The sequence below is a fragment of the Cerasibacillus terrae genome, from assembly GCF_008039555.1.
Lineage (GTDB): Bacteria > Bacillota > Bacilli > Bacillales > Amphibacillaceae > Cerasibacillus > Cerasibacillus terrae.
This window is the reverse complement of the sequence record NZ_VDUW01000009.1, coordinates 1-115,343: the sequence shown is the minus strand read 5'-3', so window position 1 is coordinate 115,343 and position 115,343 is coordinate 1. Positions and strand designations below refer to the sequence as shown.

At 34.1% G+C, this 115,343-nt stretch carries 114 protein-coding genes, 2 tRNA genes, 1 riboswitch and 3 other annotated features (1 of these 120 running past the window's edge); of the genes, 18 read left to right on the top strand and 98 right to left on the bottom strand.

The genetic code is table 11. The features are described from left to right. Nucleotides 1-224 carry the 5' end (the start) of a bifunctional folylpolyglutamate synthase/dihydrofolate synthase gene (locus tag FHP05_RS12310; protein ID WP_191126343.1) on the bottom strand. Its footprint begins 1,063 nt before the window's first position, so the window shows 224 of its 1,287 coding nt (coding positions 1-224); its start codon is at nucleotides 222-224; its stop codon lies beyond the left edge, outside the window. Between the two features lie 262 nt (nucleotides 225-486). Here FHP05_RS12310 and FHP05_RS12305 point away from each other — a divergent pair, with 262 nt between their 5' ends. Both FHP05_RS12305 and FHP05_RS12300 read left to right on the top strand, forming a co-directional pair. Continuing rightward, entirely contained in the window at nucleotides 487-1,401 is a 915-nt protein-coding gene (locus FHP05_RS12305; protein ID WP_147668671.1) for an ATP-grasp domain-containing protein, read from the top strand. Further along, nucleotides 1,391-2,263: an ATP-grasp domain-containing protein gene (locus FHP05_RS12300; RefSeq protein ID WP_147668669.1), complete on the top strand. Its 873-nt coding sequence runs from the start codon at nucleotides 1,391-1,393 to the stop codon at nucleotides 2,261-2,263. The genes FHP05_RS12305 and FHP05_RS12300 overlap by 11 nt, the downstream gene beginning before the upstream one ends. Before the next feature lie 27 nt (nucleotides 2,264-2,290). On the opposite strand, the gene FHP05_RS12295 is transcribed toward FHP05_RS12300, so the two are convergent. Then, entirely contained in the window at nucleotides 2,291-4,930 is a 2,640-nt protein-coding gene (locus FHP05_RS12295; protein WP_147668667.1) for a valine--tRNA ligase, read from the bottom strand. Nucleotides 4,931-4,970: 40 nt separating this feature from the next. Beyond that, nucleotides 4,971-5,199: a binding site (T-box leader), on the bottom strand. 130 nt (nucleotides 5,200-5,329) lie between these two features. Between FHP05_RS12295 and FHP05_RS12290 the strand changes: the two genes are divergently transcribed. After that, on the top strand, nucleotides 5,330-5,518 hold the full coding sequence (locus tag FHP05_RS12290; protein ID WP_147668665.1) for a hypothetical protein: 189 nt from the start codon (nucleotides 5,330-5,332) through the stop codon (nucleotides 5,516-5,518). On the opposite strand, the gene FHP05_RS12285 is transcribed toward FHP05_RS12290, so the two are convergent. The 8 genes from FHP05_RS12285 to hemA form a co-directional block, all read right to left on the bottom strand. Then, nucleotides 5,490-6,518 (bottom strand): phosphotransferase, encoded by a 1,029-nt coding sequence (locus tag FHP05_RS12285; RefSeq protein WP_147668663.1) that lies wholly within the window; start codon nucleotides 6,516-6,518, stop codon nucleotides 5,490-5,492. The two genes, FHP05_RS12290 and FHP05_RS12285, sit on opposite strands and share 29 nt — an antisense overlap. Nucleotides 6,519-6,574: 56 nt before the next feature. Further along, the gene (gene spoVID, locus FHP05_RS12280) at nucleotides 6,575-7,717 is read right to left on the bottom strand and encodes a stage VI sporulation protein D (RefSeq protein ID WP_191126342.1); all 1,143 of its coding nucleotides are present in this window, start codon (nucleotides 7,715-7,717) and stop codon (nucleotides 6,575-6,577) included. Between the two features lie 208 nt (nucleotides 7,718-7,925). After that, nucleotides 7,926-9,215, bottom strand: a complete 1,290-nt coding sequence (hemL, locus tag FHP05_RS12275; protein ID WP_147668659.1) for a glutamate-1-semialdehyde 2,1-aminomutase — start codon at nucleotides 9,213-9,215, stop codon at nucleotides 7,926-7,928. Nucleotides 9,216-9,249: 34 nt separating this feature from the next. Beyond that, entirely contained in the window at nucleotides 9,250-10,230 is a 981-nt protein-coding gene (gene hemB, locus FHP05_RS12270) for a porphobilinogen synthase (protein ID WP_147668657.1), read from the bottom strand. 2 nt (nucleotides 10,231-10,232) lie between these two features. Continuing rightward, nucleotides 10,233-11,009, bottom strand: a complete 777-nt coding sequence (locus FHP05_RS12265) for a uroporphyrinogen-III synthase (RefSeq protein ID WP_147668655.1) — start codon at nucleotides 11,007-11,009, stop codon at nucleotides 10,233-10,235. Next, nucleotides 11,009-11,938 (bottom strand): hydroxymethylbilane synthase, encoded by a 930-nt coding sequence (gene hemC, locus FHP05_RS12260; protein WP_147668653.1) that lies wholly within the window; start codon nucleotides 11,936-11,938, stop codon nucleotides 11,009-11,011. Before hemC ends, FHP05_RS12265 begins: the two co-directional genes overlap by 1 nt. A 46-nt stretch (nucleotides 11,939-11,984) precedes the next feature. Beyond that, nucleotides 11,985-12,803, bottom strand: coding sequence for a cytochrome c biogenesis protein (locus FHP05_RS12255; RefSeq protein ID WP_147668651.1), 819 nt, complete (start codon nucleotides 12,801-12,803; stop codon nucleotides 11,985-11,987). A 12-nt stretch (nucleotides 12,804-12,815) separates the two neighbouring features. Further along, complete coding sequence (gene hemA, locus FHP05_RS12250; protein WP_147668649.1) at nucleotides 12,816-14,183, bottom strand: glutamyl-tRNA reductase; 1,368 nt, start codon at nucleotides 14,181-14,183, stop codon at nucleotides 12,816-12,818. Nucleotides 14,184-14,365: 182 nt separating this feature from the next. On the opposite strand from hemA, the gene FHP05_RS12245 reads away from it, so the two are divergent. Then, complete coding sequence (locus tag FHP05_RS12245) at nucleotides 14,366-14,848, top strand: LiaI-LiaF-like domain-containing protein (RefSeq protein WP_147668647.1); 483 nt, start codon at nucleotides 14,366-14,368, stop codon at nucleotides 14,846-14,848. A 39-nt stretch (nucleotides 14,849-14,887) separates the two neighbouring features. Here the strand turns inward: FHP05_RS12245 and yihA are convergent, their stop codons facing one another. The 5 genes from yihA to FHP05_RS12220 all read right to left on the bottom strand — a co-directional run bounded on the left by yihA (nucleotide 14,888) and on the right by FHP05_RS12220 (nucleotide 22,180). Then, nucleotides 14,888-15,469, bottom strand: coding sequence for a ribosome biogenesis GTP-binding protein YihA/YsxC (gene yihA / locus FHP05_RS12240; protein ID WP_147668645.1), 582 nt, complete (start codon nucleotides 15,467-15,469; stop codon nucleotides 14,888-14,890). A 1-nt stretch (nucleotide 15,470) separates the two neighbouring features. After that, nucleotides 15,471-17,786, bottom strand: a complete 2,316-nt coding sequence (gene lon, locus FHP05_RS12235) for an endopeptidase La (protein ID WP_191126341.1) — start codon at nucleotides 17,784-17,786, stop codon at nucleotides 15,471-15,473. Nucleotides 17,787-18,029: 243 nt separating this feature from the next. Next, the gene (gene clpX / locus FHP05_RS12230) at nucleotides 18,030-19,307 is read right to left on the bottom strand and encodes an ATP-dependent protease ATP-binding subunit ClpX (RefSeq protein WP_147668641.1); all 1,278 of its coding nucleotides are present in this window, start codon (nucleotides 19,305-19,307) and stop codon (nucleotides 18,030-18,032) included. A gap of 432 nt (nucleotides 19,308-19,739) precedes the next feature. Further along, nucleotides 19,740-21,026 carry a trigger factor gene (gene tig, locus FHP05_RS12225; protein ID WP_147668639.1) on the bottom strand — a complete coding sequence of 429 codons (1,287 nt, stop codon included), beginning with the start codon at nucleotides 21,024-21,026 and terminating at the stop codon, nucleotides 19,740-19,742. 185 nt (nucleotides 21,027-21,211) lie between these two features. Next, on the bottom strand, nucleotides 21,212-22,180 hold the full coding sequence (locus tag FHP05_RS12220) for a DUF3196 family protein (RefSeq protein WP_147668637.1): 969 nt from the start codon (nucleotides 22,178-22,180) through the stop codon (nucleotides 21,212-21,214). Between the two features lie 246 nt (nucleotides 22,181-22,426). Between FHP05_RS12220 and FHP05_RS12215 the strand changes: the two genes are divergently transcribed. Then, a complete protein-coding gene (locus tag FHP05_RS12215; RefSeq protein WP_147668635.1) occupies nucleotides 22,427-23,410 on the top strand; it encodes a TauD/TfdA family dioxygenase in 984 nt (327 codons plus the stop codon). Nucleotides 23,411-23,557: 147 nt separating this feature from the next. On the opposite strand, the gene FHP05_RS12210 is transcribed toward FHP05_RS12215, so the two are convergent. The 10 genes from FHP05_RS12210 to FHP05_RS12165 form a co-directional block, all read right to left on the bottom strand. Next, nucleotides 23,558-23,631: transfer RNA gene (locus FHP05_RS12210), tRNA-Arg, on the bottom strand. Nucleotides 23,632-23,638: 7 nt separating this feature from the next. Next, a tRNA-Gly gene (locus FHP05_RS12205) sits at nucleotides 23,639-23,712 on the bottom strand. 186 nt (nucleotides 23,713-23,898) lie between these two features. Continuing rightward, on the bottom strand, nucleotides 23,899-24,084 hold the full coding sequence (locus FHP05_RS15395; RefSeq protein ID WP_191126344.1) for a hypothetical protein: 186 nt from the start codon (nucleotides 24,082-24,084) through the stop codon (nucleotides 23,899-23,901). A 326-nt stretch (nucleotides 24,085-24,410) separates the two neighbouring features. Beyond that, the gene (locus FHP05_RS12195) at nucleotides 24,411-24,926 is read right to left on the bottom strand and encodes a metallophosphoesterase family protein (protein ID WP_147668632.1); all 516 of its coding nucleotides are present in this window, start codon (nucleotides 24,924-24,926) and stop codon (nucleotides 24,411-24,413) included. Between the two features lie 68 nt (nucleotides 24,927-24,994). Continuing rightward, on the bottom strand, nucleotides 24,995-25,594 hold the full coding sequence (locus FHP05_RS12190) for an XTP/dITP diphosphatase (protein ID WP_147668630.1): 600 nt from the start codon (nucleotides 25,592-25,594) through the stop codon (nucleotides 24,995-24,997). Further along, nucleotides 25,591-26,367 (bottom strand): ribonuclease PH, encoded by a 777-nt coding sequence (gene rph / locus FHP05_RS12185; RefSeq protein ID WP_147668628.1) that lies wholly within the window; start codon nucleotides 26,365-26,367, stop codon nucleotides 25,591-25,593. Before rph ends, FHP05_RS12190 begins: the two co-directional genes overlap by 4 nt. 147 nt (nucleotides 26,368-26,514) lie before the next feature. Continuing rightward, nucleotides 26,515-27,597 carry a GerMN domain-containing protein gene (locus FHP05_RS12180; RefSeq protein ID WP_191126340.1) on the bottom strand — a complete coding sequence of 361 codons (1,083 nt, stop codon included), beginning with the start codon at nucleotides 27,595-27,597 and terminating at the stop codon, nucleotides 26,515-26,517. A 158-nt stretch (nucleotides 27,598-27,755) separates the two neighbouring features. Next, the gene (racE, locus tag FHP05_RS12175) at nucleotides 27,756-28,574 is read right to left on the bottom strand and encodes a glutamate racemase (protein ID WP_147668626.1); all 819 of its coding nucleotides are present in this window, start codon (nucleotides 28,572-28,574) and stop codon (nucleotides 27,756-27,758) included. A gap of 31 nt (nucleotides 28,575-28,605) precedes the next feature. Beyond that, entirely contained in the window at nucleotides 28,606-29,046 is a 441-nt protein-coding gene (locus FHP05_RS12170; RefSeq protein ID WP_147668683.1) for a MarR family winged helix-turn-helix transcriptional regulator, read from the bottom strand. Nucleotides 29,047-29,149: 103 nt separating this feature from the next. Then, complete coding sequence (locus FHP05_RS12165; RefSeq protein ID WP_147668624.1) at nucleotides 29,150-30,706, bottom strand: potassium/proton antiporter; 1,557 nt, start codon at nucleotides 30,704-30,706, stop codon at nucleotides 29,150-29,152. Nucleotides 30,707-31,021: 315 nt separating this feature from the next. Between FHP05_RS12165 and FHP05_RS12160 the strand changes: the two genes are divergently transcribed. Continuing rightward, a complete protein-coding gene (locus FHP05_RS12160; protein ID WP_147668622.1) occupies nucleotides 31,022-31,246 on the top strand; it encodes a helix-turn-helix domain-containing protein in 225 nt (74 codons plus the stop codon). A gap of 540 nt (nucleotides 31,247-31,786) precedes the next feature. Here FHP05_RS12160 and FHP05_RS12155 read toward each other — a convergent pair. From FHP05_RS12155 to FHP05_RS12085, 15 genes are all read right to left on the bottom strand, one after another. After that, nucleotides 31,787-32,044: a hypothetical protein gene (locus tag FHP05_RS12155; protein ID WP_147668620.1), complete on the bottom strand. Its 258-nt coding sequence runs from the start codon at nucleotides 32,042-32,044 to the stop codon at nucleotides 31,787-31,789. A gap of 14 nt (nucleotides 32,045-32,058) precedes the next feature. Further along, a complete protein-coding gene (locus tag FHP05_RS12150; protein ID WP_147668618.1) occupies nucleotides 32,059-32,376 on the bottom strand; it encodes a hypothetical protein in 318 nt (105 codons plus the stop codon). A gap of 4 nt (nucleotides 32,377-32,380) precedes the next feature. Next, on the bottom strand, nucleotides 32,381-33,652 hold the full coding sequence (locus FHP05_RS12145) for a lipase (RefSeq protein WP_147668616.1): 1,272 nt from the start codon (nucleotides 33,650-33,652) through the stop codon (nucleotides 32,381-32,383). Then, nucleotides 33,652-34,047, bottom strand: coding sequence for a hypothetical protein (locus tag FHP05_RS12140; RefSeq protein ID WP_147668614.1), 396 nt, complete (start codon nucleotides 34,045-34,047; stop codon nucleotides 33,652-33,654). The genes FHP05_RS12145 and FHP05_RS12140 overlap by 1 nt, the downstream gene beginning before the upstream one ends. 233 nt (nucleotides 34,048-34,280) lie before the next feature. Beyond that, nucleotides 34,281-34,568 (bottom strand): hypothetical protein, encoded by a 288-nt coding sequence (locus tag FHP05_RS12135; protein WP_147668612.1) that lies wholly within the window; start codon nucleotides 34,566-34,568, stop codon nucleotides 34,281-34,283. After that, nucleotides 34,568-34,957, bottom strand: a complete 390-nt coding sequence (locus FHP05_RS12130; protein ID WP_147668610.1) for a hypothetical protein — start codon at nucleotides 34,955-34,957, stop codon at nucleotides 34,568-34,570. The genes FHP05_RS12135 and FHP05_RS12130 overlap by 1 nt, the downstream gene beginning before the upstream one ends. 265 nt (nucleotides 34,958-35,222) lie before the next feature. Continuing rightward, on the bottom strand, nucleotides 35,223-35,486 hold the full coding sequence (locus FHP05_RS12125; protein ID WP_147668608.1) for a hypothetical protein: 264 nt from the start codon (nucleotides 35,484-35,486) through the stop codon (nucleotides 35,223-35,225). Then, nucleotides 35,486-35,875 carry a hypothetical protein gene (locus FHP05_RS12120; protein WP_147668606.1) on the bottom strand — a complete coding sequence of 130 codons (390 nt, stop codon included), beginning with the start codon at nucleotides 35,873-35,875 and terminating at the stop codon, nucleotides 35,486-35,488. Before FHP05_RS12120 ends, FHP05_RS12125 begins: the two co-directional genes overlap by 1 nt. 233 nt (nucleotides 35,876-36,108) lie before the next feature. Further along, nucleotides 36,109-36,396: a hypothetical protein gene (locus tag FHP05_RS12115; RefSeq protein ID WP_147668604.1), complete on the bottom strand. Its 288-nt coding sequence runs from the start codon at nucleotides 36,394-36,396 to the stop codon at nucleotides 36,109-36,111. Further along, nucleotides 36,396-36,788, bottom strand: a complete 393-nt coding sequence (locus FHP05_RS12110; protein ID WP_147668602.1) for a hypothetical protein — start codon at nucleotides 36,786-36,788, stop codon at nucleotides 36,396-36,398. The genes FHP05_RS12115 and FHP05_RS12110 overlap by 1 nt, the downstream gene beginning before the upstream one ends. 71 nt (nucleotides 36,789-36,859) lie before the next feature. After that, nucleotides 36,860-37,258: a hypothetical protein gene (locus tag FHP05_RS12105; protein ID WP_147668600.1), complete on the bottom strand. Its 399-nt coding sequence runs from the start codon at nucleotides 37,256-37,258 to the stop codon at nucleotides 36,860-36,862. A 588-nt stretch (nucleotides 37,259-37,846) separates the two neighbouring features. After that, the gene (locus tag FHP05_RS12100) at nucleotides 37,847-38,284 is read right to left on the bottom strand and encodes an acyl-CoA thioesterase (protein ID WP_147668598.1); all 438 of its coding nucleotides are present in this window, start codon (nucleotides 38,282-38,284) and stop codon (nucleotides 37,847-37,849) included. Between the two features lie 102 nt (nucleotides 38,285-38,386). Then, on the bottom strand, nucleotides 38,387-39,151 hold the full coding sequence (gene sdhB / locus FHP05_RS12095; protein WP_147668596.1) for a succinate dehydrogenase iron-sulfur subunit: 765 nt from the start codon (nucleotides 39,149-39,151) through the stop codon (nucleotides 38,387-38,389). Between the two features lie 18 nt (nucleotides 39,152-39,169). Next, nucleotides 39,170-40,921 carry a succinate dehydrogenase flavoprotein subunit gene (gene sdhA, locus FHP05_RS12090; protein ID WP_147668594.1) on the bottom strand — a complete coding sequence of 584 codons (1,752 nt, stop codon included), beginning with the start codon at nucleotides 40,919-40,921 and terminating at the stop codon, nucleotides 39,170-39,172. A 56-nt stretch (nucleotides 40,922-40,977) separates the two neighbouring features. Continuing rightward, entirely contained in the window at nucleotides 40,978-41,589 is a 612-nt protein-coding gene (locus tag FHP05_RS12085) for a succinate dehydrogenase cytochrome b558 subunit (protein WP_147668592.1), read from the bottom strand. A gap of 326 nt (nucleotides 41,590-41,915) precedes the next feature. Here FHP05_RS12085 and FHP05_RS12080 point away from each other — a divergent pair, with 326 nt between their 5' ends. Beyond that, on the top strand, nucleotides 41,916-42,350 hold the full coding sequence (locus tag FHP05_RS12080; protein ID WP_147668590.1) for a DUF2507 domain-containing protein: 435 nt from the start codon (nucleotides 41,916-41,918) through the stop codon (nucleotides 42,348-42,350). A gap of 129 nt (nucleotides 42,351-42,479) precedes the next feature. Here FHP05_RS12080 and uvrC read toward each other — a convergent pair whose 3' ends face one another. The 12 genes from uvrC to zapA all read right to left on the bottom strand — a co-directional run bounded on the left by uvrC (nucleotide 42,480) and on the right by zapA (nucleotide 55,558). Further along, nucleotides 42,480-44,267 (bottom strand): excinuclease ABC subunit UvrC, encoded by a 1,788-nt coding sequence (gene uvrC, locus FHP05_RS12075; RefSeq protein WP_147668588.1) that lies wholly within the window; start codon nucleotides 44,265-44,267, stop codon nucleotides 42,480-42,482. 137 nt (nucleotides 44,268-44,404) lie between these two features. Further along, nucleotides 44,405-44,719 carry a thioredoxin gene (gene trxA, locus FHP05_RS12070; RefSeq protein WP_147668586.1) on the bottom strand — a complete coding sequence of 105 codons (315 nt, stop codon included), beginning with the start codon at nucleotides 44,717-44,719 and terminating at the stop codon, nucleotides 44,405-44,407. Between the two features lie 110 nt (nucleotides 44,720-44,829). Further along, nucleotides 44,830-45,810 (bottom strand): electron transfer flavoprotein subunit alpha/FixB family protein, encoded by a 981-nt coding sequence (locus FHP05_RS12065; RefSeq protein ID WP_147668584.1) that lies wholly within the window; start codon nucleotides 45,808-45,810, stop codon nucleotides 44,830-44,832. 30 nt (nucleotides 45,811-45,840) lie between these two features. Continuing rightward, nucleotides 45,841-46,614 (bottom strand): electron transfer flavoprotein subunit beta/FixA family protein, encoded by a 774-nt coding sequence (locus FHP05_RS12060; RefSeq protein ID WP_147668582.1) that lies wholly within the window; start codon nucleotides 46,612-46,614, stop codon nucleotides 45,841-45,843. A 42-nt stretch (nucleotides 46,615-46,656) separates the two neighbouring features. Further along, a complete protein-coding gene (locus tag FHP05_RS12055; protein WP_147668580.1) occupies nucleotides 46,657-47,430 on the bottom strand; it encodes an enoyl-CoA hydratase in 774 nt (257 codons plus the stop codon). 92 nt (nucleotides 47,431-47,522) lie between these two features. Next, on the bottom strand, nucleotides 47,523-48,110 hold the full coding sequence (locus FHP05_RS12050) for a TetR/AcrR family transcriptional regulator (RefSeq protein WP_147668578.1): 588 nt from the start codon (nucleotides 48,108-48,110) through the stop codon (nucleotides 47,523-47,525). A 123-nt stretch (nucleotides 48,111-48,233) separates the two neighbouring features. After that, entirely contained in the window at nucleotides 48,234-49,913 is a 1,680-nt protein-coding gene (locus FHP05_RS12045; protein WP_147668576.1) for a long-chain-fatty-acid--CoA ligase, read from the bottom strand. Nucleotides 49,914-50,080: 167 nt separating this feature from the next. Then, entirely contained in the window at nucleotides 50,081-50,494 is a 414-nt protein-coding gene (locus FHP05_RS12040; RefSeq protein ID WP_147668574.1) for a DUF350 domain-containing protein, read from the bottom strand. 24 nt (nucleotides 50,495-50,518) lie between these two features. Next, entirely contained in the window at nucleotides 50,519-52,855 is a 2,337-nt protein-coding gene (locus tag FHP05_RS12035; RefSeq protein WP_147668572.1) for an endonuclease MutS2, read from the bottom strand. A 13-nt stretch (nucleotides 52,856-52,868) separates the two neighbouring features. Beyond that, nucleotides 52,869-54,587 carry a DNA polymerase/3'-5' exonuclease PolX gene (gene polX / locus FHP05_RS12030; RefSeq protein ID WP_147668571.1) on the bottom strand — a complete coding sequence of 573 codons (1,719 nt, stop codon included), beginning with the start codon at nucleotides 54,585-54,587 and terminating at the stop codon, nucleotides 52,869-52,871. Nucleotides 54,588-54,735: 148 nt separating this feature from the next. After that, nucleotides 54,736-55,284 carry a CvpA family protein gene (locus FHP05_RS12025; RefSeq protein WP_147668569.1) on the bottom strand — a complete coding sequence of 183 codons (549 nt, stop codon included), beginning with the start codon at nucleotides 55,282-55,284 and terminating at the stop codon, nucleotides 54,736-54,738. Further along, complete coding sequence (gene zapA / locus FHP05_RS12020; protein ID WP_147668567.1) at nucleotides 55,277-55,558, bottom strand: cell division protein ZapA; 282 nt, start codon at nucleotides 55,556-55,558, stop codon at nucleotides 55,277-55,279. Before zapA ends, FHP05_RS12025 begins: the two co-directional genes overlap by 8 nt. A gap of 184 nt (nucleotides 55,559-55,742) precedes the next feature. Between zapA and rnhC the strand changes: the two genes are divergently transcribed. Next, nucleotides 55,743-56,690: a ribonuclease HIII gene (gene rnhC / locus FHP05_RS12015; RefSeq protein ID WP_147668565.1), complete on the top strand. Its 948-nt coding sequence runs from the start codon at nucleotides 55,743-55,745 to the stop codon at nucleotides 56,688-56,690. Nucleotides 56,691-56,732: 42 nt separating this feature from the next. On the opposite strand, the gene pheT is transcribed toward rnhC, so the two are convergent. From pheT to FHP05_RS12000, 3 genes are all read right to left on the bottom strand, one after another. Next, nucleotides 56,733-59,162: a phenylalanine--tRNA ligase subunit beta gene (pheT, locus tag FHP05_RS12010; RefSeq protein ID WP_147668563.1), complete on the bottom strand. Its 2,430-nt coding sequence runs from the start codon at nucleotides 59,160-59,162 to the stop codon at nucleotides 56,733-56,735. Nucleotides 59,163-59,173: 11 nt separating this feature from the next. Further along, entirely contained in the window at nucleotides 59,174-60,208 is a 1,035-nt protein-coding gene (gene pheS / locus FHP05_RS12005; RefSeq protein WP_147668561.1) for a phenylalanine--tRNA ligase subunit alpha, read from the bottom strand. A gap of 50 nt (nucleotides 60,209-60,258) precedes the next feature. Further along, nucleotides 60,259-60,493 (bottom strand) — a binding site (T-box leader). 53 nt (nucleotides 60,494-60,546) lie between these two features. Next, nucleotides 60,547-61,299, bottom strand: coding sequence for a TrmH family RNA methyltransferase (locus FHP05_RS12000; protein ID WP_330998092.1), 753 nt, complete (start codon nucleotides 61,297-61,299; stop codon nucleotides 60,547-60,549). 99 nt (nucleotides 61,300-61,398) lie between these two features. Here FHP05_RS12000 and sspI point away from each other — a divergent pair, with 99 nt between their 5' ends. Then, complete coding sequence (sspI, locus tag FHP05_RS11995; protein WP_147668559.1) at nucleotides 61,399-61,617, top strand: small acid-soluble spore protein SspI; 219 nt, start codon at nucleotides 61,399-61,401, stop codon at nucleotides 61,615-61,617. A 92-nt stretch (nucleotides 61,618-61,709) separates the two neighbouring features. Beyond that, entirely contained in the window at nucleotides 61,710-62,333 is a 624-nt protein-coding gene (locus FHP05_RS11990) for a lytic transglycosylase domain-containing protein (RefSeq protein WP_230973999.1), read from the top strand. A 36-nt stretch (nucleotides 62,334-62,369) separates the two neighbouring features. Here FHP05_RS11990 and FHP05_RS11985 read toward each other — a convergent pair whose 3' ends face one another. Beyond that, nucleotides 62,370-63,455: a M42 family metallopeptidase gene (locus tag FHP05_RS11985; RefSeq protein ID WP_147668557.1), complete on the bottom strand. Its 1,086-nt coding sequence runs from the start codon at nucleotides 63,453-63,455 to the stop codon at nucleotides 62,370-62,372. Nucleotides 63,456-63,626: 171 nt separating this feature from the next. After that, a complete protein-coding gene (locus FHP05_RS11980; protein ID WP_147668555.1) occupies nucleotides 63,627-64,112 on the bottom strand; it encodes a dUTP diphosphatase in 486 nt (161 codons plus the stop codon). 104 nt (nucleotides 64,113-64,216) lie between these two features. On the opposite strand from FHP05_RS11980, the gene FHP05_RS11975 reads away from it, so the two are divergent. Further along, complete coding sequence (locus FHP05_RS11975) at nucleotides 64,217-64,609, top strand: sigma-w pathway protein ysdB (RefSeq protein ID WP_147668553.1); 393 nt, start codon at nucleotides 64,217-64,219, stop codon at nucleotides 64,607-64,609. A gap of 28 nt (nucleotides 64,610-64,637) precedes the next feature. On the opposite strand, the gene FHP05_RS11970 is transcribed toward FHP05_RS11975, so the two are convergent. From FHP05_RS11970 to infC, 4 genes are all read right to left on the bottom strand, one after another. Continuing rightward, complete coding sequence (locus FHP05_RS11970; RefSeq protein WP_147668551.1) at nucleotides 64,638-65,207, bottom strand: TVP38/TMEM64 family protein; 570 nt, start codon at nucleotides 65,205-65,207, stop codon at nucleotides 64,638-64,640. Between the two features lie 148 nt (nucleotides 65,208-65,355). Then, nucleotides 65,356-65,712, bottom strand: a complete 357-nt coding sequence (rplT, locus tag FHP05_RS11965; RefSeq protein ID WP_147668549.1) for a 50S ribosomal protein L20 — start codon at nucleotides 65,710-65,712, stop codon at nucleotides 65,356-65,358. Between the two features lie 44 nt (nucleotides 65,713-65,756). Beyond that, the gene (rpmI, locus tag FHP05_RS11960; RefSeq protein WP_147668547.1) at nucleotides 65,757-65,948 is read right to left on the bottom strand and encodes a 50S ribosomal protein L35; all 192 of its coding nucleotides are present in this window, start codon (nucleotides 65,946-65,948) and stop codon (nucleotides 65,757-65,759) included. A 52-nt stretch (nucleotides 65,949-66,000) separates the two neighbouring features. After that, nucleotides 66,001-66,507 carry a translation initiation factor IF-3 gene (infC, locus tag FHP05_RS11955; RefSeq protein ID WP_147668545.1) on the bottom strand — a complete coding sequence of 169 codons (507 nt, stop codon included), beginning with the start codon at nucleotides 66,505-66,507 and terminating at the stop codon, nucleotides 66,001-66,003. A 129-nt stretch (nucleotides 66,508-66,636) separates the two neighbouring features. Then, nucleotides 66,637-66,771, bottom strand: a sequence feature (ribosomal protein L20 leader region). 261 nt (nucleotides 66,772-67,032) lie between these two features. Between infC and FHP05_RS11950 the strand changes: the two genes are divergently transcribed. Further along, nucleotides 67,033-68,463 carry a hypothetical protein gene (locus FHP05_RS11950; protein WP_147668543.1) on the top strand — a complete coding sequence of 477 codons (1,431 nt, stop codon included), beginning with the start codon at nucleotides 67,033-67,035 and terminating at the stop codon, nucleotides 68,461-68,463. Between the two features lie 102 nt (nucleotides 68,464-68,565). Here FHP05_RS11950 and thrS read toward each other — a convergent pair whose 3' ends face one another. The 14 genes from thrS to citZ all read right to left on the bottom strand — a co-directional run bounded on the left by thrS (nucleotide 68,566) and on the right by citZ (nucleotide 86,450). Beyond that, on the bottom strand, nucleotides 68,566-70,512 hold the full coding sequence (gene thrS / locus FHP05_RS11945; protein ID WP_147668542.1) for a threonine--tRNA ligase: 1,947 nt from the start codon (nucleotides 70,510-70,512) through the stop codon (nucleotides 68,566-68,568). Between the two features lie 348 nt (nucleotides 70,513-70,860). After that, nucleotides 70,861-71,694 (bottom strand): sporulation protein YtxC, encoded by an 834-nt coding sequence (gene ytxC / locus FHP05_RS11940; RefSeq protein ID WP_147668540.1) that lies wholly within the window; start codon nucleotides 71,692-71,694, stop codon nucleotides 70,861-70,863. 296 nt (nucleotides 71,695-71,990) lie between these two features. Beyond that, nucleotides 71,991-72,917 (bottom strand): primosomal protein DnaI, encoded by a 927-nt coding sequence (gene dnaI, locus FHP05_RS11935; protein ID WP_147668538.1) that lies wholly within the window; start codon nucleotides 72,915-72,917, stop codon nucleotides 71,991-71,993. 20 nt (nucleotides 72,918-72,937) lie between these two features. Then, a complete protein-coding gene (locus tag FHP05_RS11930) occupies nucleotides 72,938-74,308 on the bottom strand; it encodes a replication initiation and membrane attachment family protein (RefSeq protein ID WP_147668537.1) in 1,371 nt (456 codons plus the stop codon). A gap of 26 nt (nucleotides 74,309-74,334) precedes the next feature. Further along, the gene (gene nrdR / locus FHP05_RS11925; RefSeq protein ID WP_147668535.1) at nucleotides 74,335-74,808 is read right to left on the bottom strand and encodes a transcriptional regulator NrdR; all 474 of its coding nucleotides are present in this window, start codon (nucleotides 74,806-74,808) and stop codon (nucleotides 74,335-74,337) included. Between the two features lie 416 nt (nucleotides 74,809-75,224). Next, nucleotides 75,225-76,244: a glyceraldehyde-3-phosphate dehydrogenase gene (locus tag FHP05_RS11920; protein ID WP_147668533.1), complete on the bottom strand. Its 1,020-nt coding sequence runs from the start codon at nucleotides 76,242-76,244 to the stop codon at nucleotides 75,225-75,227. Between the two features lie 176 nt (nucleotides 76,245-76,420). Next, the gene (gene coaE, locus FHP05_RS11915) at nucleotides 76,421-77,020 is read right to left on the bottom strand and encodes a dephospho-CoA kinase (RefSeq protein WP_147668531.1); all 600 of its coding nucleotides are present in this window, start codon (nucleotides 77,018-77,020) and stop codon (nucleotides 76,421-76,423) included. 1 nt (nucleotide 77,021) lies between these two features. After that, the gene (gene mutM / locus FHP05_RS11910) at nucleotides 77,022-77,873 is read right to left on the bottom strand and encodes a DNA-formamidopyrimidine glycosylase (protein WP_147668529.1); all 852 of its coding nucleotides are present in this window, start codon (nucleotides 77,871-77,873) and stop codon (nucleotides 77,022-77,024) included. Nucleotides 77,874-77,887: 14 nt separating this feature from the next. Then, a complete protein-coding gene (polA, locus tag FHP05_RS11905; protein WP_147668527.1) occupies nucleotides 77,888-80,515 on the bottom strand; it encodes a DNA polymerase I in 2,628 nt (875 codons plus the stop codon). A gap of 189 nt (nucleotides 80,516-80,704) precedes the next feature. Continuing rightward, nucleotides 80,705-82,081 carry a two-component system histidine kinase PnpS gene (pnpS, locus tag FHP05_RS11900; RefSeq protein ID WP_147668525.1) on the bottom strand — a complete coding sequence of 459 codons (1,377 nt, stop codon included), beginning with the start codon at nucleotides 82,079-82,081 and terminating at the stop codon, nucleotides 80,705-80,707. Continuing rightward, nucleotides 82,078-82,776, bottom strand: a complete 699-nt coding sequence (locus FHP05_RS11895; protein ID WP_147668523.1) for a response regulator transcription factor — start codon at nucleotides 82,774-82,776, stop codon at nucleotides 82,078-82,080. Before FHP05_RS11895 ends, pnpS begins: the two co-directional genes overlap by 4 nt. A gap of 190 nt (nucleotides 82,777-82,966) precedes the next feature. Next, complete coding sequence (gene mdh, locus FHP05_RS11890; protein ID WP_147668522.1) at nucleotides 82,967-83,905, bottom strand: malate dehydrogenase; 939 nt, start codon at nucleotides 83,903-83,905, stop codon at nucleotides 82,967-82,969. Nucleotides 83,906-83,929: 24 nt separating this feature from the next. Next, nucleotides 83,930-85,201 (bottom strand): NADP-dependent isocitrate dehydrogenase, encoded by a 1,272-nt coding sequence (icd, locus tag FHP05_RS11885; protein WP_147668520.1) that lies wholly within the window; start codon nucleotides 85,199-85,201, stop codon nucleotides 83,930-83,932. A gap of 130 nt (nucleotides 85,202-85,331) precedes the next feature. Continuing rightward, nucleotides 85,332-86,450, bottom strand: coding sequence for a citrate synthase (citZ, locus tag FHP05_RS11880; protein WP_147668518.1), 1,119 nt, complete (start codon nucleotides 86,448-86,450; stop codon nucleotides 85,332-85,334). 241 nt (nucleotides 86,451-86,691) lie between these two features. Here citZ and ytvI point away from each other — a divergent pair, with 241 nt between their 5' ends. Beyond that, complete coding sequence (gene ytvI / locus FHP05_RS11875; RefSeq protein ID WP_191126339.1) at nucleotides 86,692-87,801, top strand: sporulation integral membrane protein YtvI; 1,110 nt, start codon at nucleotides 86,692-86,694, stop codon at nucleotides 87,799-87,801. Nucleotide 87,802: 1 nt separating this feature from the next. On the opposite strand, the gene FHP05_RS11870 is transcribed toward ytvI, so the two are convergent. From FHP05_RS11870 to dnaE, 8 genes are all read right to left on the bottom strand, one after another. Further along, on the bottom strand, nucleotides 87,803-88,192 hold the full coding sequence (locus FHP05_RS11870; RefSeq protein WP_147668514.1) for an FxsA family protein: 390 nt from the start codon (nucleotides 88,190-88,192) through the stop codon (nucleotides 87,803-87,805). A 33-nt stretch (nucleotides 88,193-88,225) separates the two neighbouring features. Further along, complete coding sequence (pyk, locus tag FHP05_RS11865) at nucleotides 88,226-89,986, bottom strand: pyruvate kinase (protein ID WP_147668512.1); 1,761 nt, start codon at nucleotides 89,984-89,986, stop codon at nucleotides 88,226-88,228. Nucleotides 89,987-90,023: 37 nt separating this feature from the next. Then, entirely contained in the window at nucleotides 90,024-90,983 is a 960-nt protein-coding gene (gene pfkA / locus FHP05_RS11860; protein WP_147668510.1) for a 6-phosphofructokinase, read from the bottom strand. 234 nt (nucleotides 90,984-91,217) lie between these two features. Next, nucleotides 91,218-92,171 carry an acetyl-CoA carboxylase carboxyl transferase subunit alpha gene (gene accA, locus FHP05_RS11855; protein WP_147668508.1) on the bottom strand — a complete coding sequence of 318 codons (954 nt, stop codon included), beginning with the start codon at nucleotides 92,169-92,171 and terminating at the stop codon, nucleotides 91,218-91,220. Beyond that, nucleotides 92,168-93,028: an acetyl-CoA carboxylase, carboxyltransferase subunit beta gene (gene accD, locus FHP05_RS11850; RefSeq protein WP_147668506.1), complete on the bottom strand. Its 861-nt coding sequence runs from the start codon at nucleotides 93,026-93,028 to the stop codon at nucleotides 92,168-92,170. Before accD ends, accA begins: the two co-directional genes overlap by 4 nt. Nucleotides 93,029-93,101: 73 nt before the next feature. Beyond that, nucleotides 93,102-93,749 carry a FadR/GntR family transcriptional regulator gene (locus FHP05_RS11845; RefSeq protein WP_147668504.1) on the bottom strand — a complete coding sequence of 216 codons (648 nt, stop codon included), beginning with the start codon at nucleotides 93,747-93,749 and terminating at the stop codon, nucleotides 93,102-93,104. 30 nt (nucleotides 93,750-93,779) lie between these two features. Beyond that, entirely contained in the window at nucleotides 93,780-95,006 is a 1,227-nt protein-coding gene (locus FHP05_RS11840) for an NAD(P)-dependent malic enzyme (protein WP_147668502.1), read from the bottom strand. 166 nt (nucleotides 95,007-95,172) lie between these two features. Beyond that, nucleotides 95,173-98,523 carry a DNA polymerase III subunit alpha gene (gene dnaE / locus FHP05_RS11835; protein WP_147668500.1) on the bottom strand — a complete coding sequence of 1,117 codons (3,351 nt, stop codon included), beginning with the start codon at nucleotides 98,521-98,523 and terminating at the stop codon, nucleotides 95,173-95,175. 131 nt (nucleotides 98,524-98,654) lie between these two features. On the opposite strand from dnaE, the gene FHP05_RS11830 reads away from it, so the two are divergent. The 3 genes from FHP05_RS11830 to FHP05_RS11820 all read left to right on the top strand — a co-directional run bounded on the left by FHP05_RS11830 (nucleotide 98,655) and on the right by FHP05_RS11820 (nucleotide 99,731). Next, a complete protein-coding gene (locus FHP05_RS11830; RefSeq protein ID WP_147668498.1) occupies nucleotides 98,655-98,984 on the top strand; it encodes a YtrH family sporulation protein in 330 nt (109 codons plus the stop codon). Continuing rightward, nucleotides 98,984-99,475 (top strand): sporulation membrane protein YtrI, encoded by a 492-nt coding sequence (gene ytrI, locus FHP05_RS11825; RefSeq protein WP_147668496.1) that lies wholly within the window; start codon nucleotides 98,984-98,986, stop codon nucleotides 99,473-99,475. Before FHP05_RS11830 ends, ytrI begins: the two co-directional genes overlap by 1 nt. A 61-nt stretch (nucleotides 99,476-99,536) precedes the next feature. Next, entirely contained in the window at nucleotides 99,537-99,731 is a 195-nt protein-coding gene (locus FHP05_RS11820) for a hypothetical protein (protein WP_147668494.1), read from the top strand. Between the two features lie 61 nt (nucleotides 99,732-99,792). On the opposite strand, the gene FHP05_RS11815 is transcribed toward FHP05_RS11820, so the two are convergent. Next, the gene (locus FHP05_RS11815; protein WP_147668492.1) at nucleotides 99,793-100,752 is read right to left on the bottom strand and encodes a DHH family phosphoesterase; all 960 of its coding nucleotides are present in this window, start codon (nucleotides 100,750-100,752) and stop codon (nucleotides 99,793-99,795) included. A gap of 176 nt (nucleotides 100,753-100,928) precedes the next feature. On the opposite strand from FHP05_RS11815, the gene FHP05_RS11810 reads away from it, so the two are divergent. Continuing rightward, the gene (locus FHP05_RS11810) at nucleotides 100,929-101,231 is read left to right on the top strand and encodes a YtpI family protein (protein WP_147668490.1); all 303 of its coding nucleotides are present in this window, start codon (nucleotides 100,929-100,931) and stop codon (nucleotides 101,229-101,231) included. Nucleotides 101,232-101,367: 136 nt separating this feature from the next. Continuing rightward, the gene (locus tag FHP05_RS11805) at nucleotides 101,368-101,787 is read left to right on the top strand and encodes a hypothetical protein (RefSeq protein WP_147668488.1); all 420 of its coding nucleotides are present in this window, start codon (nucleotides 101,368-101,370) and stop codon (nucleotides 101,785-101,787) included. Between the two features lie 149 nt (nucleotides 101,788-101,936). Here the strand turns inward: FHP05_RS11805 and FHP05_RS11800 are convergent, their stop codons facing one another. The 14 genes from FHP05_RS11800 to FHP05_RS11735 form a co-directional block, all read right to left on the bottom strand. Beyond that, nucleotides 101,937-103,244, bottom strand: coding sequence for a DRTGG domain-containing protein (locus FHP05_RS11800; protein WP_147668486.1), 1,308 nt, complete (start codon nucleotides 103,242-103,244; stop codon nucleotides 101,937-101,939). Between the two features lie 71 nt (nucleotides 103,245-103,315). Beyond that, on the bottom strand, nucleotides 103,316-103,543 hold the full coding sequence (locus FHP05_RS11795; RefSeq protein ID WP_147668484.1) for a hypothetical protein: 228 nt from the start codon (nucleotides 103,541-103,543) through the stop codon (nucleotides 103,316-103,318). 58 nt (nucleotides 103,544-103,601) lie between these two features. Further along, nucleotides 103,602-104,852 carry a PilX N-terminal domain-containing pilus assembly protein gene (locus FHP05_RS11790; protein WP_147668482.1) on the bottom strand — a complete coding sequence of 417 codons (1,251 nt, stop codon included), beginning with the start codon at nucleotides 104,850-104,852 and terminating at the stop codon, nucleotides 103,602-103,604. Continuing rightward, on the bottom strand, nucleotides 104,821-105,282 hold the full coding sequence (locus FHP05_RS11785; RefSeq protein WP_147668481.1) for a hypothetical protein: 462 nt from the start codon (nucleotides 105,280-105,282) through the stop codon (nucleotides 104,821-104,823). The genes FHP05_RS11790 and FHP05_RS11785 overlap by 32 nt, the downstream gene beginning before the upstream one ends. Continuing rightward, nucleotides 105,275-105,736, bottom strand: coding sequence for a type IV pilus modification PilV family protein (locus FHP05_RS11780; protein WP_191126338.1), 462 nt, complete (start codon nucleotides 105,734-105,736; stop codon nucleotides 105,275-105,277). The genes FHP05_RS11785 and FHP05_RS11780 overlap by 8 nt, the downstream gene beginning before the upstream one ends. Nucleotides 105,737-105,766: 30 nt before the next feature. Beyond that, entirely contained in the window at nucleotides 105,767-106,450 is a 684-nt protein-coding gene (locus FHP05_RS11775) for a hypothetical protein (RefSeq protein ID WP_147668477.1), read from the bottom strand. Further along, nucleotides 106,443-107,039, bottom strand: coding sequence for a PilN domain-containing protein (locus FHP05_RS11770; RefSeq protein WP_147668475.1), 597 nt, complete (start codon nucleotides 107,037-107,039; stop codon nucleotides 106,443-106,445). The genes FHP05_RS11775 and FHP05_RS11770 overlap by 8 nt, the downstream gene beginning before the upstream one ends. Then, entirely contained in the window at nucleotides 107,023-108,051 is a 1,029-nt protein-coding gene (gene pilM / locus FHP05_RS11765; RefSeq protein WP_191126337.1) for a type IV pilus biogenesis protein PilM, read from the bottom strand. The genes FHP05_RS11770 and pilM overlap by 17 nt, the downstream gene beginning before the upstream one ends. 41 nt (nucleotides 108,052-108,092) lie before the next feature. After that, on the bottom strand, nucleotides 108,093-108,857 hold the full coding sequence (locus FHP05_RS11760) for a prepilin peptidase (RefSeq protein WP_330998091.1): 765 nt from the start codon (nucleotides 108,855-108,857) through the stop codon (nucleotides 108,093-108,095). 67 nt (nucleotides 108,858-108,924) lie between these two features. After that, the gene (locus tag FHP05_RS11755) at nucleotides 108,925-109,389 is read right to left on the bottom strand and encodes a type II secretion system protein (RefSeq protein ID WP_147668471.1); all 465 of its coding nucleotides are present in this window, start codon (nucleotides 109,387-109,389) and stop codon (nucleotides 108,925-108,927) included. Nucleotides 109,390-109,491: 102 nt separating this feature from the next. Then, complete coding sequence (locus tag FHP05_RS11750) at nucleotides 109,492-110,706, bottom strand: type II secretion system F family protein (RefSeq protein ID WP_147668469.1); 1,215 nt, start codon at nucleotides 110,704-110,706, stop codon at nucleotides 109,492-109,494. Beyond that, nucleotides 110,706-111,749 (bottom strand): type IV pilus twitching motility protein PilT, encoded by a 1,044-nt coding sequence (locus FHP05_RS11745; protein WP_147668467.1) that lies wholly within the window; start codon nucleotides 111,747-111,749, stop codon nucleotides 110,706-110,708. Before FHP05_RS11745 ends, FHP05_RS11750 begins: the two co-directional genes overlap by 1 nt. Nucleotides 111,750-111,761: 12 nt before the next feature. Further along, entirely contained in the window at nucleotides 111,762-113,417 is a 1,656-nt protein-coding gene (gene gspE / locus FHP05_RS11740) for a type II secretion system ATPase GspE (RefSeq protein ID WP_147668465.1), read from the bottom strand. Beyond that, nucleotides 113,417-114,976: a G5 domain-containing protein gene (locus tag FHP05_RS11735; RefSeq protein ID WP_147668463.1), complete on the bottom strand. Its 1,560-nt coding sequence runs from the start codon at nucleotides 114,974-114,976 to the stop codon at nucleotides 113,417-113,419. The genes gspE and FHP05_RS11735 overlap by 1 nt, the downstream gene beginning before the upstream one ends. Nucleotides 114,977-115,091: 115 nt before the next feature. Next, nucleotides 115,092-115,175: riboswitch (cyclic di-GMP riboswitch) on the bottom strand. Nucleotides 115,176-115,343: the final 168 nt, after the last annotated feature.

The following is a 115,343-nucleotide window of genomic DNA, read 5'->3' as shown; positions in this document are numbered from 1 at the left end:
GATGTAAATATCCCAACTTGATATCCATGACTCCTGAAGGCCTCACTCATGTAATGAATGGTAGAGCCCTTTCCATTTGTTCCGGCAACATGGATGGCTGTTATTTCCTGTTCTGGATTACCTACTCGTGTTAATAATCTATTCATTCGTTCTAAACCAGGTTTTATCCCAATTACATCTCTTTGTTTCATGTACTTTTCGACTTCTTCATAACTATTAAACATCATTACACCTTCATCATTTTTTATTCGCTTCTTAGAACTTTTATCATGTATAATAAAAACAGTATATCACAATTATAAAGTGAAACTTCACTCAGTGGGAGTTTTCTTCATCTCCCACCGAGTGTTAGTTGAACGAATCGGGCCTATACTGGCTGTTGATCCTCCCTTATAATTCTTGAGTATCTCGAATTCTTGAAGTGGAGGTGTTACAGCCAGTTAATCTGCGATACATTTGGAATATAAATTAAAGGAGAAATCAGTAGTGACACTGACTGGATGGATTATTTATAATGGAAGTTTACAAAGTAAAAAATTCCTGGATTTTGCAATGATGCTGCAACTTGCCGCAAAAAAGCAATATATTGATACTATATTATTTACAAACAATCAGCTGCTAACCTATTTATATGAGCAGTCTAAATTGCTGACAAAAGGAGAAAAGAATCTCCCTGACTTTGTCATTTTTACAGATAAGGATATTTATTTAGCCCAACATCTTGAAATGCTAGGAATCCCTGTATTTAACCGTGCAGAGGCAATTGAAATAAGTGATGATAAAATACGGACCTATCAATTATTAGCAAAACATCATTTACCAATTCCAAAAACAATTGTAGCACCAAAAGCTTTTTCCAATCATCATTTGGATCATTTTTATAATTTGGAATTAATCATAGAAACATTAAGGCTACCACTAATTGTCAAAGAAGCATTTGGATCTTTCGGTGAACAAGTTTATTTAATCCATACAAAGGAAGAACTTCGAAAAAAAGTTCACGAAATCCATGGGAAATCTTTTTTATTTCAGCAATTCATTGAAACAAGTTATGGAAAGGACATCCGACTACAAGTAGTTGGCAACCAAGTAGTAACAGCTATGAAACGGACCTCAAAGAATGACTTCAGAGCAAATATAACCACTGGTGGAGAAATGGAAGCTTATTATCCTTCTGAACGTGAAAAAACTCTAGCCATTCAAGCAACTCAAGCAATTGGGGCTGATTTTGCGGGAGTAGATTTACTTTTTGGAGAAAATGAACAACCAATCATCTGTGAAATTAATTCCAATGCACATATAAGAAATATTTATGAATGTACACATATTAATCCAGCAGATTTCATAATTGATCATATCATCCAAACTCTCGGTATTAAGGATGAAAAAAATGACAAATAAAGGATGGCTCATTTATTCCAAACAAGATGCAAAGGAAAACATGTCATTTATCGAATGGTTTCTCCAAGAAGCGAAAAATAAAGAAATCGAACTTACGCTCATTCTACGTGAAAAGTTACAAATAGGAATTATCCATAATGAACCATGTGCTTATATAAATCATAAAAAAACAACGCTTCCCGATTTCGCCATCGTTCGTACGGTAGAACCATTACTATCGTTCCATATTGAACAATTAGGAGTGATAGTATTTAATTCTTCTCATATTAGCAGCATCTGTAATCATAAAGCAAGAACACATTTAGAAATCAATAAATTACAAATTCCAATGGTCTCCACACTATTTGTAAAAAGTCAGGACTTGCCAACAGAATTACCTTTTCAACTTCCTTTTGTTATCAAAGAAGCAGGTGGTAGAGGTGGAAAACAAGTCTACTTCATTCAAACAAAAACAGAATGGATGCATTTTCTTAAATCTTCAATAAATAAAGACCTCATAATTCAAACTGCGGATGTTCAATTAGGAAAAGATGTTCGGGTATTTGTTGTTGGAAAGGAAATCATTGGTGCAGTCCTTCGAGAAAGTAATAGCGATTTTCGTGCTAATTTTAAACTAGGTGGTTCTGCTACGTGGTATGAACTCTCATCAAAGGAAAAACAACTAATCGAAAGAATCATTCAACATTTTGATTTTGGTATGGTTGGTATTGATTTCTTATTTGATGATCAAGGGAATCTTTTATTCAATGAAATCGAGGATGTCGTCGGTTCCAGAACACTAAGTTCGGTATCTTCTATTAATATTGTTGAAAAATATATTACTTTTATAAAACAGCAATTAGCAAAAAAGGAACATCGCTAACTAAAACTAGCGATGTTCCTTTTTTACTTAATTCTTCAATTCCTTTAATCTCTCTTGTACTTTCTCCTGTTTATCTAGATAATCCTTTTCTTTTTGTCTTTCTTTTTCTACGATTGCTTCTGGTGCTTTATTTACAAATCCAGGATTACTTAATTTCTTCCGGACAAGCTGAACTTCTTTCGTCCATTTTTCTAATTCTTTTTCTAGGCGGGCTATTTCTTTATCAAAGTCGATTAATCCCTCTAACGGTAAATAAACCTGTGCTCCTGTAACAACAGCTGTCATTGCTTGTTCTGGAGTATCCAATTCTGTAGCTATTATTAGCTTACTTGGATTACAAAAACGTTCTAAATATTGACGTTCACTTTCCAATTCTTCAGCAATCGCTTCTGTTTCCGCCTGAATCAACAATTGAATTTGTTTAGACATAGGTGTGTCCACTTCTGCACGAATATTTCGGACAGATTTAATAATTGCAACCAAACGTTTCATTTCCTTTGCTGCTTGTTCATCATGGAATTCTTGACGAACTTTAGGCCAGCTAGCAACGGTAATAGATTCCCCCTGATGTGGAAGCTTTTGCCATATCTCTTCAGTAATAAACGGCATAAATGGATGTAACATGCGCATAGTCTGATCAAACACATACGCTAAAACAGAACGTGTTGTTTGTTTTTGTGCCTCATCTTCACCATATAATGGAAGTTTAGCCATTTCAATATACCAGTCGCAAAGCTCATCCCAAATAAAATTGTAAAGATATCGCCCTGCCTCGCCAAATTCATATTTATCCGTATTCTTTGTTACCTGTTCAATTGTTTCATTTAGGCGGGTTAAAATCCATTTATCTGCTAATGAAAGTTCTCCTGATAAATCAATATCTTCATACGTGAAGCCTTCCATATTCATTAAAGCAAATCGAGAAGCATTCCACACTTTATTGGCGAAATTCCATGTTGCTTCTACCTTTTGCCAGCTAAAACGTAAATCCTGACCTGGAGTTGACCCCGTTAACAAGAAGTAGCGTAAGGAATCAGCGCCATATTTATCGATAACATCCATTGGATCGACACCATTCCCTAATGATTTACTCATCTTGCGGCCTTGTTCATCTCGAATCAGACCATGAATTAACACATCTTTAAATGGACGTTTTCCTGTAAATTCTTTTGATTGGAAGATCATTCGTGCAACCCAGAAGAAAATGATATCGTACCCAGTAACAAGCACATCTGTTGGGAAATAGCGTTTATAGTCTTTTGCTTCTTCATTTGGCCAACCCATTGTTGAAAATGGCCATAATGCAGAGGAGAACCATGTATCTAATACATCTTCATCTTGTTTCCATTTTTCAATATCTTCTGGTGCCTCTTTTCCAACATAAATTTCTCCAGTTTCTTTATGATACCATGCCGGAATCCGGTGTCCCCACCATAACTGACGTGAAATACACCAATCACGAATATTATCCATCCAATGCATATATGTGCGTTCAAATCGTTCTGGAACAAAATTTACTTTTTCTGCTCCTTGTTGCATTTTGATAGACTCATCTGCTAGTGGTTGCATCTTTACAAACCATTGAGTCGATAAATATGGTTCAACAACAGCACCACTACGTTCGGAGTGTCCAACTTGATGGGTATGTTCTTCAATTTTAAATAAAATACCATTTTCTTGTAAGTCTTCCACAATTTGTTTACGACATTCGAAACGGTCCATTCCTTCATATTTTCCTGCATTTTTGTTCATGGTCCCATCTTCATTCATAACAAGGACTCGTTTCAAATTATGACGGTTTCCAATTTCAAAATCATTTGGATCATGGGCTGGTGTAATTTTAACGGCACCTGAACCAAATTCCTTATCTACGTAATTATCTGCTACAATTTTTATTTCTCTTCCAACAATCGGTAAAATTACCGTTTTACCAATAAGATGTTGGTAACGTTCGTCATCGGGATGAACTGCAACGGCTGTATCTCCAAGCATTGTTTCCGGACGTGTTGTTGCAATCTCAATTGTTTCTTCACTATCTTTAATTGGATAACGCATATGATAGAAATGACCCTGTACTTCTTCATAAATGACTTCGATATCCGATAAAGCTGTTTTTGTTCGTGGGTCCCAGTTAATAATGTATTCGCCTCTGTAGATTAAACCCTTTTCATAAAGTTTAATAAAGACTTCTTGAACAGCATCTGATAAACCTTTATCCATTGTAAAGCGTTCACGAGAATAATCTAAACCTAAGCCAACCTTTGACCATTGTTTACGAATAAAGTTAGCATATTCTTCTTTCCATTCCCATGACTTTTCTAAAAACTTTTCCCGACCTAGATCATACTTTGATAAGCCTTCTTCTCTTAACTTTGCCTCCACTTTAGCTTGTGTTGCGATTCCCGCATGATCCATTCCTGGTAACCACAGGACATCATAACCTTGCATTCGTTTCATTCGCGCAATCGTATCTTGCATTGTTGTGTCCCACGCATGCCCCAGATGCAACTTTCCTGTTACGTTTGGAGGGGGAATTACAATGGAGAACGGTTCTTTCGTTGTATCATTCGTAGCTTCAAAAAATTTTCCATCTAACCAAAATGAATAACGATTTTTTTCTACCTCTTGTGGATTATATTTAGAGGGTAGTGATTGTTCTGACGTCATATAAAAACCTCCTTAAAAAAATAAAAAAATCCTTTCATCCTTAAAGGACGAAAAGACTGTTTTCGCGGTACCACCTTCGTTTATAGGTATTATCACCTATACACTTTGATTGGATAACGGTCCAGAACCGGCCTTTTCTACTTGGGAATTCCCTTTCAAAAAAGCTGCATAAAAGGCGACTTCCAAATCATTTTTCCTAGGAAGCTTCCAGCAGTTACTTCCCTCTCTGTAGGCAATGAATTTGTACTATTCCTCATCATCGCATTTCTAATATATCTTTATATTAATCAATATCGAATTAAAATGCAATTCTTTTTCATATGCTTTCACAAAACAGAGCTATATAAACATATAATATCAAATAATATCAACAATGTGACTTTTAAAAGGGTGAGTGATATGTCGAGGTTTTATCGATACCGGCTCCCACCATGGGCTCGGAATTGTTTAATCATTATTGAGAAATGTACCCTTCCAATTCTAATTTTCCAATTAATACGCACGCTATTCTTCCCAACAACACTTGATGTTGTCTTACTTGGATTACTTGTTTTATTATTTATTGCTTTTCATCAGAGGTGGATTTAGTCGTTTCATCAATCTCTTCATCCTGGTTTCTATATTCATGAAACAACTGTTCCCATTTCAAACCAAATAATAGAACACGAAAGATACGTTCTATTCCCATAATAAGTTCAAGCTGATTTGTATTATAATCTAGTAAATAACTCTCTACAACTTGCATATAATCTTTCGGGTCCAATAAATAGATCAATATATAATATAATTCATTTAACTGTAATTCATTTTTTTCCATATATAAATGAAAAGCTCCCAGTAATGCTTCTTCATCGATACTGTAGTGGGAACAGGCCTGCTTATAATAACTTACAATGTCTATCATTGGGTGACTGAAAGAAGCCTGTTCCCAATTTATTACATACAATGATTCTGGCGTTTGTAAAACATGATTATCATGAAAATCACCGTGACATAAACTATAACTCCATTTATGCTCTTTTTCAATTGCCTCTATTAATCGCTCTAAATATTGGTCTATTTTCTTAAAAAGTTGTTCCATATGATGAAATTGCGTACAAACCTGTAATTCAAATGGAGCCATATATCTTTTTTCTTCAAAGATTGCAATAAAAGATTCTAATTTTTTATATTGCTTCTGACATGCAGTCTGATAGGATTGAAAGGAAATGATTAATTCTTTATTTGAAATTGTTGATACTTGTTTTGTTTCATAATGAATTTTACCCAATACTTGAAAAATAGGTCCATATCTATTTTTTTGTTGTTTTGTTTCAAACCAAGGGGTCAAGTAGTAAATTGCTTCACCATATTCCAAATATAATTTTCTATGTATTGTTAAATAAACAGGGATGAAATTTACTAATTCTTTGGAAAAAGCAATATGATAAATTTGTTCAAAAAAAGGTACCGTTTCTTTTGTAAGGGATGACTTTTTCAGGGCAAATGTACTACCATTTGCCTCTATTTTATATAAAGATTTTGTTATTTGCTTGATTTTTGTAGGATATAATTGATAGTAAGAAAGTAAGTCCACCACAAAATTCACAATTACACCTCCCTAAAATTTTACCCCAAGCTTTTAAGCAAGGGGTAATAGATAAATTATTTTGATTTGTTTTTTAAAGGCACATATAACAACTGACCTTCCGAAACGGCGTCATCTTCCAACTGATTTCGTTTTATAATGTGCAATGAAGTTGTTTTATATCGTTCTGCAATCGATTCTATTGTGTCATCCTTCTGTACAATACATAGGCGCATTTGTGTATATGTTTCCTCATTATTTCGTATCATATCAGATAAAAAGCTTACATCCATTCCTTCTGTTTGTTTTCTTTCTTCTTCATTGTTCTCTACTTCTTCTGCTGCATTTACATCTGAAACTACTCCTTGTGCGTCTTCTTTTTGTTCGACATGTTCTGTAGGTGCGTCTTGTACATTAGATGTATCTTCTTTCTTATTATTATCTTGTTTTGTTGCAAAAAACTCTTGTAAAGACTGGGTTTTTTTCTTAAACAATAATCGATCTTCTTCTGACTTTTCTTCTTTCTTGTCTAGTCGTTCTGGTCCTTCTGTCTCCTCCTCAACTTCTATTTCAGTGTCCGCATGAGGTAACTCCGAAGAATCTGACGATTGTACTGTTTCACGTTCATATTCATCATCCTTCTTTTTCACCACTTCAAACTCAAATGTATCCCGATTTTCTTCCTCCACTTTTTCCTGTATACTCCCTAATATTTCTTCTTCCTCCATATTTTCTTCTTCACCCGTTAGTTCTACTGGACTTTCTTCTCGTTCAGGAGTAGTTGGATCGTCTTCAATTCCTTGAATTCCTATTGTTGCATTGATTATCAATTTCTGTGGGCTTGGTAACTCATAATCAAAAGATGCAATACTTACTTTCACATCATCTACATCTGCTACACGATAGGATGGGATAGAAATTTCTACCGGGAATCGATGTGCAAACTCACCTAGACCCTCTCCTAGGTCCTCGTTTTTTTCCATATACCGTTTAAAATCATACTCATTAAGAGATGAAGTTACACCTTCATGGTTTACTTCTGTTTGAACATGCTCACCATTTAAGCTAATCACACCTCTAATAGAATAGTAATCATTAAATTCTTGAATAGAGATTTCCGGGTCTAATGCAATATTTATAATTTCTGAAATTCCTTGATTACCCTCTAAATAAAGTGATTCTCTTAAATCAAAATGAAAAACAAATGAATCATTTGACACTTTATTCACCCCTTTTAACTATACGTTCCATTGCATAACGATGTCATGATTATCTATATGAATAAATATAATCAGATATGCTATATAGAGAAGAATATTCCAAAAGATAAAGTATAACTTTTATAAGTGGAGGGGGCTTATACCCAGTTAACCTACGATGAAGAAAAAGCTATTCCTTCGTCTTAAAGGAATAGCTTTAATGGCTTCATTATTTTTCAATTTTAGAAAATGCTTTATCAATCGCTTGAACAGTTTTTTCGATATCTTCATCTGTGTGTGCAGTAGATAGGAATAAACCTTCAAATTGAGATGGTGGTAAATAGATTCCTTCTTCAATCATTGCGCGATAGTATTGTGAAAAATAATCCAAGTTTGATTTTTGAGCTGTTTCAAAGTTTACAACCGGCTCTTCTGAGAAGAAAATACCAAACATAGATCCAACTCGATTAATTTGAATTGGAATCTCATGTTTTTTAGATGCTTGTCTAAATCCTTCTTCTAAACGGTCAATTTTCTTCTCAATCACTTTATAGTCTTCTTTTGTTAAAGCATTTAGTGTTTCATAACCAGCTGTCATTGCAAGTGGATTACCTGATAATGTCCCAGCTTGATAAACTGGACCTGCTGGAGCGATATGTTCCATAATTTCTCGTTTTCCACCGAATGCACCTACTGGTAAACCTCCACCAATTACTTTTGCTAAACATGTTATGTCTGGCTCAACATCAAAGTATCCTTGGGCACAATGATATCCGACACGAAATCCTGTCATTACTTCATCAAGAATAAATAGTGATCCGTGTTGTTTGGTAATCTCTCTTACTTGTTGGAGGAACCCCTCTTTTGGTGGTACAACTCCCATATTTCCACAAACTGGTTCAGCAATAACTGCTGCAATGTCATCCCCATATACTTCAAAAGCTTTACGAATACTTTCTATATCATTAAATGGTACGGTGATGGTGTGTTTAGCAACGTTTTCAGGTACACCAGGGCTATCTGGTAACCCTAATGTTGCAACTCCAGAACCTGCTTTAATTAATAATGAATCACTATGTCCATGGTAACTACCTTCAAATTTAACAATTTTATCTCTTCCAGTATAACCACGTGCTAAACGAAGTGCACTCATTGTTGCTTCTGTACCTGAACTAACCATACGAACCATTTCAATGGATGGAACACGTTCAATTACTAATTCTGCTAGTTTGTTTTCTAATAAAGATGATGCACCGAAACTAGTTCCCTTTTCCGCTACAGCTTTTAGTTTCTCAATAACCCTATCATCAGCATGTCCTAAAATAAGTGGACCCCAACTAAGTACATAATCAATATATTCATTTCCATCGATATCCTTTATTTTGGAACCTTTCCCACTCTCAATAAATATAGGATTCATTCCGACTGATTTAAATGCACGAACAGGTGAATTTACTCCACCAGGCATTAACTCTACTGCTTCCTTATATGCATCGATTGACTTCGTAAAGTTTGTCATTGTCCATCACCTCAATAAGTATATTTGTCTTAACTTAAGATTCTTTTAACCACGTTGCAACGTCTTTTGCATGATATGTAATAATCAAATCTGCTCCAGCTCGTTTCATGGAAACTAACTTTTCCAGTACAAGTGCCTTTTCATCAATCCAACCATTTAATGCTGCTGCCTTCACCATGGAATATTCTCCACTAACATTATAAGCAACAATTGGTACAGGGTGTTGTTCACGTATTTCACGTATAATATCTAAATATGACAAAGCTGGTTTAATAATTAAAAAATCTGCACCTTCAGCCATATCAGATGCTGCTTCACGGAATGCTTCTCTTCTATTTGCTGGATCCATTTGATATGTTTTTCTATCACCAAACTCTGGTGTACTATCTGCTGCATCACGGAAAGGCCCATAGAAGGCAGAAGCGTATTTTACAGCATAAGACATGATTGGAATATGGGTAAATCCTGCTTCATCAAGAGCCTTGCGAATTACAGTAACAAAACCATCCATCATATTGGATGGTGCAATAATGTCTGCACCTGCTTTTGCTTGTGAAACCGCTGTTTCGGCTAATAGTGACAATGATTCATCATTATCAACATCATGATTTTTAATAACTCCACAATGCCCATGAGAAGTATACTCACATAAACATGTATCTGCAATAACTAAAAGATTAGGGAATTCTTTCTTTATTTTCCTTGTTGCTTGTTGGACAATACCTTCTTCATGATATGCTCCTGTACCTACTTCATCTTTCTCATTAGGCACCCCGAATAATATAACTGAGCTAATCCCTAGTTTTTCTAATTCTTGGATTTCCCCACTTATTAAATCAAGGGAGAGTTGATAAATACCTGGCATGGAAGGAACTTCTCGTTTTATATTTTCACCTTCCATAATAAAAAGTGGATAGATTAAATCTTCTGTTCGTATATGATTTTCACGAACCATAGCTCGCATAGTAGTGGAAGAACGTAATCTTCGGTGGCGCCTAAATTGTTTGTTCGTCATTTTCATCCTACCTTTCCTAGATGATCTAACATCACTTGAATCATGCCATCAATCGTAAACTGTTCTGGAACGAGAATTTTCTTAAAACCCGCTGTAATTGCTGCCTTCTCTGTCGTTGTTCCAATACAAACACATATTGTAGTTTCTATTTCTATGTATTTTAATCCATTCATTTGAACAAAAGCATCTATTGTAGATGGACTTGTAAATGTTAAATAGTCAAATGAATTGGACTGTAATGTTTTCTGTAACTGTTGTTGTATTTCCAAATGAAGAGATGTTTCATACACTTCCATAGAACTATAATCAACACGTAATTTCGAAAATGCTTCCGGTAAAACATTCATCGAACGGTTACCACGCACCAATAAGAATTTTCCATCTACAGAATGCTGTTCTGAAAACTCAGCCGCCATTGTTTCCGCATTATAAATAGTTGGGATAAAATCTGCATGATAGCCATATTCCTTCAAGCAATTCTCTGTTTTGTGACCAACTGTTGCAATTTTTTTCCCTTTTATACTGTTCACCGACATACCATACTTTTGTAGCAATTCAAAAAAGGAATGTACACCATTTATACTCGTGAAAAAAAGCCATTCATATCCAGCTAGCTCTTCGAATATTTGTTTGTTTTCTGGATGATCTTTACACGTTATCTTCAGTAAAGGTATTTCCACGGGTTTGCCACCAATTTTTTTGATTTTCCTCGAAAATTCTTTAGCTTGTTTTTTTTCACGTGTTACGAGAATAGTTTTATTTTCGAGAGATGGGCCCATTATTTATCTAACTCCTCTTTCACGGAATCAATAATTTCTTTAGCACCTTGATCACTTAATGTCTTAGCAATCTCTTTTCCAACAAGAACAGGGTCCTTACCTTGTACTGTTTCTTTTAATATTGTTTTCCCGTCAGGAGATCCAACAAGAGCCGTTAATGTAATAATATCATTATCAAGGGACGCATAGCCACCAATTGGAATTTGGCAACTTCCCTCCATAAGACCTAAGAAGGTTCTTTCCGCTGTCACACAAATTTCTGTTTCTTTATCATTAATCATATCTAAAATTTGATGTAATTCATCATCATCTTCACGACATTCAATGGCTAATGCACCTTGACCAACAGCCGGAACACAAACGATTGGATCAAGGTATTCGGTAATTAAATCTTCTTTCATTCCTACTCGTTTCATACCAGAAACAGCTAGAATAATGGCATCATAATTTTCTTCGTTTAATTTCCTTAATCTTGTTTCAATGTTTCCGCGAATCCATTTAATTTCTAAATCTGGACGTTCTGCTAGAATTTGTGCTCCTCTACGTAAACTACTTGTACCTACAATAGCACCTTTAGTAAGTTCATGTAATTTCTTTCCGCTTTTTGAGATGAATGCATCTCTATGGTCTTCGCGAATTGGTATGGAGGAAATAACCAGGCCTTCTGGCATTTCGGCAGGCATATCTTTCATACTATGAACGGCAAAGTCAATTTTTTTGTCGTACATCGCTTGTTCAATTTCTTTTACGAACAATCCCTTCCCACCAACTTTAGATAATGTTGTATCTAAGATTTTATCTCCCTTGGTTACAATTTTTTTTATTTCAAATTCATTTTTTACCCCGGCATTTTTTAATTGTTCAATAACCCATTTTGTCTGTGTTAGTGCTAAATTACTTCTTCTTGATCCAACAATAATTTTACGCATTATTTTCCTCCCTCTATGTCCTAACAGAAAGCACCTATCTTAACATTTAAAAATGAAAATTAGATAACATACTAAATAAAAAGAAGTTAACAAGTAATAATAAAAATGCAGCTGTGTTAAATATCGCAATGGATTTTCCTTGATATCCCTTCACAAGCCGTAAGAACAGATAAAGAATATATACGATAAATACAATTACAGAACCAATTGTCTTCATATCAAACCAATAAAATTCATCACCAGATAGAAAGGCCCACACAAATCCTAGCATTAAACCAATTAATAAAAGAGGTGTACCAATTGTTACAGCGCTAAATGAAAAGGCATCCAATTTTGCTAGGTCTCCAAGTTTTTTAGCCCATTTTAACTGTTTCTTTCTTTTTATCAAATGATAATTTACTAAATAACCTAAAGAAAAGATAAATGATAATGTAAAAAATCCATAAGAAACAATTGTTAATGTAACATGTGTAATTAACACATCATTGGTAAATTGAATACTGCTTGATTGAAAGTTGTTCTCTGAAAAAGCTGCTGCATGTAATGTTAAAATAAGAAAGCCCACTATATTTGTTACAAGCATAATAAATTTGTTTTTTTCTAACAAATTAATAATGATAGAAAATAATACAAGAATCCAGCTATAAAAAAACAAGCTATCAATCAACGTACCAATTGGAAGACTCTTCATCCATATCATTTTGTACAATAAGTATACAGTTTGTAAAGATAGGACGATACAAAGTAACCAGAAGGCTAGTTTATTTACCTTCCGGTTATGTTGAATAAAATCAATAAAATATATAATTAAACTTAATCCATAAACAATTAAAATAATTTCAAAAAGGTTTATCAATTCAAACATAATTCAACCTTTCTACTTTACAGAAATCAATTTATCTATAAAAGGGAAAATTAATTTCATTTTCTCTTTTGTTGCTGGGTCTTTTTTGGCTTGTTTTGCTAACTGTTCTTTTACATGATCTTGAATACCGAAAATCTCAACAAATAATTCTAAAGCCTCGTCTGCATTCTTTTTACTTGATAGTTCTTTTGCCTGTGTAATTGGTTCTTTTATTAGTTGATTAACGATGCTTTTTGTATGTTTGTTTAAGATTTTCTTTTCTCTTTCCGTTAAGTCTGGTAATTTATTTTCAATACTTTTCATCGTATTTGCTTGAATGGTTAAAGCTTTTTGACGTAAACCTACTATGACCGGGACAACACCTAATTCATTGACCCATTGATTGAATGCTGTAATTTCAACACCGATTGAAGACTCGATATGTGCTGCTGCTTTTTGTCTTGATTCAAGATTTTCATCGACAATATGCTGTAAGTTATCAATATCATATAAAAACACATTGTCTAATTCATCAATAGCAGGATCAAGGTCCCTTGGAACAGCAATATCTACAAGAAATAATGGTTTACCTTTTCTTCGTTTGACAATAGGTTGAAGTTTCTCTTTTGTTAGAACAACTTGTTCTGAACCTGTAGAACTAATCAAAATATCTGCCGACACGAGCACTTCTTTTAATTCTTGCATTGAAGCTGCTTTTGCTTGAAATTTTTGCGCTAGTTTTTCTGCGTTTTCTACAGTACGGTTGACAACGGTTACTTGTGAAACACCTGACCCCTGGAGATTTTTAGCTGCTAATTCTCCCATTTTTCCAGCACCTAAAACAACAACGTGTTTATCTTTAATATTTGAGAATATATTTTTAGCAAGCTCTACTGCAGCATAACTTACGGAAACTGCATTTTCTCCAATCGCTGTTTCATGATGTGCTCGTTTAGCAAAAGTAATCGCTTGTTTAAACAATTCATTAAAAATTGTACCGGTTGTCTTTACCTGTTGTCCAATAAAAAATGCATCACGAACTTGACCTAAAATTTGGGTTTCTCCAAGCACCATGGAATCTAGTCCAGCTGTTAATTTAAATAAATGCTCAATTGCCTCATTTCCATCAACTATCGTTAAATATGACGAAAATTCCTCTTTGTTTATTCCAAACCAATTTTCTATAAATTGTGTGATATAATATCTACCTGTATGCAATTGATCTACAACCGCAAAGATTTCTGTACGATTACATGTAGATATAATAATATTTTCTAAAATGCTTTTTTGCCCTTTTAATGTCTGCATCGCCTCTTCTAATTCATTTTCAGAGAAGGCGAGCTTTTCTCGAATTTCTACCGGGGCTGTTATATGATTGACACCAACTTTTAATATAAACACCTTATCTCCTCCATTAAATTTGAAGAGGTTTTTGTCTTCCAATGAACACTACCCTTTATTTTAACATATTTTATTATAACGTGTTTTTGTATTTGTGAACAGAATTTGAAACTTTTTATCATTATAAACGTTTAAATATTATGATATAATACTTAAGTATAAATGATGAGGTGTGGAACACTATGAAAAAACAGCATCTTTTTACTGGTTATTTATTAATCGGAATTGGAATATTCTTTTTGTTAAGGCAGTTTAAGATACCAATTATCACTGATTTTTACTCATGGCCAACGTTTTTAATTATTATTGGGCTTGCTTTCCTAATTTATAGTTTTAAAGTAAAAGACTATAATCAATTATTCACAGGGACATTTCTACTTGGATTAGGGATTCACTTTCATGGACTAAAATATTACTCCTTTTGGATTGATCATTGGGCCATGTATTTATTAATTATCGGTATTGCCTTATTCATTCGTTTCTTAAAAACAAAAAAAGGTTTCCTTCAAAGTGTTATTATTTCCGGAATTGCATTAATTATGATGTATTCTAGTTTTATTCCGGAATCTTTTGCATGGGTCAATCAAATCTTTTATTATGTAGAAAAATATTGGCCAGTTGCCTTAATTATTATTGGTTTATACTTCTTAAGGAGAAAGAAATAAAAACAGCTGTTCCAATTGGGTTTACAGCTGTTTTGTTGTTTATAAAAACGATTTGACTACTTGCCATGCTTCATTCTTGCCTTCACCTGTTTGTGAAGAAAATGGAATCATTACATCTTCTTTTTCTAATTCTAGTAAATTTATTGCACGTTGTAGATGTTTTGTTCGTTTTCCTTTTGCAATTTTATCAAGTTTAGTTGCGACTACAATAACTGGCAATTGATGATATTTTAAGTAATCATACATTTGAATATCATTCTGTGTTGGATCATGGCGTATATCAATAATAAGAAGAACCGCTTTTAGAACTTCCCTATGTTCAAAATAGTTTTCCATCATATTTGCCCATTTTTGGCGGTCTTGTTTCGACACTTTGGCATATCCATATCCAGGAACATCTACAAAATAAAACTGTTCATTAATTCGATAATAATTCAATGTTTGTGTCTTACCGGGTTTTGCAGAAGTCCTAGCTAAATTTTTTCGTTGAATCAACGTATTAATGAATGATGACTTTCCTACGTTAGATCTTCCTGCTAATGCGATTTCTGGTAATTGATCATTTGGGTATTGTTTTTCACTTACAGCACTAATTACAAAATCTGCACGACTTACTTTCATTTTATTCCCCCACTAATGCATGCTCCAACACTTTATCTAGGTGAGCAACTTTAATAAATGTTAAATCTTCAAGCACACTCTCAGGAATATCTTCTATATCCTTTTCATTCTCTTCTGGGATAATAATGGTAGTAATACCTGCTCGATGTGCACTTAAGGACTTTTCTTTTAAACCGCCAATTGGTAAGACTCTTCCGCGGAGTGTAATTTCTCCTGTCATTCCAACTTCTTTTTTAACAGGGCGCCCTGTTAAAGATGATACAAGTGCTGTTGCTATCGTTATTCCTGCTGATGGTCCATCCTTTGGAACAGCACCTTCTGGGACATGAATATGAATATCGTTTTTTTCATGAAAATCAGGATCAATTTTTAATTGTTCTGCTCGGGAACGAATATAACTAAAAGCAGCTTGAGCAGATTCACGCATCACTTCACCTAATTTCCCTGTAAGGACAAGTTTTCCTTTTCCAGGATAATGGGCAACTTCTATGGACAATGTATCCCCTCCAGCTGATGTATACGCTAAACCTGTAGCTGCACCAACTTGATTCTTCTCTTCCATTTGACCATATCTGAAAATTGGTTTCCCTAAAAGATCTTCTAACCGTTTTTCTGTTACAATTACTTTCTTCTGTTCCCCGGAAATAATAATTTTTGCCGTTTTCCTACAAATGGTTGCCAGTTTTCGTTCTAAATTACGAACCCCTGCTTCACGTGTATACCTTCGAATCAATTTCATTAATGCATCATTTCTCACCTGTAACTCCGATTTAGTAAGACCATTCTCTTTTAGTTGCTTCGGTAGTAAATGGTCTTTGGCAATATGTAATTTTTCGATTTCTGTATATCCTGATAAAGAGATTAATTCCATTCGATCTAATAGTGGGGCAGGAATATTGTTCACATAATTAGCTGTTGCAATAAACATAACTTGTGACAAGTCATATGTTTCCTCTATAAAGTGGTCACTAAAATTATGGTTTTGTTCTGGGTCTAATACTTCCAACATTGCTGAGGAAGGATCCCCACGAAAATCATTCGACATTTTATCAATTTCATCTAATAAAAAGACAGGGTTAACAGTCTTTGCTTTCTTCATCCCTTGAATAATTCTTCCCGGCATCGCACCAATATACGTACGCCTATGTCCTCTAATTTCAGCTTCATCTCGAACACCGCCAAGAGAAACCCTAACAAAATTACGATTGATTGATTCTGCAATTGAACGAGCGAGAGATGTTTTTCCGACTCCTGGTGGCCCTACCAAACAAATAATTGGGCCTTTTATAGAGTTTGTTAATTTCTGTACTGCTAAATATTCTAATACACGCTCTTTCACTTTCTCTAAGCCATAATGATCACGATCTAAAACCTTTTGTGCTTGATCTAACTCAATCTTGTCTTCTGTCTTCTTTGTCCAAGGTAATACAAGTAACCATTCTAAATAATTCCTAATAATCGAGCTTTCTCCAGAGTTTTGTGGAACTCTTTCATATCGATCTAGTTCCTTTAAAGCAATCTTTTCAATATGCTCTGGCATATCTGATTCTTTAATTTTCTCTCTTAGCTCTCCTACCTCACCTAATTTTCCGTCTCTTTCTCCTAGTTCTTTTTGAATGGCCTTTAACTGCTCACGCAAATAATATTCTTTTTGTGTTTTTTCCATGGATGTCTTGACACGCTGGCCTATTTTCTTTTCTAAATCAAGAATTTTCTTTTCATTTGATATGAATTCCACTAGGTGTCGTAATCGTTCAGGTACATCCACCGTTTCAAGTATTGTTTGTTTTTCTTTAATCTTTAGTGGTAAATGTGAAGCAATCATGTCAGCTAATCTACCTGGATTTTCAATATCTGATACAGTTGTAAAAATTTCCTTCTTAACTTTTCGAGACAGTTTTAAATATTGTTCAAATTGATCAAGGAGATGGCGCATTAATGCTTTTGTTTTGTTTTTATCTCCTTCTATTTCATTTAATTCAGTAACTTCTACCATATAGGAATCTTGTTTTTCTTGATATTGAACGATCTCTGCTCGGTATAAACCTTCTACCAATACACGGAAGGTACCATTTGGTAATTTAAGCATTTGATTTACTTTTGCAACCGTCCCAATCCGGTATATTTCATCTGGATTTGGATCTTCTATACTTATCTTTTTTTGTCCAGCAAGAAAAATATGCTGATTCTCCAACATTGCCTTTTCTAATGCTGCAATTGATTTATCCCGTCCTACATCTAAGTGAAGAACCACTGTTGGAAATACAAGTAACCCACGTAGCGGAAGGAGGGGCAAAAGGGTAGTTTCTTTTGTCATAATTATTGCCTCCTATTTTATTCCATTTTTCAATATATATAATGAAAAAATTCTTTAAAAACATAAGGACTATGTATGTATAGTATATTCGAAATCTATATATTCAGCCTAGAAACCTCAAAAAACATTCTAAATAAACAATGAGACTGCTTCAAGGCACCTGACACACTCTTCTTTTCAAACACTACTTGTAAGAGTTGGCACGCTTTAGTCAGTCTCATCCAAATCATTTTGTAAATTTAATTAGGCGCTTTCCTTTGGTAATTTTTCATTACCTTTTAGGACTGTACCATCATGAAAAACTAATTTAGGACTGCCATTCTCATCTGTAACAGTGTCTTTTGTGATGACACATTTTTCTATATCCTCACGAGATGGAAGTTCATACATGACATCCAACATAATTTCTTCAATAATGGAGCGCAATCCTCTTGCACCAGTTTTTCGTTCAATTGCCTTCTTAGCAATTTCTACAAGTGCTTCATCTTCAAATTCTAATATGACATGATCCATTTGGAATAGTTTCGTGTATTGTTTAACAAGTGCATTCTTTGGTTGAGTTAGAATTTGTACCATTGCTTCTTCATCCAATGGTTCTAAGCTAGTAAGTACAGGTAAACGCCCAATAAATTCTGGAATAAGTCCGTATCGTAATAAGTCCTCAGGGAGTACTTTCGATAGTAATTCAGCCTTATCCATTTCTTTTGTATCGAGGTCTGCCCCAAAACCAATTACTTTATTACCTAAGCGGCGCTTAATAGTTTGATCGATCCCGTCAAACGCTCCACCACAAATAAATAAAATATTTGTTGTATCAATTTGGATAAATTCTTGATGTGGATGTTTTCTACCACCTTGTGGAGGTACACTTGCTACCGTTCCTTCTAAAATTTTCAATAATGCCTGTTGGACTCCTTCACCAGACACATCTCTTGTTATTGATGGATTCTCAGACTTACGAGCAACCTTATCAATTTCGTCAATGTAAATAATTCCTTGTTCTGCTTTCTCTACATCATAATCTGCTGATTGGATTAATTTTAACAAAATGTTTTCCACGTCTTCTCCGACATAACCAGCCTCAGTTAATGAAGTAGCGTCTGCCATCGCAAATGGAACATTTAAAATCCTTGCAAGTGTTTGTGCAAGTAAAGTTTTCCCACTTCCTGTTGGACCAATCATTGCAATATTACTTTTTGCTAATTCTATATCATCATTCGCTTGTTTCGAGTTAATTCGTTTATAGTGATTGTACACAGCAACAGACAAGTTCTTTTTAGCATTTTCTTGTCCAATTACATAGTCATCCAAAATTTCACATATTTCCTTTGGCTTTGGAATTTCTTTGAATTCAATTTCTTCATCTGTACCTAATTCTTCTTCAACAATTTCCGTACATAATTCAATACATTCATCACATATATAAACGCCAGGTCCAGCAACTAGTTTCCGGACTTGTTCTTGGCTTTTACCACAAAATGAACATTTTAATTGCCCTTTTTCTTCATTGAACTTAAACATTCTTTATCACCCCTAAAAGTTTAAATCAGTTTAATCACCATCAGATTGTATTTTCATCATATCAAAAGCGTATTTAAAAACAAAATAAAATACCTTTACGTTACTATATACTCAATTTATTTGATTATACTTTAAAATATGCTTTTTTAAAACTGATAATAATTGATTAGATAGAAATCTTATCTTTATATTATGGATGCTATACAAAAAAAGTCAAATCATTCATGTATGTTCTAAAGTTAATCTAAGTAAATTTCCAATCAGTGGGAGTTTTCTTTATCCCTCACATATAATTCTTAATTCTCTTGAATTATTGAAGTAAGGGGATCTTATAGTCACTTAATCTGCGATAAAATATAATGAAGATAACAAAACAAGGTGCATCAAAACTGCACCTTGTTTTACAGTAATATCTCCATATTCCATTAAAGGTCAGATTGTTTTACTTTCTTGTACTAAGAAATCAATTGCCTTTTGAACTTTTAAATCGCCTTTTACCATTTCTGTATTTCCACCAAGCATTTGCTCAATTTGAGCTTTTTCAACACCATACATGTTGGCCATTCTATCTAATTCTGCATCCACATCTTCATCCGTTGGTTTCAAATCTTCTACTTCTGCAATTTTTTCTAATGTCAAGCTTGTCATAACACGGTTTTTAGCATCATCTTGCATTTGGTCGCGAAGTCCAGCCTCATTTTGACCAGAGAATTGATAATACATATCCATTGTCATACCTTGCATTTGCAGGTTTTGCTGAAGTTCTTGTAACATACGATCTACTTCTGTATGGATCATTGCCTCTGGGACATCCGCTTCTGCATTAGTCACCGCTTTTTCGATTAATGTATTTTTTGTTTTATTTTCAGCATCTTGTTTCTTCTGTGCTTCTAAATCTTCTTTTTTCTTCGCTTTCAATTCATCTAATGTTTCCACATCATCATCGATATCTTTAGCAAATTCATCATCGATTTCTGGAAGTTCTTTTGTCTTAATTTCATGAATAGTGACTTTGAAAACAGCTTCTTTACCAGCTAAATCTTCCGCATGGTATTCCTCAGGGAAAGTAACCTTGACATCTGTTTCTGCACCAGTCTCTTTACCAATTAATTGTTCTTCAAAACCTGGGATAAATTGTCCAGAGCCAATTTCTAGTGAATGGTCTTCTCCTTTCCCACCTTCAAAAGCAACATCGTCAACAAATCCTTCAAAATCAATCACAACTGTATCGCCTTCTTCAACAGCACCTTCTTCTTTCACAACAAGTTCTGCTAGGCGCTCTTGTTCACGTTTGATTTCTTCTTCAACATCTTCATCTGTTACATTGACATCTTGTTCTTCCACTTCTAAACCTTTATAGTCCCCAAGCTTTACTTCAGGTTTTACAGTTACATCAGCTGTAAATACAAGCGACTTACCTCTTTCAATTTCTTCGATATCAATAGATGGTTGATCAACTGGTTCAATTCCTGTCTCCTCAACCGCTCCTGTATAAGCTTCTGGTAATACAAAGTCAATTGCATCTTGGTATAATGCTTCTACACCAAAACGTTTTTCAAAGATAACACGTGGAACTTTTCCTTTACGGAATCCTGGAATTTGTACATCTTTTACTACTTTCTTAAATGCTTTATCTAATCCCTCTTCAAATTTCTCTGCACTAACTTCAAATGTTAATACACCATCATTGCCTTCTTGTTTTTCCCATTTGGCAGTCATAATTTTCCCTCCAAAATCTATTATGTAAAATTACACTCATTTATTATTTGGTACGATCCAATATTTTCATAAAATATGTACCATGTAAAAGTAAACGAATATAGCTAAATTCTTTCTACTACACCCATATTACGACCATTATATTATAACATAATTTCTTTAGCTTTCAAGGATTGTTCTATACATTACTGTTCAATGATACTTAAATATAATGTCTCGCACATTTTAATTTCTTCCATATATGATAGTACTTGTTCATCGACATCTTCTTCATATGTATGCAAATACTGTTTACCCAAAGCTAGGAAAGAAGTTGCGTATTGTTGAATATTATCAGAATCTGGGAGTAGTGGATATTTAACATATGTATAACGATATATCATTTCTTTAAGCATGGAGTGTAATGTAGGGTTCTTTTGTTCCACTAAATTAATCTTTTTTAGTATGTCTTGAATAAATGGTGTTTGTTCTATGTTAGGAACTTGTGTAGGTATAAGCTGTCTTTTCTCGTCTAATTTCGAAACCAGCACTTGATGATTTATCTCTCTTTCTTGTAACCATTGAAAAATGGCAGTTTTAACAACTGGATGAATTTCTTCGTGTTGTAATAGTAATCCTATATCTTGCTTAGGGGTTGTTTCTGTTTTCCTTAGTTCCTGAATAAGTTGCCACTGTTTAGGTATATCCTCATTTTCTACTGATTTCCAAAAAGATTTTATGTAATTTATTGAGTTTTTCTCTTTCAAACTGTTATCCATACTTTTACTCAATTCATATAACTGTTGAAATTGTAGTTTAGATGCCTCAGGAATCGATGGATTGCTTAATTTTTCTTCCACATATTCCATTAATTCTTTATATTGATTTGTCTGGAACAAAATAGTTAAATAAATATGTACGTAATGATAATATGTTTCACCTTTTTCCATTATCATTGAATTAATACATAGTTCTTCTGCTTCTTCATAATGACCAAGCTCTAGTAAACAAATCAACTTCCCCATAATTATTTCATGTGAAACTTCTTTAAATTTTATTAATTCATCAAATTTAATTAGAGCCTCTGCATACTTTTTTTCCTCTAATGCTTTTAAACTTTCTTCTTTTAGTTCTGTCTTCCATTTAGGAAATAGAATAACATTATCATTCGCCATGTAGTAGTATTCCCTCCTTTTCTTATATATTTTGACATGTCTTATTTTATTAAAATGGGGATTCCGTAAATTTTATCACTTTTCTTATACAAATAGCAAGGATACATCTAACAAATTAATTATTATGTCTTTTAGTAAAACTAAAAAAACTTTTCCAAAAATATTAAATTGCATATTTTGTTGAGAAAAATATAAATATTTGTTATATTCCTATATAACTTTATTTAAATAGGGAGAGGATTAACTTTGAGAACAATTTTAAAGAGCAAAGTGAAAGGGGCAGTAGCGTGGAAAGGAAGTGAACTATCTAAGGATGATTCCTGGATTTACTATTTATCAGAAAAAACCATTACAACTCTTGAAAATGCACTGCATTATGTACAAAAACAGGGATTAAAAGCACCTAATTTTAACAAAGAGGATTTTCCGATTTCTGAACTCAATGAAGAAATTGCTTACTTTAACAATGAATTAGAGAACGGGAGAGGCTTTTTATTAATCCGTGGATTGCCGATTGAAAAATATACGGATGAAGAAGTGAGTATCATATACTATGGTCTAGGACTTCACATGGGTATTCCGGTCACTCAAAATGCAAAAGGAGACCTCCTAGGAAATGTCAAAAATATCAATACTACAGGGGCTGAAAATCTCCGTGTCTATCAAACAAATACACACCTTCCTTATCACACAGATTTATCTGATGTTGTTGGACTATTGTCTCTTCGTAAGGCAAAATCAGGTGGCCTAAGTAGCCTTGCAAGTTCTGCAACACTTTATAATGAAATATTGGAAAAGCATCCAGAATATATCGGACTTCTCTACCGGCCATATTACATCGATCACTTAGGCATTGAAAACTCACAGGGAACGACACCTATTTTTAGTTACTATAAGGGTAAATTGAGCTGCAGATATATGCGTGAATATATCGAATCGGGACAGAAAAAACAGGGATTCCCATTATCTAAGGTAGAATTAGAAGCATTTGATCTTATAGATTCCATTCTCCATGATGAAAACATCCGTATCGATATGATGTTGGAACCAGGGGATATACAATTTGCAAATAATAATACAGTGCTCCATTCACGCACATTGTTTGAAGACTATGAGGAACCTGAGCGTAGACGCCATTTATTAAGATTATGGTTAACCATGCCTAATAGTCGCGAACTTGCTCCTGAATTTTCGACAAGAAGTGGGATTGAAAAAGCTTTGGTGAAATAGTGAAAAAATATGCGAATGGTACCTTAACTTGATTCCTATAATTCGCTTACATATTCCATGTGTGTGTTATTTTTTGTGAACTTCCCAGCCAAAATCAAAAACGCTGTAATCCTTATTATACAAAGGTTACAGCGTTTCATTTTCTAACGTCCCAGGGAGGATTCGAACCCCCGGCCCACAGCTTAGAAGGCTGTTGCTCTATCCAACTGAGCTACTGGGACATATGTATGGAGCGGGTGAAGGGAGTCGAACCCTCGACATCAGCTTGGAAGGCTGAGGTTTTACCACTAAACTACACCCGCATCAAAAATTTATGTTTATTTTTTTCAAAACAATTTTTTCAGTACTGTTTTGGCCACAAAAATTATTATATGACCTTTTTGATCTTTTGTCAACACTTAAAATGAATTTTTATGAATTCTATCTCTTAGAAAAAATTACGATACAAAAAACGCTTGAAGTACTTCTATTCAAGCGTTGATTTGTTTCTAAATTGGCGTAAATGTTGCATCGTATAACCGGAACATCGTTTTATAATTAGATTCATCTACTTTAATACCAACATCAAGTCGCCCTTCTACAAGTAAAGGCTCTTTTGTATACCGTAAAGTACTGAAAATTTCTGCGGTTTCTTTATCTCCTTGATTACCTAAGCTATTATACTTCGAATCCACATCTTCAACCTTTTCCTTATTAAATTCTACTAATATTTTTCTTCTTCCTGAGTATGCACCTTTTTTACATGAAGAACATCTGTGATAAGTGTTGAAGTTGTGTGTGATTTTCTTACATCTAGTAATGATATCATGGTATCCTTCCATCATCTCCTTATAATTCGTTCGGATAAATCATCCCCTGTTAAATTTTTTGTTTAAAAATAATTTATGATTTACTTTAGACTTTCCATATATAGTTGAAATACATCTTATTTCTTGTTAGACGATAAAACACCGATAAATATGGGGTATATTTATCGGTGTTTTAATTAATACTTAAACTCTTATTTTTCTAATGTATATTGCCGGTACAACTCCTGTACTTCTTCCCCTTCAATTGTATAAAAACTTATTTGAGCAACTTGATTTCCTGAGTTTACATCCAAGATGGCGTATGTTTTTTCCTTACGCCCACGCGGAAGTTGGATACTACCAGGGTTAATAAATAATTGACCATTCATTTTGCCTGTTCCAGCAATATGGGTATGGCCAAAACATATTATAGCGGCTCGTTCCTCTTCAGCACGGTAAGAAAGTGTGTGTAAATTCCGTTTAACATGGTAATGGTGTCCATGTGTGATGAAAATTTTAATTCCTTGCTTATCCATAATTAAGTCTTGTGGATAATATGTATCCAAGTCACAATTACCAGCAACTTTCATAAATTCTTTCATCACAAGGGAATGGAAGGTTAATTCAGAGTCCCCACAATGAATATAATAATCAATTTGATGTCGATTTTTGATTTTTACAATTTCATCTGTTAATCCATGGCTATCACTAATAATTAACAGTTTCACGGAACCATCCTTTATACATCGCAATAAATTCCTTACAAGTCATACGGATAAATAACATTTACTATCTCTTAATTACTTTGTTCCAACCAATCTTCTAATTCATCCATCGCGTATTTTCGGTGACTAATCTTATTTTTTTCATTTGATGGAAGTTCTGCCATTGTTAGATTATAATTCTCCGGAACAAAAACAGGATCATAACCAAAACCATGATTCCCTTTTTTCTGAGTACTTATTTTCCCCTCACAAAAACCTGTTCGAAAAATAGTCTCATTTCCTGGTTCTGCTATCGCAAGTGTACAAACAAACCGTGCTCCCCGCTTCTCTTTTGGCACACCAGCTAATTCTTGTAACAGTTTTTGAATATTTTTTTCATCATCTGTTGGTTCGCCAGCATATCTTGCCGAATAAATTCCAGGTTTACCGTCTAACACATCAACTTCTAGACCCGAGTCATCAGCCAATACCATTTGTTGTAAGTGATTTGCGATTGTTTCTGCTTTTAGTGCAGCATTTTCACGAAAAGAATTACCAGTTTCCTCTACATCTACAATTTCCTCATCTAATTCTAATAATGAAATTGCTTCTATTCCATATTTAGCAAAAAACTCTTTAAACTCTTTTGATTTTCCCTTGTTTTTTGTTGCAATAATGATTTGCTTTGTCATGATTCATCACTATCGTTTGTTTTTATTGTTTCACCAATTCGCTTTACAAGCTCTGTACCTAAGACATCTTTTTGTTTATCAATTAAATGCTTAATACCGGTATCAGCTAAATCTAATAAAATTTTTAATTGGCTCGAAGTAAATGTCGCTTCTTCCCCTGTTCCTTGAATTTCAACGAATTCACCAGAACCTGTCATGACAATATTCATATCAACATTTGCTTTTGAATCTTCTTCAAAATTTAAATCAAGTATTTCTGTACCATTTTCCATAATCCCGACGGAAATAGCTGCTAGAAAATCTGTAACAGGCATCTCTTTAATAACTTTATCTTCGAGTAATTTCCCAAATGCTAGTACAACAGCAACAAACGCCCCTGTAATAGACGCCGTTCTCGTTCCACCATCTGCTTGAATGACATCACAATCAACCCAAACCGTCCGTTCACCAATTTGACCCAAATCTACTATAGAACGGAGTGCACGACCAATTAAACGTTGGATTTCCATTGTTCGACCACTTACTTTTCCACGGGAAGATTCACGTATATTACGTTGTTCTGTTGCACGTGGGAGCATGGAATATTCTGCTGTAATCCAGCCCTTTCCTTGTCCACGCATAAAAGGAGGAACCCTGTCCTCAATACTTGCATTACAAATAACTTTTGTATCGCCAACTTGTATTAAAACAGAACCTTCTGGATGTTTTACAAAATTAGGTATTATATGTACAGAACGCATTCTGTCAACTTGTCTATTTGTATTGTTATTCATTTTTTTCCTCCTTCATTTTCATATCTAGCTTACCATATTTTAAGCAGTTTTCCGAAAATAATCCATGTGTGATTTTATGTTTATCACACATGGAATCATCATATGTTTTTATTCAAAAGAAAAGAGGCATTTATCTGCCTCTACACCTTATAAAGTCGTATCATTTGCAACAGCTTCTCCCATTACTGGTGTTTCCATTTTTTCACCATTTTCATTTACAAGTTTATCCTTATTTTCCACTTTTATGTCCACACCTTCAATTCCTTGAAGTTCTGTTAAACTACGTGTTAATGTCTCCATAACTTCATCTGAAAGCATTGCTTTATCCTGATCTTTTAAAATATCTTCATTAAACACGAGCTGCAGAATGCCATCTTTTAATTCCGGTTCCTCGGTAAGACGTGTTTCTTCATTAAATACATGAATTAAATTATTATGGTATCCAGGACCATTCAATAAAGAATTTACGACAGCCTCATATACGTCATCATCTTTATTTTGCACATATTTCGTTATTGGTACATAATATCTTGTATCATTATATTCGGCTGGTAAATGAAGGGTGACAGTTTCACTTGTTAATAAGTCATTAGCATCTGACTCTGTGATATTAATTCCATTTGCCCTGGAGTATCCATTTGAAACGGGTGTTCCATCAACAGGCATTTCATCAAGTGCCTTCCCATTAATCCAGAGCTTGACCTTATCAATATTATCAAATTGAGTTAGTGTATGTGTCATAGCCTCTAATATTTTTCTTTCTTCTTTCGCGTCATAATTTTTAAATTCCTCAGATAAATCAACAACCACTGTCCCATCTTCTTGTAAAGTAAGACCTAATATTTCCGTTCCTTCAGGCAAAACACCACGGAATCCATTCGGTAATACTGGTGTGACAGGACCTTCTTTTACTAAGTATTCTAGTGCCTGTTTTGCAACTTCTCCAGATTCAGGGAAAGATACTTCTATTGTCTGAGGCGCTACCATTCCATTTGCATCTATTAAGTATACCTTTTGGGCAATCATTTCCTGTTCGCCTTTTACATCGTCTTTACTTGTTCCATCTTCATTCACTGTTTTTGTATTATTGTTCTCGTTTTGTTTATCAACAGTTTCGGCGTCTTTTGGTGGATCTATTTCTTCAAGAGTTTGTTCACCCTTCATACATCCAGTTAACACCATGAAAAAACAAAAAATGATTAGAATAGAAAATATTCTATATTTACGCATGCCATTCCCTCCTACGATAGTTTGTACTATTATATATACGAGCCCATCGTAAAAATAGACCAATCTCTCCTAAAAACAAACATAAAAAAATCAGGATAGCTTTTATCCTGTTTTTTTATAAATAATTATTATTCATTTGAAGTTTGAAATCATTAAGACTAGATTGAGTTGTTAATTTGATGAATATTTACTTTTTGAATATCATGGACAGTGGTTTTGAACAATTCCCTTGTAATTCTTTCAAAAACATCTAGCTCTCCAGTTGTATAAAACATGTGATCAGTTTTATCATCATCTGCACGTAATAGTTCGTGAACTTCTAAAATGGCACTTGCTTCTCGTGCTGTTTCATCACTAGAGGAAATAATCTTAATGTCATCACCTGTAACAGATTGAATCGTTTCTTTAAGAAGCGGATAATGTGTACAACCAAGTACCAATGTATCCATGTTCTTTTGTTTTATAAATGGGGCAAGTGATTCCCTGACAATTTCTTCTGCTTTGCGTCCAGACAAGATTCCGCTTTCCACCATCGGTACAAATAATGGACATGGCAAGGATTGAACCTCAATCTCAGGTTTAATATTTTTCAAAGCCTTTTCATAGGCATTGCTTTTAATCGTTGCTTCTGTACCAATTACCCCAATGGAGTTACTGACCGTCATTTTTATTGCTGCTCTGGCACCAGGCTTAATAACTCCTAGAACAGGAATCGGTAAGGTTTTACGTAAGTTTTCAAGTGTATATGCTGTGGCAGTATTACAAGCAATAACTAACATTTTTATATTTTTTTTTAATAAAAAATCTACCATTTCATTTGTAAATTGAATAATCTCTTGTTCTGATCTTGAGCCATATGGACAACGTAATGTGTCTCCAAGATAAATGAGTGTTTCATTTGGAAGCTGGCGCATCATTTCATGTGCTACGGTTAATCCTCCAACACCAGAATCAATCACTCCAATCGGTCGTTTCACTAAAAATCGCCTCTTTTTCTATGTGTTAAACTTACTCTCTGTTGTTTTGCATGGTTCCATATAATAACGTTAGTAGTTGATTAAGATCATTTGTTTGTTCATAAGAAAAGCTTTGTAAAATATCATTTAAATACTCCCGTCGAACAGCAATCACTTCTTTAATAAGTAAATTTCCCTTTTCTAAAGTATGGATTCTTACCACTCTTTTATCTTGTTCATCCTTTACTCGTCGAACTAAGCCATTTGCTTCCATCCGATTTACAAGGTCTGTCGTCGTACTAAATGCTAAGCCTATTTTTTGTGCGAGTTCACCGATGGTTATATTCTTTTCTTCTACAATCCATTGTAGTGCAATGAATTGGGAAGGAGTTATCGGATAGTTTGTTAATATTTTTCGTCCTCTTTGTTTAATTAAGCCAGAAATTCGACGTAATTGCTTTTCTAGATCAGCAACAAGTTCTTCTGGTATCATATTTTCCAAGTTAGTTCCTTCCTTTCAATCCCAATTAACATCCAGAATACATCATACCACAAAATAAATCATGAACAATAAAGTCTTCCTCCACATCTTTTATTTATTGGGATTCACCCTTCTTTTTTGATGCCTTTTTATCAGTTTCTGTTTGTTGTTTGGATTCTATTTCTGATTGTTTTTCCTCCATATTTCTTTCTAGGATTTGAATTAATTCTCGTTTCTTTTTCTTTGGTACAAGAATGTATAATATGTCATTATTCTTAATAACTGTCTGTCCACCAGGAGTAATAATATCTTCTTCTCTAATAATGGCATTTACGAGTGTATTATCTGTTAAAGGAATTTCTTCTAGATTTTTTCCAATAATTTTATTTCTTTTTGTTACATGATATTCAACCATTTCCACATTTGTTTTTCCAATAGAAATTAATTCTAATGAATGAACTGGTTTTGTTGCTTGCGGATCATCTACGCCTAATTTTTCAGCCATATACGTTATGGTTGACCCTTGAATTAATGTAGAGGTTAAGACAACGAAAAACACGATATCGAAAATAGCTTGACTATTTTCCAAACCTGCCAACATTGGAAATATCGCTAATACAACCGGTACTGCACCACGTAATCCGGCCCATGACAGAAATAGCTTTTCTTTTAATGAATATTTGGATTTTATGAGATTTGTAAAGACGGCAACAGGCCTTGCTATAAACATCAAAATAACGGAAATAAATAATCCCTTTGTAATATTATCAAAGGTAAATAAATTACTTGGAAACACAAATAAACCAAGAATAACAAACATCACAATTTGTGCCATCCATGAAAATCCCTCATTGAAGCTGAAAATAGAGTAACGATAAGTTAATTCATCCGAATTTCCAATCACAATCCCAGCAATATAAACGGCTAGTAGACCACTGGCATCAAATAATGAGGTAATACCATATGTAAGGAAAGAAAATGAAATAGCGAATAGAGGATATAGACCACTTGTGTTTAAATTAATATGATTAATAGCTTTTTCTCCAATTTTTCCAATGACATAACCTAATATTAAACCAATACCCATCTGCCAAAAGAAATTACCAATAAGAGACCAAATATTATCTTGTTCTCCTATAATCAATTGGATAACAGAAATAGTTAAAAACATCGCCATCGGATCATTAGAACCGGATTCTGCTTCAAGAGTTGATTTTATTTTCATCTTTATATTCTTTTCTTTTAAAACAGAAAAAACAGCTGCTGCATCTGTTGATCCTATAATGGAACCGATAAGAAATCCTTCTAACCATGAATACCCTAAGATGTACTTCGCTGCCACTGCAACAACCGTTGTTGTAATCAAAACACCTAAAGTAGCTAATATTGCTGATGTTTTAATAATTGGCTTTATATTTTTCCATTCTGTCTGTAGTCCACCTTCAAACAAAATAATAACGAGTGCGAAAACACCAATTAATTGGGCCAATTTTGCATTATCAAAGTAGATGATATCCAAACCATCACTTCCTGCAACCATTCCAACGAGGATAAATAAAACAAGTGTAGGCACACCCATTCGAGAAGAGAACTTAGTAACGAGAACACTAATGATTAATAATAAAGAGAAGAGTAGTACAATGTTATTTGATTGCGTTAATTCCTGTAACATGATATCCCCCAGTTTTGTGTTTTATTGTTTATTAAGCCAAGAAAAATCAGCAAAATAAATAACCCATTGTCTATTATACCAAAAAAGATGAAAAATCCGATAATTTTACACTAATATATAAATAAAAATAATAGAAAGGGTCATTTGCAAGATCATAAAGATAAAATGAAACTTCAATCAGCAGGGGGCTTACAGCTAGTCTAATTTACAATAAACAGAAATGTGCTCACCATTTAATTTTTATGACATAATATGTTATTGACTAGTAATTACCCTTCAAAATGCAGCTCTATGACAGCAGGGAGGGGTTAACATTTGAAGGAAAGCGAGTACAATTCCAAGCAAATACTGACTAAACGAGAAAAGGAAGTTTTTGAACTTTTAGTACAAGATAAAACAACAAGAGATATTGCCCAGGAATTATTTATTTCCGAAAAAACAGTAAGGAACCACATTTCAAATGCAATGCAAAAGCTAGGGGTCAAAGGACGCTCACAAGCAGTGGTGGAGCTTCTCCGAATGGGGGAATTAAAGCTCTAACTGAAAAACCGACTTTCCTTTGTGGAAGTCGGTTTATCTTATTTACTGCTTCAAATTATAAAAATCCCTATCTTGATCTTCTTTGAAGGAATTGGTTTTTTATTTTTAACCTTGCTACCTAAAGTATATCAAATACATCAATACTCATAAGAACTAAATCGACTTCTCCATTCTTCGTGATATAAAAGGGCTTAGCTCTAGCGTGAGCTAACTTAGAATGTTGTTTCACCGATATCAATAATTTTATTAGTAAACCTATATGATAGCTTTTTATATCTGCTGATGCTAAGTATTCCTATGTAATTGGCTGAATTTTAATGACTATATTTGGAGAGAAAACAAACTAAAAATCTTCTTATTATGCAGGAAATTATTAGAAGAAAAATAACTGAAGAAAAATACGTTGGACTAATATACTCGTGATTATACAACCTTACTTTGTATGATGTCTACCTATTACATTTATGATATATATAATATTTTTTCAGTAGTTGCTAAGTCGCTCTCATATATTTTAAAAATAAATTTATTCTTTTAATATTAAAGTTCATCCATATTGTTTGCTTCCATTTTAATTGTCTCTCTAACTCGTTTTCCAAACTTACCCTTTACTGAACTGGCTAAGTTCTCAGAGTTATTTTCCAAGCCTTCTTTTATAGAAAAGCCTTCCTCTGAAGCAGCTGCTTTAGTTTTTTGATAATTGTTCGCCACTTGAGAAACCATTATGTCAGCCACTACATTTTCAATCCACAATGTCTCGGCTTCTTTCTTTAATTTCTTAAAATCTATTATTAACATGATAATATTCTCCTTTATTTTTCATTTTCATTAAGTTTTCGTAATTTACTATAGTAATTTTCGTCTAATCTTTCTATTTTTCTTGATAACTTCTTAAGTTCCTCTTTAGTTGAGTCAATTAGATCCTCTCTCATCTTCTCCGTCTGTCGAAATCCACGCATTAGTATGTCATGTTCTGGGACAATGTCTTTTAAATAATAATGACTTCTGTCTTGAACCTCATCTATTATAGATGTTGCTTTATCCCTTTCTTTGAAAAGCTCTTCTTCTTGTTCCTCATAAACTCTTCTTTTTGAGCGATATTCCTTTTCTAGTATTTCTATTTTATCCAATGGCTCACGCTCCTCGTTGAATTTGATTTGCTAAATCTTTATCAGCCTTCTCTAACTCTTCAATATTTGCTTTTATTTCCGTTGCAAGACGTTCAAAGTCCTCCCCAACTCTTAAGGCATTAGTTATTTTTTCTCGGTAATAAGCGGTAGGTTCAAATACAACGGAGTATTTTGTCACGCCCCTCGCCTCTAAAGCACTTAGAATTTCACCATAACTTAATTCTGTACCAATGGATTGTGCAAGTTCAATACCATTTTCCCAGATTTCCTCTGCTTCTGTAATGGCATCTTTATAAATGTTTATGACAGATTCTAATCCAATTTTCATTGATTGAGAAATAAAATCTACCGTTAACAATGCCTGCGCATTATCTAGAAATATTTCCTCATTAGACGATAATCCACCACCACTTGCATTTAGATTGTTCGCAAGTATTGATAATTCAGCCATTTTTTGATACATCAGCTTTTCCGCTCGAATCTGACGTGCTTCCCTATTCTCGTAAGAATCACTAATATATAAATTACCGTCTTTATCAAATTTCCAGGCACTTAAATTATGGAATTTCAAGGTATCCGATAATTTACTCCCCATATCCATATCAACTAAGATTCTTGATCCGGTTTCATCCCCATTTACATTCCCAATCTTATCATATTTGTTACTATAATTGATTAGCATTCCAGGGTTTTCTCTCACCCATCGCTTCGCTTCTGGAGATAGGATATTGTGAGGGTCAGGACCATTAAACCCGATATTTTTCAGACCTTTCTCTGCAGCTATGTATAGTGCTATGTATTCTCCCAAAGAATGACCTGTTGTTGTCATCATTGCATTTGGATAATCATTTTCAAGCTCGTTCACAAATTTTTCCGCTGCCATAACTTGCCCTTCAACATATTCAATGGACTTGGGAATTCCTAATTCATCTAACTCACCATGCTGGCTAAGATCTATTTGCTGGCTCTTAGGAATTAATACTTTATTTCCAAGACCTACTGTTTGAATATCAGTCATGATATCTAGCGAATCTTTTGGATTGGTCCCCGCAAAAGCAATGACAACTTCAGAAGTATCAACTTTTCCATTCTTGACTGGTGCAACAGCCATTGCCTGCATACCGTTGGTCGTGTTGTCTTCGACTTTAATAATTCGATATTCGACACCATCGATTTCTTCTATTTCTCCTATTTTTAGAGGGGAATAGCCATAATGTTTGGAATCGATTTTATAAACTTTGTGACTCAATGCCTTAAGTGAACGTTCTGTAATCATTATATTTCTTCCTCACTTCCATCAGTATAAATTACTTTAACTTTATTTTTTGTTTGCCCTTTCTTTTGAACCTTTTCTTTATCTACGACTCTCCAACTATCAATTTCATTTGGATGGTTGGTTGTGAATGAATAAGAAAACCTGACAAATTCTCCATTAATATTCGTCATTTTAACAAACATATCGTAATAACCCGTCATGACAGTATATTCAATCGCCTCAAACTCAACAGACTTGATATCCGCAAATGTATTCTTCAATGCTTCGACGGACATTCTTTCTGCCTCAATTTTCTCTGCTTCTTTTCTTTCTTCCTTTTTATCCATATATACTTTCCCTCCTATTCCAACTACTAATAACAAACCAATGACAATAAACACCCATTTTTTCTTCATATATTTAACCCTCTCTATGATTGATGCACATGAAATCCCGATGGATACTTCCAGCTAAAAATGGATTTCACACCTCTCATTCTATTCATCTAGTTAATCAGAAAATCACCAATTTTCACTTAAATAAGGCACATCGTTTGAGCATATTATAGCATAAAATCAGTTAATTCTTATGGATATATTCAACAATTTAAATAATTGGTATAAAAGTCATAGTAGGTATTTTTTTGAGGTTATGTATATATATTGTGAGAATAATACGTGGATAATAGACTATAAAGATTTGCCACCGCAAAAGCAATGACAACTTCAGAAGTATCAACTTTTCCATTCTTGACTGATGCAACAGCCATTGCCTGCATACCGTTGGTCGTGTTGTCTTCGATTTTGAGGATTTTGTAATTCGAACCTCTACTTTTTATGATTGTATTTCTTTTTATGGCTGGATTATAATTTTTGTGCTTTGGATCTATCTGATAAACAACCTTACTAAAATCTTTATAACTTTCTTTAGTACTCATTATACCTCATCCTCCTCTTTATTCGAGTAAATAACATGAACTTTATTTGTTGTTAATCCATCAACTTGTACTTCTGCATCCTCGATTATAATAGCTCCTAGGTTTTCTTCACTTATCCAGAAATTATACCCAAAATTAACCGATTCATTTTTTTGATTTGTCATTTTTACGAATACATCAAACGAACCTGTTTTTTTATCAAAACCACTCTTTTCAATTTCTATAGACTTGATATCCGCAAATGTATTCTTCAATGCTTCGACAGACATTCTCTCTGCCTCAATTTTCTCTGCTTCTTTTCTTTCTTCCTTTTTATCCATATATACTTTCCCCCCTATTCCAACCACTAATAGCAAACCAATGACAATAAACACCCATTTTTTCTTCATATATTTAACCCTCTCTATGATTGATGCACATGAAATCCCGACGGATACTTCCACCTAATAATGGATTTCACACCTCTCATTCTATTCATCTAGTTAATCAGGGAATTACCAGTTTTCACTTAAACAAGGAACATCGTTTGAGCGTATTATAGCATAAAATCAGTTAATTCTTATGGAAATTTTCAATAATTTAAATAATTGGTATAAAAGTCATAGTAGGGAAATCTTGGTATTTTGAGGTTATGTATATATATTGTGAGGAAAATTACGTGGATAATAGACTATAGAGATTTATCCCCGGAAAAGCAATCACAACTTCAGAAGTATCAACTTTTTCATTCTTGACTGGTGCAACAGCCATTGCCTGCATACCGTTGGTCGTGTTGTCTTCGACTTTGAGGATTTTGTAATTGAAGTTCCCAATTTCTCTAACTTCCCCTTCATTTAAGTCAATATCATAACTTTTATGCGATTGATCTACCCGATAAACCTCCACACTTAATTCATTATAAATTTCCTCAGTAAACATTAAACTTCACCCTCATCCCTATTCGAATAAATTACTCGGACTTCATTTGTTGTAACACCTTTAACTTGTACCTCCCTATCCTTAACTCCAGCAGAACCTATTTCTTCTCTTTCTTTCCAAAATGTAAATGAAAATTTAACCGATTCATTTTTTTGGTTCGTCATTATCACAAACATTGCGTACGCCCCTGTCATTTCATCATATCCGCTCTTTTCAAACTCTACAGATTTTATATCTGCATACTTGTTTTTCAATGCTACTACCGACATTCTCTCCGCCTCAATTTTCTCAGTCTCTTTTCTTTCTTCCTTTTTATCCATATATACTTCCCCCCCTATTCCAACTACTAATAACAAACCAATGACAAGAAATACCCATTTTTTCTTCATATATTTAACCCTCTCTATGATTGATGCACATGAAATCCCGATGGATACTTCCACCTAATAACGGATTTCACACCTCTCATTCTATTCATCTGGTTCATCAGAAAATCACCAATTTTCCCTTAAATAAAGCACATCGTTTGAGCGTATTATAGCATAAAATCAGTTAATTCTTATGGATATATTCAACAATTTAAATAATTGGTATAAAAGTCATAGTAGGTATTTTTTTGAGGTTATGTATATATATTGTGAGAATAATACGTGGATAATAGACTATAAAGATTTGCCACCGCAAAAGCAATGACAACTTCAGAAGTATCAACTTTTCCATTCTTGACTGGTGCAACAGCCATTGCTTGCATACCGTTGGTCGTGTTGTCTTCGATTTTGAGGATTTTGTATTCGAAGTCTTTTTCTTTTATAACTTCCCCCTTTTTTAAATCGGGGTCATAGCCTTTATGTTTTTCATCTATCCAATAAATATGTTCACTCAGTATTTTATAATCTTTTTCAGTATCCATTAAACTTCACCTTCAACTTTATTTGAATATATTACTTGGACCTTATTCGTTGTTATTCCTTCGATTTGTACCTCTTCATCTTTTAGCATATAGCCACCTGTCTCATAAGGAGTAGATTTTTCATAACTATATGAAAACCTAACAGATTTGCCTTCTTGATTTGTCATTTTTACAAACATTCTATATGAGCCCGTCATTACATTATAACCACTTTTTTCAAACTCTACTGATTTGATATCTGCAAATGTATTCTTCAATGCTTCGACAGACATTCTCTCCGCCTCAATTTTTTCCACTTCCTTCTCTGCTTCCTTCTGATCCATAAATATTTTTCCTCCTATTCCAATAATTAATAGGAGTCCAATTACAAGAAACACCCATTTTTTCTTCATCTATTTAATCCCTCCTTTAAATTATCTAACCAGTAAGGCAATAGTAATTATACAATCTTTTTCAGTACACATTAAACTTCACCTTCCTCTTTATTCGAATAAATTACATGGACTTTATTTGTTGTTACACCCCTGACTTGTATATTTTCGTCTTTCAATACATTTAAACCTAGCTCGCCAGATTCTTTCCAAAAGCTATATCTAAAACTAACAAATTCATCTTTTTCATTCGTCATTTTTATAAACATACCATATGAGCCTGTCACTTTGTCATACCCACTCTTTTCAAATTCAACAGACTTGATTTCTGCATATCTATTTTTTAGTGCCTCTACAGACATTCTCTCAGCCTCAATTATTTCTGCTTCCTTCGCTGCTTCCTTTTTATCCAAATATACTTTCCCTCCCACTCCAATCATTCCGGCAATTAATATTAAACCGATTACAATAAATTTCCATCTTTTATTCATATGTTTAATCCTTCTTTCAATTTATATAACAAGAAAAATCATGTACATTTCCCCTTCAACAGCCCAGGGAATATGAATTATAATTTTTTACCTCTTTTAAATATTCCGACCTTTTTATTGATAAAGTTACTACATTTAGATAAAAATTACAATATCATTTTCCTAATATTTCCTTCCCTTTTAGATGTTTCAAGATATAATCAAGTATTCTCTTCTAATATTTTTACAGAAGCAATCCGTCATTCTTCCTAACTTCTCAGTTGGATTTGTTCCTGGATAAGTGTGGAGAATACCAAAAACAACATGCTTCTTAATATTGTAAATCCCTCCCATTAAAGCGTGGTAACCGTTGGAGGATATGAGTTTGTAGTAGTTTTTAATTATTAATATAATGTTTGTAATTACTCTGAATGACCAATGCAAAAGCTAAGGGTCAAAAGATGATCACAAGCAAGTGGTGGAGCTACTTCGTATGAAAGAACTCAAATGTATAGTACAAAGTGTCCGTAGAAGAAATATAAGGATTAAACAATAAATCGCGGGAATGTTCCCACAATTTATTGTTTAACAAATTTATGTTTAAAGATTTTATTCGAGGAATTTGTCTTTCATTTGTTGGGATAACTCTAAAGGTTTTCCCGTTTTTACATTTACATTGACCATTCGGCCACGTCCTGTTAAACAAATTTCATCTTTTTCATTTATAGCCATATAATGTAAATCAAATGATGTGTTTCCTACCGTATTTGTTTTAACGTATAATTTAAGTTCATTATTTAAAAAGATTTGGCGATGATAATCACATTGTAAATCTGATACAATTGGCATTCCTTCTTCATTCAAGTCTCCAAATAAGCCGTGTGATTTCAAATAATCGATTCTTGCTTCTTCAAAATAAATAAATGGAGATACATTATTCACATGACCAAACATATCTGTTTCAGAAAAACGAATCTTAATAGGAATATAAAAGGAAAATCCTTTTCTCCATTCTTCTATATCTTTAATATAAGAAATTTGTTTCAAGTTCTGTCACCAATCCTTTCTCCCTCTAGGAATTAAAACGTTTTCATTTATATTGAAAAATAACCCTTACCAAAAGGCAAGGGCCATTTCTGTATGATTCTATTAATGTGAATTATCGCTACCAAAAAAGTTCTTAAATGCTTGAATATTTGTTGCACGGTTCATTGCTGCAATAGATGTTGTTAATGGAATCCCTTTTGGACATACTTGGACACAGTTTTGTGAGTTACCACAACCAGTGATTCCTCCATCTCCCATCAATGCATTTAGACGATCACCTTTATTCATTTCACCTGTTGGGTGTGCATTATATAAACGTGGTAATGAAAGAAATGCCGGTCCAATGAAGTCAGATTTATCATTCACATTTGGACATGCTTCTAGACATACACCACAAGTCATACATTTAGATAGTTCGTATGCCCATTGACGTTTCTTCTCTGGCATACGTGGTCCTGGTCCTAAATCATATGTTCCATCAATTGGAATCCACGCCTTGATTCGTTTTAATGCATCAAACATACGTGAACGGTCGATAATTAAATCACGAACAACTGGGAATGTATCCATTGGTTCAATTGTGATTGGTTGTTCTAATTGATCAACAAGTGCTGCACAGGATTGTCTTGCAGTACCGTTAATTACCATAGAACACGCACCACATACCTCTTCCAAACAGTTCATTTCCCATTGTACTGGACTAACTTTTTCCCCTTTTGCATTCACTGGATTTTTTTGAATTTCCATCAATCCAGAAATAATGTTCATATTTTTTTTGTAAGGAACATGAAACGTTTCTTTATAAGGGGAAGAGTCTGGGCTATCTTGTCTTGTAACAATAAACGTAACCGTTTTATTTTCAGCCATTTTTACTTACTCCCTTTCTTAGTGCTTTTTCGTGTAGTCCCTTAAACGAGGCTTAATTAGGGAAGTATCTACTTCCTCATAAGAGAATACTGGTTTGTCATTTTTTGTATCGTATTGTGCAATCGTTGTCTTCAACCATTCTTCGTCATTTCTTTCTGGGAAATCTGGTTTATAATGTGCACCACGACTTTCATTACGATGATAAGCACCAATAGTAATTACACGAGCCAATTGAAGCATATTACGTAATTGACGTGTAAACATAACACCTTGGTTACTCCATGTTGATGTATCATCCATGTTAATATTTTCCCAACGTTTCAATAACTCTACAATTTTCTTATCTGTTTCTAATAGATTATCATTATGACGAACAACTGTAACGTTTTCTGTCATCCATTTTCCTAATTCTTGGTGCAATAAATACGCATTTTCTTCCCCACGCATATTCAGCATTGCATCGAATTTTTCTTGTTCTTCTTTTACTCGCTCATCAAATAAAGTAGAAGGCATATCTTCAACATGTTTATCTAAACCTTCCACATATTTAATTGCATTTGGTCCAGCAACCATTCCACCATAAATTGCTGATAATAATGAATTAGCACCCAAGCGGTTTCCACCATGCTGTGAATAATCACATTCTCCACAAGCGAAAATACCAGGAATACTTGTATGTTGGTCAAAGTCTACCCATAATCCACCCATTGAATAGTGAACCGCTGGGAATATTTTCATTGGTACTTTACGTGGATCATCACCTACGAATTTTTCGTAAATTTCAATGATTCCACCTAATTTAACATCAAGTTCTTTTGGATCTTTATGAGATAAATCCAAATATACCATGTTTTCCCCATTAATTCCGAGTTTTTGATTTACACAAACATCAAAAATTTCACGTGTAGCAATATCACGTGTAACAAGGTTTCCGTATGCTGGATACTTTTCTTCTAGGAAGTACCATGGCTCCCCATCTTTATACGTCCAAACTCGACCACCTTCACCACGTGCTGATTCACTCATTAAGCGAAGTTTGTCATCCCCAGGAATTGCAGTCGGATGAATTTGGATAAATTCTCCATTTGCATATTTCGCACCTTGTTGGTATAAAATACTTGCTGCAGATCCAGTATTAATAATGGAGTTTGTTGATTTACCAAAGATAATACCTGGACCACCTGTTGCCATAATGGTTACATCTGATGGGAATGCTTTAATTTCATGGGATTTAATATCTTGAGCAATAAGTCCTCTTGATACACCATCCTCATCGAGAACAGCTCCAAGGAATTCCCATCCTTCATATTTATTTACTAGTCCTTCCACTTCATAGCGGCGAACTTGTTCGTCTAATGCATATAATAACTGTTGACCTGTTGTGGCACCTGCATATGCTGTACGGTGATGTTCTGTTCCACCGAAACGTCTAAAGTCTAAAAGACCTTCAGGTGTACGGTTAAACATAACACCCATACGATCTAACATATTGATAATGGCTGGTGCTGCTTCACACATTGCTTTTACTGGTGGTTGGTTGGCTAAAAAGTCTCCACCATAAACTGTATCATCAAAGTGTCTAAAAGGAGAGTCACCTTCCCCTTTTGTGTTTACTGCACCATTAATTCCACCTTGTGCACAAACAGAGTGAGAGCGTTTTACAGGTACGATGGAAAAGAGGTCAACACTGACTCCAGCTTCAGCAGCTTTAATTGTTGCCATAAGACCTGCAAGTCCCCCACCGACAACAGCAACTTTACGATTACTCATTAATTACTCACTCCTTCTTTTCTATTAAAACACTAAGAAATAATTAATTCAGATTATTATACGAAAGCAAATAAAGCTCTTAAACCGATATAGCTAACTACAAAGAACACGATTAACGTTATATATGTAACGATTTTTTGTGATTTTGGTGATTGTGTAAATCCCCATGAAACCATAAAGCCCCATAAACCGTTAGCTAAGTGGAATACAGTTGAAACTATTCCGATTGCATAGAACCAGAAAATAAATGGGCTTGATAGAACGCTTTCCATAAAGGAATACGTTACTTCTGCATTACCTAGCGCAACCTGGATACGTGTTTCCCATACGTGCCAAACAATAAACACCAAAGTAATGATTCCTGTTACACGTTGTAATAGGAACAAGATGTTTCTTCCAAAACTATAATTCCTAGTATTGTTTCGTGCCGTAAAGACAATATAAACCCCCAAAATAGCATGAAACAAGATTGGCAGAAAGATAACAAAAATCTCTAAAGCTGCTCGAAATGGTAAATCGAACATAAATTGTGCTGCTTTATTAAAACTTTCTGCTCCATATACAGCAAAGTGGTTAATAACTAGATGCTGTACAACAAACAATCCAATAGGAATTACCCCTAATAATGAATGTAATCTCCTATAAAAAAATTCTTTTCGCTCTGCCATGTGCTACCCCCCTCAAAATAAATATTCTTAAAAAATTTAGTAGTATTTGACATACTGTACAAAGCAACAAAGCAAAAATGGCTATTTGACGCCTGTTTCGCTTTGTTCACAAATGTGTACAATTTGTACATACTTATTGTACTTCTAACTACAAAAAGCGTCAAGGAAACGACATATTTAATTTAGATATGGATATTTTAGAAGATTCTTGTAAAATTATTACAATAAATACTATTGCACTGTAAGCAAATTAATTAGATAATGTAGTTATGCTCTATTTTTTTATATCATATTATAAAGGAAGATTTATAGAGAGGATGTCATCCATGAAAGAAAAAGAAAAATTATCTATCTCCTCTTTAGAAAATTTACATACTAATGGAGCTGGATATGATGTTCTCCGGTATATCGGATTACCTGATTTACTTGGAAGAGAGAAGGATACCATTTTATATTTTATGGGTAGGAAGCTTGCCAGAAACTTTGCTATTAATACATTAGGTGACGTTATCTATTTTTTCGAACAAATGGGTTGGGGAAAATTAGAACTCATAAAAGAAAAGCGAAATCAACTCATCTTTTATTTATTAGCAGATTCTGTCGTCCAACGTTTACAAACAACAATCAAGGTGGACTTTCTAATTGAGGCAGGATTTCTGGCTGAAGCAATTCTAATACTAAAAGAAATCAACTGTGAATGTTTTATTAAGGTGCATAAAAGAATTGGCCAAGTAGAACTAAAGGTGATATATACAGATTAAAAATAGTAAGCACGTATCATTAAAGTTAGATTCACTTGTATTTCATACTTTTTTAATTGGAAAAGCCCCCTCTTCTAATATTCAAAAGAAGTAGGGGGATAATTCTTATGATAGTTTTCAACAGCTGCTTCATTCTTTTTCTTGTGATTGATTTAAGTGTTGCAACATCGTTTCAGCAATTTTTTTTGGAATTCCTAATTTGATAATCTCTTCTACTTCTGCTGTCTTTATCCGTTCCAATGATTTAAAATATTTAATTAAGGTTCTTTTTCGCTTTTCACCAATCCCGGGAATATTATCTAATTCTGATTGAAAAGATCTTTTACCTCGTTGTTGCCGGTGAAAGGTGATTGCAAACCGGTGTACTTCATCTTGAATCCGTTGTACAAGATAAAACTCTTGTGATTTACGTGATAACGGCATCACTTCTGGTGGATCACCATATAGTAACTCACTTGTACGATGATATTCATCTTTTGCTAGTCCACATAATGGAATATCTAATCCCAACTCATTCTCTAAGACATCTCTTGCTACACTCATTTGACCTTTTCCTCCATCAACAACAATCAAATCAGGTAGTGGGAGATTTTCCTGTAATACTCGGGAATATCGACGTCTAACTACCTCGCGCATTGTTGCATAATCATCTGGTCCTTGTACTGTTTTTATTTTATATTTCCGATACTCCTTTTTAGCTGGTTTCCCATCAATAAAAACAACCATAGCAGAAACAGGGTCAACTCCTTGGATATTCGAATTATCGAATGCTTCAATTCGAGATGGTGTTTCGATATTCATTATTTCCCCTAACTTTTCCACAGCTACAATAGTCCGTTCTTCATTCCGTTCAATTAATGAAAATTTTTCTTGTAAAGAAATACTTGCATTTTTCATCGCCATTTCAACTAGTTTTCGCTTTTTTCCCCTGAATGGCGTATAAACTTTGACATCGAGTAATTTTTCTAACATATCCGTCTCTGTACCGAGTGGTAATAAAATCCTATTCGGTTTTGGGTGATTTTTTTGTAAGTAAAAACGCCCAATAAAACTAATAAATGTTTCTTCTGCTTCCTCTAAAAATGGAAATAGCGAAACATCTCTTTCAATTAATTTCCCTTGACGAACGAAGAATACTTGAACACACATCCAACCCTTTTCGTAACTATATCCGAAAATATCTAAATCTATTTTTTCATTTAAAATTATTTTTTGTTGTTCCATAACTACTTCGATGTGGCGAATTTGATCACGGTATTCTTTTGCTCGCTCAAAGTTTAATTGCTCACTTGCTTGATACATTTTGTCTAACAATATTTTTTTTATTTCTTTATAACCCCCATGTAAAAAGGATGTGATATCATGAATGATTGTATTATACTCTTCCAAAGATGGTGGGCTTTGACTGCAGGCAAGACATTGCCCCATATGATAATACAAACAATACCTCCCCTTTGGATTGTTGCATTTTCTTAATGGATACAAACGATCAAGTAATTTTTTCGTTTCTCTTGCGGCAATAACGTTAGGATATGGACCAAAATATTTACCTTCGTCATTTTTAACAGAGCGGGTAATTAACAACCGTGGATGTCTTTCAGATGTAATTTTTAAATATGGATATGACTTATCGTCCTTCAACATCACATTATATTTTGGATCGTGTTTTTTAATTAGATTCATTTCCAGAATAAGAGCTTCCATTTCAGAAGCAGTAACAATATATTCAAAATCGACAATTTCACGAACGAGACGTTGTGTTTTTCTATCATGTGCTCCAGTAAAATATGATCTTACTCTATCTTTTAGTTTTTTTGACTTTCCCACATAAATAATAGTGCTTTGTTTATCTTTCATTAAATAGCAACCAGGTTGAGCAGGAAGGATGGCTAATTTTTCTTTTATGATGTCATTCATACAATTCATTCCCTTGATCTTACTCTATTTCTCTTTACCATCTAAATATTTACCTTCTTTATTTAACATACTATGATTCACAAACAAAAACAAATCCCCTAGCACTTATGTGCCAAGGGATTTGTTTTGAGTTAAGTTTAGGCATGTTTATTAATTAAATCAGCTAACGCTTCTTTTGGTTGGAAGCCTACAACTTGATCTACAACATTACCATCTTTGAACAAAAGTAAAGTTGGGATACTCATTACTCCAAATTTACCAGCTGTTTCTTGGTTTTCGTCAACATCAAGTTTAACAATTTTTACTTTCTCACCTAACTCTTTATCTAGATCCTCTAGAACTGGTGCAATCATTTTACATGGTCCACACCAAGGTGCCCAGAAGTCAGCAAGCACTAAACCATCTGCTGTTTCTTTTGCAAAAGTTTGATCTGATACATCTAAAATAGCCATCTGCACATCCTCCTTTGACAATCATATCTTTTTACAGTGCAAACTGAGTATAACATTAAACTACATTTGTTTACTAACAGTTTGCTTAAACCCCTAATAGTATTTATATCTTAGCTATTTACTTTTAAACTTTTTAATTCCTCAACAAGCTTTGGAACTACTTCAAACATGTCACCAACAATACCGTAGTCAGCAATATTAAAGATATTTGCTTCAGGGTCTTTGTTAATTGCAACAATTACTTTTGAGTTTGACATACCTGCTAAGTGTTGAATTGCTCCGGAAATCCCGATTGCAATATATAGATCAGGTGTTACTACTTTACCAGTTTGACCAATTTGTAAGGAGTAATCACAGTATCCTGCATCACAAGCACCACGTGAAGCACCTACCGCGGCACCTAAAAGGTCTGCTAACTCATACAGGGAATTAAATCCTTCTTCACTTTTAACAGCTCTTCCACCAGCAATAACAACACTAGCTTCAGATAAGTCAACACCTTCTGATTTTTTGCGAATTACTTCCTTGATGATAGTACGTAAGTCTGTAATATCTACATCTTTAGCTTGGACTTCACCAGTACGTGATTCATCACGTTCCAATGCTTTAATATTATTTGGACGTATCGTTACAAAAGTGATTCCTTCTGTAATAACCTTCTTCTCAAATGCTTTACCAGAATAGATCGGACGAATGAAAACGACTTCCCCATCTTCTTCATTAATATCTGTTGCATCTGAAACTAGTCCAGTATCTAATTTTGCAGCAAGTTTTGGAGTTAAATCCTTACCTACAGCTGTATGTCCCATTACAATTGCTGCTGGTGATTCTTCTTCAATAACAGCTGTAATAGCTTGAGAATATCCATCAGATGTATAGTTTTCTAATTTTTCATCTGTAACAGTTACCACACGGTCAGCACCATAATAAATCATTTCCTGTGCTTGGTTTTCTAAAGTTTGAGCCCCACAAAGCACACCGACAACTTCCCCGTCTGATTTTATCTTTTTCGCTGCAGCAATTGCTTCAAACGTAACATTTCTTAACACGCCATCTTGCGCTTCACCAATTACTAATACAATATTACTCATGCTCGTTTCTCCTTTCCAATTCTCTTTTATTTAAAGTACTTTTGCTTCATCTTTAAGTAATGAAACTAATTCTTTCACTTGGTCCTCGACTTCACCTTCTAAAATTCTTCCTGCTTCTTTTTCAGGTGGAAGGAAAATATCAATTGTTTTCGTTTTCGGTTCTAGATCATCTTCATCTAAATCCAAGTCATCGATTTCTAATTCTTCTAAAGGTTTTTTCTTCGCTTTCATTATTCCAGGAAGGGAAGGATATCTTGGTTCATTAAGTCCCTGTTGGCAAGTTACAAGTAATGGAAGGGTTGATTCTACTTTTTCAACATCTCCTTCAACATCTTTTTCAATGTAAACGGTTTCACCATCGACAGAAAGATCTACAATTGTTGTAACAAACGGTATGTCTAATTTTTCAGCAAGTCTCGGTCCAACTTGACCACTTGCTTCATCAATTGCCACGTTACCAGCTAGAATTAAATCAGCTTCCTTATCTTCAAAATAAGCTGCTAAAATTTCTGCGGTTGTATATTGGTCTCCTTCTTCTAAATCATCTTCCGTATCAATTAACACTGCTTTATCTGCACCCATCGCTAAAGCAGTACGTAGTTGTTTCTCAGAGTCTTCATCTCCTACCGTTACAACTGTCACTTCTCCACCATGTTCATCACGTTGGTTAATTGCCTCTTCTACCGCATATTCATCGTATGGATTGATGATGTATTCTGCACTATCATCTTCAATTCGACCATCAGAAACAACTATTTTTTCTTCTGTATCAAATGTCTTTTTTAATAAAACATAAATATTCAATTCGTTTCCTCCTCTATCTCTTTGAAAGTGATTAATATATTTTTATTTATCTTTGAAAACAGGTTTACGTTTTTCTATAAAAGCTTGGACTCCTTCTGTTGCGTCCTCAGTTCCGAATACTTCAGCAAAAGCTTCTGCTTCCGCATCAAGGCCTTTTGAGAATTCACATCCATCTGCGTAAGGAATCAATTTCATAACTTGCTCAATAGCCAATCTACCTTTGTCAGCAATATTTTTTGCAAGTTTCATAGTCTCTTCTAATAGACTCTCTTCTGTTGTTACTCGATTGGCAAGTCCCCATTCATATGCTTCGTTACCGCTAATAGGCACACCAGTCAAAATCATTTCATGTGCTTTTGGAGATCCCACATAGCGCGGTAGGCGTTGGGTACCTGCAAATCCCGGAATAATCCCTAAGTTAATTTCGGGTAAACCTAGTTTTGCCTTTTCTGTCACAATCCGCATATGACATGCTAATGCTAGTTCCATTCCACCACCTAGGGCAGCACCATGTATCGCTGCAATAAATGGTATGGGGAAATTTTCGATACGATTAAATAGATTTTGTCCTTTTTTTGATAGTGAAGTAAAGTCTGAAGCTTTTTGTAATGATGTAAATTCTTTAATATCTGCTCCAGCTGAGAAAAATCTACCTTCACCTTTTAATACAATAGCTTTAACATCTTGTTCTTCTTCAATCGTGTCTAATGATTTCTCCAAATCTTTTAAAATGGTAGTAGATAAAGCATTTGCTGGTGGACTTTTAATAGTTAAAATACCAATTTTTCCATCTTTTTCATATTGTATGGCACTCAAAATTATCCCCCCTCACAATCATTCTATCAAAAAAAAGCTCTTTCCACACCTTTTTTAAGAAAAAATTAAAAATTCTACTAGGCAAATGAATATTAACCTTCGCTTTTCAAGCCATTCATTAGGAGTTTGTGTACGTCTGGTGCAAGACGAACCAAATCAAATTTCTGATTTTTCATCACCCAGTTTGTAACTGTTTCATCTAATGTTCCGAAAATCATTTGTCGCATAAGTGGGACATGTAAATCATTACGGAATAACTTTTTCTCCATTCCTTCCTCAAGAATAGAATCAATCACATCTAAATAAACTTTCAAAACATCATTAATTTGTGCGCGTATTTTCGGGTCGGATTGACGCAGTTCCAGCTGTGTTACAATCGCCAAATGATGATCGACCGCTAATTGTTCAAAATGTAGTTGAATAAGCGTTAATAATTTACTTTGAACATCGTTCTCCTTCTCGGTTGCTTTGGCAATTTCTTGAATGAATTGCCCCATCTTTTCTTTAAAAACAGAAATAAGAATGTCCTCTTTGTTTTTAAAGTAAAGATAAATGGTTCCATCAGCCACACCAGATTTTTTAGCAATTGTAGAAACCTTTGATGCATGGTAACCATTTTCAGCAATAACTTGAACGGCGCCCTCAATAATCGCCTTATATTTTGGTTTATTTTTCTTCATATAATTCTAAATCTCCTTCATCTGCCTATAAAGTGAATGAATAATCATTCATATTAAGTTTATAAATAATATATGTTATTGTCAACTTGAAAGCTTGTTTATAGACAAATAAAGGTCATTTGATTAATTTGATTTTACTTTGTCTTCATCAATTAACTGTCTACGTAAAATCTTACCGACAGCAGTTTTTGGTAATTCTTCCCGAAATTCATAGATGCGCGGAACTTTATATGCTGCTAAATGTTTTCTACAAAATTTATTCAATTCAGCTTCATCTAATTCATAACCTGATTTAGGCACGACATAAGCTTTCACTGTTTCACCACGATATGGATCTGGCACTCCAGCAATTACAGCTTCCACTACTCCTTCATGTTCATACAATACTTCTTCTACTTCACGTGGATATATATTGTATCCGCCAGCGATAATCATATCTTTTCTCCTATCAACAATATAAAAATATCCATTTTCATCCATATAACCAAGGTCACCTGTTAATAACCAGCCATTTTTAAATGTATTTTCTGTTTCCTCAGGCTTATTCCAGTACCCTTTCATAACTTGGGGTCCTTTAATCGATACTTCTCCTATCTCCCCAATTTCTGCCTGTTCATATGTTTCCATATTCAAAATTGTTGCTTCTGTATCGGGCCATGGGATTCCAATACTACCATGAATTCGCTTTCCCCAAACAAAATTAGCATGTGTAACCGGAGATGTTTCTGTTAGACCATATCCTTCAACCAATTTGCCACCAGTAACTTGTTCAAACTTCTGTTGAACATCAAGCGGAAGTGGTGCAGAACCACTAATACATGCTTTAATAGAAGATAAATCGTATTTTTCTAAATTAGGATGATTTAAAATACCCACATAAATGGTTGGAGCACCTGGAAATAATGTTGGTCTTTCTTTCTCGATAACCTTTAAAATATCTTCAGGATTAAATTTAGGAAGAAGAATCATCTTAGCCCCAAACATAATTGATAAATTCATCACAGTTGTCATTCCGTACACATGGAAAAAAGGTAAAACACCTAACACCGTTTCTTCTCCCTGCTTCGCTTTAAATAACCAAGCTTGACACATTTGTGTATTTGACACAAGATTATAATGTGTTAGCATAACACCTTTTGGAAAACCTGTTGTACCTCCAGTGTATTGTAATAATGCAAGGTCTTCTTTTGGATTGACGTTCACCGGTTTATAATCCGATGTTGTCTTTTTCATCATAGTTGACCAAATATGAGTATCTGTTGATTGTTCTGGGGTTACAACAATCCCATATTCTTTTTTCTGAATAAAAGGGTATATTTTGTTTTTAGGAAATGGTAGATAATCTTTAATTCCCGTAACAATGATATGTTCTAATTCGGTATCTTTTTTCACTTTAGATACCATAGGATATAAAATATCTAAACAAATAATTACCTTTGCCCCAGAGTCAGCTAATTGATAAACTAATTCTCTTTCCTTATATAATGGGTTTGTTTGCACAACAACTGCTCCTGCAAGCAATGAACCATAATACCCGATTACCCCTTGTGGACTATTCGGAAGCATAATCGCTATCCTGTCACCTTTTACAATTCCCAATTGCTGCAAATAATTCGCAAATTGCTTTGATTGTTCATATACATCCTGAAACGATAATTCCTTCCCCATAAAGTGAAGCGCTTTCTTTTCTTTGTAAGAAAAAGCAGCTTCTTTCAAAAACTCGTGTAATGGCTTCTCATCGTATTGTATGGAAGTCGGTATTTCCTCAGGATAAGCCGAAAGCCACAGCTGTTCATGAACCATCCAGATCTCCTCCTTTGTATATGTCTACCTCTATTATACCGACTTATATGCATTTTTGAAATATTTAATTCCGAAAAAGTCAGATTAAATATACAATACCGACAATCACGAACATTATTGCTACAACAATCAAAACTTTGGCCAATGTTTCCAATGTATTTCTCCCCTTATCCCACGCTGATGCTTGCTCCAATAACAAATGACAAACCTACAGATATGATAAACGAAATGAACCCGACTGCTTTGTTCCCTTTTCCAATTTCTTCATCAATTTTCATTGTTGGTGTTAAAAACTCAAAAATAAAATAACCAGATAAAAGTAATAAAAAGCCGATTGCTCCCCATCCGATACTTTGTAACAATGTATCATTATGTTCGATCGAATATCGGAAAATAATAGCAATTCCAATGATTTTCCCACCGGTGGCCAATGCTACTGCAATATTTCCTTTTTTTATTTCTGTCCAATTTTTATAAGTCGTTACAAGTTCGAATATTGCTAAAAATACAAAAGAACATAAAATAACCACACTATAGCGAGCAACTGTTTCAACAATAATATTTTCCCAAAAACCATTCAAGTGTATCCCCTCAAATACTAATTATTAAAATTTTAAAACAGTAACACCACTTCCACCTTCATTCATTGTACCCGTTCGATAATCCTTTATAGATGGGTGGGTTTTAGCAAATTGCTGAACACCCTTTCTTAATGCTCCTGTTCCTTTTCCATGAATGATAGACACTTCATCATATCCAGCTAGCATCACGTCATCTAGATATCTTTCAAGCTGTAACAATGCATCTTCATAACGTTCACCGCGTAAATCAAGTTCATGTTTCACATGGTAATGCTTTCCCTTCACGGTAGATATCGGGTTCGTAAATGTTTCCTTTTGGTTACCGATGAATTGTAAATCTTTTCGTTTCGCTTTAAGCTTCATCATACCTACTTGCACTAAATACTCATTTTTATTCAGTTGTTCCACAATCGTACCCTGTTGATTTAAATTCACTAATTTTACATCATCACCTGGAGATAGGGCATTTGTTTCTATTTTTACGGTAGGACTTGTCTTCTCTTTATCCGTTAAAGATGGCTCTGTTTCATCCAATGCTTTTTTTGCTTCAATCCATTCATGTTCTTTCCATTCCGCATTAGTTTTCATAGAACGTAATTGTTTAACGATTTCTTCTGCTTCTTCTTTCGATTTTTCAATGGCCTGTTTTGCCTTTTGTTCCGCTTTTTGATATAGGGTTTCTCGTTTTGTTTCATATGCGTTCCAGGCAGTTTTCAAATCATGAAGCAACTGTTCAGACCCTTCTAGAAGTTCATTTGCTTTCTCATAATCTTTTTCAGCTTGGATTTTTGATTTTTCCAATGCAGCAATCATCTCTTCAACGTTTTTAGAATCAACTCCAACATGTGTTTTAGCACGTTTAATAATGTTTTCCTTTAATCCTAAGCGCTTTGAAATTTCAAAAGCATTACTGCGACCTGGTACACCAATTAATAATCGATAGGTTGGTTCTAATGTTTCCATATCAAATTCCATCGATGCGTTTATAACTTGTTTTCGATTATAGCCATATGCCTTTAATTCCGGATAATGTGTTGTTGCAATGACACGTGCACCTCTTGATATGGCTTCATCTAAAATAGAGATAGCCAAGGCTGCTCCTTCTTGTGGGTCTGTTCCTGCACCAAGTTCGTCAAATAAAATGAGTGATTGAGAATCCATTTCATTGATAATTTGGACAATGTTTTTCATATGAGAAGAAAAGGTACTTAAATTTTGTTCAATGGATTGTTCATCACCTATATCTGCAAACACTTGATTAAAAACAGCTAATTCACAACCATCTAAAGCTGGTACTTGTAATCCTGATTGAGCCATTAGCGTACATAACCCCAGCATTTTTAATGTAACTGTTTTACCACCAGTATTGGGTCCTGTGATAACAATCGATGTATAATCTTTTCCAATTTCAATATCATTTGCCACAACATTTTCCATTGCAATTAAAGGATGGCGGGCTTGCTTCATTTTAATGTAGCCTTTTTCATTCATCGCCGGTTTTGCGGCTTTCATTATTTGTGCTAATTTTCCTTTTGCATGAATTAAATCAATTCGTGCCAATGCATGAAGATTATCCATCAGCTCATATCGGTATGTTGCTATCTCCTCACTTAATTTCTGTAGTATTCTTTCAATCTCACGTTTTTCGGCTAATATATTTTCACGCATATGATTATTCAAATGGACAACTGCATTCGGTTCCATAAACAGAGTTTGTCCAGATGCGGATTGATCATGTACAATTCCACCAACCGAAGCCCGATATTCCTGCTTAACCGGGAGAACATAACGGTCATTTCTAATTGTCACAATGGAATCGGATAACATTTTACTACGGGATTTTGTAATTTCATTTAATTTATCACGAATTCGTCCTTCATATGTTCGTATAGCACTTCTAATACCACGGAGTTTAGGAGATGCACTATCTAACATTCTTCCTTGATCATCGATACTATTTTTAATTTGTTGTTCCAGTGAGCGAAGCGGTGTAATTGTTTCACCTAATTGTTTTAATATGGGAATGTCTAGTTCGAAAGATTCAATAAAATTCTTTGCCTGTCTTCCACCGTAGATGGTACTTGCAACTTGAAGGCATTCCTCCATGTTTAATATACCACCAATTTCACTTCGTTTTATACTTGCTTGAATATCAAATATTCCACCTAATGGGATTGATTTATTTAAACGTAAAATTTGAACAGCTTCATCTGTTTCTTGTTGTCGTTCTACAACTTCTTTAAAATTAGTAGAAGGAAATATATTAGAAACGAGTCTTTTTCCAATTATTGTACCTGCTTGTGCACTTAATTGCTCTTTAATTTTATGAAATTCTAATACTTTTAGAATCCGTTCATTCATGAATGATACTCCTTTATTTCTTTTCATTAAAAAATGAAAGTAACTGTTCTTTTGACCATGCATTAATCACATTTTCCTTTTGGAGACCTGCTTTTCTTGCAACTCCTACCCCGTACTTTATTTGTTCTAATCTTTTCTTATGATGTGCATCTGTATTAATCGCTATCCGAACACCATTAACATATGCCATCTCCGCCCATTCACTTGATAAATCAAGTCGATTAGGATTGGAGTTTATTTCAAGTGCTGTATTTGTTTGTTTAGCATGATCTATTAGTCGTTCTATATCAACTTTATATCCATCTCTCCTACCTATTAGTCGTCCTGTTGGATGAGCAATAAGGGAGACATACGGATTTTCCAATGCTTGAAAAAGTCGATACATAATTTGTTCTTCCGATTGTTTAAAACTGGAATGAATTGCTGCAATCACAAAGTCCATTTCTTGTAAAAAATCATTAGAAAAATCTAGGCGTCCATCTGGTAAAATATCCATTTCCACACCAGCAAAAATATGAATATCCGAATATTTTTCATTCAGCCTTTCAATTTCTTCACGTTGAATTCGTAATCTAGTTTCATCTAATCCATTTGCAATTCGAAGTGATTTAGAATGATCTGTAATGGCGATATATTCATATCCTTTATCTCGAGCAGAAAGTACCATTTCTTCTACAGAATGGGCTCCATCACTCCAGGTTGTATGCATATGTAAATCACCACGGATATCACTTACTTTTAAATAGGAAGATTGATGTTGAAATAACTCAATCTCTCCTTTGTTATTTCTAGCCTCTGGAGGTATTTCATACAGACCAAAATGACGAAAGAATTCCTTTTCTGATGAAAACGTTAATATTTCATTTGTTTCTTCAATTTCCACACCATATTCATTAATTTTTTCTCCACGTACCTTGGCAAGCTGTCGTAATGCCACATTATGGTCTTTAGAACCTGTAAAATGGTGCAAAGTCGTAGCAAATTCTTTTTGTTCTACTAATCGAAAGTCAACATGGATTCCATAAGCATGGTTTAATTCAATTGTGATTTTTGTATCTCCAGAAGAAATGACTTCCTTTAGATCATCCATTGCTAATAGATACTGCCTTACTTCTGTTGGTTTATCTGTTGCTATAATAAAATCAATATCTTTTACTGTTTCTTCCATTCTACGTAAACTTCCTGCAACGGAAAACGCTTGAATAATTGGGGACTTTTGTAAATAAGATTTAATTTGTTCGGCAATTGGTAAGACAACAGCTATTGGGATACGCTCTGGACGTGTATTTACTTGTTCTAAGGCTTGCAATATATTTTTAGCGGATTTCTTGCCAAAGCCTGAAAGCTTTTCTACTTTTTGATCCAGAATAGCTTGTTTTAACGTATGATAATCAGTAATCCCTAGTTCCTGGTATAATTTTGATAATTTTTTTCCACCTAATCCTGGTACACGAAGTAGTGGAATAAGACCAGAGGGAACTTCTTTTTCCAATTGTGCGAGAGTTCCGGAATGACCTGTTTGTATATATTCAACGATAACTGCATTTGTTCCCTTTCCAATTCCTTTTATGGTTGTAAAATCCCCTATTTCTGTAATTGTTCGTTCATCTGCTTCTAATTGCGCAGCTGCTTTTCGGTAGGCAGAAATTTTAAAAGGGTTTTCCCCCTTTAATTCCATATATAAGGCAATTTTTTCTAATAATTGTATAACGTCTTTTTTATTTATTTCCAATTCACTCACCTGCTATCTAACAGTAACTTTCTTCTAATACGAAAGAGACTCATTCGGAAGAGATCATACTTGCTGTATATCATATATACCAGTTCGTACATTCCCAAAACCATGAATCAGTCTCTTATATGTGTTAACGGGATTATATTCAAATAATGCTCTGTAAACTCACAAACCATAAATCTTGGATTTTATTCGACAGTATAGGTGTACTTTGAATGATAACTTTTGCAAGTGTAGATGTAGATAACCAATTCTGAATTGTATCTATTGGTGTCAATGACAATATAAATAAAACAATAAATACAATTAAATAAACTTCAACGAACCCTAAAAAAGCACCAAGTAATTTATTTACTGAATTTAAAATAGGGAAAGATGCCACAAAATCTAACATAGATGCAATGATTTGTAATATAATTTTAGTTATAAAAAAAATAATTGCAAATGCAATAGCATTATAAAAAGCATCTTGAACAGGAGCTGAGTTCAATACATCTGACCAGACATTTTGATCAGAAAATCCTGGAAACGGAATCCACATTTCCAAATGACTTGATAACTTTTTAAAACTTAGTGCTGCAACAATAAATGCAACAATAAAACCGACCAAATGAAACACCTGTAAAATCAAACCACGTTTTAACCCCATTAAAAAACCAAATAATAAAAATAAAATAACAATTAAATTAGCCATGCTTCCGTTTGCCTCTTCCTCTATCTTTTTTCATGTTGCCGAGTAATGTTGCATACTCTTCTTTTAATTTCATATAATTATTCATCGTATTAACAGCTGTAAGAACAGCTAAACTCGTTGTATCTAAGTTTTTATTCATATCTTGAATTTCTTTCATTTTTTGGTCTACAAGACTCGCAACTAATTGAATATGTTGTCTAGGCTCTGTGCCTACAATTGTATAGGATTTATTGTGGATACTGACTGTGATTTTCTTTTTTTCATCTTGTTCCACCTGCTACCCTCCCTAAAACACCTATTCCATATATATTAAAGTTTTCGATAATCAATCCATTTTCTTTCATTTATTTTACCATGAAGTCACCTATTTGAAAACAATTCTTGTTCTTCATCGTTTAACTCTGCTATAGTGTATGTGGTAATATCAATTTATGTTTACATAGAAATGGAGAGATGGTATGTCCCAACATGTTGATACATTTCCAGAATCAATCATTAAAGAAATGCAAAAACATTATACCAATAAATTAACCACTGAACCACCGGGGGCTATTTTTCGAGCAAAAACAGAATATGCAGTGATTACTGCTTATAAATCAGGGAAAGTATTATTTCAAGGCAAATCTCCGGAAGTTGAAGTAAATAAATGGCAGAGTAACAATACAAATACTACGAAAACAAGGAAGGTTATGAAAAGCGAAAATAAAAAAACATCAATACATAGTTTTTCTCCACCTAGAAATCTATTTATCTCATCACATATTGGAACAGATGAAGCAGGTACTGGAGATTATTTTGGTCCAATCACGGTTGTTGCCGCTTACGTACAGGAGGATCAAATCGAAACAATAAAATCAATCGGTGTTCGTGATTCAAAAAATATTACAGATCAACAAATAAGAAAAACCGCACAAAAATTAATGGACTTAAAAATCCCCTATGTTTTACATGTTTTACCGAATGAGAAATATAATCAATTGCAAAAAAACGGTTGGACACAAGGAAAAATGAAAACAATGATGCATCATCACGCAATAAAAAATCTTACTAAAAAGATAGGTAATTCCCCTTTATCTGGTATTTTAATTGATCAATTCTGTCAACCAAATGTGTTTAAAAAACATCTTGCTACTGAAAATGAACAATTGACAATGGATACTTTTTTTATGACGAAAGCAGAAAGTTATTCAATTGCGGTAGCTGCTGCATCCATTATTGCCCGGACAAAATTTCTAACTGAAATGGATCGCCTATCAAATGAGATTGGTACCACTATACCAAAAGGAGCATCCTCTAAAGTGGATCGTGTCATTGCTGATATTATAAGAAGACATGGTGAATCTGCATTAACCTCCTGTGCGAAAGTTCATTTTGCAAATACCAAAAAAGCATACTCGTTCCTGTAAATTAAAACGATATGGATTTCTCCATATCGTTTCTAATTTTATTTAAGAGCGAATATATGTTTTAAATTGTTCATTAACAGCTTCTACAATTTCTTGGAAAGATTCATCTACTTCTTTATCTTTCAGTGTTTTATCAGGATCTTGATAAACTAAATTGAAAGCGACTGATTTCTTTCCATCCGGTAAATGTTCTCCTGCATACACATCAAAAACATGTACTTCTTTAACTAGTGATGTCCCGACTTCTTCAATTAACTGCTGAATATCTCCTGCTAATAAATCTTCATCCATAATAAATGCCACATCACGCTGGATGGATGGGTATTTAGGAATTGTTTTATATGTTGTTTGATGTTCATATTGTTGTACAAGTTCTTCAAAATCTATGTCAAATACATATGTTTCTTTTAAATCCATTTCTTTTTGTACAAGTGGGTGAATTTGACCTAAAAATCCAATTGGTTTGCCATTTAAATATATACTTGCACATCTACCCGGGTGCATTTGAGCCAACGCAGAAGCTTTATATTCCACCCGTATATTTAAAAAGGCAAACAATCCTTCTAATATACCTTTTACAACATAAAAGTCCACTTGCTTCGTTTCTTGTTGCCATTCATGTGTAACCCATTCACCTGTTAATGTTCCTGAAATACGTGTCTTTTCTTGTGGTTGTTTCGTTAACTTTGTTTCATTCGAAAGAAAAATATTTCCTACCTCATATAATGCAAGATGATGTTGATTTCTCGCCTGATTATATGAAAGTGATTGAAGTAATTCAGGTAATAGGCTTAGGCGTAAATATTGATGATCCTCAGTCATTGGACTAAGCACAGAAATAGCCTGTGGATTATGTTCATGTATTTCTGGGCTAATAAATTGCCCTACTAAAGACTTATTAGTTAAAGAATATGTTCTAGCCTCCATCATGCCAGCACCTTGTAAAAAGGCATTGATTTTACGTGTTAGTTGTTGCTTAGGTGTGAGTCTACCTACTTGAGAAAAATGCTTTGGTAATGTAAAAGGTAAATGATCATATCCATAGATTCGTGCAACTTCTTCTAACATATCTTCAAATATTGTAATATCCCCACGTCTTGTAGGAATTCGAACATCAAATTGTAAGTCATTTTGAGTGTATTCAAATTGTAACTTGCGTAAAATGTCTCCTATTTCATCTATTGAAATAGAGGTCCCTAATCGCTTATTAATTTCATCTGTATGAATGGATACCATTTTTTCAGAACGATCAAGTTTGTCATGTTCAACAAGTCCTTTTAGTACTTTACCATTTGCGTACTTTTCAAGTAATTGACATGCACGTAACCCTGCTTCTTTTACACGATTTGGGTCCACACCTTTTTCGTACCTTGTACTAGCTTCACTACGTAATCCTGTTTCTTTCACTGTTTTTCGTACTGTTGTAGGGTCGAAAAAAGCTGCTTCTAAAAGAATATTTTTCGTAGCATGATGAACTTCTGTATTTTTTCCTCCCATAACACCAGCTAAGGCAACAGGATTTACGCCATTTGTAATCACAAGATTATCTTCCGAAAGATTACGTTCCACATCATCTAAAGTAGTCATTTTTTCATCTGTATGTGCTCTACGCACAACTATTTTCTCTGATTGAAGTCTGTCGTAATCAAAAGCATGTAATGGCTGACCATATTCTAATAAAACATAATTTGTAATATCAACAACATTATTAATTGGTCGAACTCCTGCTGCTAATAAATAATTTTGCATCCATAATGGTGCAGATTTTATTTCAACATCTTTAATGATAAAAGCACCATAATATGGGCATAAGTCAGTGGCATCTACTTGAACAGATATATGTTCTTTTGCTTCTTCTTCTATTTCCGAAATACGAACCTCTGGTAATTGAAGCGGTTTATCTAAAATGGCTGCCACTTCATAAGCAACGCCTAACATACTTAAAGCATCCGAACGATTTGGTGTTAAATCAAATTCAAGAATTACATCATTTAGATTTAGTAATTCCTCTACTTGAACACCAACTTCTACATCTTCTGGAAACACATAAATTCCTTCCGCAAATTGACTTGGAATATATTTTTCATCGATTCCCAATTCTTGTAAGGAGCAGATCATTCCATTGGATTCCACTCCTCGTAGTTTTGCTTTTTTTATTTTGAAATTCCCAGGTAAAACTGCTCCTGGTTTTGCAACGGCTACTTTTTGACCTTGTTTTACATTCGGTGCTCCACAAACAATTTGCAAAGATTCACTTTCTCCAACATCTACCATACAAACATTTAATTTATCTGCATTCGGATGTTTCTCACATGTTTCTACATGACCGACAACAACATTTAAATCACTTTCACCGATATATTCTATACCATCAACCTCAATGCCTGATTTAGTTATCTTTTCTGCTAATTCTTCTGGATCAATACCATCGATATCTACATATTTTTTTAACCAATTTAATGAGACTAACATCTTAAAACCTCCTATGCTTGGTGATATTGCGTAATAAAGCGTTTATCATTCATATAAAATTGACGAATATCATTTACTCCGTATTTCAACATAGCAATTCGGTCCGTTCCCATTCCGAATGCAAAACCCGTATATACATTTGGTTCATATCCTGCCATTTCTAATACATGTGGATGAACCATACCCCCACCTAATATTTCAATCCAGCCTGTTTTCTTACAAACAGAACACCCTTTTCCAGAACATACTTTACATGATATATCCATTTCAACAGATGGTTCAGTAAACGGGAAGAAACTTGGACGGAGACGGATTTCACGATCTTCTCCAAACATTTTTTTTGCAAATATGTTAAGCATTCCTTTTAAATCGCTCATACGGACATCTTTATCAACATATAATCCTTCGATTTGATTAAATTGGTGTGAGTGTGTTGCATCATCACTATCCCGACGATAAACAACTCCGGGACAAATCATTTTTACAGGTTTTTCCCCTTTATAACTTCGCATTGTACGTGCTTGTACTGGTGAAGTGTGGGTGCGTAATAGCAGTTCATTTGTTATGTAAAAAGAATCTTGCATATCTCTAGCCGGATGATTTTTAGGTAAATTTAATGCTTCGAAGTTATAATAATCTGTTTCCACTTGTGGTCCTTCTTTTACTTCAAAGCCCATTCCAATAAATAGGTCTTCAATTTCGTGGACAATGTTTGTAAGGAGATGACTTCCACCAACCTGGATAGGTCTTCCTGGTAATGTAACATCAATTGCTTCTTCCTGTAATTGTTTGTCCATTGCCTTTTGCTCAATTATGGCCTGCTTTTCTTGAATGGATTGCGCAATTGTTTCTTGAACTTTATTTGCTAATTTCCCTATCACAGGTCGTTCTTCTTTGGTAAGTTTCCCCATCCCCCGTAAAACAGATGTAATGGACCCTTTTTTACCTAAGTAGGTCACTTTTAGCTTTTGTAATTTTTTTATTTCATCGACAGACTGAATCTTTTCTATGGCTTCATTACGAATTGCCTCTAGTTTTTCTTTCATGGTTTAAACCTCCTATTAAATTTTTTCATCAAAAAAACCCCCATCCCTAAAAAAGGGACGAAGGTTTCATTTCGCGGTACCACCCTTGTTGGCAATATATATTGCCCAACTTCATTTGATAACGGATTAAATCCGGAACACCTTTACTTACATGAAGTCATGTTAGGTCCAAGTGTCAGCTCCAGAGTGAAATATAAATATATTATAGTAGAAATGCTTCCAGTCTAAGGCATTTCCTCCCTATCCTATAAATTCGTTATTTATAAGCTCCTTCTTTGCTTTCATATTCTACTTCATTTAAAACATATTATAATGATATTATTGTTTTTTTGCAACTTCTATGACTGTTTTTGTTTAATATAATACATCAAAATACTTGCAGCAATCCCTACATTTAAAGATTCAGCTTTCCCGTAGATAGGGATTTTCACACATGTGTCTGCCTGTTCCAGTAATACTTGACGAATTCCTGCCCCTTCATTTCCTAAGATGAGAGCTACTTTTTTAGGTACGTCTAGTTCATCATAATATGTCGCCTTTTCCAGTGTAGAAGCCCAGATTGTAAACCCAACTTCCTTTAGTTCTTCTATCATATCTTCTAATTTTGCTGATATAACAGGAATATGAAACAAAGAACCTTGTGTTGCACGGATTACCTTATCATTAAATACATCAACAGTTTCCTCACCTAGAATGACTGCACCAAATCCAGCAGCATCTGCTGTTCGAATGATTGTTCCTAAATTACCCGGATCCTGTATAGCATCTAATAATAAGACATGATTATTTTTTTGAAGTGGTGTTTCTTTCATTTCTATAACTGCCAAAATACCTTGTGATGTCTCTGTTCGGGAAATATGTTTCAATACAGACTCACCAACTAAAAAAACAGAGAAATGTTGACACCAAGTAGGGATATCTTTATTTTCGACGAGAATGATTTCTCTTATTTCCCAGCCACTTTTTTTTGCCTCTTCTACCAAATGATATCCCTCTACAAGAAATGTATTTGTCTTTAATCTTTCTTTTCGTTTATATAATTTTCGCCACTGCTTGACTTTGTTATTTTGAATCGATGTGATGATATCCATTTTATAGTCTCCCTGTTACCTTTTATTCTTTTTATCATACATATTTTACGTTAGGGTGGTCAAACTATTTATAGTATATTCTAGCAAAGGAGTGATTTCTTGAATTTAAATTTACGAAAGGCAATTATTGCCAACATTGCAAATAATGATCAAACACAATTAGAGGCAACAATTGTAGATGCGATTGAAAATGGTGAAGAGAAAATGTTACCTGGCCTTGGTGTACTTTTTGAATTAATATGGAGAAAGTCAGAAGAACAGGAAAGAAATGAAATGATTCAAGCACTAGAGCAAGGAGTGAAAGAGGCAAGTATTTAACTCGCTATTCATAGCGGGTTTTTTTTCATTTTATATGCTAGACTATCCCATATATAGTATAATATGAATTGGTATAAAGAAGGAGTGAACTCATGCATATTGATACAAGATCTGTCCAGCATTTTATTCAAGCACATGGAACACCACTGATCACATCAACGAATAAGCTACAATCAAATCTTTCACCAATGATAGATATGACATTTAGACAGCTCTTACAGGATAAAATAGAGCGAGCCAACCAATTAACACAAAATGCAAATACATATCATACAATTATTAAAAGGCCATCAAACACAATGCCTGTTGTGCCTACTGAAAATAAAACAATAGGCATAAATAACGATTATGATTCCATTGTCAATCAAATGGCAGAAAAGTATGGAGTCAACCCAAAAATGATCCACGCTATTATCAAACATGAATCAAATTATAATCCGCAAGCAAAAAGCCATGCAGGTGCTACTGGACTCATGCAGTTAATGCCAGGTACAGCGCGTTTTCTTGGGGTCACAAACCTATATGATCCAGTTCAGAATATTGAAGGTGGAACAAAGTATTTCAGTCAAATGATGAATAAATATAATGGACATTTAGAATTAGCTTTAGCAGCATATAACGCTGGCCCAGGTAATGTCGATAAATATCAAGGGATACCACCTTTTCAAGAAACAAAAAGCTATGTTAAAAAAGTAATGAGTACATATTATGGATAAACAAATAGGGAGGCTATAAAGAGGCCTCCCTAATTTTTATCCAAATGTAATTTCCTTCACTTTATCTCTATCCAATTTCTTAATAACTTCCACAATTAACTTTACCGCATTTTCAAAATCATCACGATGCAAAATAGCTGCGTGTGAATGGATATAACGAGTTGCGATCGTTATGGATAATGTTGGAACACCATTTGCTGTTAAATGAATGGAGCCTCCATCTGTTCCACCGCCTGCAATAGAAGCATATTGATATGGAATTTCTTTCTCTTCTGCCGTCTCAATGACTAAATCACGTAATCCTTTATGTGAAATCATAGAAGCGTCATAAAGAATAATTTGCGGACCATCGCCTAATTTACTATCTGCATCTTGTTGACTGATTCCAGGAGTATCACCTGCAATACCTACGTCCACCGCAAAACCAATATCCGGTTTAATGGAGTGTGTGGATGTTTTCGCACCACGTAGACCTACCTCTTCTTGGACCGTTCCAACACCATAAACGATATTCGGATGATCACTTTCCTTTAATTGCTTTAATGCTTCAATTGCAATCGCACAGCCAATTCGATTATCCCATGCTTTTGCCATTAACATTTTTTCATTTTTAAATTGTGTAAACTCAAAATAAGGAACAATGGAATCCCCTGGTTTCACACCAAATTCCAATGCTTCTTCTTTACTGGATGCACCAATATCGATAAACATATCTTTTATTGCAACCGGTTTTTTTCTTGCTTCAGGTGACAGTACATGCGGTGGTTTTGAACCGATTACACCAGTTATGTCTCCTTTATCTGTAACAATCGTAACACGTTGGGCGAGCATAACTTGGCTCCACCAACCACCAATTGTTTGGAAAAAGATAAAGCCTTTATCATCAATCCGTGTAACCATAAACCCAACTTCATCTAAATGTCCTGCAACCATCACCTTTGGACCATTTTCATCCCCGGTTTTCTTAGCAATTAAACTACCAATATTATCTGTATACACTTCATCTGCATATGGTGTTATGTATTTTTTCATAACCTCTCTTGCTTCTTTTTCATCTCCAGAAATTGCTCTTGCATCTGTTAAATCTTTTAGCATTGTCAATGTTTCATCCATTTTCGCCATTTAAACCCTCCTAAAAATGATAGAAATAAAGATATATCTTTATTATAACCTTTTTTATCCATTTATGAAAAAGCAATCCATTTAAGCTAAGAAATACAATATACTTGAAATATCCTAATGGAGAATTTTTTAGATTTTCCACTCTATATATTTTTTAAACATTTTTATAACTTAATACCCTTGATTCTGCCTTTCATAATTAATTTCATTTTTCTTTCGATATGCTAATTGTATATCTTCTTCATCAAAACCCAATATTTGGCCAAGTTGTAAAAATGATGTGAATAATTCATTGTAGAGCTGTTGTGTTGGATCATTTTTATAGTGTAGACATTTCTCATACACTAGCATAAACTGTTCTGTTTCTGAGAGTGATGATTGTTCAATATCTTTTGATTCATAATAGTAGTTTTTTTCTAAACCCAATGATAAAATAAAATGTATCCCATCTACATATTCTTCAAGAATTACCTTTTTTTCACTTCTTGGCTTCTTGCTCCAAAATTTAAAACATCTTGTCTCATTTGCAAGTTCTCCTAATTCAACAAGTAAGGCTAAACACCTTTCTCGAAATGTATTTCTAGTTGTTAAATCATGATTTGTTTCTATGTATTTATCTAAGTTTTTTTGCATGGTAAATAATGATGTCCAATCCAATTCGCTTTACCCCTTTATTTTTTTTATTTCTTTTTACAAATTATGAAACCTCTTCATAACGTAAAACGTATTAATGACTAACAAGTACTGAGGAGACGGTAAAAATGGTCATTGTTTATTTATTCCGCATACTTATTCTTATTTCATTGGCTATTATTTTCTATACTATCATAAAATATTTTCGAAATCCTGAAAGATACTTACGAATTGCAAAAGAAGAAAGAGGATTTTTCTTTCTAGACGATCCTAAAAATAGCCAAAGAAATTTTCAAATTGTATATAAAGGTTGTTCTTTTGAGGGTGAAAAATATCTAGGTACGACAGAAGAATCTTTTGAGGTTGTAGATATAAACATTTCTGTTCGGAATCCTTTAGAATTACGTGGACTTTCACGCGATGATTTATATTTCCTTGAAAAGGAGATTTTAACTCGCTATCCACATGCTAATATTACATGGAAGCACCCCATTGATCAATTGCTTTTATCGAAAAAATAGCTCATCTCAATTCTGAGATGGGCTATTTTTATCCAACTGTTTGGAAAAATTCTTTCCATTTGATGATGTTTTCTTTCCGACGAAAATGAATAATGAATAATCCAAACATCATGAGACAAAGGAGCATATAGGTAACAGATAATGTGGAAACCCATTGACCAACCATCGTGTACACAAAGGCAATTGGAATATTAGAGAAAATAGAGAACTTGGCATATTCTTTAAAATTAGTTGACATTTCTAATAAACATAGAGATAAAAGATGAAAATGAATAAACGGTATAAGTCGTAGAAAAGCAATTTGGTAGGGTGTTAATTCTAAATCGTTCATTAGTCTTTTTCGAAGATGGATGAGTTTTTTGAATGTGTTTGGTGCAACGGGGACAATATAATAGAATAATAAGCTTGACAATGTAATTCCTATAAGTGAATAGATTGTACCTGCAAGTGTCCCGAAAAGTATTCCACCCGAAACACAAATAAAAATAACTGGAATAAATAGTAGAGGACGAAGTAAATGAAAGCCGATAAATAAAATTGGTGCGAACAACCCACCGTTCTCAACGAATGTTAGGATATAAGCCCCGAGTTGTTCCATTCCTCCCCTCCTTTACATTTATAAAAACACATGAACATCTGATGGTCCCATATAACTATATGCTTGCTTACATGAATTTATGTTTTTCTATTATAAGTAATAAAAAAAGACCAAATCAGCAGTTCATATACTGATTTGATCTTCTTACTTATTGTAATGCAGCTTTTGCTTTTTCAGCTAATTGAGCAAATGCTTTTTCATCATGGATAGCAAGGTCTGAAAGCATTTTACGATTAATTTCAATACCTGCTAATTTTAAACCATGCATTAATTTATTGTATGATAGTCCATTCATACGTGCCGCTGCGTTGATACGAGCAATCCATAATTTACGGAATTCACGTTTTCTTTGTTTACGGTCACGATATGCGTATTGACCTGATTTCATAACTTGTTGTTTTGCAGTTTTAAATAATGTTCTTTTTGAGCCATAATAACCCTTGGCTAGTTTAAGTACACGTTTACGACGTTTACGCGTAACTGTACCACCTTTTACTCTTGCCATGTTGTTCCCTCCTAAGACAATCTGTTAAAATTTCATTCTAAAATTTATGGAAGCATGTTTTTAATACGTCTGTAGTCACCAGCAGATACAAGTGCACTTTTACGTAATTTACGTTTTCTTTTTTGTGACTTATTGGCAAATAAGTGACTTGTATATCCATGTGAACGTTTTAATTTACCAGTTCCTGTTCTCTTGAAACGTTTTTGAGAACCTTTATGGGTTTTCATTTTAGCCATTAATTTTCCTCCTTGTATCATCCAACACATTCTTTTAAATCATGTGTATTGATTATTTTTTTTCAGCAGAAGGAGCAAGCATCATATACATATTACGTCCTTCCATTCTTGCTTTCGATTCAACGGTTGCAATGTCTTTTACTTCATCTGCTAGACGTTCCAATACTTCTCTTCCTAAATCTTTATGAGTGATTGCGCGTCCACGAAAACGAACAACTGCTTTTACTTTATCACCTTTACTTAGGAACTTACGTGCATTTCTTAGTTTCGTATTGAAATCATGTTCACCAATAGCAGGTGTGAAGCGGACTTCTTTCACGTTGATCACTTTTTGTTTTTTACGAGCTTCTTTTTCTTTCTTCTGTTGTTCATAACGATACTTTCCGAAGTCCATAATTCGACAAACTGGCGGTTTTGCATTTGGAGCAACTAAAACTAAATCTAAATTACGTGTTTTAGCTATTTCTAATGCTTCTTTTTTCGATTTTACCCCAAGTTGATCACCGTTTGAATCAATGAGTCGAACCTCCCTGGCACGAATTTTCTCATTGACGTTCATATCTTTGCTAATTGCAAGCCACCTCCATTGAGATTTTAAAAAACTGATCTGTTTGACAAGTAAAGGTCTAAAAATCTCATTTCATTTACTAGGGAATGAAGCTTTATCATTCTCCTCGCCTCTGCAATCAAAAATAAAAAAGTGTAGGCACATAGATACACCCACACTTCTCCAAACATTACATTCATTATAGAAATAGAGAATAACCAGCCAACAGCTTGTGCGCGTTGAACAGGTGAGAAGCGGGTGCTTCTACTTGTCTTAGATCATATTTATTTTTATTAACTAATAAAATATACCATATAAAAAATGATTAGTCAAGGTGATTATTAAACAAAGTAATACTTTCAATCAGTAGAACCACACAACAAGTTAACCTGAGTTAAAATAACAAAACAGATGTTTAGATGCAGGTATGAATGAAATATTTCATCAAAACGTAACTCAAATCATATTCTCACTGATATCCAATTGGACGCATACACTATGACACAATATGTTTTTATTTAGGAGGTACCATGTGTAATGGAATTAACAGCAGCACATTGGATGTATCTAATTGGAACATGTATCATCATTTTAACGATGCTATTTAAGCAAAATATTGTTGTCCCCTCCATTATTGTAACATTTGTCGTTGGTTGGATTTACTCTGGCTCTATAATAGATGGCTTACAAACCATATTCAACGCCAGTCTTATTGCAGCCGGTGAGTTATTCAACATTTTCTTAATTATTGCTATCATGACCGCTTTATTACACGCTTTAAAATCGATAGGTTCAGATAAAAAAATGATAACACCATTTCAAGGACTCATGAAAAATGGGCATGTTTCTTTTTGGGTAATTATTTTCGTAACATATATCATTTCTCTGTTTTTCTGGCCAACACCTGCTGTACCACTCGTTGGTGCTTTACTTATTCCTGTCGCTGTTCGTTCTGGACTTCCACCGATTGGGTCGGCAATCGCTATTTCACTTGCTGGTCAAGGTATGGCTTTATCCTCTGATTACATTATTCAAATTGCCCCTACTTTAACAGCAACAGCAGCTGGAGCAGATGTCGATATCCTCGCTACTCGAGCATTGGGACTATCTATTATTACTGGAGTTGTCGCCATTATAATTGCTTATCTATCACTAAGAAAGTCTATTTCATCACCTTCCGAGTCGCATCTTACTAAATGGGAAGAAACAGATCAACCACCTGAAAATTTAAATGACGATTCAGTGGTAGAAACCCCATCTAAAAACAAATATGGGACTCTCTTTGCTATACTCGTTCCTATTACATTTCTTATCATCATTATCTATATGTTTCTTGCTAAGTTTTCCGATATGTTTTCTTCTGTAGATGGCAGTACGGGTGCTGCTTTGATTGGTGGAGTTTCAGCTATTCTCCTTGTTGCAGTATCTATGTTTAGAAATTTCCGTTCTTCCTTCAATCATGTTAGCGACAATCTTATAAAAGGATTTTTATTTGCTTTTAAAGCTATGGGACCTGTGATACCTATCGCTGGTTTCTTCTTTATGGGAAGTAATGAATTATTTAGTAAAATCATTGGTACAAATCCAGAAGAAACACCTTCTTTTCTTTTCGATTTAGTTGTTTCAGGGCAACAATATATCCCTGAAAGCAGCTTTGTTGCTGGCATGGGAATCCTATTAATCGGAGCAATTACTGGATTAGATGGTTCTGGTTTTTCAGGTCTACCTTTAGTTGGATCTTTATCCGGGGCGTTAGGTGGGAATGTAGGGATAGATGTGGAGACATTAGCTGCAATCGGACAAATGGGATCCATTTGGGTTGGTGGTGGTACATTAATCGCCTGGTCATCCCTTGTCGCTGTTGCTGGATTTGCAAAAGTTCCTGTTATGAAACTTGTTCGAAAAACACTCCTTCCGGTCATTATTGGGTTAATCGTATCTACGTTAGTCGGTTTGTGGTTATTCTAAGACTTGCATATTAAATAAAAGTCCTGGTAATTAGGACAGAAATTCTAATTACCAGGACTTAACATATATTACAGCAAATTGTAATTCATCTCACGGATCAAATTATTTCCCCCGTAATACTTTTTGTTCTACTTCATCTTTTAATAATTGTTCAAATGCGTCATAACTCATTGTTTCAGAGTTTTTCTCTCCATATCGTCTTGCATTCACTGCATTATCTTCTATTTCTTTATCACCTACAACGAGTGTGAATGGAACTTTTTCAGTTTGTGCTTCACGAATTTTATAACCAATTTTCTCATCACGTACATCCACTTCCACACGTCTTCCTTGCATTCGTAAACGATCAGCTACATCATTTGCATAGTCGAGGTGAGCTTTTAAAGAAACAGGGATTACTTTAACTTGCACAGGTGAAAGCCACGCAGGAAAAGCTCCTTTATATTCTTCCAATAGGAAGGCTACAAAACGTTCCATTGTAGAAACAACCCCGCGGTGAATAACAACTGGGCGATGTTGCTTTCCATCTTCACCAATATAGGATAAATCGAATTTTTCAGCTACTTGATAGTCTAACTGAACAGTTGATAATGTTTCGTCTTTTCCAAGTGCTGTTTTTACTTGTACATCTAATTTAGGTCCATAAAAAGCTGCTTCCCCTTCAGCTTCAACGTATTCTAAATTCATTTCTTCCATTGTTTCTTTTAGTACAGCTTGTGCCTTTTCCCACATTTCATCATTATCGATATATTTCTCTTTATCCTCTGGGTCACGATATGACAAACGGAAGTAATAATCTTCAATTCCAAAGTCTTTATACACATGCTCGATTAATTCCACAACACGAATGAATTCTTCCTTCATCTGATCTGGACGAACAAAAATATGAGCATCATTTAAAGTCATCCCCCGTACACGTTGTAATCCAGCTAGCGCACCTGACATTTCATAACGATGCATGGTTCCTAACTCTGCAATACGAACTGGTAAATGGCGGTAACTATATAATTGGTTTTTATAAACCATCATATGGTGTGGACAGTTCATCGGACGTAATACTAAATCTTCATTATCCATTTCCATTCTAGGGAACATATCTTCATTATAGTGATCTAAGTGACCACTTGTTTTATATAATTCTACACTACCGAGAACAGGTGTGTATACATGGTCATATCCTAATTTTTCTTCTATATCTACAATATAGCGTTCAATGATACGTCTAATTGTTGCCCCTTTTGGTAGCCATAGAGGTAGTCCTTGTCCGACCTTTTGTGAAATGGTAAAGATGCCTAATTCTTTTCCTAATTTACGATGATCACGTTCTTTTCTTTCCTCCAAAATATGAAGATATTTTTCTAATTCTTTCTTCTTTTCAAAAACAGTTCCATAGATTCGCTGTAATTGTTTATTTTTACTGTCTCCACGCCAATATGCACCAGAAATACTTAACAATTTAAAAGCCTTAATTTTACCTGTGGAGGGAACATGAACTCCACGACATAAATCAAAAAAGTCATCTTGCTTATAAATGGTCACTTGTTCATCTTCAGGAATATCATGAATGAGTTCTATTTTCAATGGATCATTTATATCTGTAAACATTTGAATTGCTTCTTCTCGGGTAACTTCAATCCGTTCAATTTCAATGTTTTGATCAATAATTCGTTGCATTTCTTTTTCAATTTTTGGTAGGTCTTCTGGTGTTAACGAGACCTCCATATCCATATCATAATAAAATCCTTCTTCAATAACTGGGCCTACACCAAAGTTCACCTCTTTATATAGTCGCTTGATAGCTTGGGCCATTAAATGGGCTGTGGAGTGGCGCATGATATCAATACCTTCATCATCTTTATACGTGATTATTTCAATCGCACCACTAGCGGGAAGTTCTCGTTTTAAATCAAGTAATTTTCCATCTAGTTTGACTGCTAATGCTTGCTTTTTTAAACCAGAAGAAATACTTTTTGCAATATCCTCACCTGTTGTTCCTTTTGGAAAAACTTTTGTTGCACCATCTGGGAATTGAATATTAATTTCATCCATTTCTAACACTCCTTCATTTATGTTTATCCATTAAAAATAAAAAAACACTCATCTCTTTGTTTGACACAAAGGGACGAGTGTTGATATCGTGGTTCCACCCTAATTTACGTAATGAATAACATTTCATTAACGACTTCATTTTCCGTAACGTGGATCAGACGCTGCAATGTACTTATTTCCAATGCAGAGTTCAAAGGTGGTAATTGTTTGATAACCGTAGAAGCTTTCAGCCAGTGACTTCTATCTCTTTAACAGTTATTTGACAAACAATCATGTCCTTGTCGTAACCGATAATAATATGATTGAAATTTTATCTAATATTATACCAATAATTCATTAAGAATGCAACTATCTTTGTAAAGAAAATGGAAAATCAGATACCGGCAAGAACTTCACTTTTTCCTGAAAAACATTAATAATGGTTTGTGTTTTTGGTTCTGATGGATCATCACCATATATTTTTATTGTATTTGGTGCAATTGCAATTAACGGTGCTAAATTCATTTCATTTCCATCTAAACCAACGATATACAATGGTTCTTTATGCATTAATTGTTTTAATTTTTTTTCTGTTAAGTGACTCCCATCTGTTTTATAAAAGGTAAATGAATCTCCTTGTAGAACATGGATGAGATCATGACTAGCTTGTTTATTTGAAATATATTCCCGAAGCATATGTATAAATGCTTGATGGTCTTCTTCACGTTTAAAGTCATCAATAGCTAACCCAATCCACTGTATTAATTTATCTCTAAAAGCAGATAAGCGAAATTGTATAATCGAATCAAAGTGGATGGATGGAGTTTGACGAATATTTGTATAAAACAAGGTCTGTAACATATCTTTCGGGTATTCCTTATCTAAGATATTAAAATCATGATGTTCTTCTAATAACATTTCTTCAGTCAAATTTAAAATCCGATTTATTTCTTCCTGATCCGTATAATAATATTTATCTTTGATGAGCTTTCTTACGACTTCCGTAAGATGAAAATTCATAAATACCTCAACCATTGCTTTTGAAATACTAATGGCCAGTTGTTTACTAGAATTATTTAATTGTAATCGATTCCCCCAATCTTTACTTGTTTCCCAATGCACATTAATTTCATTTGTTATTTGAAATAAAGACTCACAAAAATAAGTTACTTCTTTAGTAGACTGAAAATAAACTTCAAACAAAGGACATCACCCTCACACTAATCCAAACTGTTACATTATATGGACATGCAAGAGAAAAAATGTATAAATCTAAAAACTAATGATACTCTTTTATAGAAAAGATGAACAAATATTTGTTTCTATCTTACAGAGGGATGTTTTCTGTTGCAATTGTATCTGGAGTGGAGTGAGATGAGGAATGTGTTATTCAACTGTGACAGTGAGCAACGAAGGGACCGATACGAAAAGCTAAAAGGCCGTTGCTAACACAACGGTCTTTATTTCTAATATTGCTTATTACATTGATTGAAGATTCATTATTCACGACGATTTCTTCCATAAACAGGTACTTCTTTACTAACTTGTTTAATTCGTTCAATAATTCGGCCTGCCTTGACTTGTTCTACTCCATTTTTCGTCGTTGCTAGCATCGTTTCTAGTTGTGATAAACTATAATTGGATGTGAAAAAGACAGGTAATTTCTCCATCATGCGAAATTGTAAAATTGATCCAAGAATCTCATCACGAAACCAAGGTGACTGCATTTCTGCTCCAATATCATCAAGCATCAATACATCTGCTTTTTTAAAATAATCTATCTTTTTATTTACAGAATCATCTTTTAAGGATGAACGCATTTCACGGACTAATTCCGGCATATAAATTAACATAGAAGAAATATTAAAATTCTTCAATGAATTTGCTAATGCACCAAGAAAATATGTTTTTCCTACACCAAACGGACCATGAAAAAAGATTCCCTTTTCTGGAATTCCATCTTTTGCTTGTCTAATGAACTGGTGTAATTCCATTACCGCTTGACCACGTTCTGAATCACTGTCAATTTCATCAATGGATGCTTCTAGTATATCCTTTGGCATGTATAAGCTTTTAATCAATTTTGTTTGCCTTCGCTCTTGTTCATCTTGAAGATGTAGTTGACATTTTTCATAGGAAATATGAATATCATTTCCTTCCACGCGTAGCACCGGCGTGTATCCTTTAAGCATATTACAGCATGTCGGTAAAGATTCACATGCTGCACATTGCTTGGATTGACTTTTGTATTCATATAGTTTCATCATATTTCTTGTAATATCTTTTTTCGTTAGTTCTGGATGCAATGATAAAAACTGTTTTATTCCCGGGTCATTTAATACTTCTCGACTTATCTTAATATAATATTCTTTGAAGTTTTTATTGGTGTGCATCCATTTTTTTAAAGCAAATTGTACTGGTTCCATAAACTCAGACCTCCTTTACATTATTTTTTTTGGTTTGTAGCATGCTCTTTAATAAATGCTGCCATTCTTTCTTTCTCTTTTTGAACATCAATTTTCTGCTGATTTGGTAAAGATTCTTTTTGCTTTTCTTTTTGTTTTGTTTTACGCTCTTTAAACCAATCTGGAATAACTTCTGTCTGTTTTTGTTGTCTATAGTAAGGTGTACGATATTGCTGCTTTGTCTTATTGGCTTCAAATTGCTTTTGCTGTTTTTTAGCGAATTCCATAGCTTGTTTAGCCGTCTTTAAATTAGCTCGTGACCAATGGCTCGCAATTTTCTCCATATATGCCTTTGATAAGCCCATATTTGATTGTAATAAAACATAATGTATCAAAACATTCATTACTGGAGGGGTTAACCCTTGCGATAACATGACATCCCGAACTGCTTTAAGGTCTTGAGCTGAAGCTTGATTCCCACTAGATAAGTTAGCTAATAGTTGTTGCGGAGATACCATTTCTAATGTATGAATCAGTCTTTCTTCTTTCGTTTTCGGTTTTGTTTGTGATTCCTCTTGTTTAGATGGTTCATCCTTAACTGATAGTTTAATAGGAACATTTTTACCATTTATTGAGTATTTATCATGACAGGCTTGTTTAAATTCTTCTACATCAAATTCATTCTCTTCATTCAATGCCCATAAAACACAACTTTCCACTTCATAATTTGCTAACTGATAAAGAATTTGCATCTGTGATATGATGCGTTTGTTTTCTTTTGTTAATACTTTTTTAGATGGAATCATCCGTTGTTTTAACATGGTTGACATCCAGGTGAAATCCATCATTTCAATTTGTGGACCCATACTTTCTCCTTGCAATTCTGGTACGTGTTTTACCGTTTCTGATGTCGGTTGAAATGTCTCAAATACCTCATGAAATGTAGCAGTGATGTTTCTTTTATCTTTTGAATGTGATTTCCTAATAAGCGTGTTTTTTAATTGATCAAATCGGTGTTGACCAAGATGGTGATATAATAATTGTGACAACATAGCATCTTGAAAAAATGTATTTGGTGCAAAAGGACTTTGTAACTCATACATATATCCGGAATGATTTTTGTTTTCTACTTCATACGTGTTTAATAATCCAATCCCCTCTAGTTTTAGACGAGCTTTATATATTTCATCTAGAGGTATAAGTAAATAATTCATTAATACGTGATGTGTCCTGGCAATGAAACTGGATTGTAATTGGTATTCATGTAGCAATGTTTGGTATAACATTACAGCTTGTATTCCAATTAGTGGTTGATACAAATGGGTTAATGAAATGGCGTAGTCTACAGGTAACTCACCTCTAAATTGAACAAAAAAACCGTCATTTGGCAAGATTTTTCCAATGAAGTTCATTTTATAACCCTTTCTTTAACGTGGTTCTATTCATGTTTTGATTTCTTATCCGCTTCAATTAAATCTTTTAATTCATTCATAAATACGGTAATATCCTTAAATTGTCGATAAACAGAAGCAAAACGAACATATGCCACCTCATCAACTTGAGCAAGTTGCTCCATTACTTTTTCTCCAATTTCATTACTATCCACTTCTGCAACATTTTTATTGTGAAGTTGTTTTTCAATTTGATGGACCATTTCATCGATTGTATCAGCTGATACAGGCCGTTTTTCACAAGATTTTATAATTCCACGAGTTAATTTTTCTCGATTAAACTCTTGGCGTACTCCATCTTTTTTAACAACCATTAGTGGTACTTTTTCAGTACGTTCAAATGTTGTGAAACGAAATCCACATGACTCACATTCACGTCTTCTACGAATAGAGCGTCCTTCTTCAATCGGACGTGAGTCTAGGACTTTGGAATTTTTATTTTGACAGGTTGGACATCTCATTTTGTTCGCTCCTAAATATATAGTCTTTAATTAATATTTACATAAATACAAACATCAAGGCATCGCATGAAAATTATTCTATTTTTTTATATTATAAAATAGCAACTTTTATCTTTAACTACCATCACGTTGATTCTATACAAGAAATTATATACTCTATCTATTTTAGCATGTTTTTTATATTCTATAAAGGAACAAAAAAATCATAAGCAATATAACACAAGTGTTTATTATTTGAAACATAATTTCGTCACATTCACCAAGTAATTAATAGATTACGGGTATTTTAAATAGTAGGTAATTTATTGTAGTTTAGCAGATTACGCATAGAAAGATACCATATAGTATGATCAAAAATTCTCCCATAAAAAAAAAGGTTGTCCATGTAAGAACATGGATAACCCTTTCGTTTATCTTTATTTATTTTTTACAAACAGTGATTTTCCAACATATTTTGTCAAATCAACAACACGTTTAGAGTAGCCCCATTCATTGTCATACCATGCTAATACTTTTACTTTATGATCGTCCATTACCATCGTTGATAAGGCATCAATTGTAGCGGAAGCTTCTGTTGTTGTGTAATCAATAGATACTAGTGGTTCCTCACTATATTCGATGATTCCTTCTAAATCACCTGTTGCTGCTTGTTTAAACGCTTCATTCACTTCATCCACTGTAACCGATTCTTCAACATCAATCACTAAATCAACTAAGGACACATTTGGTGTTGGTACACGTAAAGCCATACCATGTAATTTTCCATTTAAATGTGGTAATACCTCACCTAATGCTTTTGCAGCACCTGTTGATGTTGGGATAATGGATTGTGTACATCCTCTAGCACGGCGTAGGTCTTTATGTGGATTGTCTAAATTCTTTTGATCATTTGTAAATGCATGAACAGTTGTCATCAAACCGTTTACAATTTTAAACTGTTCATCCAATACCTTTACAACTGGTGCCAAGCAGTTTGTTGTACATGATGCATTCGAAACAACTGTATCTGTTTCTTCATATTCATCATGATTTACACCCATTACAATTGTTTTATCAACATCTTTGCCTGGAGCTGTAATAACTACTTTTTTTGCACCTGCATTTATATGAAGACCGGCTGTCTCTTTTGTTTTAAATGCACCTGTTGCTTCAACGACAACATCGATTTTGTATGCTTCCCATGGTAATTGTTCTGGGTCTCTTGAGTTAACGTGTGCAATTTTGTGCCCATCTATTTCAAGCTCTTCTCCTACTACTTTTACATCACCATCATAAGCACCATGAACACTATCATATTTAATTAAGTGTGCTAAAGTTTCTGTAGGATAGCTAGCATTTACTGCTACAACTTCTAATTGTTCATCTTGCATTGCTTGACGAAAAACCATACGTCCAATTCGCCCAAAGCCATTTATCGCAATACGGATTTTATTCATTTGTGTATTCCTCCTGTATATGCCATACTTTTTTTATGAAAACCATTAATAGTATAACATATTAAACCTAAAAATGTGATTATTTATGTAAAAAAACATTTTCTTTATAAGATTGTAGAAAAGTTTTCAAAAAAGAAGGAGAAGAAGCGAGTTTTTTCTGCTTCTTCTCCTTTTAATTATAAGATGTTCCAATCTCGAAGTATTTTCTCTAATTGTTGAAAGCTTTCACGTTTTGTACCATTATTATCAATCACTGCATCTGCCATTTTCACTTTTTCATTCAAGGAAAGCTGTGAATTGATTCTATTTTTCGCTTCCTCTTCTGTATATTGATCACGAGCCATCAAACGATTTAATTGAACTTCTTCATCAACATAGACAACAATTGTTTTATCAACGAAGCTGGTTAATTTATTTTCGAATAAAAGTGGAATATCAAGAACAACGGCTTTTTCCTTCGCTTCGATATAGCCGTCTCGTTTTTCTATCATTCGCTTACGAATAGCTGGATGGATCAAATTATTTAGCTTTGTTCGTTTTTCCTCACTCGTAAAAACGATTTCACCTAATTTCTTTCGGTCTAGTGTTCGGTCTTTTCGTAAAATTTCTTTTCCAAAAGCTTGTACAATATCTTGATACGCTTTCTCCCCTGGTAGAACAACTTCTCTAGCAATTTTATCCGCATCAATAACAGGAATGTTTAAGTCATCAAACATTAAGGAAACAGTACTCTTTCCACTAGCAATACTTCCTGTTAGTCCAATTGCAAATGTCATATTAATCTTCCTTTTCATTAACTCTATTTTCACACTGGCAATTTGGGCAAATATGTGTGCCACGGCCACTAACTTTCATTTTTTCTATTTCTGTTCCGCAAATTTTACATGGTTTATTTTCCTGTCCATAGACATATAATTCCTGCTGAAACATTCCCATGTCACCTTGACTATTAACATAGGAGCGAATTGTTGTTCCGCCTAAATGAACAGCCTCACGTAAAATACTAATCGCTTCTTTACGGATTGCTTCCGCCTCTTTCTTTGTTAGTTTATTCGCTTGTTTTAATGGGTGAACTTTCGCTTTAAACAATGTTTCATCAACATAAATATTCCCTAGTCCTGCTAGTACGGTTTGATCCAATAAAACGGCTTTTATGACTCGAGTTGTTTTTTGCAGTTTTTCATAAAAGTAATCCAATGTAAAAGCAGCTTCAAAGGGATCAGGCCCTAGTTGATTCAGAGGTTTTTGTTCAAGTTCTTTGCCTTTCGGTATGAGATGCATCGTTCCAAATTTACGTACATCATTATAGCGTAATTCCTCATTATTTGTGAATGTAAAAATAACATGTGTATGTTTCTTAACTGGTTTCGCACAATCATATACATTATATTTACCTTCCATTCGTAAATGAGAGACTAGGATATATTCATCTAATTCGAAAAGCAGAAACTTTCCTTTTCGATGAATATCATGAATGGTTTCGCCATTTAAAAGGGTTTTAAATTGTTGTATATCATCTGGCACCTTAATAATATTTGGCCAGTGAACAGTAACCTCTTTGATTGTCTTTCCCACAACAAATCGTTTCAATGTGTTCTTTATTGTCTCAACTTCCGGTAGTTCTGGCATGTTTTCCCTTCCCCTTACTGTACATCAAACCAACTTTTTCCATAAGCATAATCAACTTTTAATGGAACGTTTAATGGAACAGCATTTTCCATACAAGTTGTCACACCTTTAATTAATGCATCAAGCTCATGTTTTGGTGCTTCTAAGATTAATTCATCATGAACTTGTAATAAAATACGTGATTCCATTTGATTTTTCTTTAAATGTTCATTTAAATCAATCATTGCCTTTTTAATAATATCTGCTGCACTCCCTTGAATTGGAGTGTTCATTGCTGTTCTTTCTGCAAAACTTCTTCGATTAAAATTACGGCTTGTTATTTCTGGCAAATATCTTCTACGGTTCATAATTGTTGTCACATAGCCATTTTGTTTGGCTTCTTGCACAATATCATCCATATATTGTTTAACACCTGGATAACTTTTAAAATAGACATCAATAAATTTTTTGGCTTCCTTTCTGGTGATTCCCAAGTTTTGTGATAACCCATAATCACTAATGCCGTACACGATACCAAAATTAACTGCTTTTGCTTGACGTCGCATATTGGCTGTTACATCTTCTTTTTCAACATGGAATACATCCATTGCTGTTTGCGTATGAATATCCATATTCTCTTGGAATGCATGGATTAATTTTTCATCCTCAGCAATGTGTGCTAGTACTCTAAGCTCAATTTGAGAGTAGTCTGCAGAGAAGATTACCCATTCTTGTTCTGATGGAACAAATGCTTGACGGATTTTTCTTCCTTCTTCTAAACGAATTGGAATGTTTTGTAGATTGGGCTCCGTAGAACTTAATCTTCCTGTTTGTGTTAATGCCTGATTAAAACGAGTATGAATTTTTTCTGTTTCCAAATGAATTACTTTTAATAATCCTTCTATATAAGTAGAGTGTAGTTTTCCTAATTGACGATACAGTAGTATTTTTGGTATTATTTCATGTTTGTCATATAGTTTATCTAATACGTCTGCTGCTGTGGAATAACCGGTTTTTGTTTTTTTAATGACAGGTAGCTCAAGTTTTTCAAATAATATCACACCAAGTTGTTTAGGGGAATTTAGATTAAATGGTTCACCAGCTAATGTAATGACATCTTGTTCAATTTCATCTAACCGTTGTTTCAATTCTTTTCCCATTTTTTCTAATCGATTTGTATCAACTTGAACACCCGTATATTCCATATTAGCTAAAATAAATGCTAAAGGCATCTCTAATTCCTTGAGTAATTGATATTGTTCATTTTGTTTTAGTTTTTCAGTCATATCATCATGTAATTCAAATAACAGTTTCGTTTTCCGGATAATATGCTCACTGAAGATTTCCTTTTCAGGTATTCTCTTGCTCTTTCCTTTTCCATAAATCTCTTCATCATATTTTACTTGTTTCATATTCATTTCATGAGCGACCTCTGGAATGTTTTCATGATTTTCAGCTGGATTAAGCAAATACGATGCAAGAAACATGTCAAAAGAAGTACCTTTTAACTGAAGCCCTTCTTTTTTTAAAGCAACAGCTGTTTTTTTCGCATCAAAAACAATCTTTTTCTTTGTTTCATCTTCTATCCATTCACGAAATGCCTGTGAGGCAAATGCATCTTCTGGTGAAACGAAATATGCTTGTCCTTTATTCACAATACCAATTCCAATGATTGGTTCTTTATGATAATTATCTTCTAACATTTCTAAAAATAATGCTTCCTTTCCAGAAAACATGTCCGAAGTTATTTCATCTACCATTGTAAATTCTACCTTATCCAGTTCGATGTCCGTCTCTATCTCTTCACCCATGCGTTCCAATAAAGACTGGAATCCTAGTTCTTTAAAAAAACCAATAATCTGATTGGAATCATAGCCTTCATATGTAAGATCATCGATTCCTACTTCAATTGGGGAATGACAGTTAATGGTTACTAACTCTTTACTCATAAAAGCATCATCTTGATAAGTGGTTAAGTTTTCCTTCAGCTTTTTTCCACGTACTTCATGAAGATTTTCATAAATGTCCTCTAATGTTTTGTATTGTTTTAATAATTTTGTAGCTGTTTTTTCTCCAACACCTGGGACACCTGGGATATTATCTGAGTTATCACCCATTAATGCCTTTAAATCAATAATTTGATCAGGTGTTAAATCCATTTTCTCCTTCATATATGCTGGGGTATATGTTTCAATTTTACTTATTCCTTTTCGCGTCATTGCCATTGTCACGTCATCAGACACAAGCTGAAGCATATCTTTATCCCCCGTAAAAATGGTCACGTCCCATTTTTTATCTTTTGCTTGAGTAGCAAGGGTACCAATAATATCATCTGCTTCATATTGATTTAATTCATAATGTTGAATTTGAAATGCGTCTAATAATTCCCTTACAAGTGGAAACTGCTCAGACAATTCTGGTGGAGTTTTTTGTCGACCACCTTTATATTCTTTATATGTTTTATGACGAAATGTTGTTTTACCAGCATCAAAAGCAACTAGCATATGTGTTGGTTTTTGCTCTTCTAAAATTTGTAATAACATCGTTGTAAACCCATAAACGGCATTTGTATAAATGCCTTTATCGTTATTTAATAATGGCAGAGCAAAAAAAGCTCGATATATAATACTGTTACCATCAACTAAAACGAGTTTCTTCTTCATTTCATTTCCTCCTCGTTAATTGCTTCCTTTTCTAGTTTACCATGGTTTTACTGAAAGGGGAAAAGCTTACTACATGAACTATAAAAGGTCTACTATCAAGATAAAAGAAAGATGTTAACTGTTTCAGATTCATGGAATTAAGGATACAATCAGAAAAAATAAAAAAACACTTCCATAAAGAAGCATTTTTCATAATTTGTTGTTTTTAGGTAAACTCACAGTGAAAGTAGACCCCTCATTTAGTTTACTCTCTACCGAAACATTTCCACCATGGAGTTCTGTAATATGTTTTACTATGGCTAACCCTAAACCAGTCCCACCTGTATCCCTACTCCTTGCTTTATCCACGCGATAAAACCGTTCAAAGATACGGTGTGCTACATCTTCTGGTATACCGATTCCTGTATCACTAATTTTAATTTGTACCATGTCTTCCTTTTCAATAGCTATAATACGCACTTTTCCATATTGTGGAGTATAATTAATTGCATTGGCAAGCAAGTTGATTAAAATTTGTTTTATTTTATCACGATCAGCTCTTAAGCAAATGGAATCATCAATAGAAGCGACAATTTCTATTTGTTTTTCTGTTACTTTCTGTGTAAATCCCGGTAGTACTTCTGTAACAACTTTAGACAACTGCATATCTGTTAGTGTTAGTCGATGTTCTTCTTTTTCTAACTTCGACAATGTTAGTAAATCATCTACTAAAACCTGCAGCCGTTTACTCTCATCATAAATAATTTCGATAAACTGTCGATTGATTTCTGGGTTACTTAAATCTTCATCAATTAAAGTTTCAGCAAACCCGGTAATGGATGTAATCGGAGTTTTTAATTCATGAGAAACATTTGCGACAAAATCTTTTCGCATCGTTTCCACATTTTTAAATTCTGTTATATCATAAAATACAAGGACTGCCCCCTTTAATAATTTCCGATCTGTAAATATTGGAGCTCCAACTACTTCTATATACATGTTTCGTGGATGTTCATTTAATACAATAGATCCTTTTGCATTTTCTTCATATAAAAAGGCATTCTGTACTGTACGATGGATTTCTGTCTGTTTTAACACATCATAATATAAATATCCTACATAATCATGTTGATTTCCACCAAACATGGACAGAAATTTTCGGTTTACTAAATGGATGTATCCTTTTTCACCGATTAAAGCAAGCCCACTATTTGTATTATCAATCACGGTTAATAATTGATCTGATTGTATCTGTTCATTAATAGAAAGTTCACTTAAATTTCGAGCCAACTCATTAATTTGTCGGCTTAAAGTACCAATACTTCCATTGAATGGATGGTGAATACGAGCACGATAATTTTCTTTCAAAAGTTCATTAACCGTATTAGAAGCAACTTGAATTGGTTTAATATATTTATGATATATATTTAAGAAAATGATAAGAAGAACAATATATTCGATTGCTAAGATGGAAATAAGTGCAACATAATCGTCCACAATAAAGCTTAAAATAACACCAGTAAGAGCAACAAGCAAAAAGATGCTTATGATATATCCTTTTTTCAAACTTGAAAATGATCTTTTCATTTTAACGGCTCCTCTAGTTTATATCCAATTCCTCTTACCGTTTTTATATATTCCGGTTTTCTTTTGTCTGCTTCGATTTTGTCCCTTAAATGGCTAATATGAACATCTACGATTCGAGTATCTCCTACAAAATCATAATTCCAAACTGCACTTAATAATTGATCCCTTGACAGTACTTTACCCAAGTTCATTGCTAAATAATATAACAACTCAAATTCCTTTCGAGTGAAACTCATTAATTGGTTGTTTTTCTGTACTTCATATCGTTCTGGATAAATCATCAATTTGCCAATTTTCAACTTAGAAAAAGATTGATGATCTGTTTGTCGATTCGTTCGGCGTAAAATAGCCTTAATCCTTGCAACTACTTCTTTTGGGCTAAATGGTTTTGTTAAATAATCATCTGCCCCTAATTCTAAACCTAATATTTTATCAATTTCATCGTCTTTTGCTGTTAACATTAAAATAGGTATTTCTATTTTTTCTTGTCTTAATTGTTTACATACTTCCATACCATCCATTCCCGGAAGCATCAAATCAAGAATAATCAAATCATAGTCATTTTCTTTTACCATTTCTACAGCTTCCAAACCGTCAAAAGCTGCTTCTGTTTGGAATCCTGATTTCTCCAAATTATAAGTTAATAATGTTACAATTGATTGTTCATCATCTACAATAAGTATTTTTTTATCCACTGCAACAAACTCCTTAACTTTTTATTATGCCAAATTTTAACATGTATATACCTATACTACATGTCTTTAAGGTGAAAGTGAATGAAAACTTCCCTATGTTGATGAAATTTTACAAAACCTTAACAAATAATGATATAAAAAAGCTTCTTCCTGTATAAGTACAGAAAGAAGCTTTTTATACATTAAAAATTTATTGTAAGATTTCCATGACTTTTTTAACAGAATTAGCTGAGTTATCTAAAGCTGTTTTTTCTTCTTCTGTTAAGTCTAATTCGATAATTTTTTCGATACCATTTCCACCTAAGATAGTTGGTACACCAAGGTAAATGTCGGAGTAGCCATATTCACCTTCTAAATATGCAATTGCTGGTAATATACGACGTTGATCTTTTAGAATTGCCTCTGCCATAACCGTTAGAGAAGCTGCTGGAGCATAGTATGCACTGCCATTTCCTAAAAGATTTACGATTTCTCCGCCACCTTTACGAGTACGTTCTACGATTGATTCTAGACGTTCTTTAGAAATTAATGTTTCTATAGGAATACCACCTGCATAGGAGTAACGTATTAACGGTACCATATCATCGCCATGTCCACCCAGAACGAATCCTGTTACATCTTTTACAGATAGATTTAATTCCTCGGCAACAAATGTACGGAAACGTGCTGTGTCAAGTACACCTGATTGGCCAATCACACGTTCTTTAGGGAATCCCGATTCTTTGAATACTGTATATGTCATTGCATCAACTGGGTTTGTTAAAACAACAATATAGCAGTTCGGTGAATATTTCACGATTTCTTGTGTAACAGATTTCATGATTTTAGCATTTGTATTTACTAAATCATCACGACTCATTCCAGGTTTACGAGCTATACCTGCTGTAACAATTACAAGGTCAGAATTCTTCGTATCTTTATAGTTAGCTGTACCAACAATATTTGCATCAAATCCTTGAACAGGACTTGCTTCTAGCATGTCTAATGCTCTTGCTTTTGTTGGATCTTCCATATTTGGAATATCAACGAGAACAATATCTCCTAATTCTCTTTGGGCAAGCATTAGAGCTGTTGTTGATCCAGTAAAACCCGATCCGATAACAGAAATCTTTCTTCGTTTAATACTCACGATGAACCCCCCTATTTCATTGGATTAGTCCATGTTTTTAATTAGTTCATCACCGAACTCAGAACATTTAACTTCTGTTGCACCTTCCATTAAACGCGCAAAGTCATATGTTACAACTTTTGAAGCAATTGTTTTATCCATTGCTTTATTAATTAATTCAGCAGCTTCTCTCCAGCCTAAATGTTCTAACATAAGAACTCCTGAAAGAACAACAGAAGATGGGTTAACTTTATCTAATCCAGCATATTTAGGTGCTGTACCATGTGTTGCTTCAAAAATAGCATGTCCAGTGTCATAGTTAATGTTCGCACCTGGTGCAATACCAATTCCACCTACTTGCGCCGCAAGAGCATCAGAGATATAATCTCCATTTAGGTTCATTGTTGCAACAACATCGAATTCTTTTGGTCGTGTTAAAATTTGTTGTAGGAAAATATCAGCAATAGCATCTTTTACGATGATTTTACCTGCTGCTTCTGCTTCGTCTTGTGCTTTATTTGCTGCATCTTTTCCATCTTTCTCAACAATGCGGTCATATTCAGCCCATGTAAATACTTTGTCACCGAATTCTTTTTCAGCTACTTCATAACCCCAATCTTTGAAAGCACCTTCAGTAAATTTCATAATGTTCCCTTTATGTACAAGGGTTACATTTCTACGTCCTTCATCAAGAGCATATTGAATTGCAGAACGAACAAGACGTTTTGTTCCTTCTTCAGAAACCGGTTTTACACCAATTCCAGAAGTTTCTGGGAAGCGGATATTTTTAACTCCCATTTCATTTTGTAAAAAGTCGACTACTTTTTTAACATCGTCAGTTCCTTTTTTCCACTCAATACCAGCGTAAATATCTTCAGTGTTTTCACGGAAGATAACCATGTCTACGTCCTGTGGATTTTTAACAGGTGAAGGAACACCATCATAGTAACGAACTGGACGTAAGCAGTTATATAAGTCTAATTCTTGACGTAATGCAACGTTTAAAGAACGAAAGCCACCACCAATTGGTGTTGTTAATGGTCCTTTAATTGCAATCAAGTATTCATTGATTTGTTCTAATGTTTCAGCTGGAAGCCACTCACCAGTTTTATTGAATGCTTTCTCACCAGCATATACTTCTTTCCATACGATTCCTTTTTTTCCATCATATGCTTTTTCAACTGCTGCCTCTAATACTTTGCTTGCAGCTGCCCAGATATCTGGACCTGTTCCATCTCCTTCGATAAATGGGATAATAGGATGATCTGGAACATTCAGTTTTCCATTTTGTACAGTAATTTTTTCGCCTTGTGTCATTATGTATCCTCCTAGTAATTAATTTTACCAACTTATATATTAGCATATTCTAATAATTCATGCTCGATTTTAAAATTGCAAAAAACATCAGCATAAAGAATAGCCGAAATACCGGCTATTCTTTACGGATTTACCCACGTTTTTCAACTGGAATATAATCTTGCTTTTCAGGACCAACATATTCTGCACGTGGACGGATTAAACGGTTGTTTGCATATTGTTCAAGAATATGTGCAATCCAACCAGATATACGACTTACCGCAAATATAGGTGTAAAGACATCGTGATCAATGCCCAGGCAATGATAAACCGATGCAGAGTAGAAGTCTACATTAGCAGGGAGTCCCTTTTCTTTTTTAATATATTCTTCGATTTTAACAGACATGTTGTACCATTTTGGTTCACCAACTAAGTCTGTTAATTGTTTAGACATTTTTTGTAAGTGTTTAGCACGTGGGTCGCCTGTTTTATAAACACGATGACCCATCCCCATGATTTTCTCTTTATTATCAAGGGCTTTTTTAATATATGGAATAGCGTTTTCTTCTTCGCCAATTTCATTTAACATTTTCATTACTTGCTCATTTGCACCACCATGTAGTGGTCCTTTTAATGCACCAATTGCAGCTGTAATACCAGAATACATGTCAGATAAAGTTGCAACACATACTCTTGCGGTAAATGTAGACGCATTCAATTCATGATCTGCATGAAGTACTAACGCTTTATTAAATGCCTCTTCTTCAATTGGTTCTGGATCTTTTCCATTTAACATATATAAAAAGTTAGCTGCAAACCCAATACCTTTTTTAGGTTGAACCGGATTTTGCCCTTTACGAATTCTTGCGAATGCAGCTACAACAGAAGCAATTCTAGCTTGTAAGCGGATTGCTTTTCTTGTATTTGCTTCGTCATCCATAATATCTGCTTCTTCATCGTAAAGTCCTAAGACAGATATAGCGCTTCGTAATGCTGCCATTGGATGTACACTTGATAAATCATATGAACGAAGATGGTTTATTACACCTTCTGGTAATGCCATATTTTCATCTAGTTCATTTTTAAATGCATCTAATTCAGATTGATTTGGAAGTCTTTTATTCCACAATAAGTATACAACTTCTTCAAAACTTGCATTTTCTGCTAAATCATCAATATTGTAACCGACGTATGTTAATTGATCATCCATAATAGAACTAATAGATGACTGGGCCGCTACAATTCCTTCTAAACCTTTTGTTGCCGTCATAATACTATCCCTCTCCTTTTTATGTGATTATTTTACTTCATATCAGATAATCACTTTATTTATAGACAATATAATAATATCGTCTCCCCCACATCACATTATAGAATAAAATGGGGATAAAGTGAATTGAAAGCGATTATTTCTTTCATTTTTTTAATAATATGGATAGCTAGTCTAATTTTTATTAATCATTCATATGTTAATAACACATTTACTAGGGGGAAAAAATGGGGTTATTTACATGTATAAGCAAATAGTTTTCGGTGTATTGCGTAGTCTTCTTATTTTGTGTTTTGTGTTTTGTTTCTTCTTTTTCATGAAATGGTTTATTTCATATACATATCCTTTTTTACTAGCGATTGTCATTGCTTATGTTATCCATCCGATTGTTACAGCAATAGAGAAAGGACTGCATCTTTCTAGATCTATAGCAACAATTCTAACAATGGCAAGTGCGTTGATTGTTTTCTTTGGACTTTTCATTCTCATTTTTTCAGAATTTATCCAAGGATTGATCTATTTGGCAGACGAAACACCAACATATTACCAGTTTTTTATTCAGCAAATAGATAAGCTGACAAACCAATATTTATTACCTTATTATGAAAAATTAATAACGGTATTTCAAACATTCCATCCACAGTCCAAAATATTTATAGAAGATAGTTTTCAACAACTCATCAATTACTTATTAGAGACAGGGACGAATCTTTTACAGGATACATTCAGCCACATTCCTGTATTTCTATCTTTTGTCCCTTCTTCCATCATTATCTTTTTCGTTGTTATGTTAGCATCATTCTTTTTTATAAAAGATTGGTACTTTTTAAAAAGAAAACTGGCACATGTTGTACCAGCTTCCCTTATTTATAAAGGTAATCAATTTATCACACATTTCAAAAAGGCTTGTTCAGGTTATGTAAAAGCACAAGGGATCCTTGTTGGTATATCTGCAATGATACTTTTTATCGGATTAAGTCTTTTACAAATCAAACATGCCTTTACAATTACCGTCGTTGCTGCCATTACAGATATATTGCCATTAATTGGGACTGGGATAATTTTCATTCCATGGGTAGTATATACATTCCTCACTGAAAATTATCCATTAACGATCGGATTAAGCATCCTTTACGGAATCATCGTTATTTCAAGACAGATCTTGGAACCAAAAATTATGGCAACAAGTATCGGAATAAATCCATTACTCGCTATATTTGTTTTATTTATTACATGGCAAATATGGGGGGCTAGTAGCATTATTTTTACACCAATTATTCTAATTATACTAACTGTTTTTATGGAAATTGGTTTATTTTCAGCCATTTGGAACTTTATTAAAGGAACTTAATTTACCATTTTCCGAATGTAATGGTATTTTTTTCTATCCATTTTTTTACTAGTTTATACAACCGTGTTTTAAAAATACCTCTTGTGACAGGTAGAATAAAAATAAAACCTAAAATATCTGTAATAAAACCTGGAGTGATTAGAAAGATCGCACCAATTAAGATACAAATACCATCAAAAATTTCCTCTTTAGGTACTTTTCCATAATGAAGGGAGGCTTGGGCACGCCTTATTGTGTCCATTCCTTGCTTTTTTGCCAAGGTTATACCAATAATCCCTGTTAGAATAATGAGAAGTACTACCCACCATGGCCCTATCAAGCCACCTATCCAAACAAATACACCAATTTCCAATGCGGAAACAATTAATAACACAAGCCAAATTAGTCGCATATTATCTCCCCCCAGAAAATATCTTTTTATAGATTATAATACACTTGCATGGCCATTATAAATATCACCTTTTGCTCCATCAATCGTAACTTCTTGACCATCTTGAATAATATCAAAACCATTTGATACTCCGACAATCACGGGTATTCCAAGCTCTAATCCAACAATAGCAGCATGAGAAGTAAGGCCACCTTCTTCAGCGATAATTCCACTTGCTTTTTCAATAGCTGGTATCATTTCCTTATCTGTTCCATACGCTACAATAATATCACCAAAGTCCACCTTTTCATTTGCCTCTTCAGCCGATTTGACTAGAACAGCTTTACCATATGCACTTCGTTTTCCAATCCCTTGGCCTTTTGCAATGACATCGCCAATAATATGAACCTTTAGCAAGTTGGTTGTGCCACTTTCTCCAACAGGAACACCGGCTGTAATAATAACCCTACTTCCACGTTCAACTAGATTTGTATGTAAGGCTTTATCAATCGCTATGTCTAACATATCATCTGTTGAACTTGTTTTTGTTCCAAGAGCAGAGTGGACTCCCCAAACAAGACATAATTGACGATTCACTTTTTCGGATGATGTTACTGCAATAATTGGTGTTTTCGGACGATATTTTGATATCATTCTAGCAGTAAATCCGCTTTCTGTTGGTGTGATAATCGCACTTACATCTAAATTCATGGCAGTATGTGATACAGATTGGCTTATGGCATCTGTGATTGTCATATCAATAGATTTAGAATGTGCTTTTAAGATTGCCTGATGATCTAAACCTGTTTCAGCCTTTAATGCAATACTTGCCATCGTTTGAACCGCTTCTACTGGATATTTTCCTGCAGCTGTTTCCCCAGAAAGCATAATCGCATCTGTTCCATCGAATATAGCATTTGCTACGTCAGATGCTTCTGCACGTGTTGGGCGAGGGTTTCTTTCCATTGAATCTAACATTTGTGTCGCAATAATCACTGGTTTTCCGGCCAAACTACATTGGCGAATTAAATCTTTCTGTACTAATGGTACATCTTCTGCCGGGATCTCCACACCTAAATCTCCTCTTGCAACCATGATGCCATCACTAATTTCTAAAATACTTTCAATGTTATCGACACCTTCTTGGTTTTCAATTTTAGGAATGATTTGGATATGTTCCGCATGATTTGCTTCTAATAACTCCCTAATTTCATAAACATCTGAAGCACGACGTACAAATGATGCAGCAATAAAGTCAATATCATGTTCAATGCCAAATTTAATATCATTGGCATCTTTTTCTGTAATCCCTGGTAAATTCACAGAAACATTAGGAACATTAACCCCTTTATGATCTTTTATAAGACCAGAATTTAATGCTTTTGTTTTTATTTCTTGTTTCTCTTGATCCACTTCCAATACTTCTAGTTCAATCAGTCCATCATCAATAAGAATTTTAGATCCTGGTTGAACATCTTGGATTAAATTACGATATGTAACAGAGAATCGCTCTTCATTTCCTACAATTTCATTCATGGTAATCGTGATGATATTTCCTTGTTTAATATTTGCTTCACCATTTTCAATCAGTCCTGTTCTAATTTCAGGTCCTTTTGTATCTAATAAAATAGCGACGGTTTTTCCAACTTCATTTGCAGCTTCACGTATTAATTTAATCCGGTTAGCGTGCTCTTCATAATTTCCATGGGAAAAGTTGAGACGTGCAACATTCATTCCAGATCGTATAAGTTGTTTTAACACCTCAAGTGATTCAGATGCAGGTCCTATCGTACATACAATTTTTGTTTTTCTCATAATATACCTCCTCAAAATTTATAAAACAGAACATAACTTAAATAGATATTTCTTTCGATAATTGATACATTTTATCCTCAATTGCATGTTCTATGGATAATACATGTGCAATATCATAGTTGACAAGTTTATTTTCACTCATACCTACCATTTGCCCTGCTTGTCCATGGAGCAATAAATCAACCGCTTTTGCTCCAAGGCGACTAGCTAAAACACGATCAAATGCTGTTGGTGAACCTCCACGTTGGATATGACCTAACACAGTCACTCTTACTTCTAAGTTTGTTGCTTCTTCTAATCTTTTTCCATAGTCGATTCCACTTGCAACACCCTCAGCAAGAATAATAATACTATGCTTTTTTCCACGTTCGTGTCCGCGTTGAATGCGATGGACAACTTCTGAAATATCATCTGTTTTCTCTGGTATTAATATACTTTCTGCTCCAGCCGCAAGACCGGCCCATAATGCTAAGTCACCAGCATCTCTTCCCATTACTTCAATTACATATGTACGTTCATGGGATGTGGCTGTATCTCGAATTTTATCAATGGCAGCAATAATGGTATTTAAAGCTGTGTCAAAACCAATCGTATAGTCCGTTCCTGCAATATCATTATCAATTGTTGCTGGAACACCAATACAAGGAAAACCTTTCTCCGTTAAAGCCTTAGCACCACGAAAAGTCCCGTCACCACCAATAACTATTAAGCCTTCAATCCCTTTTTGTTTCAGTTGTTCTATTCCTGCTTGTTGTCCTTCGTCTGTTTTAAATGCCTGACAGCGGGCAGAACGTAGCTTTGTCCCTCCCCTTTGGATAATATCTCCAACAGAGCCTACCTCCATTTTAAATATATTACCTTCAATTAATCCTTGATAACCATTCATGATTCCATATATTTCTATTCCATGATAAATAGACTTTCTCGTAATGGCACGAATTGCAGCATTCATTCCTGGAGAATCTCCCCCACTAGTTAAAACGGCTAATTTTTTCATCATTGCCACCTCTATACGTATAGTTTCCAATTGAACTAAAGAATATCTCCTATTCAAAGATAATCCCTCACATGAAAAATATCAATAAAAAAAGGAATATCTGTTCTATTGCCATGAATATGACTTACTATATGAGCTGTAATCCTTGTATTAGTATGACCTAATTAGGAAATAAAATAGTTCAGCATAACATATAAAATGGTTGGCGATTTCGCCAACCATTTTACATTTTTATTATTCGTTATAGACACCAATTGTTTTATATTTTTCCCAACGTTTTTCTAGTAACTCTTTAGTTGTTAACCTTTGCAAATTATCTAATGTCGCGTTTAAAACAATATCAATGTTTTTCGCCTGATTTTCTATATCTTGATGTGCTCCACCTTTTGGTTCAGGTATAATTTCATCAATTATTTCTAATTCTTTTAAATCATATGATGTGATTTTCATTGATTCGGCTGCCCGTTTTGCTAATGTAGCATCTTTCCAAAGTAATGCAGCTGCCCCCTCAGGGGATATGACAGAATAAGTAGAGTTTTCTAGCATATGAATTTTATCACCGACTCCCAAAGCTAGTGCACCCCCACTTCCACCTTCACCAATTACAATACATATGATTGGAACTTTCAGGCCACCCATTTCCATTAAATTTCTTGCAATAGCTTCACTTTGTCCACGTTCTTCCGATTCTTTTCCTGGATCGGCACCTTTCGTATCGATAAAACAAATGACTGGTCTATTAAACTTTTCTGCTTGTTTCATATGACGTAGAGCTTTGCGGTATCCTTCAGGGTGTGGCATTCCGAAATTACGCCTTATATTTTCTTTTGTCTTTTTTCCACGTTGATGCCCGATAATAGTTACAGGCTGATCCTTATAGAAGGCAATTCCTGCAACAATTGCCGCATCATCACCAAAACGCCTATCACCATGAAATTCCATAAAGTCTGTAAACAATTCATCAATATAATCCAATGTTGTCGGACGCTCTGGATGTCTTGCCATTTGTACTCGGTCCCACGGTTTTAAATTACTGTATACGTCATCTTCTAAATCAGCTAGCTTTTTCTCTAATGTAGTTATTTCATCATGTAAGTCGATTTCACTGTCTTTTGTAATTTTTTTTAATTCAACGATTTTATCTTTCAAATGAATGATCGGCTTTTCAAATTCTAATACGTGTTTCATGAATTCATGCCACCCTTCACATGAAGTTTTAATAATATACCTAGTTTTTCCTTCAAATCGTGGCGGTGAATGACTTGGTCTAATTGACCGTGATGAAGTAAAAATTCAGCCGTTTGAAAATCGTCCGGTAGTTTTTCACGTGTCGTTTGTTCAATAATTCGTCTACCAGCAAATCCAATAAGTGCTTTTGGTTCTGCGAAATTATAGTCTCCTAAAGAAGCGAAACTGGCTGTTACTCCGCCTGTTGTCGGATGTGTCATAACAGAGACAATTAAATTTCCTGCTTCTGAGTGTCTTTTTAATGCAATTGATGTTTTAGACATTTGCATAAGACTTAAAACACCTTCTTGCATCCTAGCTCCACCAGATGCTGTGAAAATAATATATGGAAGGGATTCTTTTCTTGCATTTTCAATTGCTCTAGCTATTTTTTCCCCAACAACCGAACCCATGCTTCCCATACGAAAGCCTGCATCCATGACACTGAAAGCTGCCCCTTGTCCATTAATTAATCCCTTACCAGATACAACCCCTTCATTTAAACCTGTTTTTTGTTTGTCTTTTTCCAATTTTTCCTCATAATCAGGGAAACCTAATGGATTACCGGATGTTAAGTTTTTATCCCACTCAACAAAAGTCCCTTCATCAAATAGACTGTCAATTCTTTCCCACGCAGTTAATGGATGGTGATAATCACAATTCGGGCATACTCCCAAATTCTTATTCACTTCTTTTCGATAATAGATTTTATGACAGGATTGACATTTTCTCATTAACCCTTCAGGAACGTCCTGTTTTGCTTGTTCGCTTGGGATTGTTGCATATCTTTTTTTCTTGCCAAAAAAATCCTTGAGCAAGGTAATTCCCCCTTTTTTCTCCATTTCTTCCATAAACGATTACGAGATGTTTACTATATTTGTTGTAAGATGATTAATCTATGGTAAATGAAAGCTTTTTATATGTTACATGTAACCATTCATTAAATAAATTTTCAATTGCTTCATAATTCTTTTCTTTATATAATTCTATGAGCGCACTATAAAATGAATGATCATATGAATATTTGTGGATTGTTTGTGAATATGCCTGCATAAGTCGCCACATTTTCACTAATAAAAGATTATCCGCTTTATCAAATATTGTCTGAAAAAAGCCAACATGTTGATCTTTTCTATTGATAGATGTATTCTTAATGATTTTTTGCAAAGCTATAAGATCACCTTTTTTCAATTGAAAGTATGCCAGCTTAGCTGCTTCTTTCTCTAACAATACTTTCGCTTGCATTAAATCATTTTTCTTATCATGTTCACGTAAAATAAAAGATGCTAATAATTCCACTGATTGATAGGAGTTATAAGAACTAATAAAAGTTCCTTCTCCACGCCTTGTTTCGATTAACCCTAATAATTCCATTGCTCGAAATGCTTCACGAACGGATGAGCGAGCAGCATGTAATTTTTCAGCCATTTCCCTTTCTGAAGGGAGCTTATCACCTGATTTCAACTCATTCTTCTCAATATAGTCTCTTACAGCATCTAACACTTCTTGATAGACTTTTTGTTTCGGTGATAATGCCATGGCCATCTTCCTCCCTTAAAACACCAGCAATTAATCCTTGGTTAGGCTTCTTGTTTTTTCAGCAATTTGTTCTGGATCAACATGAATTCGAGCAACCCCTGATTCCATCGCTGCCTTTGCAACACTGGAAGCTACAATAGGTGCAACTCTATCATCAAATGGGCCTGGTATAACATAGTCAGGGTTTAACTCTTCTTTTGTAACCAATGAAGCAATCGCTTTTGCAGCGGCTACTTTCATACGTTCATTAATTCGAGTTGCACGTACATCTAATGCACCACGGAATATACCTGGGAATGCCAATACATTATTTACTTGATTTGGAAAATCAGAACGCCCAGTACCGATTACCTTTGTACCAGCTGCTTTCGCATCATCTGGCATAATCTCTGGATCTGGATTTGCCATAGCAAAAATGATTGGGTCATTATTCATTTTCTGAATCATTTCTTTTGTTAATGCCCCACCAACAGATACACCGATAAAGACATCTGCATCAACGATAACATCTTCCAATTTACCTGATTTTCGTTCTGAATTAGTCAATTTAGCAATTCTATCTTTGACTGGGTTCATCCCATTTTTTCTACCTTCATAAATAGCACCACGCGAATCACACATTATAATATTACGGACTCCGAAACTATGTAATAATTTAATAATGGCAATACCTGCAGCACCTGCCCCATTGGCAACTACCTTTATTTCTGAAAAAGATTTGTTTACTATCTTAAGAGCATTTATAAGACCAGCAACTGTTACAATAGCAGTTCCATGTTGATCATCATGGAATATAGGGATATTTGTTTCCTTTTTTAGGCGGTCTTCAATAATAAAACAATTCGGAGCAGCAATATCTTCTAAATTAATTCCACCAAAAGTTGGCTCCAACAATTTTACAGTTTGCACAATTTCCTCAACATTATTCGTATTCAAACAAAGTGGAAACGAGTCCACACCAGCAAAGCTTTTAAAAAGTACAGATTTTCCTTCCATTACTGGTAATGCTGCTTCAGGTCCAATATTTCCTAAACCTAGAACAGCGGAACCATCACTTACCACTGCAACCATGTTACCCTTCATTGTATAATCATATACCTTTTCTCTTTGATCATGAATGACCTTACATGGTTCTGCAACTCCTGGCGAATAGGCTAAACTAAGGTCCTTTCCATTTCTTACAGGAACTTTTGACTCAATAGTTAGCTTTCCTTTATGAATTTTATGCATATGCAATGCTTCATTTCGTAGGTTCAATTGTATTCCGCTCCTTTGCCAATTAGAATCCTATATAACTCAATATATTAGTGGTCAGACCACCTAAATATTCAATGAACTAATTATATCAAATCATATTCATCTGTAAAGTTTATCATAACATAAACCAAATTCTGCATGAAAACATTTCACTGAAGAAATACAGTTACTTAGACATAAGAACAACTGCCTTATCACCAAAATTACTTTTTAACTCAGATAAGCAAGCATCAGTTGGGTTCAAAAAAACATACTTTAATTGGTATGTTTTTTGTTTTCTTTCATGGTAAATCAGTACCGTTGCGTCTCCTGGATATTTTTTGGCAATTTTACGTATAAATTGGGCGGCTTTTTCTTCGTCAACGTCTTTTCTCCATTTAATAAATAAACGAGAAGAATAAGTTTGTATTAACTCGTCCTTAGATACCGGCTCTGCTTTATTGATAATCCACTGGAGTTGGTTATTACGTTGTTCAATTTTTCCTGTTATGTCTAGAACACTTTCTTCTCTTAACCAACGATTGATTTCACGATACATATCAGGAAATAAAACGGCATCCATTTCCTCTGTTTCATCTGCAATTGTAAGAAATGCCATTGGGTCTCCCCGCTTTGTGCGGATTTTTTTAATTGCCTGTGCGATAGCTATTGTTTTCATCTGCCGATTCCCAATAAACTTTGGAGTTTCTTGTAATGTTATATATCCTTTATTTGCTAATTGTGGGCGAACCTTTTTAAATGGATGCTCTGATACATACATGCCAAGTAACTCTTTTTCATCATATAATTTCTTAAAGGGACTAAAATCTTCCATGTTTACATACTCTTCTGCTGCTTTCATCTGTTCTGGGAATAAACTTGGTTGTTCCCGAAATTCCTTGAATAATTCACCTTGTACGATTGCTTTATCAATCGTTGCCAATAAACTAGCACGATTGGCATGTATTTCGTCAAAAGCACCAGCCATAATTAATGTTTCTAAGAGAGAACGTTTTAATATTTTATTTGGTATTCGCAAGCAAAAATCAAATAACCCTTTAAACGGTATCCCCTTTCGTGTCTGAATGATTTCTTTAATAGTTTGTATGCCTATCCCTTTGATTGCTAATAATCCCATTCGAATATTACCATTCTCTACTGTATAGTTTGTAAAGCTATGATTAATGGATGGCGGAAGAATTTGTAATTGAAATGACTTCATTTCTTTTATATATGGTAATAATTTCTCTTGTTGGTTCCCTATAGTACTTAAAACTTCTGCGAAAAAAGATGCTGGATAATGTGCTTTCAAATAGGCTAATTGATATGAAATTTTACTATATGCGACAGCATGGCTCTTCGGAAAACCATAATTGGAAAATCTTACTATCCACGCAAACAGTTTCTCCCCTATTTCTTTTGTATATCCATTAGCCATACATCCATGGATAAATTTCTCTTTTTGACTTTGAATCAACTCTTCTTTTTTCTTACTAACTGCTCGGCGTAAAATATCTGCCTCTCCTAATGTAAAACCAGCTATTTGATGGGCGATTTGCATGATTTGTTCTTGATAAATTAATACGCCATACGTTTCTTTTAATATCGATTGTAAATCTGTATGTGGATAGACCGTTTTTTCTTCCCCATGTTTTCTTTTAATATAGGTAGGAATAAAATCCATCGGACCAGGACGGTATAACGCATTAACAGCTACAATATCCGAAAAAGCAGTTGGTTTTAAGTTTTTTAAAACCTGTTTCATTCCTTGTGATTCCAATTGAAATACACCATTTGTTAAACCTCTTTGTAAGATTTGAAACGTTTTTTTATCATCTATCGGAATATCTTTCAAAGAAATAGATTGGTTTTCTACTTGTGCAATCGAATTGACTATTTGTTCTAATACAGACAAATTACGCAGGCCTAAAAAGTCAAATTTTAATAATCCAATTGCTTCCAATTGATCCATTGCATATTGTGTAAGAGATGTTTCATTGGTACCGATTGTAAGTGGTACATGATTGGTTAAAGGTTCATCACTAATAACCACACCTGCAGCATGTGTCGAAATATGCCTTGGTAAGCCTTCTAATTTTACAGCAATCGAAAATAACAATTTAATGGATGGTGACTGACGAATCGCTTCTTTTAATTCACTTGATTCTCCGATAATTTTCCGTAAAGATTGCCTATTTTGTAATGGTATATATTGTAAAATAAATGCTGCATCATGTGAATCTATTCCTAACGTTTTTAATAATTCTCGAATTAATGATCTCGGGGCAAATGTTCCAAAAGTAATAATTTGTGCTACATGATCATATCCATATTTATTTCGCACATAGTCAATTACTTCATCTCGGCGATGATCAGAAAAGTCAACATCAATATCTGGCATGGAAATTCTTTCGGGATTTAAAAAACGTTCAAATAATAAATGATGTTCTAAAGGATCCACTTCTGTAATATCTAGAATATATGCAATCAAAGACCCTGCTGATGACCCACGACCAGGCCCTACAAAGATATTTTTCCCTTTTGCATATTTAATAAAATCCCATACAATGAGAAAATAATCGCTATATCCCATCGAATCAATTGTCTTCAATTCTTTTTCAAAACGTTTTCGGACAAAATCTGTTATAATCGGATATTTCTGTTGTAATTGTTCTTCACATAGTCTTCGTAAATAAGATGTGGAATCCTCTTCATCAGGTACAGGATAAGATGGTAATTTCCTCGTTGAAAAATCAATTTCCACCTGACACTGTTCCTGAATATGCTTTGTTTCTAAAAGCACTTCTGGCCAGTCTGAAAATAACTGTTCCATTTCTGTAGAAGAGCGTAAATATTTATTTCGATCTTCTTCTCTAATATATTGCGATTTCCACTTTTCCCCTTTAGCCATTGTTTGAAAGCAACTAAATGCTTTTATACCTGTATTATCTAAATAACGAACATCCTGAATAGCAACAGCCATACAAGGATATGCGTCTTGGTAGTGTTTAACCATTTGATTCAATCTATATTCTGTTCCAATTCCATGGTCTTGAACACCAAGATAGAATGAATTTTCTTCAAAAATAGCTGTCCATATATTTAACATTTCTTCTACTTTTTTAAAATCAGGAGTTAACAAGGGTTCCGCAAAAGAACTTCCAAACACCGGTAAAATCCCAATTAATCCCCCTGTAAATTCCATTAACTCTTCTTTTGTAATCGTCTTTTCTTCTTTGGTTTGTATTTTTGTACTTAAAGCGATGAGTTGTTCATAGCCAGTATTATTTTTTGCTAGGACAATACATGGCTCTTTTATATTTGTAGAAGCAACATGAATGACCATTCCAATAATTGGTTGAATTCCTGCTTTTTTACATGCTTTATAAAAAGGGATAGCCCCATACAAGACTGACTCATCTGTTAATGCTAATGCATCGAACTGGAGCTTTTTTGCTTGTTCTACAAGTTTATCGATGGTGATTGTACTATTCATTAAACTATAACCACTTCTAATTTGAAGATGTGTAAAAGACATCTATCATCCCTGCCTTTTCTTTCTCTATATCTATTATAACTAATTTTAATTTAAACTGTATATTATCACGTAATAACCTGTCCAATTCCTTCATACAATGGAACTAGAAGTTTTATAAGGGAGTGTTTCATGTGGAAGAGCGTTTTTTTGTTTCCTTTATTCAATGTTTCTTTATTGCCTTTGGTGTCATTGTTGGAGGCAGTGTCATTGGAAGTATTGGTTCTTTTGCAACAGGTGAACCTCCTTTTAATGCCATTAGTGAAATAGCAAGGAAACTAAGAATTTGGGCAATAGTATCAGCAATTGGTGGAACTTTTGATGCTATCGCTAATTTTGAAAAAGCACTTGATGGCCCATCAGTGGATATGGTTAAACAAATTCTCCTTATTATATCTGCGATGGGTGGAGTTAAAGCGGGAATGCTTTTAATGAGTTGGATTATTCAAGAGGATGTTGGATAATGCATATACCACCATTTTTCAAAAGAAAATCATGGCAGTACTTTTTTGTTGGAACAGTCCTCGGTGGGATTATCGCTTATTTAATTTTTATTTTTATGTATGGGGTCATGTATGAAGAACTATTAGAGGAAAACACATCATTAAAATCCGAATTAACAGATGTTCAAAAGCAAAACAAGGCATTACTTGATCGAAATGAAGATTTAGAAAAACCAAGTTTTATTGAAGAAATTGATATCCAAATTACAAATCCAAAAGAATTAAAATTAGATAAACTGCTTAACCACCAATTAGTTGATTTGATGAAAGAAGAGTTAGATTCAATCCTCGGGAAGCCAATTCAACATATATCAGAAAGTGATGATTTATTAATTGCAACAATTGAAAACAAAACGTACACAATCCATGATTTCACATATACATTTGAAGTGAAGAAATTAATTGTTGCAAGACGCTTAAAAATACAAGTGAAAGCAGAATTAGAAAAATAAAAAAATGGTCTATTCTCTATACCCTTTGCATATAATGATGTTATGGAAAGGAGTTTTTGCTATGCTTGTTATTCCAATTCGTCGTATTTGTGATGCGAAAATGAAACAAATCATGGACGGCTACACTGCTTATAGTGAATCAAAACAGGTGATTAATAAACTGAAAAAAGAAATCGAACAAAGAAACATACCAGTTATATTCGATTATACGAACAAAGGATGCTATATAACTCCAATAAAAAACAAGGAGGCCTAATTTAAAAGGCGAATCTGTACCCCCTATAAAAGGAGTACAGGTGCCTTTACCTCCATTTTTTTTACTGTTTTACTTCTTCCTTATATTGCTGGCACGCCTTTTCAATATCTTCTTTTACATATGAAGCTTCTTCCCATTTATAAATGCTTGCACCGGATGCAAGTGGGTGTCCTCCACCATTATATTTTGCTGCTATCTTATTAATCACTGGACCTTTCGAACGGAGACGAACTCGAATTTGTTCCTCTTCTTCCACAAAAATTGCCCAAGCTAAGATACCATCAATATCTCCTAATGTCCCCACAATTTGACTCGTTTCTAAAGCAGTCACTCCGAAATATTCCAGATCATCTATTGTTAATTTGACAAAGCTCGCTCCGGTCTCGTTCTTTGTAAAGTTTTGTAAAATATGCCCTTTAAGCCTAGCAATATTTTCTCCTACACGATACAAGCCATCATACAATGCTTGGCGATCAAAGTCATATTGGATAAGTTCGGTTGCATAGGTAAATGTTTTGGCTGTTGTACTTGGAAATAGGAAACGACCTGTATCCCCTACAATTCCTGCATACAATAGACGAGCCGCATTCTTTGTCATACGGAATCCATGGGACTTTGCATGTAAAAACCATTCATAAATTAATTCACAAGTCGAACTAGATGTCGTATCCACCCATCTGATATCTCCATATGGATCGACATTTGGATGATGGTCTATTTTGATAATTTTATCTCCTAGTGTGTACCTCTGATCATCGATTCTTTCGGTATTTGCTGTATCACATACAATAATTAATGCCTCTTTGAAAGTATCGTCCGATATCTTATCCATTTTCGCCAAAAAGCTATAGGCTGGGTCATCTGTACCTACTGCATATACCTTTTTATCTGGGAAAGAATACTGAATAATTTCCTTTAGTGCGCCTTGTGAACCTAAGGCATCTGGATCCGGTCTAACATGACGATGAATAATAATTTTGTCATATGTTTGGATTAGTTCTGTAATTTTATCTAAATGCATATATACATCTCCTCGAATAAAATACTTGTTTTATATTTTTTCGTACATCCATACCATCTTTGTTAAATCACTTGTATATTTCAATAACTAATTTTCTTTCTGGCATATCATGTAAAAAGACGTTACAATATAAAATAGATATGTTTAAATTAAAGTTTGACATAGGAGTAGATGATATGGGTGTTATTTTTCCAATATTAATTGTTGTGTCGCTAGTATTATATATATATTATAAGGTAGCTATACTAAAAACGAAAGATGGATTAACACAAAAATATTTTAATGGAAGATCTCATTCTTGCTTAGGTATTTTCATTTTTGCATTCGGTATCAATCAATACTTATTCTATGAAACAAAAATTTCTCTTTTCATAGGAATCATCTTCCTTCTCATTGGAGGGGCACAAACCATTCATGGTTTTAAGGTTTCCAAGCATTATCAAAATGAATGGAAAAGACTTCATCCAGAGGGAAAATAGAAAATATTGTAACTTTTATTTTAATGTAAGACAAATAGCACAGCAAGAGAACGTTTATAAAGTAATCAATCGAGTATAAAATTTTATAGATTTTATACTCGATTTTTTCTTGATATGGATTGGGGGCTTTTTTAGAATGAAATATTTCTTTAAACTGAACGGGCTCAGTATTCTCTATGCTCTTATGATTTTCATTCCACTCGAACTTATGATTAATGTTTATAGAATTAGCAGAATAACAAATTGGAATATAGGTACTGTAAATATGTTAACCGGAATAACAATTATTGTTGAATTTATAGTTGGTACAATCCTTCTCTTTTTCCTAACAAAAAAGTGGATGAAAGGTCGAAAATCGAGTTTTGGGACGGCTATTCTTTGGATTCCATATTTTGTGCTATTTGTTTACATCCTCGCCTCTCTATTTCCAGTAACATATGAAGGAGATGTTCCTAGCTCTGCAACAGGTCTTCTTGCTATAGGAGCATTAATTGCATTTCCTTTTTATGTTTTAATAGTCAATTCAATGGGTATTACGAGTAAGCGAAATAAATAAAAAGTAGGCAAGTTTAAAAAAATGTATGAAAAAAAGCAGAGTATATCAACATATGCTCTGCATTTTTTACTTCTTAGATATTTGATCCATCATCATGACTGATTTTCTTGTGAAATCCCAAAAACGGGGACATTGCGACTTTATCGTATTTATCGATTCATCACTTGGGCCATTACTAACACTTTTCCTACGAGTTTTCCTTCATTAAAAACATCGACATCTATTTTAGCGTATAATCTTCCTGCATCTAATAATTTTGGTTTTAGTTCAATTTCACTATCAATTGGGACAGGCTTTAAGAAAAAGACTGATAAGTTTTCAACAACAAGTTCCCCTTTTTGTAATGAATTTAATAATCTACTTGCCGCCTCAGTTACAAGTGAAATAAATACACCATTTGATAAGGTACCTAGTTGATTGGTCATTTGTGGGACAACTTTCGTTTGATAAACAAGTTCTTTCCCTGATGTTTGTAAATTTTTCGAAACCATATCTTCTATAGTTTCTCCTATTTGTGGTTGGCGTTGTATTTGTTGTAATGCCTTAATTACATCTTGTCGCGAAACAATTCCTTGTAATTTGTTTGTATCATCAACGACAGGAAGTAGCTGAATTCCCTCCCAAACCATCATATGTGCTACATATGCAAGTGATGTCTTCTCTTGAACAACCAATGGCTCTTTTGTCATCACTTTTTCTAATAAAAGCTTTTCATCATTTCCGATAATGTCTTTCGACGTTACCATCCCAACTACCCGGTTATTACCATCCAACACAGGAAAACGTGTATGTTCTGTTTCTTCATTTAAATCAAACCAACTTGAAACAAAATCTTTTGCATATAAAAAATGCGATTCTTCATATGGCGTGTAAATATCTCCTACAAAGACAATTTCCTTTTTGATCAATTGGTCATAAATCGCTCTGTTAATCATGGATGCAACGGTAAATGTATCATAACTTGTCGATAAGACTGGTAATTCTTTCTCATCTGCTAAACGCTTAATTTCCTCTGTTGTATCAAATCCACCAGTAATAAGAACTGCTGCACCATCCCGTAATGCAAGTTTTTGCGCATCAGCTCGATTACCGACAATTAATAGTGAATCTTGCTCTGTATATCGAGCCATTGCATCCAATTGCATTGCTCCGATAACAAATTTATTTAATTTTTTATGTAGGCCATCTCGTCCACCAAGGACCTGACCATCTACAATATTAATAACCTCAGCAAAAGTAAGTTGTTCAAAATATTCCTTTCGCTTTTTTTCAATTCGAATCGTTCCAACACGTTCAATCGTACTTACTAGGCCTTGATTTTCTGCCTCTTTAATCGCACGATAAGCAGTTCCTTCACTAACATCAAGTGTACGTGCGATTTTCCGAACAGAAATTTTCTCCCCTACAGGCAGAGAAGTAATATGTTGAATGATTTTTTCATGTTTTGTCATTGTCATAAAAAACCACCGACTTTCAACTGTACTATTCAACACTCTATCTTTAATTATACAGTTGAAGCGGTGAAAGCTCAATGTTTATAAACTTGACGTTCTCTTATCTGTTCCTGTTCCATTACAGGTGGGTCAGTTAATTGTAAAAGGGTAGCTAAGTTTCCTCCAATCACTAGTAATAAAAATCCCAACCAAGCTCCCCAAAAGATAAATTCTACTTGGGATGAAGCTACCGGTATAAGTGGCCAGGCAAAATATAAGAAAAAACCAGCTAGTAATAGACGTAAGATTGCGTAATGACGCATGGAATCATCTCCTTTTTAGAAATCATTATATTAATTAATATATGAAAAGATGATCCATTTAATGATTGTCTGTTTCTCGAACGGGAGTTTTTATAAAGATTGGCCCTGTATTTGTTTCTGAATTTCCGGGTCCATAGTCTGGAGATTCGACTAAAAAAGGACCACCATAACTAATGGATCCATTTCCTGCTAACTTTAAAGACTTGGCAACGACCATTCCATGAAGATGTCCACCTGTTTGAACAAAGTGTGCATTAGGAGCAAAAATAAGTGAATTATGATTTTGTTTAGCCGGGTTCATTGTAATTTCATTGGCATCCGTGAGTAGATTTCCATTAAAAACCGTTTCATTCTTTAAATCTATGTTATCTTGATAAACATATAAATCTAAAGGAACATCATTTTTATTTATTTCACTGTGTTGAACAGAAAAATCCCCTACAACATAAAGAGTCAATTTTCCTTTGCCGGTTATTATCAAGTTTGCATGATGTAATGATAAATTGTTTACGACCATTATTATATTCTTACCATCAGTTTCAATATAAATGTTTTTATGTTTTTCTTCTAAATTTGGATAATTCGTATTTTCTGTAGTTTTTTTTAGCTTACCTTCGACTAATTTATAATAATTAGTAGGAATAGGAGGAAGTTCATAATAATCAGGAAAATTATCTTTCACATTTTCATGAATAGTTCCATTTACGTAATCACTATCAATATCTAGATAGCCCTTCGAACCAATAGATCCTTCCACTTTCTTACCATCACTTTTATTATTATTGTTGTCTATTATAATATCACCTTCTGTGAAAATCGCTAAATTCGGTAAGTCAAAAGGTTCACCAGATTTAGATAACCACTCTACTTTAAAATTTTGTTCCACTGTCCTCTTTTGATTACCAATCTTTCCTGTAGAGGTAATTTTGTATGTTCCTTTTTCTTCTTCTAACCATTCTAAAGATAGTTCTGCTGTTGGTTGCTCACCTTTTACCGGATCAAATTCATCGTATAATAAATCCATTTCATTTATTTTTACAACTAATTGCTGATAAAATGCTCTTTCATTAGTGGTTTCTTCATATACATCCGCAATCTGCTCTTTAATTTCTGCCATTTTAACGGTCATACCTGCTTCTGCAATGTAAAAAGCAGATTTTTCCTGTTGATCTATCGAAGACATTTTCATTGAATTACTTGCTAATGGGATTAACGTCATACCAATACCAGCAACAAGAACAATGACTAATAAGACTCCAACTAAAGCAAACCCAGCGTTATTTACATATTTCTGTTTCAGCTTCCTCATCACAGTCAGCTCCTCGAATCATAATCATCGTTTCTACTTTTTTGTTTGTTTGACTTATTAATGATAACGAAAATTTATCTTCCTCTAGTTCAACGGTAAATGACGTTATATCCTTACTAATCGGAACACCATTTTTTTCTAAGGTTTTACTGTGTTCAATAAATTCATAGGCCTGTTGATTTACTTCGACTTTATTTTCCGAAACAATAGGCTTTTCTGTTGCTTTCCGTACGTCTTTTAAAATCATTTGACTGACATACGTTACATCAAATAATTCTTCCGTATCTTCCGTTTGTGCACTGAACTGTTTTTGGGCAAACATCAAAAGAGAAGAAATAAAAATAATAATAATCGATAGAAGTACTGTCGTAGCTAAAATTTCAACGAGTGTTAGTCCTTTTTCATTTTGAAAAATAATATTTTTATTCATTGGAAATTTCCTTCCAAGTGAGCACATGTTGCATCATGGCATAGCTATTTTCATCTTGTTTATTTTCCACCTCAATAATTAATTTTGTTAAATATGGGGAGGACCCTTCTTCTGTTAATTTCAGGGTAATGTTAAAATCTGCCCATTCGGATTCATTTTCAGTATATCTTTTCCACACTTCCCAGCCTGCTTCTTCACCAACTTTATGATATTTTCTCAATGCTTTTTTGCGATCATCCAACTGAAAGTTTTTACTTTCGGATAAAATGTTTTCCATTTCTGTTTGTGCAATATGTGTCGCATCAACTGTTTGTTTAGATATTTGATTCATTTTCGCTGACTGATTTAAAAAGTTCATAAAAAAAGTTAATAATATCATTAAGAGAACAATAGAGGCTACGACTTCCACAAGTGTTAAGCCTTTTTCATCTTGTTTGAATGGTTCGAGCTTCATTGATCTCCTCCTCTCTAGAAACATAGAGATTTACTTTTCATAATAAAACGTCATTAATTGAATCTTAAAAACCACTTCCTCTATTGGTTCTTCTGCCCGAACTAACTCTTGTTCTGCTGGTTTTTCAAATTCCAATGTACTAACAATGGTTAGTCTTTCTTCCTTTTCAATCTCTGTTAAAAACTGTTGGAAATGATCATAATCAGGTGCGGCTACTTCCATATCAATTATAATCGGCTGTAATGCTTCAGGTTTATTGCTGATATCGATTGCTGGTTCAATATCTTCTTTCGTACTCTCATCAGAAGATTCTTCCGTACTTGTTTCCGTTTCTTCTGTTTCATCTCCAGTCTTATCTACCCCTGTTTCTGGAATACTTCCAACATACGAAAAATCCATTTTTATAATGCGATTGGAACTGATTGCTTCCATCTTTTCAAATTTTAATAGTAACTCATCTAACTCTTTTGATTCTGGGAGCTTTTTATCATATGTATATTTTTCTGGGTCGAATGTATCTTCATCCTTTGTATCAGCCAATTCCTGTTGCAATTGTGAAATCGTTGTGTTTACGCCTTCAGAAGAGTTTTCTGTATTCCTTTTTTGCGCGAAAATAGGCTGTAATACAATAAAATACAGAATAATTAATAGAATAAATAGCAAAGTTATTAATATGAAAAAAATTCGCTTATTCTCTTGAAAAAGGTTATACATCTTCCGCTACCTCCTTTTTGATTGCTTGTAAGTCCAAGACGAGAGAGTAGCTCACATCATATCTTGGAATCGTTTCAAATGAATATACCCCCTGTTCCTCTTCATCATTTAATTCTTCAGTTGAAATTGTTTCTATCTCTTCAATTGCTACTTCTTTTATAAAATTGGATTTGACCAATTCTTCTGTATAAAGTGATACATCATTTAGTGTTTCAAACTGTGTTTGTAATTCAGCAGTTTCAAAGTTAAATTTATATTCACTTAAATAAGCATGTTTTGGTAGTAAGTCCAAAAGTTCTTCAATAAAATGAGATGTTGGGATGATGAAGTGCTCGACATAACGAATCGATTCACCAACATCATCTTCTTCAACAGAAGATTGATCTAGCTTTGTTTCTAATGCCGTCTTTTCCATTTCTAATTGTTCATATTGTTGTTCTGCTAATTTTAAATCACTAGATGTTTTAAAATAAAAGTAAGCAAATAATCCATATAATAATAGACAAATAATGGCACTGATAAGAAATATGTAATAGGAAGTTCTTCCTTCTTTCTCTCTTTTTGGGAGTAAATTAATCTCTGGGAGCATCGATTCTTTCCCCTTTCAGTGCTAATCCCAAAACAGGTATAAACCGAATATCTACTTCTTTATCATGGGATTCAGACATATATGCTTGTAATAATTTAACTGGAATATCATATTGTTCTTTTAATTTCGTTACAATTTTTTCAATGTCAGGGTAATCACCATGAACAATAATTTCATCAACCTTTTTTTCGCCTTTGTATAATGAATAACGGTAAAAATCCATAATCCTTCCGAGCTCTGTAATGTGATCTCCTAATTCACCTAACAAAGTATCTGTTTTCTCATGGTATTCCCAAGTTAGTAGGTTGGAATTTTTATTCGTTATTTTCCATACACTAGTTTGTATATCTAAATATTGATGCCTAATAAATTCCGGAATATGGTGATGAAAAATACTCAAATGATAAGAGGTTAAATTCATCTCGAAAAATAATGACACAACATCTTTTTTCCTTTCATATAGATGGAAAAAATATCGATAAACCCCTAGTGGCTCAATATCTACTGCTTCAGGGCGTAAGGAAACATCTGCAAATATCGTCATGTATTTATTGATTTCTTCTTCTGGTGCTGCAAATAAAACACCTCTTTTTTGTTGTTCATTCGTTTCTACTTCCTTATGCCCTTCAACTTTCGGAACAAACACATCAAATAAAGCCTCTTGAAAAGGAAGGTGAATGGACTTACCAATCTCTGTATAAAAATACTCATGTAATCCTTCTCCAATTAATTCTTCTGGAATTGTTACATGACGCATAATCACAAGCGAATTGGGTACATAGAATCGAACAGGATGCCGACGTAATCCCATTTCCCGAATCAATTCTTTCATCCATTCATAAAACTTCATTTCATCGATGATTTTCCCGTGTTCAATTAACCCTAATGGTACTTCTCGTTCTTCTAACAATTTTATGGATTCTAAATTATTTCCTTTACTGACCGCTATTCGGATCACATAATCATCTAGTACGATATTTACCATTCGCTTTGACTTTGAAAATAAAAACATGTTGTCACCTTCCTTGAAATATGTAATTCGTTTTGTTGTAATTACATTTGCATCCATATTTCTATCAATTGATTCAATTCATTGGAAAAGAAATAAACAACCAGTACGGCAAGACCAATAAATGGGCCAAAAGGAATCGGTTGCTTTCGTTGTAACTTTTTTTGCCCCATTTGTATGACACCATAAATCAATCCAAATAGCGAAGCGAGAAATAAGGTAAAGAAGACTCCCTTCATACCTACGAAAAGCCCAAAGACAAAGAATAACTTAACATCTCCGCCACCCATTCCACCTTTACTTACAACCATGATGATAAAAAGGAGAAGAAAACCAAACATTGCTCCAAGATAGCCATCCCACCATGGTTCCGTTGGGATGAAAAAACGAATAATTAGCATTAAAGTTCCGAAAAAAAGCAACACTTTATTTGGGATAATCATTTTCTCTATATCAGATATCGTAATAATCACAACAAGAGAAATAAGCAATAAAGCAATAAGCAACTCCTTTGACCATCCCACCATTAGTGGTGAAATCGTAAAAAGAGTAGCAGTTGCAAGTTCAAATAAAGGATATTTGATTGAAATTTTTGTTTGGCAATTTTTACAACGACCTCGTTGAAAAACATAGGAAAAAACCGGGATTAATTCCCAGACTGTTAATTGATGATTACATTGTGGACAATGCGAACGTGGTGTAATAATGGATTCTTCATTTGCCAGACGAACCCCGACAACATTATAAAAAGAGCCTAATATGAGACCGAAGATAAATAGATAACTATAAAACAAAATTTCCATTCGCATGACATCCTTTCCTATTGCTAAGCTTGAATAATGGGCCCGGCGCTCAGTGGCGCCGGGATGCAGGTATTTATTTCTCTTTCTTTTTAATACACACTTTGCGACCTTCTTTGTTTAATTCTGACTCAGTTTTATTACCCATATCACATTTTTCACTGACATTAAAACCAGAAATAGTGAACTCGTCACCATCTTTAGTTACTATTACATCTTCTGAATTATTAATACTGTCATATTCATTTTTCTTCCAAGGACTTTGCATTGTTCCTATTAAACCATGTTCTTCACTTTGTAGTGTTTGAAGAGTAACCTTCTTATTTTCCATACCTATAGTCGAATCATACATTTTGGCTGCAGAAATAATTTGCTGTGCATTCGCTACGTGCGCATCCTTCTTAGAATTCTCAATTACATTCCCAATCAACACAAATGCAATTGCTGCTACAATTGCTAGAATTACAACTACTGCTAGTAACTCAACTAACGTCAAACCTTTTTGATTTTTTTTCGATTCGTTCATCCATTTTTTTAACATATAAGTTCTTTCCTCCTCATTTTAGTAAAATAATAATTATGATACCAACTGACATTTCGGCGATTTCCGAGTGGCATCACCTCCTAAAATGTTATTTTCCTGTTATTGCATTTCCGTAAATACAGTAAACATCGGAATCATAATGGATAAAACAATGAATCCAACGACAACTGCGAGTGTTACAATCATGAGTGGTTCGATAAGAGATTGCAGGGAATCTACTGTTCTATCGACATCATCTTCATAAAAATCAGCAATTTTTTCTAACATATAATCAAGTGAACCAGTTTGTTCTCCGATGGCGGTCATTTGCGAAACAAGTGGTGGGAAGACCCAACTTTTTTCAAATGGTTCGGATAGTGGGCTACCTTTTTCTAAATTTGCTTTCGCCTCGTTTACTACTTTTCCAATGACTGGATTACCTACGACTTTTTCAACGATAGCAAGTGCTTGTAAAATCGGTACGGAACTTACGAATAGGGATGATAATGTTCTTGTCATCCGGGCAATCGATGCTTTTTGCAATAGCTTACCGAATATTGGCATTTTTAATAAAAATACATGGATACTATAATGAAATACTTTATTATTTTTATAAAAGAACAAAAATGCTGTAACGGATAGAATAAGAACGAGTAAACCAAGCCACCATAAATTCTGGATAAATTCACTCATTGATACAACCAATCTTGTAATTGCCGGCAATTCCCCTTCGAATTGTTCAAACATATCGACAAAGTTTGGAACAATTGATAGCATCATGAAGATGACGACACCGACAATTAAAACGAGAAGAATAATGGGGTATGTCATGGTAGACTGGACTTTTTTCTTTAATTTATATTGTTTTTCATAGTACTTTGCTAGTCTATCCAGTGATTCATCTAAACTACCTGTCATTTCTCCAGCGCGAATCATATTAACAAACAGGGCAGGGAAAACTTTTGGATACTTTTCTGTTACATCGGAATAAGATTGACCTTCACGAATATCTTCTTCCACTTCTATGAGCGTCTTTCGTAATGCTTTACTTTCGGTTTGTGCAGCAAGAATATGAGTTGATTCGACAATCGAAACCCCAGCACGAATTAATGTTGCAAATTGGCGACAATAAATAACGAAGTCACGGTTTTTTACAGAATTTCCACCGATTGACAAATCTTTATTGAAAATCGTTGCTTTTGTTTCTTTTATTTCTCTTAAACTAATCTCTTTTTTCTTCAGTTCAGCAATTGCCTCATTACGGGATTTACTTTCAATTGTCCCTCTTTTCAATGCACCTTTTTTATTCCGACCTGTATATTTAAAAACTGCCATTACACGTCACCCACATGATTCAAATAGGCTGCAGCTGCTCTCATCTCAATCATCCCTGTTTGTAATAAATCACGAATAGACATTTCTAATGTGTGCATTCCTTGTATTCGGCTCGTCTGCATGACATTTTGAATCTGACTAATCTTTTCACTACGGATAAGATTCCCAATGGATGGTAAGTTAATTAAAATTTCTGTTGCTGCAATTCTTCCATTTCCACCTGTCCGTGGAAATAATCGCTGAGAAATTATTCCTTCCAATACATCTGCCAATTGAATTCGAATTTGGGCCTGTTGATGTGGTGGGAACACATCAATAATTCGGTTAATCGTCTGTGCTGCACTATTTGTATGTAGTGTTGCTAGAACGAGATGGCCTGTCTCAGCAGCAGTAATAGCTGTCGAAATCGTTTCTAAATCACGCATTTCTCCGACAAGAATAATATCTGGGTCTTGACGTAATGCTGCACGCAGTCCATTTGCAAATTTTTCTGTATCAGATCCAATTTCCCGTTGATGGACCATCGAATTTTGATGATGATGCACATATTCAATTGGGTCTTCCAATGTAATAATATGTTTTGCTTCTTGTTTGTTAATAAAATCAATCATCGCTGCGAGTGTCGTTGATTTCCCAGAACCTGTTGGACCTGTTACTAAAATGAGACCATGGGGCTTCCGTGCTAATTTTTCCAAAACGTTTGGCATATTTAATTCCTGAATCGTTGGAATCGTATCCGGAATAATCCGTGCTACAAACGTGACAGATTGCTTTTGGCGATAGATGTTTAACCTGAAACGTGCTACTTCTGAAATAGCATAGGAAGCATCTACCTCACCTTTTTCTAAGAAACTTTGCCAATCTACATCTGACAAAAGGGTTTTTGCCATTTTTTCCGTATCTTCTCCTGTTAAAGACACATCTCCATAGGCTTGTAATTTCCCGTCTATTCTTCTTATTGGAGGAGAATCTACGGTAATATGGACATCTGATGCTTTATCTAAAACTGCATTTTTCAGTATTTCATGAATATCGTAATACATAAATAAACACCTCTATTCCATGGAAGCAACGCGTAGTACTTCCTCTGTCGTTGTTAACCCATCAGCAACTTTCATCAATCCATCATCTAATAAAAATTTCATCCCAGTTTCTTTTGCGTATTCCCGGATTTTACTAGCACTGACAGATTGCATAATTAATTTACGTAAGGAATCATCAATAACTAGTACTTCATGGATAGCCATTCGTCCGCGGTAACCCGTCATATTACAACTCGGACAACCGGGACCACGCTTTACCGTATGTACATGGAGTCCCCGTTCTTCAAATATCTCTTTTTCTCTTTCAGTCGGTTCTACTTCTCTACTACAATCACGGCACACTCTTCGGACAAGCCGTTGGGCTACTACACCTGATAAGGATGATGTAATTAAAAATGGTTCAATTCCCATATCTGTTAGTCTAGTTAAAGCTGCTGCAGCACTGTTTGTATGTAATGTACTTAGTACGAGATGTCCAGTTAATGAGGCACGAACAGATATTTCGGCTGTTTCTAAATCACGGATTTCCCCAATCATGACGATATCCGGGTCTTGACGTAAAATAGAACGTAAACCAGTCGCAAAAGTCATCCCAATTTGTTCATTTACTTGGACTTGATTAATTCCTGCCAATTGATACTCAACCGGATCTTCTACCGTAATAATGTTGACATCATCTGAATTTAATTCATTTAAAGCTGCATATAGTGTAGATGATTTTCCTGAACCAGTAGGACCTGTAATAAGCACTATTCCATTTGGTTGTTGAATCATCGAACGAAACTTATGTAGATTTTCTTCATGAAATCCTACCTTTCCCAATTGGTCTAGTGCATTGCTTAAATCTAATATACGCATTACGATTTTTTCACCATGCAACGCTGGCAAGGAGGAAAGTCTTATATCAATTGGTTTAAAATCAATTTGCATCTTCATTCGTCCATCTTGCGGAAGACGGGTTTCTGTTATATTCAAGTTTCCCATGATTTTGATTCTAGCGATAATTACATTTTGCATATGTTTTGGTAAAGAACGTTCGGTACGCATTACACCATCTACACGGTAACGTATTCTTAATTCTGTCTCTTGTGGATCAATATGTATATCACTTGCTCGTTGGGCAACCGCATTTGCAATAATTTGGTTGACTAATCGAACAATCGGTGAATCATCATCCGCAATATCGGTATCATCAATTTTTTCATTAGGAGCTAATTCACCCATTACTTCTTCTAATGATTCTTGTAAATCATAGTATTTTGTAATTGCTTGAAATATAGCATCCTTTGTTGCTATCGCTGGAACGATTTGATGCCCGGTTGCCATTCTCAATTCTTCCATGGCAAAATAATCCATTGGATCTGCCATTGCGACAAATAATTTATTATCTTCTATGCGAATCGGTAAAGCATGATGGTGTTTGGCCATTTCAGGTGGAACAAGTTGAATTGCCTCTTGCTCAATTGGATATTGCGAAATATTAATATGCGGAATTCCAAGTTGAAACTCCAGTACTTCTATTAATTGTTGTTCGGTGATATAACCTTCTTTTAACAATGCATCACCTAGTTTTTCTTCGGATGATTTTTCTAATAGGGTTTGTTCTAATTGTTTTTCGGTAATGTAACTAGATTGAACAAGTAAATCCCCGAGTCGTATTCTAGGCATTATTGTTTCACCTCTTCCGTTTGCTGTTCTATTTCTGGTATATTTTTTTCCAAATCCATTTCAGGAACTTCAGATAAATCGGCAAAAAAATTAAGAACCATGAATGTAAATAGTAATTGATTTAATTCCTCATTATCCTCATCACAAATGTCCCATGGTAATTCAGTTTTTTCCTTTTTTGGGCCGTCTGTTTTCTTTTTTTCTTTCTCTTTTTTACAGTATTCCTTTTTGAACGATTCAAACAGTTTTTTTTCTAATTGTTTCTCTGTTTCACCTATGATTTTTTCATAATCATCAGCCTGTATATTTTTCTGTGTATTATTATGATTGTCTTGATTTATTTCTGATTGTTCTTCTTCCTGTTCTTCGTTTTTTTCTATGTCATTGTTTTGTTCCTCAACATTTTCATTTGATTGATCTACAAGCGTCTTATTGGATGTCAAAATAACTTTAGGTGATGATGGATAATACGCACGTTTCATTAATTCTCCATCAATAAATCCACCATTTTTTGAATATGTATAACGGTACACATCTACTTTTTCTCCTGGTTTTCCAGATTCCAAGATAATTTCTTCATCTGCCATTAAATCCCGGCTATAACGATAGATTGTTTTTGGGTTTACTTTCTTAGTATCTTTTAGTTTGTATTTATAGGTATATTCTGATGTAACTGATTGCAAAGAAAGAATTAATTTTTCTCCATCAACTTTTGCATCGACAATATATGAGAAATGATTTGGATTATAAATGAGTAAGTCTTGGGCCTTTTCAGGGTTTACTGTTGCTTCGACACCTGGCTTCCCATAGCTAGGAACAGATTGTTGGGAATGCTTTTCTAGTACATTCACATTTGTTTGTAAAAATAATGAATAAAAAGCTGTTGCAAAAAAGTCAACTTCCTTTTCTGAGGTTGTAAATTGTTCTGGTAGATGAACAGACTCAAGAAAAGAAAATGTTTGTTCTATGGGGATTGATACGCCTGTAACAGAATCAGCCATGTACTTCATATCTGTTTTAGATAATTTTTTTATCGGAATACTAATTTCTGCAACAGTTTGTAAATCATTCTCAGGTTCTGATTGATAAGCAATTTTCACATGTTGTGTTCCAAGATTTTCAACAACCGTCTTGATATATCCTATTGTTTTTTCTTTATCGATACGATCTGGCCATTCCTCGAATAATGCATCCTTGTCTTTGATAGAGACATGAATAGGTAAGAGGATGTTTTGTTTTCTTCTAAAAAAGCGTGACCAATGGCGCTTTGTTTGCTGTTTCATTTCTGTTAAAGTCGCATCAAGATCGAATTGAAACGAAGATCTTGGAATACTAATTTGCTCTAAATCACTTTTTGCTATAATGGGATCACCAGCTAGCCATGCATCCAATTCTGTTTGTAATTTTTCCTTTGCTTCTTCCGTCGTTAATCCAGATAGTTCTACATTCGCGATAGAGGAACCAGATGTTATTTTTGTTGTTGCATATATATTTGCTTGCGGAATCATTACGATTAAAAGAAATAAGAATATAAAAAGAAACCATTTTTTCATTTTCATTGTTCATCCCGCCTTTAATGATTCAAAATTGGAAATTTATAATTTATTATTTTTTCCATATAAAGGGCATTTTTTGTTTTAGTCATTAAAAAAACCTCTACATAACAAAAATTGTTCATGTAAAGGTCGGTTGCACCACCAGCTCCATACGGTGTAGGTGCCCAATTTTATACCGTATATCCAAGCTTCCCTTTTTATTTAAATATGACTTACTTCATTAATATAGTAAAATAGTACCATTCACTAGCATTGCATAAAAATAGTTAAAAAATTCTGTAAACATGTTTCCGAAAATTTTTGCCAAAAAGTCAATGTCCAACTAAAGGTGGCCCTGTTCATTTTTTGAAAATTATACAATTAACACGCA

Bases quoted from the DNA above. Each gene is read 5' to 3' on its own strand.
- FHP05_RS12140 (WP_147668614.1), bottom strand. From the start codon at position 34,047: ATGAAGAAAAAATGGGTGTTTATTGTCATTGGTTTGTTATTAGTAGTT.
- FHP05_RS12025 (WP_147668569.1), bottom strand. From the start codon at position 55,284: ATGGCTAATTTAATTGTTATTTTATTTTTATTATTTGGTTTTTTAATG.
- mutM (WP_147668529.1), bottom strand. From the start codon at position 77,873: ATGCCAGAACTACCGGAAGTTGAGACAATAAAGAACACATTGAAACGA.
- lon (WP_191126341.1), bottom strand. From the start codon at position 17,786: ATGACAAAAGAAACTACCCTTTTGCCCCTCCTTCCGCTACGTGGGTTA.
- polA (WP_147668527.1), bottom strand. From the start codon at position 80,515: ATGAAGAAGAAACTCGTTTTAGTTGATGGTAACAGTATTATATATCGA.
- FHP05_RS11985 (WP_147668557.1), bottom strand. From the start codon at position 63,455: ATGGCGAAAATGGATGAAACATTGACAATGCTAAAAGATTTAACAGAT.
- FHP05_RS12145 (WP_147668616.1), bottom strand. From the start codon at position 33,652: ATGATTACAGAACGTTCACTTAAGGCATTGAGTCACAAAGTTTATAAA.
- FHP05_RS12245 (WP_147668647.1), top strand. From the start codon at position 14,366: ATGAAAAAACAGCATCTTTTTACTGGTTATTTATTAATCGGAATTGGA.
- pilM (WP_191126337.1), bottom strand. From the start codon at position 108,051: ATGTTTTTATTTTCAAAGTCAAAGCGAATGGTAAATATCGTACTAGAT.
- FHP05_RS12180 (WP_191126340.1), bottom strand. From the start codon at position 27,597: ATGCGTAAATATAGAATATTTTCTATTCTAATCATTTTTTGTTTTTTC.
- FHP05_RS11975 (WP_147668553.1), top strand. From the start codon at position 64,217: ATGGTCATTGTTTATTTATTCCGCATACTTATTCTTATTTCATTGGCT.
- FHP05_RS12110 (WP_147668602.1), bottom strand. From the start codon at position 36,788: ATGAAGAAAAAATGGGTGTTTCTTGTAATTGGACTCCTATTAATTATT.
- thrS (WP_147668542.1), bottom strand. From the start codon at position 70,512: ATGGATGAAATTAATATTCAATTCCCAGATGGTGCAACAAAAGTTTTT.
- FHP05_RS11770 (WP_147668475.1), bottom strand. From the start codon at position 107,039: ATGCTCCCAGAGATTAATTTACTCCCAAAAAGAGAGAAAGAAGGAAGA.
- rph (WP_147668628.1), bottom strand. From the start codon at position 26,367: ATGAATAACAATACAAATAGACAAGTTGACAGAATGCGTTCTGTACAT.
- FHP05_RS12050 (WP_147668578.1), bottom strand. From the start codon at position 48,110: ATGAAGAAAAATAAACCAAAATATAAGGCGATTATTGAGGGCGCCGTT.
- ytvI (WP_191126339.1), top strand. From the start codon at position 86,692: ATGTATAAGCAAATAGTTTTCGGTGTATTGCGTAGTCTTCTTATTTTG.
- FHP05_RS11970 (WP_147668551.1), bottom strand. From the start codon at position 65,207: ATGGAACAACTCGGGGCTTATATCCTAACATTCGTTGAGAACGGTGGG.
- hemL (WP_147668659.1), bottom strand. From the start codon at position 9,215: ATGACAAACTTTACGAAGTCAATCGATGCATATAAGGAAGCAGTAGAG.
- FHP05_RS11920 (WP_147668533.1), bottom strand. From the start codon at position 76,244: ATGAATAAAATCCGTATTGCGATAAATGGCTTTGGGCGAATTGGACGT.
- FHP05_RS11790 (WP_147668482.1), bottom strand. From the start codon at position 104,852: ATGAGGAAGCTGAAACAGAAATATGTAAATAACGCTGGGTTTGCTTTA.
- pyk (WP_147668512.1), bottom strand. From the start codon at position 89,986: ATGAGAAAAACAAAAATTGTATGTACGATAGGACCTGCATCTGAATCA.
- yihA (WP_147668645.1), bottom strand. From the start codon at position 15,469: ATGAAAGTAAGTCGTGCAGATTTTGTAATTAGTGCTGTAAGTGAAAAA.
- FHP05_RS11845 (WP_147668504.1), bottom strand. From the start codon at position 93,749: ATGGCATTATCACCGAAACAAAAAGTCTATCAAGAAGTGTTAGATGCT.
- FHP05_RS12295 (WP_147668667.1), bottom strand. From the start codon at position 4,930: ATGACGTCAGAACAATCACTACCCTCTAAATATAATCCACAAGAGGTA.
- FHP05_RS12265 (WP_147668655.1), bottom strand. From the start codon at position 11,009: ATGGGCCCATCTCTCGAAAATAAAACTATTCTCGTAACACGTGAAAAA.
- hemC (WP_147668653.1), bottom strand. From the start codon at position 11,938: ATGCGTAAAATTATTGTTGGATCAAGAAGAAGTAATTTAGCACTAACA.
- FHP05_RS12130 (WP_147668610.1), bottom strand. From the start codon at position 34,957: ATGAAGAAAAAATGGGTGTTTATTGTCATTGGTTTGCTATTAGTGGTT.
- citZ (WP_147668518.1), bottom strand. From the start codon at position 86,450: ATGACGGCAACAAAAGGTTTAGAAGGAATTGTAGCGGCCCAGTCATCT.
- FHP05_RS11750 (WP_147668469.1), bottom strand. From the start codon at position 110,706: ATGGCAGTTTTTAAATATACAGGTCGGAATAAAAAAGGTGCATTGAAA.
- FHP05_RS11820 (WP_147668494.1), top strand. From the start codon at position 99,537: ATGCTTGTTATTCCAATTCGTCGTATTTGTGATGCGAAAATGAAACAA.
- tig (WP_147668639.1), bottom strand. From the start codon at position 21,026: ATGACTGCCAAATGGGAAAAACAAGAAGGCAATGATGGTGTATTAACA.
- FHP05_RS12170 (WP_147668683.1), bottom strand. From the start codon at position 29,046: ATGATACCAGAAGAACTTGTTGCTGATCTAGAAAAGCAATTACGTCGA.
- rnhC (WP_147668565.1), top strand. From the start codon at position 55,743: ATGTCCCAACATGTTGATACATTTCCAGAATCAATCATTAAAGAAATG.
- FHP05_RS11775 (WP_147668477.1), bottom strand. From the start codon at position 106,450: ATGTATAACCTTTTTCAAGAGAATAAGCGAATTTTTTTCATATTAATA.
- dnaE (WP_147668500.1), bottom strand. From the start codon at position 98,523: ATGTCTTTTACACATCTTCAAATTAGAAGTGGTTATAGTTTAATGAAT.
- FHP05_RS12105 (WP_147668600.1), bottom strand. From the start codon at position 37,258: ATGAATAAAAGATGGAAATTTATTGTAATCGGTTTAATATTAATTGCC.
- FHP05_RS11735 (WP_147668463.1), bottom strand. From the start codon at position 114,976: ATGAAAATGAAAAAATGGTTTCTTTTTATATTCTTATTTCTTTTAATC.
- nrdR (WP_147668535.1), bottom strand. From the start codon at position 74,808: ATGAGATGTCCAACCTGTCAAAATAAAAATTCCAAAGTCCTAGACTCA.
- gspE (WP_147668465.1), bottom strand. From the start codon at position 113,417: ATGCCTAGAATACGACTCGGGGATTTACTTGTTCAATCTAGTTACATT.
- FHP05_RS12080 (WP_147668590.1), top strand. From the start codon at position 41,916: ATGAAAGAAAAAGAAAAATTATCTATCTCCTCTTTAGAAAATTTACAT.
- infC (WP_147668545.1), bottom strand. From the start codon at position 66,507: ATGAACGTCAATGAGAAAATTCGTGCCAGGGAGGTTCGACTCATTGAT.
- FHP05_RS12045 (WP_147668576.1), bottom strand. From the start codon at position 49,913: ATGGTTCATGAACAGCTGTGGCTTTCGGCTTATCCTGAGGAAATACCG.
- FHP05_RS11990 (WP_230973999.1), top strand. From the start codon at position 61,710: ATGCATATTGATACAAGATCTGTCCAGCATTTTATTCAAGCACATGGA.
- FHP05_RS12120 (WP_147668606.1), bottom strand. From the start codon at position 35,875: ATGAAGAAAAAATGGGTATTTCTTGTCATTGGTTTGTTATTAGTAGTT.
- uvrC (WP_147668588.1), bottom strand. From the start codon at position 44,267: ATGAATGACATCATAAAAGAAAAATTAGCCATCCTTCCTGCTCAACCT.
- hemB (WP_147668657.1), bottom strand. From the start codon at position 10,230: ATGACGAACAAACAATTTAGGCGCCACCGAAGATTACGTTCTTCCACT.
- FHP05_RS11760 (WP_330998091.1), bottom strand. From the start codon at position 108,857: ATGCGAATGGAAATTTTGTTTTATAGTTATCTATTTATCTTCGGTCTC.
- FHP05_RS12220 (WP_147668637.1), bottom strand. From the start codon at position 22,180: ATGGCGAATGATAATGTTATTCTATTTCCTAAATGGAAGACAGAACTA.
- FHP05_RS12165 (WP_147668624.1), bottom strand. From the start codon at position 30,706: ATGTTACAGGAATTAACGCAATCAAATAACATTGTACTACTCTTCTCT.
- icd (WP_147668520.1), bottom strand. From the start codon at position 85,201: ATGACACAAGGCGAAAAAATTACTGTACAAAATGGAAAACTGAATGTT.
- FHP05_RS12125 (WP_147668608.1), bottom strand. From the start codon at position 35,486: ATGTTTACTGAGGAAATTTATAATGAATTAAGTGTGGAGGTTTATCGG.
- FHP05_RS11795 (WP_147668484.1), bottom strand. From the start codon at position 103,543: ATGCGTCATTACGCAATCTTACGTCTATTACTAGCTGGTTTTTTCTTA.
- coaE (WP_147668531.1), bottom strand. From the start codon at position 77,020: ATGACATTTGCAATTGGACTAACAGGAAGTATTGCTAGTGGAAAGAGT.
- FHP05_RS12085 (WP_147668592.1), bottom strand. From the start codon at position 41,589: ATGGCAGAGCGAAAAGAATTTTTTTATAGGAGATTACATTCATTATTA.
- rplT (WP_147668549.1), bottom strand. From the start codon at position 65,712: ATGGCAAGAGTAAAAGGTGGTACAGTTACGCGTAAACGTCGTAAACGT.
- FHP05_RS12035 (WP_147668572.1), bottom strand. From the start codon at position 52,855: ATGAATGAACGGATTCTAAAAGTATTAGAATTTCATAAAATTAAAGAG.
- FHP05_RS12190 (WP_147668630.1), bottom strand. From the start codon at position 25,594: ATGACAAAGCAAATCATTATTGCAACAAAAAACAAGGGAAAATCAAAA.
- rpmI (WP_147668547.1), bottom strand. From the start codon at position 65,948: ATGGCTAAAATGAAAACCCATAAAGGTTCTCAAAAACGTTTCAAGAGA.
- FHP05_RS12290 (WP_147668665.1), top strand. From the start codon at position 5,330: ATGTCGAGGTTTTATCGATACCGGCTCCCACCATGGGCTCGGAATTGT.
- FHP05_RS11930 (WP_147668537.1), bottom strand. From the start codon at position 74,308: ATGAACTTCATTGGAAAAATCTTGCCAAATGACGGTTTTTTTGTTCAA.
- FHP05_RS11870 (WP_147668514.1), bottom strand. From the start codon at position 88,192: ATGCGACTAATTTGGCTTGTGTTATTAATTGTTTCCGCATTGGAAATT.
- pheS (WP_147668561.1), bottom strand. From the start codon at position 60,208: ATGAAAGAAAAACTAGAGGCAATTCGTAATGAAGCCATAGAAAAGATT.
- clpX (WP_147668641.1), bottom strand. From the start codon at position 19,307: ATGTTTAAGTTCAATGAAGAAAAAGGGCAATTAAAATGTTCATTTTGT.
- FHP05_RS11950 (WP_147668543.1), top strand. From the start codon at position 67,033: ATGGAATTAACAGCAGCACATTGGATGTATCTAATTGGAACATGTATC.
- FHP05_RS12300 (WP_147668669.1), top strand. From the start codon at position 1,391: ATGACAAATAAAGGATGGCTCATTTATTCCAAACAAGATGCAAAGGAA.
- FHP05_RS11745 (WP_147668467.1), bottom strand. From the start codon at position 111,749: ATGTATTACGATATTCATGAAATACTGAAAAATGCAGTTTTAGATAAA.
- pfkA (WP_147668510.1), bottom strand. From the start codon at position 90,983: ATGAAAAAATTAGCCGTTTTAACTAGTGGGGGAGATTCTCCAGGAATG.
- FHP05_RS11800 (WP_147668486.1), bottom strand. From the start codon at position 103,244: ATGACAATGACAAAACATGAAAAAATCATTCAACATATTACTTCTCTG.
- FHP05_RS11805 (WP_147668488.1), top strand. From the start codon at position 101,368: ATGAAATATTTCTTTAAACTGAACGGGCTCAGTATTCTCTATGCTCTT.
- FHP05_RS11815 (WP_147668492.1), bottom strand. From the start codon at position 100,752: ATGCATTTAGATAAAATTACAGAACTAATCCAAACATATGACAAAATT.
- FHP05_RS12065 (WP_147668584.1), bottom strand. From the start codon at position 45,810: ATGAGTAATATTGTATTAGTAATTGGTGAAGCGCAAGATGGCGTGTTA.
- pheT (WP_147668563.1), bottom strand. From the start codon at position 59,162: ATGTTAGTCTCATTAAATTGGTTAAAAAAATATGTAGATATCGATGGT.
- ytrI (WP_147668496.1), top strand. From the start codon at position 98,984: ATGCATATACCACCATTTTTCAAAAGAAAATCATGGCAGTACTTTTTT.
- FHP05_RS11780 (WP_191126338.1), bottom strand. From the start codon at position 105,736: ATGAAGCTCGAACCATTCAAACAAGATGAAAAAGGCTTAACACTTGTG.
- sdhB (WP_147668596.1), bottom strand. From the start codon at position 39,151: ATGGCTGAAAATAAAACGGTTACGTTTATTGTTACAAGACAAGATAGC.
- dnaI (WP_147668538.1), bottom strand. From the start codon at position 72,917: ATGGAACCAGTACAATTTGCTTTAAAAAAATGGATGCACACCAATAAA.
- FHP05_RS11755 (WP_147668471.1), bottom strand. From the start codon at position 109,389: ATGTTAAAAAAATGGATGAACGAATCGAAAAAAAATCAAAAAGGTTTG.
- FHP05_RS12000 (WP_330998092.1), bottom strand. From the start codon at position 61,299: ATGGATATCATCACATCGATTCAAAATAACAAAGTCAAGCAGTGGCGA.
- trxA (WP_147668586.1), bottom strand. From the start codon at position 44,719: ATGGCTATTTTAGATGTATCAGATCAAACTTTTGCAAAAGAAACAGCA.
- FHP05_RS12255 (WP_147668651.1), bottom strand. From the start codon at position 12,803: ATGTTTGAATTGATAAACCTTTTTGAAATTATTTTAATTGTTTATGGA.
- FHP05_RS11785 (WP_147668481.1), bottom strand. From the start codon at position 105,282: ATGAATAAAAATATTATTTTTCAAAATGAAAAAGGACTAACACTCGTT.
- pnpS (WP_147668525.1), bottom strand. From the start codon at position 82,081: ATGAAAAGATCATTTTCAAGTTTGAAAAAAGGATATATCATAAGCATC.
- accA (WP_147668508.1), bottom strand. From the start codon at position 92,171: ATGAAACACGTATTAGAATTTGAAAAGCCGATCATTCATTTGAAAGAT.
- sdhA (WP_147668594.1), bottom strand. From the start codon at position 40,921: ATGAGTAATCGTAAAGTTGCTGTTGTCGGTGGGGGACTTGCAGGTCTT.
- FHP05_RS11810 (WP_147668490.1), top strand. From the start codon at position 100,929: ATGGGTGTTATTTTTCCAATATTAATTGTTGTGTCGCTAGTATTATAT.
- FHP05_RS12155 (WP_147668620.1), bottom strand. From the start codon at position 32,044: ATGTTAATAATAGATTTTAAGAAATTAAAGAAAGAAGCCGAGACATTG.
- FHP05_RS12135 (WP_147668612.1), bottom strand. From the start codon at position 34,568: ATGAGTACTAAAGAAAGTTATAAAGATTTTAGTAAGGTTGTTTATCAG.
- FHP05_RS12115 (WP_147668604.1), bottom strand. From the start codon at position 36,396: ATGGATACTGAAAAAGATTATAAAATACTGAGTGAACATATTTATTGG.